At 62.5% G+C, this 110,793-nt stretch carries 121 protein-coding genes, 1 tRNA gene, 1 pseudogene and 1 riboswitch (1 of these 124 only partly in view); of the genes and pseudogenes, 83 read left to right on the forward strand and 40 right to left on the reverse strand.

The annotated features are described in order from the left end of the window. The 31 genes from H040_RS17225 to bfr form a co-directional block, all read left to right on the forward strand. A partial coding sequence (locus H040_RS17225; RefSeq protein ID WP_112312872.1) for an EF-Tu/IF-2/RF-3 family GTPase occupies positions 1 to 422 on the forward strand: 422 nt, incomplete at its 5' end. Between the two features lie 142 nt (positions 423 to 564). Continuing rightward, positions 565 to 876, forward strand: a complete 312-nt coding sequence (gene rpsJ, locus H040_RS17230) for a 30S ribosomal protein S10 (protein ID WP_003186070.1) — start codon at positions 565 to 567, stop codon at positions 874 to 876. 80 nt (positions 877 to 956) lie between these two features. After that, on the forward strand, positions 957 to 1,592 hold the full coding sequence (rplC, locus tag H040_RS17235; protein ID WP_027917847.1) for a 50S ribosomal protein L3: 636 nt from the start codon (positions 957 to 959) through the stop codon (positions 1,590 to 1,592). Between the two features lie 12 nt (positions 1,593 to 1,604). Then, complete coding sequence (gene rplD, locus H040_RS17240) at positions 1,605 to 2,207, forward strand: 50S ribosomal protein L4 (protein WP_027917846.1); 603 nt, start codon at positions 1,605 to 1,607, stop codon at positions 2,205 to 2,207. After that, positions 2,204 to 2,503 carry a 50S ribosomal protein L23 gene (rplW, locus tag H040_RS17245; RefSeq protein ID WP_003255484.1) on the forward strand — a complete coding sequence of 100 codons (300 nt, stop codon included), beginning with the start codon at positions 2,204 to 2,206 and terminating at the stop codon, positions 2,501 to 2,503. The genes rplD and rplW overlap by 4 nt, the downstream gene beginning before the upstream one ends. Positions 2,504 to 2,517: 14 nt before the next feature. Further along, positions 2,518 to 3,342 (forward strand): 50S ribosomal protein L2, encoded by an 825-nt coding sequence (gene rplB / locus H040_RS17250; protein WP_003255483.1) that lies wholly within the window; start codon positions 2,518 to 2,520, stop codon positions 3,340 to 3,342. 16 nt (positions 3,343 to 3,358) lie between these two features. Further along, positions 3,359 to 3,634 carry a 30S ribosomal protein S19 gene (gene rpsS, locus H040_RS17255; protein WP_003255482.1) on the forward strand — a complete coding sequence of 92 codons (276 nt, stop codon included), beginning with the start codon at positions 3,359 to 3,361 and terminating at the stop codon, positions 3,632 to 3,634. Positions 3,635 to 3,645: 11 nt separating this feature from the next. Continuing rightward, positions 3,646 to 3,978 carry a 50S ribosomal protein L22 gene (rplV, locus tag H040_RS17260; protein WP_003103908.1) on the forward strand — a complete coding sequence of 111 codons (333 nt, stop codon included), beginning with the start codon at positions 3,646 to 3,648 and terminating at the stop codon, positions 3,976 to 3,978. Positions 3,979 to 3,991: 13 nt separating this feature from the next. Next, complete coding sequence (rpsC, locus tag H040_RS17265; protein ID WP_003255481.1) at positions 3,992 to 4,678, forward strand: 30S ribosomal protein S3; 687 nt, start codon at positions 3,992 to 3,994, stop codon at positions 4,676 to 4,678. 12 nt (positions 4,679 to 4,690) lie between these two features. After that, the gene (gene rplP, locus H040_RS17270) at positions 4,691 to 5,104 is read left to right on the forward strand and encodes a 50S ribosomal protein L16 (RefSeq protein ID WP_003255479.1); all 414 of its coding nucleotides are present in this window, start codon (positions 4,691 to 4,693) and stop codon (positions 5,102 to 5,104) included. Next, entirely contained in the window at positions 5,104 to 5,295 is a 192-nt protein-coding gene (gene rpmC / locus H040_RS17275) for a 50S ribosomal protein L29 (protein ID WP_002555481.1), read from the forward strand. Before rplP ends, rpmC begins: the two co-directional genes overlap by 1 nt. A 2-nt stretch (positions 5,296 to 5,297) precedes the next feature. Continuing rightward, a complete protein-coding gene (gene rpsQ, locus H040_RS17280) occupies positions 5,298 to 5,564 on the forward strand; it encodes a 30S ribosomal protein S17 (RefSeq protein ID WP_008089812.1) in 267 nt (88 codons plus the stop codon). Between the two features lie 23 nt (positions 5,565 to 5,587). Next, positions 5,588 to 5,956 carry a 50S ribosomal protein L14 gene (gene rplN / locus H040_RS17285; protein ID WP_008089810.1) on the forward strand — a complete coding sequence of 123 codons (369 nt, stop codon included), beginning with the start codon at positions 5,588 to 5,590 and terminating at the stop codon, positions 5,954 to 5,956. A gap of 11 nt (positions 5,957 to 5,967) precedes the next feature. Beyond that, positions 5,968 to 6,282, forward strand: coding sequence for a 50S ribosomal protein L24 (gene rplX / locus H040_RS17290; RefSeq protein ID WP_003255476.1), 315 nt, complete (start codon positions 5,968 to 5,970; stop codon positions 6,280 to 6,282). Between the two features lie 20 nt (positions 6,283 to 6,302). Continuing rightward, positions 6,303 to 6,842, forward strand: a complete 540-nt coding sequence (gene rplE / locus H040_RS17295; protein WP_003255474.1) for a 50S ribosomal protein L5 — start codon at positions 6,303 to 6,305, stop codon at positions 6,840 to 6,842. Positions 6,843 to 6,855: 13 nt separating this feature from the next. Then, entirely contained in the window at positions 6,856 to 7,161 is a 306-nt protein-coding gene (gene rpsN / locus H040_RS17300; RefSeq protein ID WP_012316516.1) for a 30S ribosomal protein S14, read from the forward strand. A 209-nt stretch (positions 7,162 to 7,370) separates the two neighbouring features. Beyond that, entirely contained in the window at positions 7,371 to 7,763 is a 393-nt protein-coding gene (rpsH, locus tag H040_RS17305; protein ID WP_009681971.1) for a 30S ribosomal protein S8, read from the forward strand. Between the two features lie 12 nt (positions 7,764 to 7,775). Next, positions 7,776 to 8,309 (forward strand): 50S ribosomal protein L6, encoded by a 534-nt coding sequence (gene rplF / locus H040_RS17310; RefSeq protein WP_027917845.1) that lies wholly within the window; start codon positions 7,776 to 7,778, stop codon positions 8,307 to 8,309. 10 nt (positions 8,310 to 8,319) lie between these two features. Next, positions 8,320 to 8,670 (forward strand): 50S ribosomal protein L18, encoded by a 351-nt coding sequence (gene rplR, locus H040_RS17315; protein WP_003255467.1) that lies wholly within the window; start codon positions 8,320 to 8,322, stop codon positions 8,668 to 8,670. 3 nt (positions 8,671 to 8,673) lie between these two features. Next, positions 8,674 to 9,174 (forward strand): 30S ribosomal protein S5, encoded by a 501-nt coding sequence (gene rpsE / locus H040_RS17320; RefSeq protein WP_003255465.1) that lies wholly within the window; start codon positions 8,674 to 8,676, stop codon positions 9,172 to 9,174. A gap of 2 nt (positions 9,175 to 9,176) precedes the next feature. Continuing rightward, positions 9,177 to 9,353 (forward strand): 50S ribosomal protein L30, encoded by a 177-nt coding sequence (rpmD, locus tag H040_RS17325; RefSeq protein WP_003255463.1) that lies wholly within the window; start codon positions 9,177 to 9,179, stop codon positions 9,351 to 9,353. 3 nt (positions 9,354 to 9,356) lie between these two features. Further along, positions 9,357 to 9,791, forward strand: a complete 435-nt coding sequence (gene rplO, locus H040_RS17330; RefSeq protein WP_003255461.1) for a 50S ribosomal protein L15 — start codon at positions 9,357 to 9,359, stop codon at positions 9,789 to 9,791. Continuing rightward, positions 9,792 to 11,123, forward strand: a complete 1,332-nt coding sequence (secY, locus tag H040_RS17335; protein WP_016393394.1) for a preprotein translocase subunit SecY — start codon at positions 9,792 to 9,794, stop codon at positions 11,121 to 11,123. It abuts the gene before it with no gap. Between the two features lie 28 nt (positions 11,124 to 11,151). Continuing rightward, complete coding sequence (rpmJ, locus tag H040_RS17340; RefSeq protein ID WP_002555468.1) at positions 11,152 to 11,268, forward strand: 50S ribosomal protein L36; 117 nt, start codon at positions 11,152 to 11,154, stop codon at positions 11,266 to 11,268. Positions 11,269 to 11,399: 131 nt separating this feature from the next. After that, positions 11,400 to 11,756 carry a 30S ribosomal protein S13 gene (gene rpsM, locus H040_RS17345; RefSeq protein WP_003255457.1) on the forward strand — a complete coding sequence of 119 codons (357 nt, stop codon included), beginning with the start codon at positions 11,400 to 11,402 and terminating at the stop codon, positions 11,754 to 11,756. Between the two features lie 18 nt (positions 11,757 to 11,774). After that, positions 11,775 to 12,164, forward strand: coding sequence for a 30S ribosomal protein S11 (gene rpsK, locus H040_RS17350; RefSeq protein ID WP_003255454.1), 390 nt, complete (start codon positions 11,775 to 11,777; stop codon positions 12,162 to 12,164). 15 nt (positions 12,165 to 12,179) lie between these two features. Beyond that, on the forward strand, positions 12,180 to 12,800 hold the full coding sequence (gene rpsD, locus H040_RS17355) for a 30S ribosomal protein S4 (protein WP_027917844.1): 621 nt from the start codon (positions 12,180 to 12,182) through the stop codon (positions 12,798 to 12,800). A gap of 22 nt (positions 12,801 to 12,822) precedes the next feature. Continuing rightward, positions 12,823 to 13,824, forward strand: a complete 1,002-nt coding sequence (locus tag H040_RS17360) for a DNA-directed RNA polymerase subunit alpha (protein WP_003255452.1) — start codon at positions 12,823 to 12,825, stop codon at positions 13,822 to 13,824. A 42-nt stretch (positions 13,825 to 13,866) separates the two neighbouring features. Further along, entirely contained in the window at positions 13,867 to 14,253 is a 387-nt protein-coding gene (gene rplQ, locus H040_RS17365; RefSeq protein WP_003255451.1) for a 50S ribosomal protein L17, read from the forward strand. A 172-nt stretch (positions 14,254 to 14,425) separates the two neighbouring features. Continuing rightward, complete coding sequence (locus tag H040_RS17370; protein WP_027917843.1) at positions 14,426 to 15,865, forward strand: catalase; 1,440 nt, start codon at positions 14,426 to 14,428, stop codon at positions 15,863 to 15,865. 164 nt (positions 15,866 to 16,029) lie between these two features. Beyond that, positions 16,030 to 16,494 carry a bacterioferritin gene (gene bfr / locus H040_RS17375; protein WP_003257116.1) on the forward strand — a complete coding sequence of 155 codons (465 nt, stop codon included), beginning with the start codon at positions 16,030 to 16,032 and terminating at the stop codon, positions 16,492 to 16,494. 72 nt (positions 16,495 to 16,566) lie between these two features. Here the strand turns inward: bfr and uvrA are convergent, their stop codons facing one another. Then, complete coding sequence (uvrA, locus tag H040_RS17380; protein WP_027917842.1) at positions 16,567 to 19,401, reverse strand: excinuclease ABC subunit UvrA; 2,835 nt, start codon at positions 19,399 to 19,401, stop codon at positions 16,567 to 16,569. A 129-nt stretch (positions 19,402 to 19,530) separates the two neighbouring features. Here uvrA and H040_RS17385 point away from each other — a divergent pair, with 129 nt between their 5' ends. From H040_RS17385 to H040_RS17430, 9 genes are all read left to right on the forward strand, one after another. Next, a complete protein-coding gene (locus tag H040_RS17385; RefSeq protein ID WP_027917841.1) occupies positions 19,531 to 20,925 on the forward strand; it encodes an MFS transporter in 1,395 nt (464 codons plus the stop codon). A gap of 9 nt (positions 20,926 to 20,934) precedes the next feature. Continuing rightward, a complete protein-coding gene (locus tag H040_RS17390) occupies positions 20,935 to 21,477 on the forward strand; it encodes a single-stranded DNA-binding protein (protein WP_027917840.1) in 543 nt (180 codons plus the stop codon). Between the two features lie 369 nt (positions 21,478 to 21,846). Continuing rightward, positions 21,847 to 24,915 (forward strand): formate dehydrogenase-N subunit alpha, encoded by a 3,069-nt coding sequence (gene fdnG, locus H040_RS17400; protein ID WP_143512524.1) that lies wholly within the window; start codon positions 21,847 to 21,849, stop codon positions 24,913 to 24,915. Beyond that, positions 24,915 to 25,865, forward strand: coding sequence for a formate dehydrogenase subunit beta (gene fdxH, locus H040_RS17405; RefSeq protein WP_027917837.1), 951 nt, complete (start codon positions 24,915 to 24,917; stop codon positions 25,863 to 25,865). Before fdnG ends, fdxH begins: the two co-directional genes overlap by 1 nt. Next, positions 25,862 to 26,518, forward strand: a complete 657-nt coding sequence (locus tag H040_RS17410; RefSeq protein ID WP_027917836.1) for a formate dehydrogenase subunit gamma — start codon at positions 25,862 to 25,864, stop codon at positions 26,516 to 26,518. The genes fdxH and H040_RS17410 overlap by 4 nt, the downstream gene beginning before the upstream one ends. A 4-nt stretch (positions 26,519 to 26,522) precedes the next feature. Then, positions 26,523 to 27,443 carry a formate dehydrogenase accessory protein FdhE gene (gene fdhE / locus H040_RS17415; protein ID WP_027917835.1) on the forward strand — a complete coding sequence of 307 codons (921 nt, stop codon included), beginning with the start codon at positions 26,523 to 26,525 and terminating at the stop codon, positions 27,441 to 27,443. Between the two features lie 160 nt (positions 27,444 to 27,603). Next, positions 27,604 to 29,031 carry an L-seryl-tRNA(Sec) selenium transferase gene (selA, locus tag H040_RS17420; protein WP_027917834.1) on the forward strand — a complete coding sequence of 476 codons (1,428 nt, stop codon included), beginning with the start codon at positions 27,604 to 27,606 and terminating at the stop codon, positions 29,029 to 29,031. Then, complete coding sequence (gene selB, locus H040_RS17425) at positions 29,028 to 30,947, forward strand: selenocysteine-specific translation elongation factor (protein ID WP_027917833.1); 1,920 nt, start codon at positions 29,028 to 29,030, stop codon at positions 30,945 to 30,947. The genes selA and selB overlap by 4 nt, the downstream gene beginning before the upstream one ends. A 6-nt stretch (positions 30,948 to 30,953) precedes the next feature. Further along, positions 30,954 to 31,049: transfer RNA gene (locus H040_RS17430), tRNA-Sec, on the forward strand. Positions 31,050 to 31,189: 140 nt separating this feature from the next. On the opposite strand, the gene H040_RS17435 is transcribed toward H040_RS17430, so the two are convergent. Both H040_RS17435 and H040_RS17440 read right to left on the reverse strand, forming a co-directional pair. After that, on the reverse strand, positions 31,190 to 32,176 hold the full coding sequence (locus H040_RS17435; protein ID WP_027917832.1) for an asparaginase: 987 nt from the start codon (positions 32,174 to 32,176) through the stop codon (positions 31,190 to 31,192). Between the two features lie 72 nt (positions 32,177 to 32,248). Next, positions 32,249 to 33,691 (reverse strand): alanine/glycine:cation symporter family protein, encoded by a 1,443-nt coding sequence (locus H040_RS17440; protein WP_027917831.1) that lies wholly within the window; start codon positions 33,689 to 33,691, stop codon positions 32,249 to 32,251. Positions 33,692 to 33,870: 179 nt separating this feature from the next. On the opposite strand from H040_RS17440, the gene H040_RS17445 reads away from it, so the two are divergent. The 3 genes from H040_RS17445 (at position 33,871) to H040_RS17455 (ending at position 37,368) form a co-directional block, all read left to right on the forward strand. After that, positions 33,871 to 34,680: a helix-turn-helix domain-containing protein gene (locus H040_RS17445; RefSeq protein ID WP_027917830.1), complete on the forward strand. Its 810-nt coding sequence runs from the start codon at positions 33,871 to 33,873 to the stop codon at positions 34,678 to 34,680. Positions 34,681 to 35,558: 878 nt separating this feature from the next. Further along, positions 35,559 to 36,443, forward strand: coding sequence for a sugar nucleotide-binding protein (locus H040_RS17450; protein WP_027917829.1), 885 nt, complete (start codon positions 35,559 to 35,561; stop codon positions 36,441 to 36,443). Further along, a complete protein-coding gene (locus tag H040_RS17455) occupies positions 36,436 to 37,368 on the forward strand; it encodes an NAD-dependent epimerase/dehydratase family protein (protein ID WP_027917828.1) in 933 nt (310 codons plus the stop codon). The genes H040_RS17450 and H040_RS17455 overlap by 8 nt, the downstream gene beginning before the upstream one ends. Before the next feature lie 127 nt (positions 37,369 to 37,495). Here the strand turns inward: H040_RS17455 and H040_RS17460 are convergent, their stop codons facing one another. Then, positions 37,496 to 37,939: a winged helix-turn-helix transcriptional regulator gene (locus H040_RS17460; protein ID WP_027917827.1), complete on the reverse strand. Its 444-nt coding sequence runs from the start codon at positions 37,937 to 37,939 to the stop codon at positions 37,496 to 37,498. Between the two features lie 103 nt (positions 37,940 to 38,042). Between H040_RS17460 and H040_RS17465 the strand changes: the two genes are divergently transcribed. After that, complete coding sequence (locus H040_RS17465; protein WP_027917826.1) at positions 38,043 to 39,236, forward strand: MFS transporter; 1,194 nt, start codon at positions 38,043 to 38,045, stop codon at positions 39,234 to 39,236. Here the strand turns inward: H040_RS17465 and H040_RS17470 are convergent. The 5 genes from H040_RS17470 to H040_RS17490 form a co-directional block, all read right to left on the reverse strand. Further along, positions 39,224 to 39,907: an OmpW/AlkL family protein gene (locus H040_RS17470; RefSeq protein WP_027917825.1), complete on the reverse strand. Its 684-nt coding sequence runs from the start codon at positions 39,905 to 39,907 to the stop codon at positions 39,224 to 39,226. The genes H040_RS17465 and H040_RS17470 overlap by 13 nt on opposite strands. A gap of 109 nt (positions 39,908 to 40,016) precedes the next feature. Beyond that, positions 40,017 to 40,652, reverse strand: coding sequence for a DUF3299 domain-containing protein (locus tag H040_RS17475; protein ID WP_256208039.1), 636 nt, complete (start codon positions 40,650 to 40,652; stop codon positions 40,017 to 40,019). Positions 40,653 to 40,663: 11 nt separating this feature from the next. Beyond that, positions 40,664 to 41,929, reverse strand: a complete 1,266-nt coding sequence (locus H040_RS17480; RefSeq protein ID WP_027917823.1) for an ABC transporter permease — start codon at positions 41,927 to 41,929, stop codon at positions 40,664 to 40,666. Continuing rightward, positions 41,929 to 42,639, reverse strand: coding sequence for an ABC transporter ATP-binding protein (locus H040_RS17485; protein WP_027917822.1), 711 nt, complete (start codon positions 42,637 to 42,639; stop codon positions 41,929 to 41,931). The genes H040_RS17480 and H040_RS17485 overlap by 1 nt, the downstream gene beginning before the upstream one ends. Position 42,640: 1 nt before the next feature. Continuing rightward, positions 42,641 to 43,216 carry a DUF2796 domain-containing protein gene (locus H040_RS17490; RefSeq protein WP_027917821.1) on the reverse strand — a complete coding sequence of 192 codons (576 nt, stop codon included), beginning with the start codon at positions 43,214 to 43,216 and terminating at the stop codon, positions 42,641 to 42,643. 130 nt (positions 43,217 to 43,346) lie between these two features. Here H040_RS17490 and H040_RS17495 point away from each other — a divergent pair, with 130 nt between their 5' ends. Next, complete coding sequence (locus H040_RS17495) at positions 43,347 to 43,682, forward strand: hypothetical protein (RefSeq protein WP_027917820.1); 336 nt, start codon at positions 43,347 to 43,349, stop codon at positions 43,680 to 43,682. Between the two features lie 45 nt (positions 43,683 to 43,727). Here H040_RS17495 and trxA read toward each other — a convergent pair whose 3' ends face one another. From trxA to H040_RS17510, 3 genes are read right to left on the reverse strand one after another with little or no spacing between them, the layout of a single operon-like run. Then, positions 43,728 to 44,612, reverse strand: coding sequence for a thioredoxin (trxA, locus tag H040_RS17500; RefSeq protein ID WP_027917819.1), 885 nt, complete (start codon positions 44,610 to 44,612; stop codon positions 43,728 to 43,730). Positions 44,613 to 44,643: 31 nt separating this feature from the next. Next, entirely contained in the window at positions 44,644 to 45,303 is a 660-nt protein-coding gene (locus H040_RS17505; protein ID WP_027917818.1) for a class I SAM-dependent methyltransferase, read from the reverse strand. Further along, entirely contained in the window at positions 45,304 to 45,756 is a 453-nt protein-coding gene (locus tag H040_RS17510) for a YbaY family lipoprotein (protein ID WP_027917817.1), read from the reverse strand. It abuts the gene before it with no gap. A gap of 105 nt (positions 45,757 to 45,861) precedes the next feature. Between H040_RS17510 and nrdR the strand changes: the two genes are divergently transcribed. From nrdR to H040_RS17570, 12 genes are all read left to right on the forward strand, one after another. Next, positions 45,862 to 46,326, forward strand: a complete 465-nt coding sequence (gene nrdR, locus H040_RS17515) for a transcriptional regulator NrdR (protein ID WP_003255402.1) — start codon at positions 45,862 to 45,864, stop codon at positions 46,324 to 46,326. 2 nt (positions 46,327 to 46,328) lie between these two features. Further along, entirely contained in the window at positions 46,329 to 47,459 is a 1,131-nt protein-coding gene (gene ribD, locus H040_RS17520) for a bifunctional diaminohydroxyphosphoribosylaminopyrimidine deaminase/5-amino-6-(5-phosphoribosylamino)uracil reductase RibD (protein WP_027917816.1), read from the forward strand. Positions 47,460 to 47,501: 42 nt separating this feature from the next. Beyond that, a complete protein-coding gene (locus H040_RS17525) occupies positions 47,502 to 48,167 on the forward strand; it encodes a riboflavin synthase (protein WP_027594907.1) in 666 nt (221 codons plus the stop codon). Positions 48,168 to 48,185: 18 nt separating this feature from the next. Further along, positions 48,186 to 49,277, forward strand: coding sequence for a bifunctional 3,4-dihydroxy-2-butanone-4-phosphate synthase/GTP cyclohydrolase II (gene ribBA / locus H040_RS17530; RefSeq protein ID WP_027917815.1), 1,092 nt, complete (start codon positions 48,186 to 48,188; stop codon positions 49,275 to 49,277). Between the two features lie 91 nt (positions 49,278 to 49,368). Then, the gene (ribH, locus tag H040_RS17535) at positions 49,369 to 49,845 is read left to right on the forward strand and encodes a 6,7-dimethyl-8-ribityllumazine synthase (protein WP_027917814.1); all 477 of its coding nucleotides are present in this window, start codon (positions 49,369 to 49,371) and stop codon (positions 49,843 to 49,845) included. Continuing rightward, a complete protein-coding gene (gene nusB / locus H040_RS17540) occupies positions 49,842 to 50,342 on the forward strand; it encodes a transcription antitermination factor NusB (protein ID WP_003255393.1) in 501 nt (166 codons plus the stop codon). The genes ribH and nusB overlap by 4 nt, the downstream gene beginning before the upstream one ends. Before the next feature lie 18 nt (positions 50,343 to 50,360). After that, the gene (gene thiL, locus H040_RS17545) at positions 50,361 to 51,329 is read left to right on the forward strand and encodes a thiamine-phosphate kinase (RefSeq protein WP_027917813.1); all 969 of its coding nucleotides are present in this window, start codon (positions 50,361 to 50,363) and stop codon (positions 51,327 to 51,329) included. Beyond that, positions 51,326 to 51,829 carry a phosphatidylglycerophosphatase A family protein gene (locus H040_RS17550; RefSeq protein WP_027917812.1) on the forward strand — a complete coding sequence of 168 codons (504 nt, stop codon included), beginning with the start codon at positions 51,326 to 51,328 and terminating at the stop codon, positions 51,827 to 51,829. The genes thiL and H040_RS17550 overlap by 4 nt, the downstream gene beginning before the upstream one ends. A gap of 16 nt (positions 51,830 to 51,845) precedes the next feature. Then, a complete protein-coding gene (locus H040_RS17555; protein WP_027917811.1) occupies positions 51,846 to 52,589 on the forward strand; it encodes a substrate-binding periplasmic protein in 744 nt (247 codons plus the stop codon). Between the two features lie 259 nt (positions 52,590 to 52,848). Then, positions 52,849 to 53,466: a GTP cyclohydrolase II gene (ribA, locus tag H040_RS17560; RefSeq protein ID WP_027917810.1), complete on the forward strand. Its 618-nt coding sequence runs from the start codon at positions 52,849 to 52,851 to the stop codon at positions 53,464 to 53,466. Next, positions 53,463 to 53,882 carry a hypothetical protein gene (locus H040_RS17565; protein ID WP_027917809.1) on the forward strand — a complete coding sequence of 140 codons (420 nt, stop codon included), beginning with the start codon at positions 53,463 to 53,465 and terminating at the stop codon, positions 53,880 to 53,882. Before ribA ends, H040_RS17565 begins: the two co-directional genes overlap by 4 nt. Beyond that, positions 53,882 to 54,694, forward strand: coding sequence for a cobalamin-binding protein (locus H040_RS17570; protein WP_027917808.1), 813 nt, complete (start codon positions 53,882 to 53,884; stop codon positions 54,692 to 54,694). Before H040_RS17565 ends, H040_RS17570 begins: the two co-directional genes overlap by 1 nt. Here H040_RS17570 and H040_RS17575 read toward each other — a convergent pair. The 5 genes from H040_RS17575 to ribB all read right to left on the reverse strand — a co-directional run bounded on the left by H040_RS17575 (position 54,672) and on the right by ribB (position 60,727). Next, entirely contained in the window at positions 54,672 to 56,543 is a 1,872-nt protein-coding gene (locus H040_RS17575; protein WP_027917807.1) for a TonB-dependent receptor domain-containing protein, read from the reverse strand. The two genes, H040_RS17570 and H040_RS17575, sit on opposite strands and share 23 nt — an antisense overlap. Before the next feature lie 123 nt (positions 56,544 to 56,666). After that, positions 56,667 to 58,562, reverse strand: a complete 1,896-nt coding sequence (gene dxs / locus H040_RS17580; RefSeq protein ID WP_027917806.1) for a 1-deoxy-D-xylulose-5-phosphate synthase — start codon at positions 58,560 to 58,562, stop codon at positions 56,667 to 56,669. A gap of 177 nt (positions 58,563 to 58,739) precedes the next feature. After that, entirely contained in the window at positions 58,740 to 59,627 is an 888-nt protein-coding gene (gene ispA / locus H040_RS17585) for a (2E,6E)-farnesyl diphosphate synthase (RefSeq protein ID WP_027917805.1), read from the reverse strand. Continuing rightward, positions 59,624 to 59,866 (reverse strand): exodeoxyribonuclease VII small subunit, encoded by a 243-nt coding sequence (locus H040_RS17590; RefSeq protein WP_027917804.1) that lies wholly within the window; start codon positions 59,864 to 59,866, stop codon positions 59,624 to 59,626. Before H040_RS17590 ends, ispA begins: the two co-directional genes overlap by 4 nt. A 210-nt stretch (positions 59,867 to 60,076) precedes the next feature. Next, entirely contained in the window at positions 60,077 to 60,727 is a 651-nt protein-coding gene (ribB, locus tag H040_RS17595; protein ID WP_027917803.1) for a 3,4-dihydroxy-2-butanone-4-phosphate synthase, read from the reverse strand. Between the two features lie 80 nt (positions 60,728 to 60,807). Continuing rightward, positions 60,808 to 60,949: riboswitch (FMN riboswitch) on the reverse strand. Between the two features lie 92 nt (positions 60,950 to 61,041). Here ribB and H040_RS17600 point away from each other — a divergent pair. Then, positions 61,042 to 62,247, forward strand: a complete 1,206-nt coding sequence (locus H040_RS17600) for an RtcB family protein (protein WP_027917802.1) — start codon at positions 61,042 to 61,044, stop codon at positions 62,245 to 62,247. 111 nt (positions 62,248 to 62,358) lie between these two features. On the opposite strand, the gene H040_RS17605 is transcribed toward H040_RS17600, so the two are convergent. The 3 genes from H040_RS17605 to H040_RS17615 form a co-directional block, all read right to left on the reverse strand. Continuing rightward, positions 62,359 to 63,249: an alpha/beta hydrolase gene (locus H040_RS17605; RefSeq protein WP_027917801.1), complete on the reverse strand. Its 891-nt coding sequence runs from the start codon at positions 63,247 to 63,249 to the stop codon at positions 62,359 to 62,361. Positions 63,250 to 63,332: 83 nt separating this feature from the next. After that, on the reverse strand, positions 63,333 to 64,679 hold the full coding sequence (locus H040_RS17610; RefSeq protein ID WP_027917800.1) for a HAMP domain-containing sensor histidine kinase: 1,347 nt from the start codon (positions 64,677 to 64,679) through the stop codon (positions 63,333 to 63,335). Beyond that, positions 64,679 to 65,371: a response regulator transcription factor gene (locus tag H040_RS17615; RefSeq protein WP_027917799.1), complete on the reverse strand. Its 693-nt coding sequence runs from the start codon at positions 65,369 to 65,371 to the stop codon at positions 64,679 to 64,681. Before H040_RS17615 ends, H040_RS17610 begins: the two co-directional genes overlap by 1 nt. Positions 65,372 to 65,564: 193 nt before the next feature. Here H040_RS17615 and H040_RS17620 point away from each other — a divergent pair, with 193 nt between their 5' ends. The 3 genes and pseudogenes from H040_RS17620 (at position 65,565) to H040_RS17630 (ending at position 68,359) form a co-directional block, all read left to right on the forward strand. Next, on the forward strand, positions 65,565 to 67,742 hold the full coding sequence (locus H040_RS17620) for a TonB-dependent siderophore receptor (protein WP_027917798.1): 2,178 nt from the start codon (positions 65,565 to 65,567) through the stop codon (positions 67,740 to 67,742). A gap of 25 nt (positions 67,743 to 67,767) precedes the next feature. Continuing rightward, complete coding sequence (locus H040_RS17625) at positions 67,768 to 67,962, forward strand: hypothetical protein (protein ID WP_112312877.1); 195 nt, start codon at positions 67,768 to 67,770, stop codon at positions 67,960 to 67,962. Positions 67,963 to 68,096: 134 nt separating this feature from the next. After that, positions 68,097 to 68,359 (forward strand): annotated as a pseudogene (locus tag H040_RS17630) (DUF3077 domain-containing protein). A gap of 506 nt (positions 68,360 to 68,865) precedes the next feature. Here the strand turns inward: H040_RS17630 and H040_RS17635 are convergent. From H040_RS17635 to exaC, 9 genes are all read right to left on the reverse strand, one after another. Further along, entirely contained in the window at positions 68,866 to 69,564 is a 699-nt protein-coding gene (locus tag H040_RS17635; RefSeq protein WP_027917797.1) for a LexA family transcriptional regulator, read from the reverse strand. Between the two features lie 176 nt (positions 69,565 to 69,740). Next, positions 69,741 to 70,268, reverse strand: coding sequence for an inorganic diphosphatase (gene ppa, locus H040_RS17640; RefSeq protein ID WP_003255365.1), 528 nt, complete (start codon positions 70,266 to 70,268; stop codon positions 69,741 to 69,743). Between the two features lie 105 nt (positions 70,269 to 70,373). Continuing rightward, positions 70,374 to 71,189 carry a zinc-dependent peptidase gene (locus H040_RS17645; protein WP_027917796.1) on the reverse strand — a complete coding sequence of 272 codons (816 nt, stop codon included), beginning with the start codon at positions 71,187 to 71,189 and terminating at the stop codon, positions 70,374 to 70,376. An 8-nt stretch (positions 71,190 to 71,197) separates the two neighbouring features. Continuing rightward, positions 71,198 to 71,845, reverse strand: coding sequence for a DedA family protein (locus H040_RS17650; RefSeq protein WP_027917795.1), 648 nt, complete (start codon positions 71,843 to 71,845; stop codon positions 71,198 to 71,200). Between the two features lie 270 nt (positions 71,846 to 72,115). Further along, a complete protein-coding gene (locus tag H040_RS17655; protein ID WP_027917794.1) occupies positions 72,116 to 72,574 on the reverse strand; it encodes a GNAT family N-acetyltransferase in 459 nt (152 codons plus the stop codon). A gap of 109 nt (positions 72,575 to 72,683) precedes the next feature. After that, complete coding sequence (gene eutC / locus H040_RS17660) at positions 72,684 to 73,514, reverse strand: ethanolamine ammonia-lyase subunit EutC (protein WP_027917793.1); 831 nt, start codon at positions 73,512 to 73,514, stop codon at positions 72,684 to 72,686. Positions 73,515 to 73,523: 9 nt separating this feature from the next. Then, complete coding sequence (locus H040_RS17665; RefSeq protein WP_027917792.1) at positions 73,524 to 74,918, reverse strand: ethanolamine ammonia-lyase subunit EutB; 1,395 nt, start codon at positions 74,916 to 74,918, stop codon at positions 73,524 to 73,526. 46 nt (positions 74,919 to 74,964) lie between these two features. Beyond that, the gene (eat, locus tag H040_RS17670; RefSeq protein WP_027917791.1) at positions 74,965 to 76,413 is read right to left on the reverse strand and encodes an ethanolamine permease; all 1,449 of its coding nucleotides are present in this window, start codon (positions 76,411 to 76,413) and stop codon (positions 74,965 to 74,967) included. 209 nt (positions 76,414 to 76,622) lie between these two features. Further along, positions 76,623 to 78,143 carry an acetaldehyde dehydrogenase ExaC gene (exaC, locus tag H040_RS17675; protein WP_027917790.1) on the reverse strand — a complete coding sequence of 507 codons (1,521 nt, stop codon included), beginning with the start codon at positions 78,141 to 78,143 and terminating at the stop codon, positions 76,623 to 76,625. A gap of 244 nt (positions 78,144 to 78,387) precedes the next feature. Here exaC and H040_RS17680 point away from each other — a divergent pair, with 244 nt between their 5' ends. The 4 genes from H040_RS17680 to H040_RS17695 all read left to right on the forward strand — a co-directional run bounded on the left by H040_RS17680 (position 78,388) and on the right by H040_RS17695 (position 82,690). Then, complete coding sequence (locus H040_RS17680) at positions 78,388 to 80,364, forward strand: sigma-54-dependent Fis family transcriptional regulator (RefSeq protein ID WP_027917789.1); 1,977 nt, start codon at positions 78,388 to 78,390, stop codon at positions 80,362 to 80,364. Positions 80,365 to 80,430: 66 nt separating this feature from the next. Beyond that, positions 80,431 to 81,780: a UDP-N-acetylmuramate:L-alanyl-gamma-D-glutamyl-meso-diaminopimelate ligase gene (mpl, locus tag H040_RS17685; RefSeq protein WP_027917788.1), complete on the forward strand. Its 1,350-nt coding sequence runs from the start codon at positions 80,431 to 80,433 to the stop codon at positions 81,778 to 81,780. Then, positions 81,777 to 82,406, forward strand: a complete 630-nt coding sequence (ubiX, locus tag H040_RS17690) for a flavin prenyltransferase UbiX (RefSeq protein WP_013970698.1) — start codon at positions 81,777 to 81,779, stop codon at positions 82,404 to 82,406. The genes mpl and ubiX overlap by 4 nt, the downstream gene beginning before the upstream one ends. Then, entirely contained in the window at positions 82,403 to 82,690 is a 288-nt protein-coding gene (locus H040_RS17695; protein WP_027917787.1) for a YceK/YidQ family lipoprotein, read from the forward strand. Before ubiX ends, H040_RS17695 begins: the two co-directional genes overlap by 4 nt. A 3-nt stretch (positions 82,691 to 82,693) precedes the next feature. On the opposite strand, the gene H040_RS17700 is transcribed toward H040_RS17695, so the two are convergent. The 3 genes from H040_RS17700 to H040_RS17710 all read right to left on the reverse strand — a co-directional run bounded on the left by H040_RS17700 (position 82,694) and on the right by H040_RS17710 (position 85,733). Further along, a complete protein-coding gene (locus tag H040_RS17700) occupies positions 82,694 to 83,338 on the reverse strand; it encodes an oxidoreductase (protein WP_027917786.1) in 645 nt (214 codons plus the stop codon). 27 nt (positions 83,339 to 83,365) lie between these two features. After that, positions 83,366 to 85,099, reverse strand: coding sequence for a C13 family peptidase (locus H040_RS17705; protein ID WP_027917785.1), 1,734 nt, complete (start codon positions 85,097 to 85,099; stop codon positions 83,366 to 83,368). Positions 85,100 to 85,277: 178 nt separating this feature from the next. Further along, positions 85,278 to 85,733: a MaoC family dehydratase gene (locus H040_RS17710; RefSeq protein WP_027917784.1), complete on the reverse strand. Its 456-nt coding sequence runs from the start codon at positions 85,731 to 85,733 to the stop codon at positions 85,278 to 85,280. A gap of 143 nt (positions 85,734 to 85,876) precedes the next feature. On the opposite strand from H040_RS17710, the gene H040_RS17715 reads away from it, so the two are divergent. Genes H040_RS17715 through H040_RS17725 form a run of 3 tightly spaced genes read left to right on the forward strand, consistent with a single transcriptional unit; the run spans position 85,877 to position 87,555 of the window. Continuing rightward, entirely contained in the window at positions 85,877 to 86,242 is a 366-nt protein-coding gene (locus H040_RS17715) for a CidA/LrgA family protein (protein WP_027917783.1), read from the forward strand. After that, positions 86,239 to 86,955: an LrgB family protein gene (locus H040_RS17720; protein WP_027917782.1), complete on the forward strand. Its 717-nt coding sequence runs from the start codon at positions 86,239 to 86,241 to the stop codon at positions 86,953 to 86,955. The genes H040_RS17715 and H040_RS17720 overlap by 4 nt, the downstream gene beginning before the upstream one ends. A 9-nt stretch (positions 86,956 to 86,964) precedes the next feature. Further along, entirely contained in the window at positions 86,965 to 87,555 is a 591-nt protein-coding gene (locus H040_RS17725; protein ID WP_027917781.1) for an LON peptidase substrate-binding domain-containing protein, read from the forward strand. Between the two features lie 109 nt (positions 87,556 to 87,664). Here H040_RS17725 and H040_RS17730 read toward each other — a convergent pair whose 3' ends face one another. Both H040_RS17730 and H040_RS17735 read right to left on the reverse strand, forming a co-directional pair. Then, positions 87,665 to 88,981: a bifunctional DedA family/phosphatase PAP2 family protein gene (locus H040_RS17730; protein WP_027917780.1), complete on the reverse strand. Its 1,317-nt coding sequence runs from the start codon at positions 88,979 to 88,981 to the stop codon at positions 87,665 to 87,667. 3 nt (positions 88,982 to 88,984) lie between these two features. After that, positions 88,985 to 89,677: a DNA-3-methyladenine glycosylase gene (locus H040_RS17735; RefSeq protein WP_027917779.1), complete on the reverse strand. Its 693-nt coding sequence runs from the start codon at positions 89,675 to 89,677 to the stop codon at positions 88,985 to 88,987. Positions 89,678 to 89,881: 204 nt separating this feature from the next. Between H040_RS17735 and H040_RS17740 the strand changes: the two genes are divergently transcribed. The 13 genes from H040_RS17740 (at position 89,882) to H040_RS17800 (ending at position 102,326) form a co-directional block, all read left to right on the forward strand. Continuing rightward, positions 89,882 to 91,153: a glutamate-5-semialdehyde dehydrogenase gene (locus tag H040_RS17740; RefSeq protein WP_027917778.1), complete on the forward strand. Its 1,272-nt coding sequence runs from the start codon at positions 89,882 to 89,884 to the stop codon at positions 91,151 to 91,153. A 1-nt stretch (position 91,154) separates the two neighbouring features. Then, positions 91,155 to 91,814: a nicotinate-nucleotide adenylyltransferase gene (gene nadD / locus H040_RS17745; RefSeq protein ID WP_027917777.1), complete on the forward strand. Its 660-nt coding sequence runs from the start codon at positions 91,155 to 91,157 to the stop codon at positions 91,812 to 91,814. Positions 91,815 to 91,859: 45 nt separating this feature from the next. Beyond that, positions 91,860 to 92,282: a ribosome silencing factor gene (rsfS, locus tag H040_RS17750; RefSeq protein ID WP_027917776.1), complete on the forward strand. Its 423-nt coding sequence runs from the start codon at positions 91,860 to 91,862 to the stop codon at positions 92,280 to 92,282. A 9-nt stretch (positions 92,283 to 92,291) separates the two neighbouring features. Further along, a complete protein-coding gene (gene rlmH / locus H040_RS17755; protein ID WP_008090421.1) occupies positions 92,292 to 92,759 on the forward strand; it encodes a 23S rRNA (pseudouridine(1915)-N(3))-methyltransferase RlmH in 468 nt (155 codons plus the stop codon). Positions 92,760 to 92,775: 16 nt separating this feature from the next. Continuing rightward, on the forward strand, positions 92,776 to 94,665 hold the full coding sequence (gene mrdA / locus H040_RS17760; protein WP_027917775.1) for a penicillin-binding protein 2: 1,890 nt from the start codon (positions 92,776 to 92,778) through the stop codon (positions 94,663 to 94,665). Between the two features lie 38 nt (positions 94,666 to 94,703). Then, the gene (rodA, locus tag H040_RS17765) at positions 94,704 to 95,807 is read left to right on the forward strand and encodes a rod shape-determining protein RodA (RefSeq protein ID WP_050437190.1); all 1,104 of its coding nucleotides are present in this window, start codon (positions 94,704 to 94,706) and stop codon (positions 95,805 to 95,807) included. Positions 95,808 to 95,824: 17 nt separating this feature from the next. Beyond that, positions 95,825 to 96,835: a lytic murein transglycosylase B gene (gene mltB / locus H040_RS17770; protein ID WP_027917773.1), complete on the forward strand. Its 1,011-nt coding sequence runs from the start codon at positions 95,825 to 95,827 to the stop codon at positions 96,833 to 96,835. Further along, positions 96,835 to 97,833, forward strand: coding sequence for a septal ring lytic transglycosylase RlpA family protein (locus tag H040_RS17775; RefSeq protein ID WP_027917772.1), 999 nt, complete (start codon positions 96,835 to 96,837; stop codon positions 97,831 to 97,833). The genes mltB and H040_RS17775 overlap by 1 nt, the downstream gene beginning before the upstream one ends. Positions 97,834 to 98,129: 296 nt before the next feature. Further along, entirely contained in the window at positions 98,130 to 99,290 is a 1,161-nt protein-coding gene (locus H040_RS17780; protein ID WP_027917771.1) for a D-alanyl-D-alanine carboxypeptidase family protein, read from the forward strand. Between the two features lie 73 nt (positions 99,291 to 99,363). After that, on the forward strand, positions 99,364 to 99,639 hold the full coding sequence (locus tag H040_RS17785; protein WP_009685832.1) for a DUF493 domain-containing protein: 276 nt from the start codon (positions 99,364 to 99,366) through the stop codon (positions 99,637 to 99,639). Then, positions 99,639 to 100,286, forward strand: coding sequence for a lipoyl(octanoyl) transferase LipB (gene lipB, locus H040_RS17790; RefSeq protein WP_027917770.1), 648 nt, complete (start codon positions 99,639 to 99,641; stop codon positions 100,284 to 100,286). The genes H040_RS17785 and lipB overlap by 1 nt, the downstream gene beginning before the upstream one ends. Before the next feature lie 2 nt (positions 100,287 to 100,288). Next, positions 100,289 to 101,305, forward strand: coding sequence for a lipoyl synthase (gene lipA, locus H040_RS17795; RefSeq protein WP_027917769.1), 1,017 nt, complete (start codon positions 100,289 to 100,291; stop codon positions 101,303 to 101,305). Between the two features lie 82 nt (positions 101,306 to 101,387). Beyond that, entirely contained in the window at positions 101,388 to 102,326 is a 939-nt protein-coding gene (locus H040_RS17800; RefSeq protein WP_027917768.1) for a S66 peptidase family protein, read from the forward strand. 133 nt (positions 102,327 to 102,459) lie between these two features. On the opposite strand, the gene H040_RS17805 is transcribed toward H040_RS17800, so the two are convergent. The 5 genes from H040_RS17805 to leuS form a co-directional block, all read right to left on the reverse strand. After that, positions 102,460 to 103,776, reverse strand: a complete 1,317-nt coding sequence (locus H040_RS17805; RefSeq protein WP_027917767.1) for a lytic murein transglycosylase — start codon at positions 103,774 to 103,776, stop codon at positions 102,460 to 102,462. 60 nt (positions 103,777 to 103,836) lie between these two features. Next, positions 103,837 to 104,001 carry an alternative ribosome rescue factor ArfA gene (gene arfA, locus H040_RS17810; protein ID WP_027917766.1) on the reverse strand — a complete coding sequence of 55 codons (165 nt, stop codon included), beginning with the start codon at positions 103,999 to 104,001 and terminating at the stop codon, positions 103,837 to 103,839. An 89-nt stretch (positions 104,002 to 104,090) separates the two neighbouring features. Further along, positions 104,091 to 105,128, reverse strand: coding sequence for a DNA polymerase III subunit delta (gene holA / locus H040_RS17815; protein ID WP_027917765.1), 1,038 nt, complete (start codon positions 105,126 to 105,128; stop codon positions 104,091 to 104,093). 36 nt (positions 105,129 to 105,164) lie between these two features. Beyond that, positions 105,165 to 105,770, reverse strand: a complete 606-nt coding sequence (locus H040_RS17820) for an LPS-assembly lipoprotein LptE (RefSeq protein ID WP_027917764.1) — start codon at positions 105,768 to 105,770, stop codon at positions 105,165 to 105,167. 61 nt (positions 105,771 to 105,831) lie between these two features. After that, positions 105,832 to 108,438, reverse strand: a complete 2,607-nt coding sequence (gene leuS / locus H040_RS17825) for a leucine--tRNA ligase (RefSeq protein WP_027917763.1) — start codon at positions 108,436 to 108,438, stop codon at positions 105,832 to 105,834. 228 nt (positions 108,439 to 108,666) lie between these two features. Between leuS and H040_RS17830 the strand changes: the two genes are divergently transcribed. Together H040_RS17830 and H040_RS17835 are read left to right on the forward strand one after the other, a co-directional pair. Beyond that, a complete protein-coding gene (locus H040_RS17830) occupies positions 108,667 to 108,981 on the forward strand; it encodes a hypothetical protein (RefSeq protein ID WP_027917762.1) in 315 nt (104 codons plus the stop codon). A gap of 130 nt (positions 108,982 to 109,111) precedes the next feature. Further along, the gene (locus tag H040_RS17835; RefSeq protein ID WP_027917761.1) at positions 109,112 to 109,873 is read left to right on the forward strand and encodes a YdcF family protein; all 762 of its coding nucleotides are present in this window, start codon (positions 109,112 to 109,114) and stop codon (positions 109,871 to 109,873) included. A gap of 78 nt (positions 109,874 to 109,951) precedes the next feature. Here the strand turns inward: H040_RS17835 and lnt are convergent, their stop codons facing one another. Then, a protein-coding gene (gene lnt / locus H040_RS17840) for an apolipoprotein N-acyltransferase (RefSeq protein ID WP_027917760.1) crosses the window boundary here: on the reverse strand, positions 109,952 to 110,793 show its 3' portion. The gene runs 676 nt beyond the window's last position; 842 of the gene's 1,518 nt are visible here — the last part of the coding sequence; its start codon lies off the right edge, out of view; the stop codon is at positions 109,952 to 109,954.

Here is a 110,793-nt window from a genome sequence, read left to right on the forward strand (position 1 = left end):
CCTGCACCGGTGTTGAGATGTTCCGCAAGCTGCTGGACGAAGGCCGTGCTGGCGAGAACTGCGGCGTTCTGCTGCGTGGTACCAAGCGTGACGACGTTGAGCGTGGCCAGGTTCTGGTCAAGCCAGGTTCGGTCAAGCCGCACACCAAGTTCACCGCAGAAGTCTACGTTCTGTCGAAAGAAGAAGGTGGCCGTCACACTCCGTTCTTCAAAGGCTACCGTCCTCAGTTCTACTTCCGTACCACTGACGTGACCGGTAACTGCGAACTGCCGGAAGGCGTTGAAATGGTAATGCCAGGTGACAACATTCAGATGACTGTTACCCTGATCAAGACCATCGCAATGGAAGACGGTCTGCGCTTCGCTATCCGTGAAGGCGGTCGTACCGTCGGCGCCGGCGTCGTAGCCAAAATCATCGAGTAATCACTCGACCGATTGAAAAAAACCCCCGCTCAGCGGGGGTTTTTTTTATTGGGTTGACACTAAATGGGGGCGTCTATAGAATCACGCCTCCTTTTAGCGGGCGTAGTGCGTCCGTTGGGAACAGCCTGGAGTCTGAAATCCAATGCAAAATCAGCAAATCCGTATCAGGTTGAAGGCTTTCGACCATCGCCTGATCGACCAATCCACCCAGGAAATCGTGGAAACCGCGAAACGTACTGGTGCACAAGTGCGTGGTCCAATTCCACTGCCTACCCGCAAAGAGCGTTTCACCGTTCTGGTTTCCCCGCACGTCAACAAAGACGCGCGTGACCAGTACGAGATCCGCACTCATAAGCGTGTTCTGGACATTGTCCAGCCAACGGATAAAACCGTTGACGCGCTGATGAAGCTTGATCTGGCGGCAGGTGTGGAAGTACAGATCAGCCTCGGCTAAGACTTCGGTCTAGTCGTGTAACGCTCTGAAATGGGCGGCCATAGCGGGTGAAAGCCCCGTACACTCATGAGGTTTACAACATGACTATTGGTGTAATCGGTCGCAAGTGCGGTATGACCCGCATTTTCACCGAAGAAGGTGTCTCCATTCCGGTCACGGTCATTGAGATCGAGCCGAATCGTGTCACCCAGTTCAAAACTGAAGAAACCGATGGCTACCGTGCAGTGCAAGTCACTGTCGGCGAGCGTCGTGCTTCGCGTGTGACTGCCGCTCAGGCAGGCCACTTCGCCAAGGCCAACGTTGCCGCTGGTCGCGGTGTCTGGGAGTTCCGTCTTGAAGAAGGCGAGTTCCAGGCTGGCGACTCGATCAAAGCTGAACTCTTCACTGCAGGCCAGCTGGTTGACGTTACTGGTCAGTCCAAAGGTAAAGGCTTCGCCGGTACCATCAAGCGCTGGAACTTCCGTGGCCAGGACAACACCCACGGTAACTCCGTGTCGCACCGTGTCCCAGGTTCCATCGGCCAGTGCCAGACTCCTGGTCGTGTGTTCAAGGGCAAGAAAATGTCCGGTCACATGGGCGCCGAGCGCGTGACTGTTCAGTCCCTGGAAGTAGTTCGCGTAGACGCTGAGCGCAACCTGCTGCTCGTCAAGGGTGCCGTTCCTGGCGCTACTGGCGGCGACGTGGTTGTACGTCCAGCTGTCAAGGCTCGCGGTTAAGGGGATACTGACATGCAACTTAATGTAAATGACGCTCAGGCGATCGAAGTTTCCGAACTGGCTTTCGGTGGCGAATTCAACGAGACGCTGGTACACCAAGCAGTCGTGGCCTACATGGCCGGCGGCCGTCAGGGCACCAAGCAGCAGAAGACCCGTTCCGACGTGGCTGGTGGCGGTAAGCGCCCATGGCGTCAGAAGGGTACTGGCCGTGCTCGTGCTGGTACCACCCGTGGTCCGATCTGGCGTGGCGGTGGTGTAACCTTCGCAGCTCGTCCTCAAGATCACTCGCAGAAGCTCAACAAGAAGATGTACCGCGCAGCCCTGCGCTCCATCCTCGCTGAGCTGGTGCGTAGCGACCGTCTGGTCGTGGTTCAGGACTTCGCTGTTGAAGCGCCGAAAACCAAAGATCTGCTGAACAAGCTGAACGGCATGGGTCTGAACGACGTACTGATCGTTTCCGACGCTGTTGATCAGAACCTGTACCTGGCTGCTCGCAACCTGCCGCACGTCGACGTACGTGACGTTCAAGGTTCCGACCCGGTCAGTCTGATCGCATACGAGAAGGTGTTGATCACCGTCTCGGCCGTGAAGAAATTCGAGGAGCTGCTGGGATGAACCAGGAACGCGTATTCAAAGTCCTCCTTGGCCCGCACGTTTCCGAGAAGGCTACCGTTCTGGCTGAGAAAAAAGGCCAGTTCGTATTCAAGGTTGCTACCGATGCAACCAAGCTGGAAATCAAGAAAGCTGTCGAAGGCCTGTTCAACGTAAAAGTTGAAAACGTGTCGACTGTTAACGTTCTGGGTAAAACCAAGCGTACCGCACGTGGTCTGGGCAAGCGTAATGACTGGAAGAAGGCGATCGTCTCCCTTCAGCCAGGCCAAGATCTCGATTTCAGCAGCAGTGCTGAGTAAGGAAGGGGTGCATCATGGCAATCGTTAAATGCAAACCGACTTCCCCTGGCCGCCGTTTCGTGGTCAAGGTGGTCAACAAGGAGCTGCACAAAGGCGCTCCTCACGCACCGCTGATCGAGAAAAAATCGAAGTCTGGTGGTCGTAACAACAATGGCCGCATTACCACTCGTCACGTGGGTGGTGGTCATAAGCAGCATTACCGTCTGGTCGACTTCCGTCGCAACGACAAAGATGGCATTCCAGCCACTGTCGAGCGTATCGAATACGACCCGAACCGTACTGCTCACATCGCCCTGCTGTGCTACGCAGACGGTGAGCGTCGCTACATCATTGCCCCTAAAGGCGTGAGTGCTGGCGACCAGCTGATCGCAGGTGCCCTGGCCCCAATCAAGGCCGGTAACTCCCTGCAACTGCGCAACATTCCAGTAGGTAGCACCATTCACGGCATCGAACTGAAGCCGGGTAAAGGTGCTCAGATCGCACGTTCCGCTGGTGCTTCGGCTCAGCTGATCGCTCGCGAAGGTGTCTACGTGACCCTGCGTCTGCGCTCTGGTGAAATGCGTAAAGTCCTGGCTGAGTGCCGTGCGACCCTGGGTGAAGTCTCGAACTCCGAGCACAGCCTGCGTTCGCTGGGTAAAGCTGGTGCCAAACGCTGGCGCGGCGTTCGCCCAACCGTTCGTGGTGTTGCCATGAACCCGGTTGACCACCCACATGGTGGTGGTGAAGGTCGTACCTCCGGTGGTCGTCATCCGGTATCGCCATGGGGCTTCCCAACCAAGGGTGCGAAGACCCGCGGTAATAAGCGTACCGACAACATGATCGTCCGTCGTCGCAAGTAACTAGAGGGATACGACAGTGCCACGTTCTCTGAAAAAAGGTCCTTTTATCGATCTTCACCTGTTGAAGAAGGTCGAAGTGGCGGTGGAGAAGAACGATCGCAAGCCAGTTAAAACCTGGTCGCGCCGTTCGATGATCCTGCCACAAATGGTCGGTCTGACCATCGCGGTACACAACGGTCGCCAACACGTCCCAGTTCTCGTGAACGAAGACATGGTCGGCCACAAACTGGGCGAGTTCGCCGGTACCCGCACCTATCGCGGGCACGTGGCTGACAAGAAAGCCAAGCGTTAAGGGGTAAGGAAATGGAAGTAGCCGCTAAGTTGTCGGGCGCTCGCATCTCCGCCCAGAAAGCCCGCTTGGTCGCCGACCAGATCCGCGGGAAGAAGGTGGGCGAAGCGCTCAACCTGTTGGCCTTCAGCAGCAAAAAAGCCGCTGAAATCATGAAGAAAGTCCTCGAGTCGGCCGTTGCCAACGCCGAACACAACGAAGGCGCTGACGTTGATGACCTGAAGGTCTCCACCGTCTTCGTCAACGAAGGGCGTTCGCTGAAGCGCATCATGCCACGTGCCAAAGGCCGTGCTGATCGCATCGTCAAGCGGTCTTGCCATATCACTGTCAAGGTTGCGGACAAGTAACGGAGTCGATCAGATGGGTCAGAAAGTACATCCCACTGGCATTCGCCTGGGAATCGTCAAGGAGCACACCTCCGTCTGGTACGCAGACGGTGCTACTTACGCAGATTACCTGTTGAAGGATCTGAAAACGCGTGAGTACCTCCAAGACAAACTAAAAAGCGCGTCCGTAAGCCGTATCGATATTCATCGTCCGGCTCAAACTGCACGCATCACCATCCACACCGCTCGTCCCGGTATCGTTATCGGTAAGAAAGGTGAAGATGTCGAGAAGCTGCGTCAGGACCTGACCAAGCAGATGGGTGTGCCTGTGCACATCAACATCGAAGAGATCCGCAAGCCGGAACTCGACGCTATGCTGGTTGCGCAGAGCGTAGCTCAGCAGCTGGAACGCCGCGTAATGTTCCGTCGCGCCATGAAGCGCGCCGTACAGAACGCCATGCGTATTGGTGCCAAGGGCATCAAGATCCAGGTGAGCGGTCGTCTCGGCGGTGCTGAGATTGCTCGTACCGAGTGGTATCGCGAAGGTCGTGTGCCGCTGCACACCCTGCGTGCCGATATCGACTACAACACCTACGAAGCTCACACCACTTACGGTGTGATCGGTGTGAAGGTTTGGATCTTCAAAGGCGAAGTTATTGGTGGTCGCCAAGAAGAACTGAAACCACAAGCACCAGCGCCTCGTAAAAAAGCTGCTAAGTAAGGGGTACGCCAAATGTTGCAACCAAAGCGTACAAAATTCCGCAAGCAGATGACTGGCCACAACCGTGGTCTGGCACTGCGCGGTAGCAAAGTCAGCTTCGGCGAATTCGCCCTGAAAGCTGTTGCTCGCGGTCGCCTCACCGCTCGCCAGATCGAGTCCGCACGTCGTGCGCTGACCCGTCACGTTAAGCGTGGCGGTAAGATCTGGATCCGTGTGTTCCCGGACAAGCCGATCTCCAAGAAGCCTCTCGAGGTTCGTATGGGTAAAGGTAAGGGTTCCGTGGAGTACTGGGTTGCCCAGATCCAACCAGGCAAAGTCCTGTACGAGATCGAGGGTGTTTCTGAAGAGCTGGCGCGCGAAGCTTTCGCCCTGGCTGCTGCAAAGCTGCCTCTCGCCACCTCCTTTGTTAAGCGGACGGTGATGTGATGAAAGCGAATGAACTTCGTGAAAAATCTGCACAGCAACTGAATGAGCAACTGCTCGGCTTGCTGCGCGACCAGTTCAATCTGCGTATGCAGAAAGCAACTGGCCAGTTGGGGCAGTCGCACCTGCTCTCGCAAGTTAAGCGTGACATCGCTCGCGTGAAAACTGTGCTTAACCAGCAGGCAGGTAAGTGATCATGGCTGAAGCTGAAAAAACCGTCCGTACGCTGACTGGCCGTGTCGTCAGCGACAAAATGGACAAGACCATCACCGTTCTGATCGAGCGTCGCGTTAAGCACCCGATCTACGGTAAATACGTTAAGCGTTCGACTAAGCTGCACGCGCACGACGAATCCAACCAGTGCAAAATCGGCGACAAGGTTTCCATCCGTGAAACCCGTCCGCTGGCCAAGACCAAGTCCTGGGCACTGGTTGAAGTCCTCGAACGCGCTGTTGAAGTCTAAGGGCTAGGGGTCGGAGAAATTTTATGATTCAGACTCAATCCATGCTCGATGTGGCCGATAACAGCGGCGCTCGTCGCGTCATGTGCATCAAGGTGCTCGGCGGCTCGCACCGCCGTTACGCCGGCATCGGTGACATCATCAAAGTAACCGTAAAGGAAGCAATTCCGCGCGGTAAGGTCAAAAAAGGCCAGGTGATGACTGCTGTTGTCGTCCGTACCCGTCACGGTGTACGTCGCGCTGACGGTTCCATCATTCGTTTCGACGGCAACGCTGCTGTTCTGCTGAACACCAAGCAAGAGCCGATCGGCACTCGCATCTTCGGGCCAGTGACCCGTGAACTTCGTACTGAGAAGTTCATGAAGATCGTCTCGCTCGCCCCTGAAGTGCTGTAAGGAGATCCGACATGCAAAAGATTCGTCGTGACGACGAGATCATCGTGATCGCCGGCAAAGACAAAGGTAAGCGCGGTAAGGTGCTGAAGGTTCTGGCTGATGACCGTCTGGTCATCGGTGGTGTGAACCTGGTCAAGCGTCATACCAAGCCTAACCCGATGGCGGGCGTTCAGGGCGGTATCGTCGAAAAAGAAGCGCCTCTGCACGCTTCCAACGTTGCCATCTTCAACGGCGAAACCAACAAGGCTGACCGCGTTGGTTTCAAAGTAGAAGACGGTAAGAAAATTCGTGTCTTCAAGTCGACCCAAAAAGCGGTTGATGCTTGAACACTGCTAGGTAGAAGACCATGGCACGACTGAAAGAGATTTACCGGAACGAAATCGCTCCTAAGCTTAAGGAAGAACTTAAGCTGTCGAACGTGATGGAAGTTCCGCGCGTTACCAAGATCACCCTGAACATGGGTCTGGGCGAAGCGATCGGCGACAAGAAAGTCATCGAGCACGCTGTTGCCGACCTGGAAAAGATCACCGGTCAAAAGCCGGTCGTGACTTTCGCTCGTAAATCCATCGCGGGCTTCAAAGTCCGTGAAGGGTGGCCGATCGGCGTCAAGGTGACCCTGCGTAGCGACAAGATGTACGAATTCCTGGACCGCCTGCTGGCGATCTCCCTGCCTCGGGTACGCGACTTCCGCGGCCTGAATGCCAAGTCCTTCGATGGTCGTGGCAACTACAGCATGGGCGTGAAAGAGCAGATCATCTTCCCGGAAATCGATTACGACAAGATCGATGCTCTGCGCGGTTTGGACATCACCCTGACCACCACTGCTCGTTCGGATGACGAAGGCCGCGCTCTGCTGCGTGCATTCAAATTCCCGTTCCGCAACTGATTGGAGTAGGAAAATGGCCAAGAAGAGCATGAAAAACCGCGAGCTGAAGCGTCAGCTCACGGTAGCCAAGTTCGCCAAAAAGCGTGCTGAGCTGAAAGCGACCATCGTCAACCTGAACGCCTCTCCAGAAGAGCGTTTCGCTGCCGTTGTCGCTCTGCAGAAGCAGCCACGTGATGCAAGCGCTGCGCGTCTGCGCAACCGTTGCCGCCTGACCGGTCGTCCTCACGGTGTATACCGTAAGTTCGGCCTGGGCCGTAACATGCTGCGTCAAGCGGCAATGCGCGGCGACGTACCAGGTCTGGTCAAAGCCTCCTGGTAATTGCTGCAGGTGTGATCCCGGTGGAAGGGGGGTGATCTTCCGACCGCCGGTGATCTTGCCAACAAACAAGCCCCCTCGTGGGGCTTGTTTCGTTTCTGCCTTGTGTCTAGAATGACCGGCTCACCCGAGCCTGGGTTTTTTGCCCTGCCCGTTCGGGTGGTTGTGATAGCCGCAAGGCTAATATTTCTTGTATCAGGAGCATCTAGCCCATGAGTATGCAGGACCCGTTAGCGGACATGCTAACTCGCATCCGTAATGCCCAGATGGCTGAAAAGTCCGTCGTAAGCATGCCTTCCTCCACTCTGAAGGTTGCGGTTGCCAAAGTTCTTAAGGACGAAGGTTACATCGCTGGCTACCAGGTTACTGGTGAAGCCAAGCCTTCCCTGTCGATCGAACTGAAGTACTTCGAAGGCCGTCCGGTCATCGAGGAACTGAAGCGCTCCAGCCGTCCAGGCCTGCGCCAGTACAAGTCCGTCGCTGAGCTGCCGAAAGTACGTGGCGGCCTGGGCGTGTCTATTGTCTCCACCAACAAAGGTGTGATGACTGATCGCGCTGCGCGCGCTGCCGGTGTCGGCGGCGAAGTTCTGTGCACAGTGTTCTAAGGGGGGATAGACATGTCTCGCGTCGCTAAGAACCCCGTTAAGCTGCCGTCCGGTGTCGAAGTCAAATTCGCAGGTCAGCTGCTTTCGGTGAAGGGTGCCAAAGGCGCTCTCGAACTGAACGTTCACTCGTCTGTTGAAGTTACCGAAGAGTCTGGTGAACTGCGTTTCGTCGCTCGCAATGGTGACCAGCAAGCTCGCGCCATGGCCGGTACTACCCGCGCTCTGGTCAACAACATGGTCCAAGGCGTAAGCCAAGGCTTCGAGCGCAAGCTCCAGCTGGTCGGTGTTGGTTACAAGGCACAGGCCAAGGGCACCGTCCTGAACCTGGCCCTGGGCTTCTCTCACCCAGTGGACTACGAACTGCCAGCCGGTATCACCGCTGAAACGCCTAGCCAGACCGACATCCTGATCAAGGGTATCGACAAGCAGCTGGTAGGTCAGGTGGCCGCTGAAATCCGCGGGTTCCGTCCGCCGGAGCCTTACAAAGGCAAGGGTGTGCGTTACGCGGACGAAGTAGTCCGTCGTAAAGAAGCCAAGAAGAAGTAGGGCCTAGCAAATGACCGACAAAAAAGTTATTCGACTGCGTCGCGCTCGCAAAGCACGCCTCAAGATGCACGAACTCGAAGTCGTGCGCCTGTGCGTGTTCCGCTCCTCGCAGCACATCTACGCCCAGGTCATTTCGGCCGACGGCAGCAAGGTTCTGGCAAGCGCCTCGACCTTGGACAAAGACCTGCGTGATGGCGCCACTGGCAACATCGACGCGGCCACTAAGGTTGGCAAGCTGGTAGCTGAGCGTGCGAAAGCCGCCGGTGTATCTCAAGTTGCCTTTGACCGTTCCGGCTTCAAGTACCACGGCCGCGTCAAAGCGCTGGCTGATGCTGCTCGTGAAGGCGGGCTGGAGTTCTAAGTTATGGCAAATAACGATCAAAAGCGCGACGAAGGCTACATCGAGAAGCTGGTTCAAGTTAACCGCGTAGCCAAAACCGTTAAAGGCGGCCGTATCTTCACCTTCACCGCACTGACCGTGGTAGGTGATGGCAAGGGTCGCGTTGGTTTCGGCCGTGGCAAATCGCGCGAAGTACCTGCTGCGATCCAGAAAGCCATGGAAGCTGCTCGTCGCAACATGATCCAGGTTGACCTGAAGGGCACCACCCTGCAGTACGCCACCAAGGCTGCCCACGGCGCCTCGAAGGTTTACATGCAGCCTGCCTCGGAAGGTACCGGTATCATCGCCGGCGGCGCTATGCGTGCCGTCCTGGAAGTTGCTGGTGTTCAGAACGTCCTGGCCAAGTGCTACGGTTCGACCAACCCAGTGAACGTGGTTTACGCCACCTTCAAGGGTCTGAAAGCCATGCAATCTCCTGAGTCCATTGCTGCCAAGCGCGGCAAGAGCGTTGAGGAGATCTTCTAATCATGGCAACCGTAAAAGTAACGCTGATCAAGAGCGTCTCGGGCCGCCTGCCTAACCACAAACTGTGCGTTAAAGGTCTGGGTCTGCGTCGCATCGGTCACACTGTAGAAGTCCAGGATACTCCCGAGAACCGCGGGATGATCAACAAGGCTTACTACATGCTGAAGGTCGAGGGTTAATCGATGAAACTCAATGATCTGAGTCCAGCGCCGGGTTCCCGTCGCGAGAAGCATCGTCCAGGTCGTGGTATCGGTAGCGGTCTGGGTAAGACTGGCGGCCGTGGCCACAAAGGTCAGACCTCCCGTTCCGGTGGTTCGATCGCTCCTGGCTTCGAAGGCGGTCAACAGCCGCTGCACCGTCGTCTGCCGAAGTTCGGCTTCGTTTCCCTGAAAGCCATGGACCGCGCTGAAGTGCGTCTGTCCGAACTGGCCAAAGTGGAAGGCGACGTGATCTCCGTGCAGTCCCTGAAGGATGCCAACGTGATCAACCAGCACATTCAGCGTGTGAAAATCATGCTGTCTGGCGAAGTTACTCGCGCAGTCACCATCAAGGGCATCGCAGCCACCAAGGGTGCGCGTGCGGCTATCGAAGCAGCTGGCGGCAAATTCGAGGAATAAATGGCTAAGCAAGGTGCTCTCTCTTCGCTCGGTAAGGGCGGGATGTCGGAACTCTGGGCTCGTCTGCGCTTTCTGTTCATGGCGATCATCGTCTATCGGATAGGTGCGCATATCCCGGTTCCTGGCATCAATCCAGACCGTCTGGCGGATCTGTTTCGGCAGAATGAGGGGACCATTCTTAGCTTGTTCAACATGTTTTCCGGTGGCGCGCTTGAGCGCATGAGCATCTTTGCACTGGGGATCATGCCGTACATTTCGGCATCGATCATCATGCAGCTGATGACGGCGGTCAGCCCGCAACTGGAGCAGTTGAAGAAGGAAGGTGAAGCTGGCCGTCGCAAGATCAGCCAGTACACCCGCTACGGCACCGTTATCCTGGCACTGGTTCAGGCCATTGGCATGTCCATTGGCCTGGCCAACCAGGGCGTGGCGTTTTCTGTGGGCCTCGGCTTCTATGTCGTTGCTGTCTCCACCTTCGTGGCAGGCGCGATGTTCATGATGTGGCTGGGTGAGCAGATCACCGAGCGCGGTGTGGGTAACGGTATCTCGATGTTGATCTTCGCAGGTATCGTTGCCGGTCTTCCGAGAGCAATCGGGCAGTCTTTCGAGTCTGCACGCACAGGCGATATCAACATTTTCGCCCTGGTCGCAATCGGTTTGCTTGCAGTAGCGATCATCGGTTTCGTGGTGTTCATTGAGCGTGGTCAGCGTCGTATTGCCGTTCACTACGCCAAGCGTCAGCAGGGCCGCAAGGTCTTCGCGGCGCAGACCAGCCACTTGCCGCTGAAGGTGAACATGGCGGGGGTTATCCCGGCCATTTTCGCGAGCAGCATTCTGCTGTTCCCGGCTTCGCTGGGTGCCTGGTTCGGTCAGTCCGAAGGTATGGGCTGGCTGCAGGACATCTCGCAGTCGATCGCTCCTGGTCAGCCGTTGAACATTCTGCTGTTTAGTGCAGGGATTATTTTCTTCTGCTTCTTCTACACAGCGCTGATGTTCAACCCGAAAGACGTAGCGGAAAACCTGAAGAAGTCCGGTGCCTTTATTCCGGGTATCCGTCCTGGTGAGCAGTCCGCACGCTACATTGATGGCGTTCTGACTCGTCTGACCATGTTCGGTGCTCTTTACATGATGGCCGTCTGCCTTCTGCCCCAGTTCCTGGTGGTGGCAGCAAATGTGCCGTTCTACCTTGGCGGGACCTCGTTGCTGATTGTGGTAGTGGTTGTGATGGACTTCATGTCCCAAGTACAATCGCACCTCGTTTCGCACCAGTACGAATCCCTGATGAAGAAAGCCAACCTGAAAGGCTACGGTGGCAGCGGTCTGCTGCGCTGATACGCCCCTAAGGTTCGAGGAGTCGGTAATGAAAGTTCGTGCATCGGTGAAAAAGCTGTGCCGTAACTGCAAGATCATCCGTCGCGAAGGCGTCGTACGAGTGATCTGCAGCGCGGAACCGCGTCACAAACAGCGCCAAGGCTGAGTGTGATCTGCGTTTCAAACCCAGCAGCTAGTGTGCTGCTGGGTTGATTATTCGTTTCTACAGCGATATTATCTCGCGCCCTATTTCTTGGCTTCCGGGGCGTAGGTAGCTGTCAATTGGAGTCCCACTGAATGGCCCGTATTGCAGGCGTCAACATTCCAGATAACAAGCATACTGTTATCTCGCTGACCTACATCTATGGTGTCGGTCGCACAACTGCACAGAAGATCTGTGCAGACGCTGGTGTAAACCCAGCCGCTAAGATCAAGGATCTGAGCGACGAGCAAATCGAAACCCTGCGTGGCGAAGTCGCGAAGTTCACCACCGAAGGTGACCTGCGTCGTGACATCAACATGAAGATCAAGCGCTTGATGGACCTGGGTTGCTACCGCGGCCTGCGTCATCGTAAAGGTCTGCCGGTTCGCGGTCAGCGCACCAAGACCAACGCACGCACCCGTAAGGGCCCGCGTAAGCCGATCCGCAAGTAATCGCCCAGGAATATAGACATGGCAAAACCTGCTGCTCGTCCTCGTAAGAAAGTCAAAAAGACAGTGGTTGATGGCATCGCCCACATCCACGCTTCTTTCAACAACACCATCGTGACCATCACCGACCGTCAGGGCAACGCACTGTCCTGGGCTACTTCCGGTGGTTCGGGTTTCCGTGGTTCGCGCAAGTCCACCCCGTTCGCAGCCCAGATTGCTGCTGAGCGTGCTGGTCAAGCTGCGCTGGAATATGGTCTGAAGAACCTCGACGTCAACGTCAAGGGTCCAGGTCCAGGTCGTGAATCCGCCGTTCGTGCATTGAACAGCTGCGGCTACAAGATCGCCAGCATCACCGACGTGACGCCAATCCCGCACAACGGGTGCCGTCCGCCGAAGAAGCGTCGCGTGTAATCAGGAGACAGAAGAATGGCACGTTACATTGGTCCAAAATGCAAACTGTCTCGTCGTGAAGGCACCGACCTGTTCCTGAAGAGCGGCGTTCGCGCTCTGGAATCGAAGTGCAACATCGAAGCAGCCCCAGGTATCCACGGCCAGCGCCGTGGCCGTCAGTCCGACTACGGTACCCAGCTGCGCGAGAAACAAAAAGTCCGTCGTATCTACGGTGTTCTGGAGCGCCAGTTCCGCGGTTACTACCAAGCTGCTGCCTCGAAAAAAGGCGCAACCGGTGAGAACCTGCTGCAACTGCTCGAGTGCCGTCTGGATAACGTCGTTTACCGTATGGGCTTCGGCTCGACTCGTTCCGAGTCCCGTCAGCTGGTTTCGCACAAAGCGATCAGCGTCAACGGTAAGACTGTAAACATTCCATCCTACCAAGTTCGTCCGGGTGACGTGGTCGCGGTTCGCGAGAAGTCGCTGAACCAGCTGCGCATTGTTCAAGCCCTTGAACTGTGCGCCCAGCGTGGCCGCGTTGAGTGGGTAGACGTAGATTCCGCTAAGAAGTCGGGCGTTTTCAAGAACGTTCCAGCTCGTGGCGATCTGTCTGCCGACATCAACGAAAACCTGATTGTCGAGCTCTACTCCAAGTAAGGGCTAGAAAATAGGTGCATCCATGCAGATTTCGGTAAATGAGTTCCTGACTCCCCGCCATATTGATGTGCAGGTAGTCAGTCCGACCCGCGCCAAGATTACGCTCGAGCCTCTCGAGCGTGGTTTCGGCCATACCCTGGGCAACGCGCTGCGCCGCATCCTGTTGTCCTCCATGCCTGGCTGTGCAGTAGTCGAGGCCGAGATCGATGGCGTACTCCATGAGTACTCCGCGATCGAAGGTGTTCAGGAAGACGTAATTGAAATCCTGTTGAACCTGAAAGGCCTGGCTATCAAACTGCACGGTCGTGACGAAGTTACGCTGACCTTGTCGAAAAAGGGTTCGGGGGTGGTTACCGCTGCCGATATTCAGCTGGATCACGATGTCGAGATCGTCAACCCCGATCACGTAATCGCGAACCTGGCGTCCAACGGCGCCCTGAACATGAAGCTCACCGTAGCTCGTGGTCGCGGTTACGAGCCGGCTGACTCCCGTCAAACCGACGAAGACGAAAGCCGTAGCATTGGCCGTCTGCAGCTGGACGCTTCGTTCAGCCCGGTGCGTCGTATCGCCTATGTGGTCGAGAACGCCCGTGTTGAACAGCGTACCAACCTGGACAAGCTGGTCATTGATCTGGAAACCAACGGCACCCTGGATCCTGAAGAGGCTATCCGCCGCGCTGCGACCATCCTGCAACAGCAGCTGGCCGCGTTCGTCGACCTCAAGGGTGACAGTGAGCCTGTCGTAGTCGAGCAGGAAGACGAGATCGATCCGATCCTGCTGCGCCCGGTTGACGACCTGGAACTGACTGTACGTTCGGCCAACTGCCTCAAGGCGGAGAACATCTACTACATCGGCGACCTGATTCAGCGTACCGAAGTAGAGCTGTTGAAGACTCCTAACCTGGGCAAGAAGTCCCTGACTGAAATCAAGGACGTCCTGGCCTCTCGTGGTCTGTCTCTCGGCATGCGCCTCGACAACTGGCCGCCTGCAAGTCTTAAGAAAGACGACAAGGCGACCGCCTGATCGTCGTAATCACCGAACGTAGTGTTTGGTAAGGAATGAATCATGCGTCATCGTAAAAGTGGACGTCACCTGAGCCGTACCAGCTCTCACCGCAAGGCTATGTTCCAGAACATGGCAGTGTCGTTGATCGAGCACGAGCTGATCAAAACCACCCTGCCGAAAGCCAAGGAACTGCGCCGCGTTGCCGAGCCGCTGATCACCCTGGCCAAGGAAGACAGCGTTGCTAACCGTCGTCTGGCCTTCGACCGTACCCGTTCGAAGTCCGCTGTTGGCAAGCTGTTCAACGACCTGGGCAAGCGTTACGCCACCCGTCAGGGCGGCTACCTGCGCATCCTGAAGTGCGGTTTCCGCGCTGGCGACAACGCGCCTATGGCGTACGTCGAGCTGGTTGATCGTCCGGTCGGCGGTGCTGTAGAAGCTGCTGAGTAAGACGTTCTGTCTGCTACAAAGAACCGGGCCTAGTGCCCGGTTTTTTGTGTCTGCATGTATTGTTAATTTCTATTGATGCGAGTCATGTAATGAATTTGTTCTGAGGTGACCGCTCGTCGATACTCTTTATCAAGCCGTTTAGCCAGCACTCGAAGACCGATAAGGAGAGCCCATGAGCAAGATTCTCACCACCGCCAGCGGTGCACCTGTAGCCGATAACCAAAATTCCCGTTCCGCCGGCCCACGCGGCCCACTGCTGCTCGATGACTTCCATCTGATCGAGAAGCTCGCTCACTTCAACCGTGAGAACATTCCTGAGCGCCGTGTACACGCCAAAGGTTCGGGCGCCTACGGCACTTTCACCGTTACCCGCGATATCACCTCATACACCAGCGCCAAGCTGTTCGAGCAGATCGGCAAGCAGACCGAGACATTCCTGCGCTTTTCTACGGTCGGCGGTGAGCGAGGCTCGGCGGATACCGAGCGCGACCCACGTGGCTTTGCGGTGAAGTTCTACACCGAGGAAGGCAACTGGGACATCGTTGGCAACAACACGCCAGTGTTCTTCATCCGCGACCCGCTCAAGTTCCCGGATTTTATCCACACCCAGAAGCGCCACCCGCAAACCAATTTGAAGAACGCGCAGATGATGTGGGACTTCTGGTCGCACTCGCCCGAGGCCCTGCACCAGGTCACCATCCTGTTCTCAGACCGGGGCATCCCGGACGGTTACCGGCACATGCACGGTTTCGGTAGCCACACCTACAGCCTGATCAATGCCCAAGGCGAGCGCACCTGGGTCAAATGGCACTTCAAGACCCAGCAAGGTATCAAGAACCTGGCCCCGGCCGATGCGGCACGCCTGGCCGGGACCGATCCGGACTACGCCCAGCGTGACCTGTTTGAAGCCATTGAGCGTGGCGACTTCCCACGCTGGACCGTATGCATCCAGGTGATGAGCGAGGCCGAGGCGGCCAGCCGCGCTGAAAACCCGTTCGACGTGACCAAAACCTGGTCGCAGAAAGACTATCCACTGATCGAAGTGGGTGTGCTGGAACTCAACCGCAACCCGCTCAACTACTTCGCCGAAGTGGAACAGGCAGCGTTCGGCCCGAGCAACATGGTCCCGGGTGTCGGCCTGTCGCCTGACCGCATGCTGCAAGGCCGCGTATTCGCTTACGCCGATGCACACCGCTACCGTGTGGGCACCAACCACCAGCAACTGCCGGTGAATGCCCCGCGCAGCCCGGTGAACAGCTACCAGCGTGACGGTTCGATGGCCATGGGCAGCTACGGCAGTGCGCCTAACTACGAGCCCAACAGCTACGCCGACGCACCGAAACAGTCGCCACGCCACGCCGAGCCTGCATTGGCCCTGAGCGGTGCCGCTGATCGACACGAGCACCGCGAGGATAGGGACTACTACAGCCACGCCGGTGCACTCTTCCGCCTGATGAGCGACGAACAGAAGGCACTGCTGATCAGCAATATCGCCGGAACCATGGCAGGCGTCAGCGAAGACGTGATCCAGCGCCAGTTGCAGTATTTCTTCAAGGCCGACCCGGCCTATGGCGAAGGCATCGCCAAGGCGTTGGGCGTGAGTCTCGCCTAAGTCGAAGTGATAAGAAGAACCGCCCTCATTTGGGCGGTTTTTCAATGAATATCACTACTGTTTAACCGATTTTTTGCTTCTGATTGCGCGTTTTTCAGTGACCGCGCGCAAAAGCTGGTTCACACTATGTGCATCAAGCCGTTTTCACAGGGAGAAGCAGGGCGATGCAAGGTCACCCGGACGTAATCAACTACCTCGTCACGTTGCTGAAGGGCGAACTGGCCGCGCGCGACCAGTACTTCATCCACTCGCGCATGTACGAAGACTGGGGCTTGTCCAAGCTCTACGAGCGTATCAACCACGAGATGGAAGAAGAAACGCAGCACGCCGATGCCCTGATGCGCCGTATCCTGATGCTCGAAGGCACTCCCGACATGCGCGCGGACGATCTGGAAGTTGGCAGCACCGTGCCGGAAATGATCGAGGCCGACCTCAAGCTCGAGTACAAGGTGCGTGGCGCACTGTGCAAAGGCATCGAGCTGTGCGAACTGCATAAGGACTACATCAGCCGCGACATCCTGCGCGCGCAGCTGGCAGACACCGAAGAAGATCACACCTACTGGCTGGAAAAGCAGCAGGGCCTGATCAAGGCCATTGGCCTGGAAAACTACCTGCAGTCGCAGATGTAAGTTATCCACAGCTTCACGAAAAAGCCCCTGGCACCAACGGTACCAGGGGCTTTTTCATGCCAGTGACGGCACTCAGGCTCGGTCACGCTCCAGCAGTGGCTTGAGGTAATGCCCGGTATACGACTGTTTCATCTTGCTCAGTTCTTCCGGGGTACCGCAGGCGATGATCTGCCCACCCTTGGAACCGCCTTCCGGCCCAAGGTCCACCAACCAGTCTGCCGTCTTGATCACATCCAGGTTGTGTTCGATCACCACCACTGTGTTGCCGTGGTCACGCAAGCGATGCAGTACATCCAGCAGTTGCTGGATATCGGCAAAGTGCAGGCCGGTGGTCGGTTCGTCGAGAATGTACAAGGTCTTGCCGGTATCGCGCTTGGACAACTCACGGGACAGCTTCACCCGCTGCGCCTCGCCACCGGACAAGGTGGTCGCCGACTGCCCCAGCTTGATGTACGACAGGCCCACGTCCATCAACGTCTGCAGCTTGCGCGCCAGCGCCGGCACTGCATCGAAGAATTCGCGGGCATCCTCGATGGTCATTTCCAGCACCTCGTGGATGTTCTTGCCCTTGTACTTGATCTCCAGGGTTTCGCGGTTGTAGCGCTTGCTCTTGCACACGTCGCAGGGCACGTAGATGTCTGGCAGGAAGTGCATTTCCACCTTGATCAAGCCGTCGCCCTGGCAGGCTTCGCAACGGCCGCCTTTGACGTTGAACGAGAAACGCCCCGGGCCGTAGCCGCGCGACCGGGATTCCGGCACGCCGGAGAACAGCTCGCGGATTGGTGTGAAGATACCGGTGTAGGTCGCCGGGTTCGAGCGCGGGGTGCGTCCGATCGGGCTTTGGTCGATATCCACCACCTTGTCCAGGTGCTGCAGGCCGTCCATGCTGCTGTGCGGCGCGGCTTCCAGGCTGCTCGCGCCGTTTAGGGCGGTGGCGGCGAGAGGGAACAGGGTGTTGTTGATCAGCGTCGACTTGCCCGAGCCAGACACGCCGGTGACACAAGTCAGCAGGCCGATCGGCACTTCCAGGTCGACGTTCTGCAGGTTGTTGCCACGCGCGCCCTTGAGCTTGAGCTGCAGCTTCTTGTTGCGTGGGGTGCGCTTGGCCGGCACGGCGATCTTCTTGCGCCCGGACAGGTACTTGCCGGTCAGTGAGTCTGGGTGGTCCATGACCTCCTGCGGTGAGCCCTCGGCGACGATCTGGCCGCCGTGCACACCAGCACCCGGGCCGATGTCGACCACGTAGTCCGCCAGGCGGATGGCGTCCTCGTCGTGCTCCACCACGATCACGGTGTTGCCCAGGTCACGCAGGTGATTGAGGGTGGCCAGCAAGCGGTCGTTGTCGCGTTGATGAAGACCGATGGACGGTTCATCGAGAATGTACATCACCCCGACCAGGCCTGCGCCGATCTGGCTGGCCAGGCGGATACGCTGGGCTTCACCACCGGACAGCGTATCGGCGCTGCGGTCCAGGGTCAGGTAGTCGAGGCCGACGTTGACCAGGAACTGCAGTCGCTCGCAAATTTCCTTGAGGATTTTCGCCGCGATTTCGCCGCGCCGGCCGGTCAGGGTCAACTCGCCGAAGTAGTTGCTGGCTTCGCCGATCGGCAGGTTGGTCACCGCTGGCAGGGTCTTCTCGCCAACCCACACATGGCGGGCTTCGCGGCGCAGGCGGGTGCCGCGGCAATCCGGGCAGGGCTGGGTGCCGAGGAACTTGGCCAGCTCTTCACGCACGGTGGCCGACTCGGTCTCGCGGTAGCGGCGCTCCAGGTTCGGCACGATGCCTTCGAACGGGTGCGAGCGCTTGACGATGTCACCGCGGTCATTGAGGTATTTGAAGTCGACGCTCTGCTTGCCACTACCCTGCAGGATGACCTTCTGATGCTCGGCCGACAGTTCGCCGAACGGCTCCTCGAGGCTGAAGCCGTAATGCGCGGCCAACGAGCCGAGCATCTGGAAGTAGTACACATTGCGCCGGTCCCAGCCGCGAATGGCGCCTTCGGCCAGGGTCAGCTCGCTGTTGACCAGGCGCTTGGTGTCGAAGAACTGCTTGACCCCCAGGCCATCGCAGGTCGGGCAGGCACCGGCCGGGTTGTTGAACGAGAACAGCTTCGGCTCCAGCTCACTGATCGCATGGCCGCACACCGGGCAGGCGAAGCGTGCCGAGAAGATCATCTCTTCGCCGGGCTCGTCATCCATTGGCGCCACCAGGGCAATACCGTCTGCCAGCTTCAGTGCGGTCTCGAATGACTCGGCCAGGCGCTGCTGGAGGTCGGCGCGGACCTTGAAACGGTCCACTACCACGTCGATGCTGTGCTTCTTCTGCTTGTCCAGCTTGGGCAGTTCGTCGAGCTCATAGAGCTTGCCGTTGACCCGCGCGCGGACGAAGCCCTGGGCGCGCAGTTCATCGAACACCGCCAGGTGCTCACCCTTGCGCTCGCGCACCACCGGCGCCAGCAGCATCAGCTTGCTGCCTTCCGGGCGCTCCAGCACCAGGTCGACCATCTGGCTGATCGTTTGCGCTTCCAGCGGAATGTCGTGGTCCGGGCAGCGCGGCGTACCGACGCGGGCATACAGCAGGCGCAGGTAGTCGTAGATCTCGGTGATGGTGCCGACCGTCGAGCGCGGGTTGTGCGAGGTCGACTTCTGTTCGATGGAAATGGCCGGCGACAGTCCTTCAATGGTGTCGACGTCAGGTTTTTCCATCATCGACAGGAACTGCCGGGCATAGGCTGACAGCGACTCCACGTAGCGGCGCTGGCCTTCGGCATAGAGGGTGTCGAACGCCAGGGACGACTTGCCGGATCCGGACAGGCCGGTGATCACGATCAGCTTGTCCCGCGGCAGAGTCAGGTCGATGTTCTTCAGGTTGTGGGTTCGAGCCCCACGAATCAGGATCTTGTCCACTGCGGCCTCGCTCGGCGGGCATAAACAAGGAAGTATACGGCGCGCTGCCAGTACGCGGCAAAGCGTCGCGTAGATGCCGTCAAGCTGTCGGACTGATAGAATCGCCGCCGGTTCACACGAGGTTTATCCATGCACGACACCCACAACGAGCGCATGAGCAGCGGCGAAACCCGCGCTGCTGGCGGCCTGGCCCTGGTCTTTGCCTTTCGTATGCTGGGCATGTTCATGGTCTTGCCGGTGCTGGCCACCTACGGCATGGACCTGGCCGGCGCCACGCCCGCGCTGATTGGCCTGGCCATTGGCGCCTATGGCCTGACCCAGGCAGTATTGCAGATCCCCTTCGGGATGATTTCCGACCGCATCGGCCGCCGCCCGGTGATTTACCTGGGTCTGCTGATCTTTGCCCTGGGCAGCGTACTGGCAGCCCAGGCAGACTCCATCTGGGGCGTGATCGCCGGGCGAATCCTGCAGGGCGCCGGGGCGATTTCCGCTGCGGTCATGGCACTGCTGTCCGATCTGACCCGCGAGCAACATCGGACCAAGGCCATGGCCATGATCGGCATGAGCATCGGGTTATCGTTCGCCGTGGCCATGGTCGTCGGCCCATTGCTGACAAGTGCCTTTGGTTTGTCAGGCTTGTTCCTGGCCACTGCCGGACTTGCCCTGGTCGGCATCCTGCTGATTGCCTTTGTCGTGCCCAATACCCACAGCATCTTGCAGCACCGCGAATCGGGTGTGGCGCGCCAGGCCATCGGCCCGACCCTGCGCCATCCGGACCTTCTGCGCCTGGATGTGGGTATCTTCATCCTCCACGCCATCCTCATGGCCAGCTTCGTCGCACTGCCGCTGGCCTTCGTCGAGCGCGGCGGCCTGCCGAAAGAGCAGCACTGGTGGGTGTACCTGACCGCGCTGTTCATCTCATTTTTTGCAATGGTCCCGTTCATCATCTACGGCGAAAAAAAGCGCAAGATGAAACGTGTGTTGGCGGGTGCGGTCAGTGTCCTGCTGCTGACGGAGGTATTCTTCTGGCAGTGGGCTGACGGTTTGCGCGGACTGGTGATTGGCACCGTGGTATTCTTTACCGCATTCAACCTGCTGGAGGCTTCGTTGCCTTCGCTGGTGAGCAAGGTGTCGCCTGCTGGCGGCAAGGGGACGGCGATGGGGGTGTATTCCACCAGCCAGTTCCTCGGTGCCGCTCTTGGAGGAATCCTCGGTGGCTGGCTGTTCCAGCACGGCGGGCTGAACCTGGTGTTCCTTGGTTGCGCAATCCTGTGTGCCATCTGGTTGGTCGTCGCCTTGCGCATGAACGAGCCACCCTATGTGACCAGCCTGCGCATGCCGCTGACGCCAGAGGCAGTTCGGGAAGCCGGCTTGACCGAGCGCCTGATGGCCGTGCCGGGTGTGACCGACGCCGTGGTGGTGGCAGATGAAGCCGCCATCTATATCAAACTGGATACGAAAATTTTGGACCGTGCGACCCTCGAGCGACTGGTGAATCCAGCCTCTTCGGCGTGCGAAGCCTAGGAGAACGTTATGGCCCGTGGGGTTAACAAAGTCATTCTGGTCGGCACCTGTGGCCAGGATCCCGAAGTCCGCTACCTGCCCAACGGTAACGCCGTGACCAACCTGAGCCTGGCCACCAGCGAGCAGTGGACCGACAAGCAGTCGGGTCAGAAGGTCGAGCGTACCGAGTGGCACCGTGTGTCGCTGTTCGGCAAGGTTGCCGAAATCGCCGGCGAGTACCTGCGCAAAGGTTCGCAGTGCTACATCGAAGGCAAGCTGCAGACCCGCGAGTGGGAAAAAGACGGCATCAAGCGCTACACCACCGAGATCATCGTCGACATCAACGGCACCATGCAGCTGCTTGGCGGCCGTCCGCAGGGCCAGCAAGGCGGCGGCGATCAGTACAACCAGGGTGGCGGCAACTACGGTGGCGGCCAGCAGCAACAGTACAACCAGGCTCCGCCACGCCAGCAGGCCCAGCGTCCGCAGCAGCAACAGCGCCCTGCGCCGCAGCAGCCAGCACCGCAGCCGGCGGCTGACTTTGACAGCTTTGATGACGATATTCCGTTCTGATTGAACGGTCTGGCGTTTAGCTGGAATAGAAACCCAGGGCAGTTGCTCTGGGTTTTTTTATGGCTGGTGGGCATGCCAGAAGAGGAGGTGAGGGCCACCAGGTGCTTGCCGCAAAATGTTCAGCGCCTATGAGATCGAGCGCCGCCCGCGCGGCGCTCGGTCTTACAGGCGCCATAGAACCCAAGGCATGCACCCGGTAGCCCAAATGCAACCGCCAGATACAACCAATCCCCACACCCCTGACCCATGTCATCGCACCTTCTCGTTTCTTGACTAGTCTTATCCATTGGCGGCCGTCAAAACCGCCACCGTGACTACCAAGAGGCGCCGGCCATGTTCCGTGCGTCCAAACCTGATCAGGAGTGCACGATGGATCTCAACCGTCGGCAGTTCTTCAAGGTCGCCGCCGTCGGCCTTGGAGGCTCGAGCCTGGCGGCGTTGGGCATGGCCCCGACGCCGGCCTTCGCCGAGCAGGTGCGTCACTTCAAGCTGGCGCACACCAAAGAAACCCGTAACACCTGCCCCTACTGCTCGGTCGGCTGCGGCCTGATCCTGTACAGCCAGGGCGATGCGGGCAAAAACGTCAAACAGAACATCATCCACATCGAAGGCGACGCCGATCACCCGGTCAACCGCGGCACCCTGTGCCCGAAAGGTGCCGGCCTGCTCGACTTTATCCACAGCCCCAGCCGCCTCAAGTATCCAGAGATGCGCAAGCCGGGCAGCAATGAGTGGGTGCGGGTCAGCTGGGACGAGGCGCTCGACCGCGTCGCCGACCTGATGAAAAAGGACCGCGACGCCAACTTCATCGAGAAGAACGCCCAGGGGCAAACCGTCAACCGCTGGCTTACCACCGGTTTTCTCGCTGCCTCCGCTGCCTCCAGCGAGGCTGGCTACCTGACCCACAAGGTCGTCCGCGCAACAGGCATGCTGGGGTTCGATAACCAGGCACGTGTCTGACATGGCCCGACGGTGGCAAGTCTTGCCCCGACGTACGGCCGTGGCGCCATGACCAACCACTGGTCCGATATCGCCAACGCGAATCTGGTCCTGGTGATGGGTGGCAACGCAGCAGAGGCGCATCCGTGCGGCTTCAAATGGGTGACCGAGGCCAAAGCGCACAACCAGGCGCGGCTGATCGTGGTCGACCCGCGGTTTACCCGTACCGCTTCGGTGGCGGACTACTACGCGCCGATCCGAACCGGTACCGACATCGCTTTCATGGGCGGGCTGATCAACTACCTGTTGAGCAACGACAAGATCCAGCACGAGTACGTGCGCAACTACACCGACGTGTCGTTCATCGTCAAAGAGAGCTATGGCTTCGAAGACGGGCTGTTCAGCGGCTACGACGAGGCCAAGCGCGTGTATGCGGATAAATCCGGCTGGGGCTACGAGCTGGGTGAGGACGGCTTCGCCAAGGTCGACCCGACCTTGCAGCACCCGCGCTGCGTATATCAGTTGATGAAGCAGCACTACAGCCGCTACACCCCGGAACTTGCGAGCATGACCTGTGGCATGCCGCAGGACGCCATGATGAAGGTCTGGGAAGAGATCGCCAGTTGCTCGGTACCGGGCAAGACCATGACGATCCTCTACGCGCTCGGCTGGACGCAGCACTCGATCGGCGCGCAGATCATCCGCAGTGCGGCCATGGTCCAGCTGCTGCTGGGCAACGTCGGCATGCCGGGTGGCGGGGTCAACGCCTTGCGCGGGCACTCCAACATCCAGGGCCTGACCGACCTCGGCCTGCTGTCCAACTCTTTGCCGGGCTACCTGACCCTGGCTGGCGACGCCGAGCAGGACTACGCCACCTACATCGACAAGCGTGCGTCGAAGCCGTTGCGCCCGGGGCAGCTGTCGTACTGGCAGAACTACGGCAAGTTCCACGTCAGCCTGATGAAGGCCTGGTACGGCGCCAACGCCACTGCAGAAAACAACTGGGGCTACGACTGGCTGCCCAAGCTCGATGTGCCGGCCTATGACGTGTTGCGCATGTTCGAGATGATGGGCCAGGGCAAGGTCAATGGCTACGTGTGTCAGGGCTTCAACCCGATTGCCGCGCTGCCGGACAAGAACCGCGTGACTGCGGCACTAGGCAAGCTCAAATGGCTGGTGATCATGGACCCGCTGGCCACCGAAACCTCGGAGTTCTGGCGCAACGCCGGGCCGTTCAACGACGTCGACACGGCCAATATCCAGACAGAGGTGATCCGCCTGCCCACCACCTGTTTCGCCGAGGAGGATGGTTCGTTGGTCAACAGCAGCCGTTGGCTGCAGTGGCACTGGAAAGGCGCCGACGGCCCTGGCGAGACCCGCACCGACGTGCAGATCATGAGCGAGCTGTTCCTGCGCCTGCGTCATCGTTACCAGACCGAGGGCGGTGCCTACCCTGATGCGATGATGAACATTAACTGGCCGTACAAGATCCCCGAAGAGCCATCGCCTGAGGAGCTGGCCAAGGAGATGAACGGCTGGGCGGTCAGCGACCTTACCGACGCCACCGGTGCCACGCTCAAGGCCGGCCAGCAGTTGGCAGGCTTTGCCCAGATGAAGGACGACGGCAGCACCGCGTCCGGCTGCTGGATCTTCGCCGGTTGCTGGACCGAGCAGGGCAACCAGATGGCCCGCCGCGACAACAGCGACCCGTACGGCATGCATCAGGTGCAGAACTGGGCCTGGGCCTGGCCAGCCAACCGCCGCATTCTCTACAACCGTGCTTCCAGCGACCCGCAAGGCAAACCCTGGGACCCGGAGAAGAAGCGCCTGGTGTGGTGGAACGGCAAGGCCTGGACCGGCACCGACGTGCCCGACTTCAAGGTCGACTCGCCGCCAGAGGCGGGGATGAACCCGTTCATCATGAACCCCGAAGGCGTGGCGAGGTTCTTCGCCATCGACAAGATGGCCGAAGGCCCGTTCCCCGAGCATTACGAGCCGTTCGAGACGCCAATTGGCATCAACCCACTGCACCCGCAGAACAAGAAGGCCACCAGCAACCCGGCCGGGCGGATCTTCGATTCGGTGTGGGACACCCTGGGTACGCACGACGAGTTCCCCTATGCAGCGACCACCTACCGGCTGACCGAGCACTTCCACTTCTGGAGCAAGCACTGCCGCCTGAATGCCATCGCCCAGCCCGAACAGTTCGTCGAAATCGGCGAGGTGCTGGCCAACGAGAAGGGCATCAAGGCCGGTGACCGCGTGCGGGTGTCGAGCAAGCGCGGGCATATCGATGCGGTCGCGGTGGTGACCAAGCGGATTCGCCCGCTGCAGGTCAACAACCAGACCGTGCACCAGATCGGCATCCCGCTGCACTGGGGCTTTACCGGGACCACGCGCCATGGCTACCTGACCAACACCCTGGTGCCGTTCCTCGGTGACGGTAACACCCAGACGCCGGAGTCCAAGTCGTTCCTCGTCAAAGTGGAGAAACTCTGATGGCCAGCCAAGACATCATCGCCCGCTCGGCCACCACCACCGTTCCGTCCTCGGTACGCCAGCTGGAGGAGGTCGCCAAGCTGATCGACACCACCAAGTGCATCGGCTGCAAGGCCTGCCAGGTGGCGTGCTCGGAGTGGAACGAACTGCGTGACGAGGTCGGCCACAACCACGGCACCTACGACAACCCCCAGGACCTTACGGCCGAGACCTGGACCCTGATGCGCTTCACCGAGCACGAGCGCGACGACGGCAACCTGGAGTGGCTGATCCGCAAGGACGGCTGCATGCACTGCGCCGACCCAGGTTGCCTGAAGGCCTGCCCGAGCCCGGGGGCGATCATCAAGCACGCCAACGGCATCGTCGACTTCAACCAGGATCACTGTATCGGTTGCGGCTATTGCATCACTGGCTGCCCGTTCAACATCCCGCGCATCTCGCAGAAGGACCACAAGGCGTACAAGTGCACCTTGTGTTCAGACCGCGTAAGCGTCGGCCTGGAGCCGGCCTGCGTGAAGACCTGCCCGACCGGGGCAATCGTGTTCGGCAGCAAGGATGAGATGAAAGTGCATGCCGCCGAGCGCATCGTCGACCTCAAGTCGCGCGGTTACGACAAGGCCGGGCTGTACGACCCGGACGGCGTCGGCGGCACCCATGTGATGTATGTGCTGCACCATGCCGACACGCCGAAGCTGTACGCCGGCCTGCCGGACCAGCCAGTGATCAGCCCGCTGGTGGGCTTGTGGAAGGGCTTCACCAAGCCGCTGGCGCTGCTGGCCATGGGCGCAGCGGTGCTGGCCGGGTTCTTCCACTACGTGCGGGTGGGGCCACAGCGGGTGGACGAGGACGAACACCCCACACCCCCGGACGAAAGCGTGCATCAGGTGGACCCGTCGGTGCATGTCTATGATCCGACCAAGCCCGGTGGGCAAGGGGAGCAGCGACCATGAACGACAACAAACCCATCCTGCGCTACAACGCCAACGAGCGGACCAACCACTGGATCGTCGCGATCCTGTTCATGACGGCAGGGCTCTCGGGGCTGGCGCTGTTCCACCCGGCACTGTTCTGGCTCAGCCATCTGTTCGGCGGCGGGCCTTGGACACGTATCCTGCATCCGTTCCTGGGCGTGGCGATGTTCGTGTTCTTCCTGGGCCTGGTGGTGCGCTTCTGGCGTGCCAACTTCATCACCGCCAACGACCGCCTGTGGTTGCGCCGTGTGGATCGGGTGATGCTGAACAAGGAGGAGGGCGTGCCGCCGATCGGCAAGTACAACGCCGGCCAGAAGCTGCTGTTCTGGACCCTGCTGGCATGCATGCTGGTGCTGTTGCTCAGCGGCGTGGTGATCTGGCGCGCGTATTTCAGCCACCTGTTCGGCATCGAGGTCATTCGCCTGTCGGCGCTGGCCCACGCCCTGGCGGCGTTCGTACTGATCCTCAGCATCATCGTGCACATCTACGCCGGTATCTGGATCAAGGGTTCGATCGGCGCCATGCTGCATGGCTGGGTCAGCCGCGCCTGGGCACGCAAGCACCACGAGTTGTGGTACCGCGAAGTGACCGGCGACAAGACGCCGAGCAATCATGGACGCAAAGAAGGATGAGCGCTTGAGCACGATACTCGAACCTGGGCAGATCGAAGCTTCGGCGGTGATGCCGCCGTTTCTGCATCTGCCGCCTGCCAATCTGTTTGCAATGCGCGCAGCGCGCCTGGAATACCTGGCAGAGGGCAACGCCCTGTGTGATTACCTGCGGCTAATCGCGCAGCTGTGCCACGTCCAGCAGCAGCTTGTGGATAACCCACCCGGCGGTTTGCCGGTGGCCGAGGAGCGTCAGCGCCTGTGCATAAGTCATGGCCTGCCACCGCTGGCAGCCGACAGCCTGGTGCGTGAAGGGCCGTGGCTGGTCTGGTTGCAGGCCTTGCTTACCCGCCTTGACAGTGAGGCCAGCGGCCCGCTGGGCGAGGCGCTGCAGGCCCTGCGCGACAGCGATGATAGCCAGCGCAAGGGCTGGGGTATCGCCTTGCTCGGCGGACAGTACGATGCGCTGCCTGCAGCGTTGGTGCCGTTCATTGGCGCCGCTTTGCAGGCTGCCTGGTCGAGCTGGTTGCTGGCGCTGCCAGCCCCCGAGCTCAAGCCCGCCGGCAGCCTGGCCCAGTGCCCGGCCTGCGGTTCGCCAGCAATGGCCGGGGTTGTGCGTAACCGTGGCAAGCACAACGGTTTGCGTTACCTGGTCTGTTCGCTGTGCGCCTGTGAGTGGCATGTGGTGCGGGTCAAGTGCGTGTATTGCGAGTCGAGCAAGGATCTGCGCTACACCAGCCTTGAAGATGACCGCCATGCGCCGGGCAAGGCGCCGCTGCGTGCCGAGTGTTGCCCAGGCTGCGAGAGCTACCTGAAGCAGAACTACCTGGAGAACGATGCCGCGGCCGAGCCACTGGCTGACGACCTGGCTAGCCTGGCGCTGGATATCCGGCTCGACGAGGAGGGCTTCCACCGCCTGGCACCGAACCTGATGTTCGCGCCCGGGTAGTAGGTGAATGTCTACACTGTAATACCGAGTCGCCTCTTCGCGGCAAGCCCGCTCCCACACAGAACTGCGCAGGCTGTCAGACCTGTGGAGAACCCTGTGGGAGAGGGCTTGCCCGCGAAGAGGCCAGAACAGACAACGGATCAGTCCAAGGTAGTACTGCATGTCTTCCAGCCTCGCCAGCGACACCCCACGCCTGCCGTCCATCGATACTCTATTGCGTCACCCGGCCTGCCTCCCGCTAATTGACCGCTACGGCCGCGACGCAGTACTGGCCACTCTGCGCCAGCTGCTCGATGACCTGCGCGACCCCGCCCACCGTGGTGAACTCACCGCCACCGAGCTGGCCGCCGAGATCCTCCTCGGCCGTACCGGCGAACGCCTGGCCATGCAGCAACGCAGCCAGGTCCGTCGTGTGTTCAACCTCACCGGTACCGTGCTGCACACCAACCTCGGCCGCGCGCTGCTGCCCGAGGAAGCCATCGAGGCCATGCAGATGGCCGCCCGCTACCCGCTCAACCTGGAGTTCGACCTGGCCACCGGCAAGCGTGGCGACCGTGACGACCTGATCGAAGGCCTGATCCGCGAGCTGACCGGCGCCGAAGCCGTCACCGTGGTCAACAACAACGCGGCCGCTGTGCTGCTGGCGCTCAACAGCCTGGGTGCGCGCAAGGAGGGCATCATATCCCGCGGCGAACTGATCGAGATCGGCGGCGCCTTTCGCATTCCCGACATCATGGCCCGTGCCGGGGTAAAGCTGCACGAGATCGGCACTACCAACCGTACCCACGCCCGTGACTATGAGGCCGCCATCGGCCCGCGCACCGGCTTGCTGATGCGTGTGCACTGCAGCAACTACAGCATTCAGGGCTTCACCCACCAGGTACCGACTGCCGAGCTGGCGCGTATCGCCCATCAGCATGAACTGCCGCTGCTCGAAGACCTCGGCAGCGGCAGCCTGCTCGACCTCACGCGCTGGGGCCTGCCCGCCGAACCGACGGTGCGCCAGGCCCTGGCCGATGGCGCCGACATCGTCACCTTCAGCGGCGACAAGCTGCTGGGTGGCCCTCAGGCCGGGATCATCGTCGGTCGCAAGGCGCTGATCGCCAAGATCAAGAAAAACCCGCTCAAGCGCGCCTTGCGCGTCGACAAGATCACCCTCGCGGCACTCGAGGCAGTGCTGGCGCTGTACCGCAATCCCGACCGCCTGGCCGAGCGCCTGCCGAGCCTGCGCCTGCTCACCCGCAGCCAGGCCGAGATCCAGGCCCAGGCCGAGCGCCTGGCACCGCAACTCAAGGCCCGCCTGGGCGAGCAGTGGGTAGTAAGCGTTCAGCCGGCGCTGGGTATGATTGGCAGCGGCAGCCAGCCGGTGGCGCGCCTGCCAAGCGCGGCGCTGTGCCTGCGCCCGCAAGTGTCGAAGAAACTGCGCGGGCGCAGCCTGCATGTGCTGGAGCGGGCCCTGCGCGATTTGCCGGTGCCGGTGCTCGGGCGCATCGCTGACGACGCCTTGTGGCTAGACCTGCGTCAGCTCGACGATGAGGCCCAGTGGCTGGCGCAGTTGCCGGCCTTGCAATTGGGGCCAGTGCAGTGATCGTCGGCACTGCCGGGCACATCGACCACGGCAAGACTGCGCTGCTTCAGGCCATCACCGGCCAGGCCGGTGACCAGCGCCAGGAAGAGCGCGCCCGTGGCATGACCATCGACCTTGGCTACCGCTACGCTGCGCTGGCAGAAGGGGCGGCGTTGACCGGTTTCATCGATGTGCCGGGCCATGAGCGGTTTATCCACAACATGCTGGCCGGCGCCCATGGCATCGACCTGGTGCTGCTGGTGGTGGCGGCCGACGATGGGGTGATGCCGCAGACCCGCGAGCACTTGGCGATCATCGAGCTGCTGGGTATTCCCCAGGCGCTGGTGGCGATAAGCAAATGTGACCGGGTTGAGCCTGAACGCCTGGCAGAAGTGCAGGCGCAGGTCAGAGCGATGCTGGCAGACGGGCCATATGCCAAGGCACGGCAGTTTCCTGTGTCGAGCATCACCGGGCAGGGTATCGAGGTATTGCGCCGGGCCTTGCTGGAGGCCGAGGTGCAAGTGCGCCAACGCAGCGTGCGCGGTGGCTTTCGCCTGGCGGTCGATCGCGCCTTTGCCGTGACCGGCGCCGGGGTGGTCGTCACTGGCACAGCGCTGGCCGGGCGCGTCAGTGCCGGCGATACATTGCTGCTGGGCAAAACCGGCAAGCCGGTGCGGGTGCGTGGCCTGCACGCGCAGAACCAGGTGGCACTGGTGGCTGAGGCCGGCCAGCGGGTGGCGCTGAACCTCGCCGCCGAACGCCTGGCAGTAGAGCAGGTGCACCGAGGCGACTGGCTGGTACCCGAATGGCTGCATGCGCCCAGTGTTCGGGTAGATATCGAACTTTACCTGCTACCCGGTGAAACCCGCATTTTCGAGCATTTCAGTGCCGTTCACGTGCACCTCGGTACACAGGATGTGACAGCCCGGGTAGCTTTGCTCGAAGGCGAAACCCTTGCCGCCGGCCAGCGCATGTTTGCCCAGCTGCTGCTCAACGCGCCGTTGCAGGCGGTACACGGTGATCGTCTGGTGCTGCGAGACCAGCGTGCCCAGCGCACCCTCGGCGGCGGCAAGGTGCTCGACCCGTTCGCCCCGAGCCGGCAGCGCCGCAGTGCCGAACGCCTGCGCCAGTTGCAGGTGCTGCGCGATGCAGATGGCCTGGAGGAAGCGCTGTCGGCCTTGCTCGCCAGTGCGCTTGGTGGCCTTGACCCGCAGCGCCTGGAGCGCCAGTTCAATCGCCAGCGAGAAACGTGGCTATTGCCCACAGATGTGCAAGTGGTGGCCACGCGTCAGGGCCCTCTGCTTTTTGCCAAGGGCCAATGGCAGGCACTGAGGCACCAGGTGTTGGAGCAGTTGGCGCGGTTCCACGAGCAGGAGCCTGACCAGCTTGGCCCGGACCGCGACCGCCTGCGCCGCTTCGCCGCCTTGCCACTGGAGCGCCCGGCGTTTGTCAGCCTGCTCGATGAGCTGCTCAATGATGAACGGGTAGCCAGCAGCGGGCCATGGCTGCATTTGCCTGATCACAAGGTGCAGTTGAGCGCTGCCGACAGCGTGCTATGGGAGCAGCTGCAGCCGAAGTTGCTGGCAGGGCAATATGATCCGCCCTGGGTCAGGACGCTGGCCGCTGAAGGAAATTGCGCGGAAGCGGAGGTGCGCCTGCTGCTGCGCAAGCTGGCCCGGTTGGGCCTGGTGCATCAGGTGGTGCGTGACCTCTTCTACCCTGAGGCGACGCTACAACGCATGGCAGAGCTGCTGCTGGGGCAGGCCAGCGAGACACCGATAGTGCAGGTTGCTGCGTTTCGCGATATGTTGGGCATCGGTCGCAAGCGTAGTGTGCAGATTCTCGAATACTTCGACCGCATCGGCTTGACCCGGAGGGTGGCCGATCAGCGTCACATCCGCGCCGACAGCGCCCTGGCCCAGCAGGCCAGGCACTGAGTACAAGGAAGGCAATCGCGCCCGGTGGCGCGGCCGGGCTTCAAACCCGGTTGGGGACGGCAGCCGTTCCCGGGCAGGTTCGACTCCCGCTGCCTTCCGCCATTCTTACCGCATTGCAAGGCGCTCTTCTGTAGGAGCGGCCTTGTGTCGCGAAAAGGGGCGCGAAGCGGCCCCGGGTTTTCAGCTTCGTCGCATAGGTCGCCGGGGCTGCTTTGCAGCCCTTTCGCGACGCAAGGCCGCTCCTACAGCCGCTCTCCACACAGATCCAGCGTGAACCAGTGCTCGGCCGCATCCACATCCAACCCCGCCCCCAGCAGCGCAAACATCTTGCCCAGCGCCGCCTCGCGGGTCATGCCGCCACCACTGACCAGCCCGGCGCCGCGCAAGCGGTTACCCGCCGCATAGGTATCGAACACCACCGACCCTTCCGGGCACTGGCTGATGGCGGCCAGCAGCACACCACGCTGGCGCGCTGCACGCAGCACCTCCAGCAGCGCCTGGTCGTCCGACGGCCCGGTGCCACTGCCATAGCACTCCAGCAGCAGCCCTTGCACGCCACTGTCGAGCAGTGCCTTCAGGTGCGCGGCCTGCAGGCCCGGGAACACCGGCATCACCGCCAGGTTGACCGGTTGGCGCTGCTGGCGATAGCCCAGAGCGGCAGGCAAGTCGGTGGCACGCTCGCCTTCACGATGGCGCGGCAGTGCGGCGAAGGCGTCAAAGGCCTCGCTACGCAGTTTTGAAGTCCGGCAGCCATGCAGCAACTGGCCGTGGAAGTACAGGTGCACGCCAGCCTCCAGGCCCTGTTCGACCTGGCGCAGGGCCCCGCACAGGTTGTCCCAGGCATCGCTCCCCGGCGCCCCGGCCGGCAGCATCGAGCCGGTCAGCAGCACCGGCACCGGCAGGCCCAGCAGCAGGAACGACAGCGCAGCGGCGCTGTAGGCCAAGCTGTCGGTGCCATGCAGCACCAGCACGCCGTCATGGCCAGCGTCCACTGCTGCGACGATGGCATCGCGCATCGCCAGCCAGTTGTGCTGCTGCATGTTGGCGCTGTCGAGCAACGGGTTCATTTCCTGCAGCGTCCATTGCACCTGGGGCGCATCGGTCAGCTGGGCGAGGTGTTCGCGCATGCGCGTGTCGAAACCACCGGCCGGCGCCAGGCCTTCGGCGGTTTCCAGCATGCCGATGGTGCCACCGGTGTAGAGGACGAGGAGATTCTTGACTGCACGCATGGAAAGCATCCGAAGCGGTGAGCGGAGGTAGAGCAGCCGCCCACGGAAGGGGCGGCTGGGCAGGGGAGGATATCAGCGCTGCGGCTGAGCTTGGCCGACTGCTTTGTCAGTGGCTGTTTCCGCCTGTGGATTGGCAGGCCAGGCGTTGCGGTCCAGGTCCAGGTCGGCGAACTTCGACGAGTCGAACACCGGCTGCTGGATGCCGGCCTTGCGCTGGTCATCGTAGTCGCGCATCACCCGCAGGCCGACCTTGAACAGCAGGGCCAGGGCTACCAGGTTGACGAAGGCCAGGCAGGTCATGGTGATGTCGGCGAAGGCGAATACGGTCGACAGGTCCTGCATCGAGCCCCACACCACCAGCGCCAGAACCAGGGCACGGAACGCCAGCAGCACCATGCGGTTGCGGCTGAGGAACTGCAGGCTGTTCTCGCCCAGGTAGTAGTTGTAGAGGATGCAGGTGAACACGAACAGCGACAGTGCCACGCTGACGAACAGGCGGCCCCAGTCACCGACCACGGCGGCCAGCGAGTTCTGGGTCAGGACGATGCCGTCACCTTCGAAGCCTGGGGTGTAGAAGCCCGACAGCAGGATCAGCAGCGCGGTGCAGGTGCAGATCACGAAGGTGTCGAGGAACACGCTGAAAGCCTGGACCACGCCCTGGGCACCTGGGTGCTTCACGGCGGCCACGGCAGCTACGTTCGGTGCACTGCCCAGACCGGCTTCGTTGGCGAACACACCACGCTTCACGCCCATGACGATGGCGCTGCCGAGCAGGCCGCCGAACGCTGGGTCGAGGCCAAAGGCGCTCTTGAAGATGGTTTCCAGCATGGCGGGCACGTGTTCGATCTGGGTGCCGATCACGTACAGGGTCACGCCGATGTAGGCCAGGGTCTTGACCGGCACCAGCAGGTCCGACACTGCCGCGATGCGCTTGATGCCACCGAGGAAGGTGATGGCCAGCAGCACCGCCAGGACGATACCGGTGTGGCGCGGGTCGAAGGCAAAGGCGTTCTGCAGCGAGTGGGTCACGGTGTACGACTGCAGGCCGATGAAGGCGAAGCCGTAGGTGACCAGCAGCAGGATCGAGAACACGATGGCCATGCTTTTGCGCTTCAGGCCGTGCTGGATGTAGTAGGCCGGGCCACCACGGTACAGGCCGTCGCCGTCGGCGCGCTTATAGACCTGGGCCAGGGTGCATTCGAAGAAGCTGCTGGCCATGCCGACCAGGGCCGTGACCCACATCCAGAACACCGCGCCTGGGCCACCCAGGGTTACGGCGATACCGACACCGGCGATGTTACCGGCGCCAACGCGGCCGGCCAGGCTCAGCATCAGGGCCTGGAAGGAGCTCAGCTGGCCTGCCTGGCCACGCAGCGATTCCTTGAAGACGGCGAACATGTGGCCGAAGTGGCGGAACTGAACGAACCGCGAACGGATGGTGAAGTAACCGCCGAGACCGACGATCAGCACGATGAGAAGTTTCCCCGAGAGGAAATCGTTGAGTGCTTCGAGCATTGGAAAATGACCTCGATTCTTATTCTTCGCATGGAATGACTAGCGGACGGCAGGCGCACCGCTATTCGTTGGGGCGCATGGTTGGCCATGACAAAGGTGGTTACAATTTCGCGGGTTGCTCTGTTTTGGTGCGACTTGATGCTAGACTCGCATCATTCGCGTCACCCGAGTCTCTTAGCATGAGCGATCATTTCGCTACCAACCTGAAACTGGCTTGCAGCCACTACCGCTCTATTTCCGAAGTTTGCCGGCAGCTCTCGATCAACCGTGCGCAATTCAACAAGTACCTGAGCGGGCAGAGCCGTCCGACGGCTTACAACCTCAAGCGCATCGGCGATTTCTTCGGCGTTGAAGAGTACGAACTGAATTTGCCGCCCGAGCAGTTCAGCCGCCTGATCGGTGCACGTGTGTCGACGCCGGCCGAGCAGACCGATGACCCGATCAGCGAACTTTTCCGCCCGCTGCATGAGCACGCGGGCAACCTGTCGCGCTATTGCGGCTATTACTTCGAGTACTCCAACTGCATGTCGGTACCCGGCACTATCCTGGTGTCGCTGGTGCACCTGTGGGAAGAACGCGGCCGCTTCCTGTTCGAGCGCCAGGAACGCCAGGAGCGCTCCAGCGCCACCGACCAGCATGCCGAGGTGCGTTGCCGCTACCTGGGCGCGGCGTTCCAGCTGCAGGACCGGGTGTTCCTGATCGACTACGAGTCGCTGACTTTCAACGAGATGAGCCAGACCATTCTCATCCCCAGCTTCAAGAGCCGCATCACCCGCCTCAACGGCTTGAAGGCCGGGGTGTCCAGCGGCGACCGGCGCAACCCGGCCTGTACCCGGGTGGTGTGGGAGTACCTGGGGGAGGAGATCAACCGCATCAATGCCTATCGGCAGGTCAGGCTGTACCGGCCGGATGACCCACGGATTGATGACGATGTGCGCGAGCGGTTGAGTGTGGGGCCGTTGCGTAACAGCCTGTTCGAGATTGAGTGAACTACTGCCGCGCGCATGGGTATCAACCGTGTCGGTTCCCGTTGTGGCTTCCATCTTGCGGTCAGGATTAGCGCGCTCGGTGCTGGTGAGTGTTCGTCTTCTGCCTTGACCGAACAGTTATAAGGCGGCGCTGTGTGGGGCCCAAAGCTTACGCCTGCGTGGGCGCTCAATTCGACCGTTCGGTCTTGTTTTCCTTCAACCAGCGGGACCTTTCCACCACCTTTTAAGTTACCCACAAGTCGAACCTGTTTCCCATCATTATCAATATCAAGTGCAAAGGACCGGTATCCGACGAGGCTCAATAAAATCTGATGTCTGGACGCCAAATTGACCACGGCAGACGCAGTGCTCAGATTTTCCTGTGTGGGCAACACATCAGGGGGGAGTCATTAAGCAATGGCAACATGTTGCTGAACTCAATTGCACAAACTTGGCCGGATGCGAATGCATCAAGGAGTGCCTGCTGTTGAAATGTGAGCTCGTGTTTCAACCGCTGAGCATAGTGCCTGGAGAGTGCTGCAGTGCCTGGAGCGTCAGCCCTCAGCCGCCACGTGACGGCACGCCCCATCCAGTCTACGAGCGTGATCTTCGCTGAAGTCGAGGTGAGCAACATCGTTTAACCCTTCGCTATAACGCCTGTCATTGTTTGTCCTTGCCTGTAGGGATGTGGTGAACCTCTCGAAGATTCGGGAGCTATTTAGGCAATTATTTTTGATAGTGGATGCAGGACTGGGTCGCTTGAAGGTGTAGGGGTTTTCCTGTGCGGTAGTGGCTCTGAAGCGCTTTAGTAGCCACGTACCCCTAGGGTTGGACTTCCCCGCCCGGAAACCGCAAAATGACCCCTTTCCCTCATCAACCTGTTCGGATCTGCTGACTCTATGCGTATGCGCCTGATGCTGTTGGGTGGTGGCAATGCCCTCGGGCAAGCGCTGATTCGTCTCGGGGCCGAGGAGGACATCACATTCCTGGCTCCGCGCCCGCCGGAAAACGGCTGGGCCCCGGCCAGCCTCACTCAGCTGCTTGACGATCATCGCCCCGATGCCCTGGTCAACCTGGCCTACTACTTCGACTGGTTCCAGGCCGAGTCGGTCAGCGACCACCGTCTGGCCCAGCAGGAGCGGGCTGTAGAGCGGTTGGCGGAGCTGTGCCAGCATCACCAGATCACCCTGGTGCAGCCTTCCAGCTACCGGGTTTTCGACGGCTCGCGGGCCACTGCCTACAGCGAGAAGGACGAACCGGTACCGCTGGGCCTGCGTGGCCAGGCGCTTTGGCGTATCGAGCAAAGCGTGCGCGCGGCGTGCCCGCAGCATGTGCTGCTGCGCTTTGGCTGGTTGCTGGACGAGAGCATCGACGGCGCCTTGGGCCGCTTCCTGACCCGTGCCGAACAGCCGCAGGAACTGCTACTGGCTGATGACCGGCGTGGTAATCCGACTCCGGTCGACGACGCCGCGCGGGTGATCCTGTCGGTGCTCAAGCAGCTCGATTGCAGTGCACCGCTGTGGGGCACCTACCACTACGCCGGCAACGAGGCGACCACGCCGCTGGCGTTGGGCCAGGCGATTCTCAGCGAAGCCGGGCAGTACCGTCAGCTGGCAGTTCAGGCGCCGACCGCGCAGGCCCATGCCGCACGGCCGGACGCCAGCGAGGAGCCGCAGCACGCGGTACTGGCCTGCAAGAAAATTCTTCACACTTTCGGTATCAAGCCGCGTGCCTGGCGCGCAGGCTTGCCACCATTACTGGATCGATTCTACCGCCATGGCTGATGCCCCCATCCTGATCACCGGCGGCGCCGGCTTCATTGGCTCCCACCTGTGCGATGCGTTGCTGGCCAAAGGCTATGCCGTACGTATTCTCGACGACCTTTCCACCGGCAAGCGCGACAACTTGCAGCTGGGCAACCCGCACCTGGAGCTGATTGAAGGCGATGTGGCCGACGCCGAGCTGGTTCAGCGTGCCGCCGCCGGTTGCCGTGCCGTGGTTCACCTGGCTGCGGTGGCGTCGGTGCAGGCGTCGGTCGAAGACCCCGTGAAGACCCACCAGAGCAACTTCATCGGCACCCTCAACGTGGCCGAAGCCATGCGCCTGCATGGCGTGCGCCGCGTGCTCTTCGCATCGAGCGCAGCGGTGTATGGCAACAATGGTGAAGGTGAGTCGATTGCAGAGGACACGCCCAAGGCGCCGCTGACGCCCTACGCGGTGGACAAGCTGGCCAGCGAGCAATACCTCGACTTCTACCGCCGTCAGCATGGCCTGGAGCCGGTGGTGTTCCGCTTCTTCAATATCTTCGGCCCACGCCAGGACCCTTCCTCGCCGTATTCCGGGGTGATCAGCATCTTCAGCGAGCGGGCGGCCCAGGGCTTGCCGATCACCGTATTCGGTGATGGCGAACAGACCCGTGACTTCCTCTACGTCGGCGACCTGGTGCAGGTGATGGTGCAGGCACTGGAGCAACCGCAGGTGGAAGAGGGCGCGGTGAACGTCGGCCTGAACCAGGCGACTTCGCTGAACCAGATGCTCAAGGCGCTGGAGCAGGTGGTGGGCAGTTTGCCGGCGATCAGCTACGGCCAGGCGCGGTCGGGTGACATTCGCCATTCCCGGGCGAACAACCAGCGTTTGCTGGCGCGTTTCGACTTCCCGCAGCCGACCCCGATGGTCGAAGGGCTGGCCAAGCTGCTCGGCAAGGCTTGAGATAGCCGGGGCTGCTTTGCAGCCCATTCGCGACACAAGGCCGCTCCTACAGCAGACCGCGATCTATTGTAGGAGCGGACTTGCCGGGGCGCCGGACCGGTCGGAAAGGGGCGCAAAGCGCCCCTGTTCAGCGATGGCGCACCAGCTTGCGCTGGCAATCCTCCGCCGCCAGTGGCCTTCCGTCCTCTGCCCGTACCTGCAGAAGCCCAACAGCTTGCCCCTTGGCACTGTCCACCAGTTCCGAGCGCATTTCCCCCGCTTCGAACAGAAATCGCTCCCCCCACTGGCGCAACCCCACCACGACCGGAAACACCGAGCGGCCTTTTTCGGTCAGCACATATTCCTTGTAAGCACTGCCATCGGACGCCGGCTGCAAAGCCAGCAACCCGCTCTCCACCAGCAGCTTCAGCCGCGACGCAAGGATGTTTTTCGCCAGCCCCAGGTTCTTCTGGAACTCGCTGAAACGGCGCAGGCCATCGAAGGCATCGCGCAGGATCATCAGCGCCCAACGGTCACCCAGTACTTCCAGCGCCCGGGCCACGGGGCATTGAGCGTTCACGTCGTCGAGCATTGGCAGCACCTGCGTGGTTCATCTGGTTGCATATTAAAACCACATTTGCTAACTATCCATCATGTGGTTTCAATTTGAAACCAGTTGCGAAGGAGTCTGCCCGATGAATCGCTGGATATCCCTCTTGCTTGCCTCTACCAGCGCCATGGCCGTGGCCACGGTCTATTTCGCTCAGCCTTTGCTCGAGTCGATAGCCAGAGACCTCGGCGTGGCGCAGCAGCAGATCGGTTGGGTGGTCGGCGCAACGCAGGCGGGTTATGCCGTTGGGCTGATCCTGATCGTGCCCCTTGGCGATCTGATCGAGCGCAAACGCCTGCTGCTGGTGCAACTGCTGCTCGCCACCGTGGCCTTGATCGGTGTTGGCCTGGCGCAGCAGTGGCTGGTTCTGCTGGCTGCTTTGGCCCTGGTCGGGCTGATGGCGGTCATGGTGCAGGTCATGGTCGCCCACGCCGCCACCCTTGCCACCCCGGCCAGTCAGGGTCAAGCGGTGGGCACGGTCACCAGCGGTGTGGTGCTGGGCATTTTGCTGGCACGTCTGGTTTCAGGTGTGCTCGCCGACCTGGCCGGATGGCGTACGGTGTACTTCGTGGCGGCGGTTGTGCTCATGCTGATGGCCGTGGTGCTCTGGCGCTGGTTGCCCGCCAGCCGGTTACCTGCGCAACGGCCAGGCTACCTGCAACTGATCGGCTCGTTGTTCACCTTGTATCGACACGATCGTCTGCTGCGCCGGCGCGGGCTGTTCGGCCTGTTGATCTTCGCGGCGTTCAGCGCGTTGTGGAGTGCCATGGTGTTGCCCCTGAGTGCGCCACCGCTCGCGCTCAACCATACCGAGGTCGGCCTGTTCGGCCTGGCGGGTATCGCCGGTACCTTGGCGGCGTCGCGGGCCGGTCGCCTGGCTGATCGAGGGCTGGGTGAGCGTACCACCGGGCTGGCGCTGGGCCTGCTGACGTTGTCGTGGCTGCCGGCAGCCTTTGTCGGGCACTCGCTGACGGCGTTCGCGCTGGGTGTGCTGATGCTGGATTTTGCGGTGCAAGCGGTGCATGTCACCAACCAGAGCCTGTTGCTGGCGGGGCGTGGGGCGATGGCCAGCCGGTTGATCGGCGCCTACATGTGTTGCTACTCGATCGGCAGTGGTCTGGGGGCGGTGCTGGCGAGTTGGGTTTATGCGCGCTGGGGCTGGATTGCGGTGTGTGGGCTGGGGATGGCGATCAGTGCGCTGGCGCTGGGGTGCTGGTCCTGGGGGCAACGAGAAAGGGCGACCGAAGCCGCCCTGCCGTGTTCAGGTCAGAACTTGTAACCAAGGCCGACCATGTACACCCAAGGGTCGACATCGACGTCGACCTTGGTCTTGCTGTAGCCCAGTGCGGTCGGGCCGTTGACGCTGGCCTTGGTGTCGATGTCGACATACCAGACCGAGGCGTTCACCAGCAGGTTGTCGGTGATCATGTAGTCCATGCCCAACTGGCCGGCGATACCCACCGAGTCCTGCAGCTTGAGGTTGCTGAAGCCCTGTTGCTTGCGCTCACCGGTCAGGTCTTCATCGAAGAACAGGGTGTAGTTGATGCCGACGCCGGCATAGGGCTGGAACTTGGAGTTAGGCTCCATCGGGTAGTACTGCACGGACAGGGTCGGTGGCAGCTGCTTGATGTCGGCCAATTTGCCGTCCAGCCCGCCGCCCAGGCCTTTGACGCCTACGCTGTGCTTGAACGGAGTCGCAGCCAGCAGCTCCAGGCCGACGTGGTCGGTGAGCATGTAGGCGAAGGTCAGGCCCAGCTGGGTGTCGCTGTCCAGGGTCGCCTTGGTGCCTGACACCTTGTTGCCGTCGAATTTCAGGTCGCCGCTGCTTTCGTTCGGAGCAGTGGTGATGGCACCGGCGCGGACGATGACATCACCCGCTTTGTGGGCGTGGGCAACAGGGGCGGCGAGCGCAAGGGCCACAAGCGAGGCACCGAGCAAGGACTTGTTCATGGAAGCTCCCAAAGGACGTGAGTAATTGAATAGTCCAATGGTACGGAGCTGAATAAACGGAATGTTTGACCCAGCTCAAAGAAGCGTCATCACGAATTCGAAACAGTTCTCACTTGAGAACATAAGTGTATATTTTCTCGGCTTCCATCTGGTATCCGGCGTCGGCCAATTCGCTGCTGGAGGCTCTAACCTGCATCTTTCCCTCGATCCAGTAGGGCTGATAGAGGTCCTCCACACGCACACCCATTTCGCTGAAGATATGCACGATCTGGTTCGACGGCGGCGGTGGCACATGGATGCAGGCGCCGTAGTAAGGCACCAGCAAGAACTCCGTGGTGCGGCCTTCTTCGCTCACCTCCAGCGGCACGATGTAGCCAGGAATCTTGACCTGCTGGCCATCGAGGCTTTTCACCACCGGGGCGTCGGGCCCTTGCTGGCGTGCCGGCGGGGCCGATTCGGCAGACAGCGCATCGCTCAGCTGCGACATGTCGTGCAGCGGCGCCAGTTGTGGCGGGATGATCGGTGCGCCTTCAGGGATAAGCGCAGGCCAGTCCAGTTCACGTACCCCATCTGCCCAGGCTGGTAGAGCCAGTGAGAGCAGCACGGCCAGCAAGAGCTGTGCTGCCTGTCCCGGCCTCTTCGCGGGTAGACCCGCTCCCACAAAGTCCTCCACAGCTTTCAACGTCAGCGCAGTACCTGTGGGAGCGGGTTTACCCGCGAAGAAGGCGATGAGGTTCCGGATCATTACACTGACTCTCAGAGATGAATCGACAAGCCATCGGCCAGCGACTGCCGATAGGCTCGCCAGGCCGGTACGCTGCCCATCAGCAGCGCTGCGCCAAGGATGATAGCCAGCAGCGTCCATTCATGTGCGCTAGGCAAGGCCAGGGGCAGGTACAGGCCGTAGTTGGCCTGCACGTAGCCTTGGGCCAGGGCGATGCCTGCGTACAGCAACCCAAGCCCCGCCGCGATGCCCGTCACCGCCAGCGCCAGCGCTTCGAGTACCAGCAGCCCGGCGATATGCCACGGGCGTGCGCCCACCGAGCGCAGGATCGCCATCTCCCGGCGGCGTTCGTTGAGGCTGGTGAGAATCGCCGTGAGCATGCCAATCAGGCCGGTCAACACCACAAACAACGACACCACGAACAACGCCTGCTCGGCGGTGCCCATCAGGCTCCACAACTCCTGCAAGGCAACCCCAGGCAGAATCGCCAGCAACGGCTCGCTGCGGTACTCGTTGATTTCGCGCTGCAGGCTGAAGGTGGCGATCTTGTTGTTCAGGCCGAGCATGAACGCGGTGATGGCTGCCGGCTGCAGGTCCATGGTCCGCGCCTGATCGGCGCTGATGCGACCGGCACCACGGGCCGGCACGCCGTTGTGCCAGTCGATGTGGATGGCCTCCATGCCACCGAGGCTGATGTGCAGGGTACGGTCGACCGGCGTGCCGGTGCGTTTGAGCACGCCGACCACGGTGAACGGTTTGTCGTCATGCTTGACCAGGCTGATCGCGGCCACGCCGTGCGCCAGTACCAGCTTGTCGCCCAGCTTGTAGTGCAGCGCTTCGGCCACTTCGGCGCCGAGCACCACTTCGAACGGGTCGCTGGCAAACTCACGGCCCTGGCTCAGTTCCAGATGCTGCCGGCGACCGTATTGATAGTGGCTGAAATAGTCCGTGGTGGTGCCCATCACCCGATAGCCACGGTGCGAATCGCCCAGTGAGATGGGGATCGCCCACTTTACCCGCGGGTCTTGGGCATAGTGCTGGTAGCTGTCCCAGCGGATGTTGTTGGTGGCGTTGCCGATGCGAAATACCGAATACAGCAGCAGGTTCACCGAGCCCGAGCGGGCGCCGACGATCAGGTCGGTGCCGCTGATGGTGCTGGCGAAGCTGGCGCGAGCCTCGGTGCGTACGCGTTCGACAGCCAGCAACAGGCACACCGACAAAGCGATGGCGAAGGCGGTGAGAAAGGCGGTGAAACGGCGGTTGGCCAGGCTGGCCAGGGCAAGGCGGAGCAGGTACATCAGGCCTCCCGAGGCTTGGCGGCGCGGTTGAGTTCGGCCAGTGAAAGGTGACGGTCGAACAACGGTGCCAGGCTTTGGTCATGGCTGACGAACAGCAGGCTGGAACCGGCTGCGCGGCATTCGTCGAACAGCAGGCGAATGAACGCTTCGCGGGTGTCTGCATCCAGTGCCGAGGTCGGCTCGTCGGCAATCACCAGTTCCGGCTGGCCGATCAGGGCGCGGGCGGCGGCGACGCGCTGCTGCTGGCCGATCGACAGGCTGTCGGCACGCCGTGCAAGCAGCGCCGGGTCAACCAGGCCCAGGTGCGCGAGCAGTTCGCTGGCGGCCTGGTCGACGCTGCCGTGGCGCTGGATGGCACGTTCGGCGCGGCTGCGCGAGAACCGGCACGGCAACTCGACGTTTTCCCGCACCGAAAGGAACGGCAGCAAGTTGAACTGCTGGAAGATGTAGCCGGTGTGGTCGACACGGAAGCGGTCGCGCGCGCCTTGGCCGAGCATGGCGAGGTCCTGCCCCAGTAGCTGGATACGCCCCTGGCCCGGCCGATTGACCCCGCCCAGCAGGCCCAGCAGGGTGGTCTTGCCACTGCCGCTGGGGCCCTTGAGGAACAACGCTTCGCCGGCTTGCAGGCGGAACGCCGGGATATCCAGCAACGGCGCCTGGCCGGGCCACGCGAACACCAGGTCCTGCAGTTCAATCAACGCCTGGCTCATTTCAGAACGCGACCACGGCCTTGGCGGGCGAGGTCTCGACGCCTTTCTGGCCGTTCGGGCCGATCAGTTGCACATTGATCTTCTGGGTGGCCGGGAAGGCCTTGTACAGCGGGGTAAGGTCGATCTGGGCGAGGTTTTCCGGGTTGGCGCAGGTCAGCTGGTAGTGGGCATTGATGTCACTGTGCACGTGGCCTTTCTCATGCTCGTCAGCGTCGTCGTCAGCTTTGGCCGCGTCACCAAACAACGGGCTTTCGAGCTCTTGCTGGTCTTCCTTGCAGCCGGCGGCCGAGGCCAGGGCGAACAGCTTCAGCGGTTGTTCGAGCTGCTGGCGCACAGCAGCCACCTTGGCCTTGTCGGCATCGCTGCTGGCCATGTGCTCGAAGCCCACCAGGTTCATCGCCGGGCTGTCCAGCTCCAGTTCCAGGGTGTTGCCGTCGAGAACCGCGTTGAGCTTGGCCACGCCATGCTCGTGGGCTCCGAGGGTGCCGTGGGCGTGATCATGATCATGTTCGTCGTGGGCATGAGCCACGGCCAGGGGCAGCAGGGCGAAGGGCAGGGCGAGCAGCAGACGACGCATGGACGACTCCGGAGCGGGCTTAAAGATTCGGTTATGTTATAACAACTTTTCTTCGCGCCGCCAGCCTGCGTGGCGCAGGTTTCATGTTGCGGTAGGATGGCTGCATTGACCTGAGCTCAAGGAATGCATCGTGAGAATTCGTGGACAGATTGGTGACTGGCCGGTGGACCTGACCATCGAGCTGGAGCCTTCGGAATGGGCGCAGTTGGGGCGGCAGATCGAAAAACCGCTGCCTGAGCCGGTAGCCACGACAGCGTCGTCGCGCCAGGACGATGGGCAGTGGAATGCAGCACTTGAGGTACTGCGCCTGGCAGGGCAGATGAGCGGGCCAGAGTTGCTGGACCGGTTGGAAGGGCTGGCCGGGAGTACTGCGGCGGGCAAGCGTTTGCTGGTGCGCTTGCGGCATAGCAGTAAGGTGAAGGTGGAAAGTGGCGTGGATGCGCCGGTGTATCACTGGGTGGGGTAAGGTTCTGGATGCTGGGGCCGCAAAGCGGCCCCGGCATTCTCAGGCTCAGAACATGGCCGAAGACAGGCGACGGCGGTATACGCCAACCAACGGATGATCGCTGCCCAGGAGTTCGAACACCTGCAGCATGGCCTTCTGCGGCAAACCGTTTTCATACGCACGGTTACGCTGGAACAGTTTCAGCAACCCTTCCAACGCCGCCTCGTACTGCTGGCGCGCCAGTTGCTGGATGCTCAGCTGGTAAGCCGCTTCGTCATCCTGCGGGTTCTGCGCCAGGCGGCTCTTCAGGTCAGCGATTTCCGGCAGGCTGGCGGCCTGGCGCAGGAAGGTCAACTGCGCCTTGGCACCGGCCAGCGCGGCCTTGTGTTCGTCGGTCTTCACCGCATCCAGCACTACCTGGGCTTCCCCCAGCTCCCCACGCTCGGCCAGGCAGCGGGCGTACAGGATCAATGCCTCGGCATTGCTGTTGTCTTCGCCCAGCAGTGCTTGCAGCGCAGCTTCGGCCTCGGCGAAACGGCTTTCGGCAAACAGCGCCTTGGCTTGCTCCAATGGCGAAGCGGTTGGCGCGGGAGGCAGTTGCACATGCGGCTCTAGCATGACGCGGATCGCCGACTCCGGCTGCGCACCGGCAAAGCCGTCGACCGGCTGGCCATCCTTGAACAGCACCACGGTCGGCAGGCTGCGGATACCGAACTGGGCCACCACTTGCTGCTCGACGTCGCAGTTGATCTTGGCCAGCAGCAGTTCGCCCTGGTAACCCTCGGCGATCTTCGCCAGCAGTGGCATCAGCGCTTTGCATGGCGCGCACCACTCGGCCCAGAAGTCCACCAGTACCGGCTTGTGGAAGGAATTCTCGATTACCAGTTGCTGGAAGTTGGCATCGGTGGCATCGAAGATGTAGGGCAGATCTTTACTAGGGGCTAGGCTCATCGCGACTCTCGCAAATCCGTGATTCGCACCACTATAAAGGCTCGCGGCTGGCGTGGTACAGGCTGACTCGGCGGAATTCGTGTGGCTCTGCCAGGTCTGGCAGGGTAAGGGCTTCGAGCACGCCAAGCTGTTGATACAGCGGGTGGCTGAAATCACGCACGCGCGAGTCGGCCACCAATGCCTGGCGACCACGGCCAAGGAAGGCGTCGAGCAGTGGCAGGTTGGCGCGGTCGTAGAGTACGTCGGCCACCAGGATCAGGTCGAAGCGGTCATCTTCGGCGAAAAAATCGCTGCTGTAACCGAGCTCCACCCCATTCAGTGCGGCGTTGGCGCGGCAGGCGGCGAGGGCCAGCGGGTCGAGATCGCAGGCCACTACCTCCAACGCGCCTGCGCGGGCAGCGGCAATCCCGGCGATGCCGGAGCCGGCGCCAAAGTCGAGCACACGCTTGCCAGCCACCCATTCCGGGCGCTCGGCCAGGTAACGCGCCATCGCCAGGCCGCTGGCCCAGCAGAAGCTCCAGTACGGCGGATCTTCGAGAATGCGCCGGGTTTCTTCGCTGCTGAAGGCGCGGTCCATGTTCTGGTCATCGATCAGCCATAGCTTGAGCTCGCACTCGGGCAAATCGCTGATCACCAGGCGCGCTTCACCGATCAGGCCGCTGAGGGCCTGTTGCAGGGCAAGCGGCGCCATTTACGGCGCCTTCTCGAATCGCAGCGGGCCGGTGGCCTGGGTCTGGGCCTGGATGATGCGTACAGGGGGCAGGTGCATGATCAACTGGCCGGAATTGCTGGCGCGGCCGCGCAGTTCCACGCGGGCACCCGCCGGGAAGGCTTCGGGGTTGAAACGCAGGTGATAGGGCAGGGCCTTGCCAGTGCCGGTCAGGGTGCTGCTGGCCAGCAGCTGTTGCGGGCGGTCGCGGTCGTCGATGACCAGCAGCGCCAGCTCTACGTCGGCGCCGGCGGGGATCTCCAGCAAGGTGCCGCTCAGTTCTCGTTGATAGGCCGGCAATGGGCCAAGCGGTTCGGCGTTTTTCGCTACCTTGGCCGATGCTGGCGCGGGGACTGCTTCGGTTTTGGGGCGGTCACTGCCGCAGGCGGCGAGCAGGGAAGCGCAGCACAGCACGACGAGCGCACGAAGATGCATGGGTGGGTCCTTCACGGGCAGAATTGTATGGATGTTAACCCCTTTGGCTTGTCTTGCCAGTGCAATGCGCTACCATGGCCCTCCCTTTTTTTGTTGCCTGCCACCATGCACTGTCCCTTTTGCGGTGCCAACGACACCAAGGTCATCGACTCGCGTCTGGTCGCCGAGGGCGAACAGGTGCGCCGACGCCGTGAATGCGTCGCCTGCGGCGAGCGCTTCACCACCTTCGAAACCGCCGAGCTGGTGCTGCCCCGGCTGATCAAGCAAGACGGCACTCGCCAGCCCTTCGATGAAGAGAAGCTGCGGGCCGGCATGCAGCGTGCGCTGGAGAAGCGCCCGGTCAGCGTCGAGCGCCTTGAAGCGGCGCTGGCGCATATCAAGAGCCGCCTGCGCGCCACTGGCGAGCGCGAGGTCAAGTCCTTGGTGGTGGGCGAAATGGTCATGGCCGAGCTGCGCAAGCTCGATGAAGTGGCCTACATCCGCTTCGCCTCGGTGTACCGGCGCTTCCAGGACCTCGACGAATTCCGCGAAGAAATCGACCGCCTGGCCCGCGAGCCGGCTAAAGAGTGAGCATGCCCAGCCAGACCGCGATCCTCGACGCCCATTACATGGCCCGCGCGCTGGAGCTGGCGCGCAAGGGCGTGTACACCACCCACCCCAACCCGCGTGTGGGTTGTGTGATTGTGCGCGATGGCGAAGTGGTCGGTGAAGGCTGGCACGTGCGTGCCGGTGAGCCGCACGCCGAAGTGCATGCCCTGCGCCAGGCCGGCGAACGAGCCCGCGGCGCCTGCGCCTATGTCACCCTTGAGCCGTGCAGCCACCATGGCCGCACGCCGCCGTGCGCCGAGGCGCTGGTCAAGGCCGGTGTGGCCCGGGTGGTCGCCGCCATGCAGGACCCCAACCCGCAAGTCGCCGGTCAAGGCCTGCGGCGCCTGGCAGACGCCGGCATCATCGTGGCCAGCGGCGTGCTCGAAGCCGAGGCCCGCGCGCTCAACCCCGGCTTCCTCAAGCGCATGGAACACGGCCTGCCGTTCGTCCGCGCCAAGCTGGCGATGAGCCTGGACGGCCGTACCGCCATGGCCAGCGGTGAAAGCCAGTGGATCACCGGGCCCGCTGCCCGATCGGCGGTGCAACGCCTGCGCGCCCGTTCCAGCGTGGTGCTGACCAGTGCTGCCAGCGTGCTGGCTGACAACGCGCGGATGACCGTGCGTGGCGCCGAGCTGGGCCTGGACCCCGAAACCACCGCTCTGGCGCTCAGCCGTACGCCGTTGCGCGTGCTGATCGACGGCCGCCTGCGCCTGCCGCTGGATGCGCCGTTCTTTCAGGCCGGCCCGGTGCTGGTAGTCACCGCTGTCGCAGATGACCCGCGCTATGCCGCCTTCGGCCATGAACTGCTCAGCCTGCCGGGCGACAATGGCCAGGTAGACCTGCCGGCATTGCTGCAGGCGCTGGCCACCCGCGGTGTCAACGAAATCCTGCTGGAGGCTGGCGCCGGCCTGGTCGGCGCCTTCGCCCGCCACGGCCTGATCGACGAGTACCTGTTGTTCGTCGCTGGCACTTTCCTCGGCTCCCAGGCCCGGCCGTTGCTGGACTGGCCGCTGGACAAGATGAGCCAGGCGCCGCGGCTGAAAATCACCGAAATGCGCGCAGTGGGCGATGACTGGCGGGTCACGGCCATACCTCTGCCGGCACCCGGCGTATAATGCCGGGCTTGCCCCGCGCAACCCGTTTCTGAGGAAGTCCCCATGTTCACCGGCATCATCGAATCCATCGGCACCATTCGCAGCATGACCCCCAAGGGCGGTGACGTGCGCGTATACGTCGAAACCGGCAAGCTCGACCTGGGTGACGTCAAGCTCGGCGACAGCATTGCCGTCAACGGCGTGTGCCTGACCGCCGTCGAGCTGCCGGGTAATGGTTTCTGGGCCGACGTCAGCGTCGAGACCCTCAAGCGCACCGCCTTCATCGACCTTAAAAGCGGTAGCAAGGTCAACCTGGAGAAAGCCCTGACCCCGACCACCCGCCTGGGCGGCCACCTGGTCAGCGGCCATGTCGACGGCGTCGGCGAAATCATCTCGCGCAGCGATAACGCCCGCGCCATCCAGTTCCGCGTGCGTGCACCCAAGGAACTGGCCAAGTACATCGCCCACAAGGGTTCGATCACCGTCGACGGCACCAGCCTGACGGTCAACGAGGTCAATGGCGCCGAATTCGAGCTGACCATTGTCCCGCACACCCTGTCCGAAACCATCATGGCCGACTACCGCGCAGGGCGTCGGGTGAACCTTGAGGTCGACTTGCTGGCCCGTTACCTGGAGCGTTTGCTGCTGGGCGACAAGGCCGCCGAACCGAGCAAGGGCAGTGGCATCACCGAAAGCTTCCTGGCCGCCAACGGCTTCTTGAAATCCTGATTGAGAAGGGGGTGCCGAGTGGCGCTCAACAGCATCGAAGAACTGGTCGAAGACATCCGCCAGGGCAAAATGGTCATCCTCATGGATGACGAAGACCGCGAGAATGAAGGCGACATCATCATGGCCGCCGAGTGCTGCCTGCCTGAGCACATCAACTTCATGGCCAAGCACGCCCGCGGCCTGATCTGCATGCCGATGACCCGCGAGCGCTGCGAGACCCTGAAGCTGCCGCTGATGGCACCGCGCAACGGCTCGGGCTTCGGCACCAAGTTCACCGTGTCGATCGAAGCCGCCGAAGGCGTCACCACCGGCATTTCCGCCGCCGACCGCGCGCGCACCGTGCAGGCTGCAGCAGCCAAGGACGCCAAGGCCGAAGACATCGTCAGCCCGGGCCACATCTTCCCGCTGATGGCCCAGCCTGGCGGCACCCTGGCCCGCGCCGGCCACACCGAAGCGGCCTGCGACCTGGCGCGCATGGCTGGCTTCGAGCCGAGCGGTGTGATCTGCGAAGTGATGAACGACGACGGCACCATGTCGCGCCGTGCCGAGCTGGAAGTGTTCGCTGCCGAGCATGGTCTGAAGATCGGCACCATCGCCGACCTGATCCACTACCGCATGATCCACGAGCGCACCGTGCAGCGCGTCTCCGAGCAGCCGATCGAGAGCGAGCTGGGCGAGTTCAACCTGGTCACCTACCGCGACGCGGTGGAAGGCGACGTGCACATGGCCCTGACCCTGGGCAACATCTGCGCCGAAGAGCCGACCCTGGTGCGCGTGCACAACATGGACCCGCTGCGTGACTTGCTGCTGGTCAAGCAGCCTGGCCGCTGGAGCCTGCGCGCAGCCATGGCCGCCGTCGCCGAGGCTGGCAGTGGCGTGGTGCTGCTGCTGGGCCACCCGCTGGACGGCGACGTGTTGCTGGCGCATATCCGCGAAAGCGCGGGCGATGCACCGACCAAGGCGCCGACCACCTACAGCACCGTCGGTGCCGGTTCGCAGATCCTGCGCGACCTCGGTGTGCGCAAGATGCGCCTGATGAGTTCGCCGATGAAGTTCAATGCGATATCCGGATTCGATCTGGAAGTTGTAGAATACGTGCCCTCCGAGTGACTTGAGGCGGCATTGACGCCCTGAGCTCGAGTCCAGACCCCTGTCGAGGCCGCTTGTATGCGGCCTCGCTCTTGAAGATGAGAATATCGGAATGACCCTGAAGACCATCGAAGGTACCTTCATCGCCCCCAAAGGTCGCTATGCTTTGGTGGTTGGCCGCTTCAACAGCTTCGTCGTCGAAAGCCTGGTAAGCGGCGCCGTTGATACCCTGGTACGCCACGGTGTCAGCGAAAGCGACATCACCATCATCCGTGCCCCGGGTGCGTTCGAAATCCCGCTGGTGGCACAGAAAGTCGCCCAGCAAGGCGAATACGACGCGATCATCGCCCTGGGCGCAGTGATCCGTGGCGGTACCCCGCACTTTGAATACGTGGCGGGCGAATGCACCAAGGGCCTGGCCCAGGTGTCCATGGAGTTCGGCGTACCGGTGGCCTTCGGCGTTCTGACCGTCGACTCCATCGAGCAAGCCATCGAGCGCTCCGGCACCAAGGCTGGCAACAAAGGCGGTGAAGCTGCCCTGTCCGCACTGGAAATGGTCAGCCTGCTGGCGCAGTTGGAGGCCAAGTGATTAGCGACGAAAGCGATCGTTTCAACCCGCGCGATCCAAAACCTGCGGATGCCGGCAAGCCATCGAAGAGCGCCAAGCGTCGCGAAGCCCGCAAGCTCGCGACCCAGGCCCTGTATCAGTGGCACATGGCCCAGCATTCGCTGAACGAGATCGAAGCGCAGTTCCGGGTCGATAACGATTTCACCGATGTCGACGGTGCCTATTTCCGCGAGATCCTCCACGGGGTCCCGGCAATCAAGGGCGAAATCGACAAGGCGCTGGTGCCTTGCATGACCATCGCACTGGAAGAGCTCGACCCGGTTGAGCTGGCGGTGCTGCGCCTGTCCACCTGGGAACTGATCAAGCGCGTCGACGTACCGTACCGCGTGGTGATCAACGAAGGCGTGGAACTGGCCAAAGTCTTCGGTGCCACCGACGGCCACAAGTTCGTCAACGGCGTGCTGGACAAGCTCGCTCCGGCCCTGCGTGAAGCAGAAGTCAAGGCGAACAAGCGCTGATACTGGCGCTGCCGGCCCATGGGTGAGTTCGAGCTGATCAACCATTACTTCGCCGCCGCGCCCTGTGCGCAGGGCGGCGAGGGCGTGGTGCTGGGCATCGGCGACGATTGCGCCCTGCTCGACCTTCCCCCCGGTGAACAACTGGCGGTGTCGACCGACACCCTGGTCGCCGGGGTGCATTTCCCCGCTGTCTGCGATCCGCTGCTGCTTGGCCAGCGCTCGTTGGCCGTGGCGGCCAGTGACCTGGCAGCCATGGGCGCGACGGCGATCGGCTTCACCCTCGCCCTGACCCTGCCTGATGTCGGCCCCGACTGGCTGGCGGCCTATGCCGATGGCCTCAGTCGCATGGCCCAGCGTTGCCGCATGAGCCTGATCGGTGGTGACACCACCCGTGGCCCGCTGAGTATTACCGTCACCGTGTTCGGCCGCGTGCCGGCTGGCCAGGCGTTGCGCCGCAGCGGCGCGCGGCCGGGTGACCTGCTGTGCGTCGGCGGTTCGCTGGGCAAGGCGGCAGGGGCGTTGCCGCTGGTACTGGGCGAGCGCGAGGCAGCGGCCGAACTGGCCGGGCCACTGCTCGACCACTACTGGTCGCCGATGCCACAGCTCGACCTTGGCCAGCGGCTGCGCGGCCGGGCCACGGCGGCGTTGGACATTTCCGATGGCCTGCTCGCCGACTGTGGGCATATCGCCAAGGCATCCGGGGTCGCGCTCGAGGTGAACCTGGCGCAGGTGCCAGTGTCTCCTGCTCTGGAGGCCTTCCTTGGGCACGATGCGGCCCGGCTGGCAGCGCTGACCGGCGGCGACGACTACGTACTGGCATTTACCCTTGCGCCTGAGGCGCTCGCTCCGTTGACCGACCTTGGTTTCGCCGAGGTGCACGTTATCGGGCGCGTGCTCGAAGGCCAGGGCGTGACCCTGCGCGACCTGCAGGGCCAGGACATCACCCCGCTTCAACGGGGCTATCAACACTTTAGGGAGACACCGTGACCGACCACCCCAACCAGGTGCCTGCGGAGTTCGTTCCGCCCTCGGTCTGGCGCAATCCGTGGCACTTCATCGCCTTCGGCTTCGGCTCTGGCACCCTGCCCAAGGCCCCTGGCACCTGGGGTTCGATGGTAGCGATTCCGTTCATCCCGCTGTGGCAGATGCTGCCCGACTGGGGCTACTGGCTGTTGCTGGGCGTGATGATGCTTTTCGGGTTCTGGCTGTGCGGCAAAGTCGCTAACGACTTGCGCGTGCACGACCATGAGGGCATTGTCTGGGATGAGATGGTCGGCATGTGGATCACCCTGTGGCTGGTGCCGGAAGGGTGGCAGTGGATCCTCGCAGGGTTCCTCATGTTCCGCTTCTTCGACATCCTCAAACCATGGCCGATCCGCTGGATTGACCGCCATGTGCACGGTGGTGTCGGGATCATGCTCGACGATATCCTGGCTGGTGTGTTCGCCTGGCTGGGCATGCAGATTCTGGTGTGGGCGGTAGGCTGAGGCAGGGAGCGTTTCGATGGCCATGAGGACTGTGCTGCTGGCAATGATGCTGAGCCTTGCCCCCTGGGTAATGGCGGCCGATGCGTTACCGAAGCAGATTCACCTGGTCAGCGAAGAGTGGATCGACTACACCAATGCCGATGGCAGTGGCGTGGCCTGGGATGTGCTGCGCAAAGTGTTTGAGCCTGCGGGGGTCAAAGTGCTGACCCAGAGCGCGCCGTACAGCCGCGCGGTTGGCCTGGTCAAGCGTGGTGAGGCTGATGCCTGGGTCGGGTCGTACAAGGATGAAAACGACGATAACCTCTATCCGCGCTGGCATTTCGACATGGACCACATCTATGCCTTGGGGCTGGCCACCACTGCGGTGCCGACCTTGGCCACCGTCGGCCAGTACCGCCTGGCCTGGGTGCGCGGCTATGACTACAGCAGTTACTTGCCCAACGCGCACAACTTCCGCGAGATCCAGCGCCGTGAAGGGATCTTGCCGATGCTCGAGCATGAACGGGTGGATTTCTACATCGATGCGCAGACCGAAGTCGACTACGTGCTCGGGCAGGCTTCGCAGCCAGAGCGTTTTCGCAGCACCCATGTGGCCGAACTCCCGTTGTACCTGGCGTTTTCCAAGAACGAGCACGCCAAGGCCCTGCGCGACCTGTTCGACGAACGCATGGCCGAGCTGGTGCACAGCGGCGAGTTGAAGCCGATCTTCGAGCACTGGAAGCAGCCTTATCCCTTCACCCCGGACAGCAAGCCGCAGTAGCCGTGCAATTGCCCGATGCCTGCGAGATCCCTGTGGGAGCGGGTTTACCCGCGAAGCAGGCGACGCGGTGGGTGGCACCGGCTTTGCCGGTGTTCGCGGGTAAACCCGCTCCCACAGGCGTTGCGCGGGGCACAAAGCCAGGCCCTGCTAAGCATCGAACTTTTCGATCTTAAGCTACGGTATTCAACGAGCGCACACGCGGCGACCTGCTGATACAATCGGCTCACGAGAAATTACCTACTTTATCCAGGAGCACAACGTGCCCGTCGTCTTTGTTGCCGCCTCGAAACTTCCGACTCCCTTTGCGACCTTCACCATGCATGGCTTCCTCGACGAAGCCACTGGCCGTGAGCACGTGGTGCTCAGCCTGGGTGATTTCGCCGACGGTGAGCCGGTGTTGGGGCGTCTGCACTCCGAGTGCCTGACCGGCGATGCCCTGTTCAGCCAGCGCTGCGACTGCGGTTCGCAGCTGGAAGCCGCGCTGCAGGCAATCGCCCGCGAAGGCCGTGGTGTGCTGCTGTACCTGCGTCAGGAGGGCCGTGGCATCGGCCTTTTGAACAAGATCCGCGCCTATGAGCTGCAAGATGGCGGTGCTGACACCGTCGAGGCCAACGAACGCCTGGGCTTCGCCGCTGACCAGCGCGACTACGCCATGTGCCTGCCGATGCTCGAGCACCTGGGCGTGAAGTCGCTGCGCCTGATGACCAACAACCCACGCAAGGTCAAGGCGCTGACCGACATGAACATCAAGGTCGCCGAGCGTGTGCCACTGCACACCGGGCATAACCCGCACAATCGTTACTACCTGGCCACCAAGGCCGGCAAGCTCGGCCACATGCTGGGTAACGAACACCAGGGCGAGGTGCCCCAGGCGTGACCCGCGGCGAGGTCAAGCGGCGCCTGGCGCTGGCTTGGTGGCAGTACCTGGCAGTCGGCCTGGTGCCGCTGCCGGTCATGGCCTGGGCCTTCGGTGGTGGCGATGCGCTGATCCCGGTGCTGGCGATGCCGCTGTTCATCGCCGGTGCCGCGACCATGTTCCTCAGCCTGCCGCGCTTCGGCGCCTATAAGCGGGCGCTGATCGCCACCTCGAAGGTGCTTGGCACCCCTGAAGAGCCTGCAGCCTGGATAACCCTGGCGCGGGTGCGGCGCATGGCCATGTTGTTCGCATGCTTCCCGGCCTGGGTCGCTGCGCTGTCGGTGCTGGTCGGGCTTGAGGCGGTGCCGCAGTTCCTCCTCGCGCTGTCTACCGTGGTGGTGCTTTACCTTTACCGCATTCCACGTCAGCTGGGCTGATGCGCGTCCTGCTTTGCCTGTTGGCACTGCTGGCCCTGACCGCGAGGGCCGGCGAACCCTTGCGCGTGGTCAGCCTCGCGCCGTCGATGAGCGAGATCATGCTCGAACTGCGCGCCGATGACCTGCTGGTGGGCGTGCTCGATGGCGGCGAGCGACCGCAGGCACTGCAGCGGCTGCCTTCGGTCGGGCGCCACGGCCAGCTGGACATGGAAACGCTGCTCAGCCTGAAGCCCGACCTGCTGCTGCTCTGGCCTGGCAGCGTGGCACCGGCCCAGCGCGACCAGCTCAGGCGCTTGGGTATCGCCACGTACAGCGCTGAACCCCATAACCTGAACCAGTTAATCGAACAGATCGAGGCCATTGCCGTGCGTGTCGGGCGGGGCGAGCAAGGTCGTCCATACGTGCAGGCCCTGCGCGAGCGCCTGCAGCAGTTGCGCCAACAGTACCGGCGTGAGCAGCCGCTGCGGGTGTTCTACCAGGTCTGGGACCGGCCGCTGTACACCTTGGGTGGGCAACAGGTGGTCAGCGATGCCCTGGCGGTGTGCGGGGCGCGCAATGTCTTTGCCGACCTGAGCCAGCCGGCACCACAGGTGAATGTCGAGTCGGTGCTGATGCGTGACCCGCAGGTGATCCTGGCAGGTGACAAGGCGCAGCTTTCGAGTTGGAAGGCTTGGCCGCGGCTGAGCGCGGTGGCAGGGGATGGTTTGCTGGTGGTGCCAGACAAGGGCCTGGAGCGGCCCAGCGGGCAGATGATCGAAGCCACCGCCCGCCTGTGCGCGCTGCTGGCCGCTAGAGTGCCGGCGTCCAGGTGACGCTGAACAGCGCGGTGCGGCCTTCTTCTCGGTAGCCATAGCTGGCCCCGTCGAAGCTGTAGAGTGCCCGGCTGTACTCCTTGCCCAACAGGTTATCCAGCTTTACTTCCAGCTTCAGTGCCTCAGTAGCCATCCAACCTGCACGCAGGCCCAGCAGGCCGTAGCCGCCGAGCCGATTGCGGTTGGCCTCGTCGTCGTAGCTGGCGCTCACGGCTTGCCAGCTGGCGCCTACAGTGAACCGATCAAACTGACGATCCAGGTCCACGCTCAGGGTGCGCCGGGCACGGCGGGCGAGGGTGTGGCCACTGTCGCGGTCACGCGGGTCGATCAGCGCAAGGCCAAGTTGGCTGCGCCATTCGCCCCATTGCTGATCAAGTGCCATTTCCAGGCCATTGATACGCGCCGCAGCCACGTTCTGCGGGATCGCGTCCTGGCCGAAAATGATCGCATCGCGCAGGTCGGTGCGGTACAGCGAGGTTTCCAGGCGGCTGTCGTGGGTGAGCTGGCTGCGCCACTGCAGTTCATAGCTCTTCGAGCGCTCGGGCTTGAGGGCCGGATTGCTGAACTGCGGGTAGTACAGGTCGTTGAACGTCGGGGCACGGAAGCCTTCGCTGTAGGACAGCAGCACATCGTTCTGGGTATTCAACGGTACAGTGAGGCTGCCGCTCCAGGTAGTCTGGCCACCGAACTGCTGGTTCTGGTCGCGGCGTACGCCCACCTCGGTGGAAAAACTTTCTCCGCTGTATCGGTGCTGGATGAACGCTGCACGGTTCCAGCGGCTGTCCTCGGTGAAGTCGGTACTGCCGTGCACACGGTCTTCGTACCAGTCGCCTCCCAGCAGCAGGTTATGCCGTTCGGCCAGGGCCAGGTCGTTCTGCCAGGTGACCTGATCGCGGTAGGTGTCGAACACGAAACGCTCGTCGCTGAGCTTGTCGCGCTTGTCGTCACGGTTTTCGCTGTGGCCAAGCTCAAGGCGCGAATGCCACGCCTCGTTGAGCTGCGCATCGAAGTAGCTGCCCAGGCTGCTGACGCTGAAGTCGGTGTAGGGTTTTTGCCCGAAACTCTGGAAGGTGACCGGGTCGAAACGGCCGAACGGGTTGTCGTATTCGCTGCGGCCGCGGCTGTCGAGCAGGTTCAGGCCGGCTTCGAAACGCTCGCCGAAGGTGTGGCTCAGGCTGAGGTTGAGCGACTTGTTACGGTAGGCGTCGTGGTCGCCGTCGCTGGCGAACGACGGCCCGGTTGAGTCGATGCCCGCGGTTTCATCAAGGCTGGCGCCGAGGTTGAAACGCGTGGCGTTGTCACCGCCGGAAAGCCCCAGGCTACGCTGGAACGTCTGGTTGCTGCCCGCCGCCAGGCGCAGGCGCGGTTGCAGGCCGGGGCCGCTGCTGCGGCGGGTGAAGATCTGGATCACCCCACCGATGGCGTCACTGCCGTACACCGCCGAGCGCGAGCCGCGCAGCACTTCGACGCGTTCGATCTGGTCGACATCCAGAAATTGCAGGCCGCTGTCACCGGAGGTGGCGTTGGCGATGCGCACGCCATCGACCAGCACCAGGCTCTGGGCGGCCTTGGTGCCACGGATGAAGATGCCTGGCAGGCTGCCACGGCCACCCGTAGGCGCTACTTGCACGCCTGGCACGCGGGTGAGCAGGTCGGTGACGCTGCCAGGTTGCAGGCGGTCGATATCGGCGCGGGTGAAGACGGTGTTGGCGGCGCTGGTGGTGGTCCGCGATTCGACCTGGCGGTTGGCGCTGATCAGGATGTCGGGGAGCTTGAGGGCGTCGTCGCGTTCGGCGGCCAGCAACGGAATGGGGAGGCAGAGCAGGGTGGCAAAGGTTGAGGTTTTCATTGGCTGTTCCATTTTGCGAGGGCTGCGCCCTCGACCGCGACACACGGCCGCTCCTACAGGATTGCGCGATCCTGTGTCGGAGCGGCCTTGTGTCGCGAAAGGGCCGCAAAGCGGCCCCAAAACCTACAGCCCAAGCATGGCCATGCGGGCCTTCACCGAGGCTTCGATGCCGGCAGCATCCAGCCCGCACTCGGCCAGCATCTGTGCCGGTTTGGCATGCTCGACATAAATATCTGGCAGCCCAAGGTGCAGTAGCGGCTTGACCACGCCTTCATGAGCCAGGAACTCGCCCACGGCAGCCCCAGCGCCACCCATGATGCTGTTCTCTTCGATGGTCACCAGCAACTCATGGCTGGCAGCCAGTTCCAGCACCAGGGCCTCGTCCAGCGGCTTGACGAAGCGCATGTCGACCACGGTGGCGTTGATCTGCTCGGCAACCTGCAGGGCCTCGGCCAACTGCACGCCAAACACCAGCAGGGCAACTTTTGCACCCTGTCGGCGAACCACGCCCTTGCCGATTTCCAATGGTTCTAGGTCGCCACTGATCGGTGCGTTCGGACCGGTACCACGTGGGTAGCGCACAGCCGCCGGGCCGTTAAACAGGTGGCCGGTGCTGAGCATCTTGCGCAGCTCGTTCTCGTCGCTTGGGGTCATCACCAGCATGCCCGGGATGCAGCGCAGGTACGACAGGTCGTAGCTGCCGGCGTGAGTCGGGCCGTCTTCGCCCACCAGGCCGGCACGGTCGATGGCGAACAGCACATCAAGGTTCTGCACCGCCACGTCATGAATCAGCTGGTCGTAGGCGCGCTGCAGGAAAGTGGAGTAGATCGCCACCACCGGCTTGCTGCCTTCGCAGGCCATGCCGGCGGCGAGGGTGACCGCGTGCTGCTCGGCGATCGCCACGTCGAAATAACGCTGCGGGTAACGCTCGCTGAAGGCGACCAGGTCGGAGCCTTCCTTCATGGCCGGGGTGATGCCCACCAGGCGGTTGTCGGCGGCAGCCATGTCGCACAACCACTGGCCGAACACGGCGGAATACTTCGGCCCGCTGACCTTCTTCGGCGCAGCCGGCTTGTCGGCAGGCTCCAGCTTGGTGATGGCGTGGTAGCCGATCGGGTCGATCTCGGCCGGGGCGAAGCCCTTGCCCTTCTTGGTCACCACGTGCAGGAACTGGGGGCCCTTGAGGTCACGCATGTTGCGCAGGGTGGCGATCATGGTTGGCAGGTCGTGGCCGTCGATCGGGCCGATGTAGTTCCAGCCCAGCTCTTCGAACAGCGTGCCAGGCACCAGCATGCCCTTGGCATATTCCTCGGTGCGACGGGCGATTTCCCAGGCACCGGGCAGGCGCGACAGCACCTTCTTGCTGCCTTCGCGCATGCTCGCGTAGGTGCGGCTGGAGAGGATCTTGGCCAGGTAGTTGGACAAGCCGCCGACATTGCGCGAAATCGACATGTCGTTGTCGTTGAGGATCACCAGCATGTCGGCGTTGACTTCCTGGGCGTGGTTCAACGCTTCGAAGGCCATGCCGGCAGTGAGGGCGCCGTCGCCGATCACGGCGATCGACTTGCGGGCACTGTTCTGCAGGCGGGCGGCAATGGCCATGCCCAGCGCTGCGCTGATCGAGGTGCTGGAGTGGCCGACGCCAAAGGTGTCGTATTCGCTCTCGCTGCGGCGCGGGAAGGCGGCGATGCCGTCCTTCTGGCGCAGGCTGAGCATGCGGTTGCGGCGCCCGGTGAGGATCTTGTGCGGGTAGGCCTGGTGGCCGACGTCCCACACCAGCCGGTCATCCGGGGTGTCGAAGACGTAGTGCAGGGCGATCGTCAGCTCGATGACGCCCAGGCCGGCGCCGAAATGCCCACCGGTCTGACCAACGGTGTAGAGCAACTCCTGGCGCAATTCGTCGGCCAGGGTCTCCAGGTCGGCTTCGGCCAACCGGCGCAAGCCGGCAGGCGTGTCAGCGCGGTCGAGCAACGGCGTGACCGGGCGTTCGCGGGGGATCTCTTGAAACGTCGTGGGCATCAGGCGAGTCGTTATAGGTGTGTGAAGACGCGGCAGTTTACCCCATTGTGGGAAAAGTGCCCATTCGACCACGGGTTTCGCGGACCCTGTGGGAGCGGGTTTACCCGCGAATGCCATGTTGGACTTACCACAGCATTCGCGGGTAAACCCGCTCCTGCAGGGGATTGGAGTCAATCCTTAATGACGGCGCTCGACGATATAGCGCGCCAACGCCCGCAGCGGCTCGGCGGATTCACCAAAACCTTGCAGGGCGAGCAGCGCCTGGTCGCGCAGTTCGATTGCATAGGCCTTGGCAGCTTCCAGCCCCAGCAGCGCGGGGTAGGTCGGTTTGTCACGGGCGATGTCGGCGCCCTGGCGCTTGCCCAGGATGGCGGTGTCGCTTTCCACGTCGAGGATATCGTCCTGCACCTGGAATGCCAGGCCGATGGCTTGTGCGTAGGTCTGCAGGGCTTCCAGCTGCGCCTGCTCGGCGCGGGCACTGGCCAGGGCGCCGAGGCGCACGCTGGCTTCGATCAGGGCGCCGGTCTTGTGCCGATGCATGAATTCCAGAGCCTGCTGGTCCAGCTTCAGGCCGACCGAACCAAGGTCGATGGCCTGGCCGCCGACCATGCCCGCAGGGCCTGCGGCCTTGGCCAGGGCCTGGACCATGGCCAGGCGGGTACTGTCGGCCTGCGGGCTCAGGCGCGGGTCGAGCAGGGCGCTGAAAGCCAGGCTCTGCAAGCCATCACCGGCGAGAATCGCGCAGGCCTCGTCGAAGGCTTTGTGGGTGGTTGGCTGGCCACGGCGCAAGTCGTCATCGTCCATGGCTGGCAGGTCGTCATGGACCAGCGAATAGGCGTGGATCAGCTCTACCGCACAGGCCGCGCCGTTGGCTTGCTCGGCGGGCGCGCCAAGGGCTTCGCAGGCGGCATAGGCGAGCAACGGGCGCACGCGTTTGCCGCCATTCATCACGCTGTAGCGCATGGCCGCATAAAGGCGTTCCAGCTCTTTGGTCGGGGCGATGAACAGTGGTTCGAGGGCGGCGTCGACGCGGGCCTGGCAGCTGGCCTGGTAAACAGTGATCATGCTTCTGGCTCCGCATCGAACGGTTGCGCGGTGAGTTCGCCGTCACGTTCCAGCAGAATCTGTACTTTCTGTTCGGCCTGGGCCAGGGCCCCCTGGCAATCGCGGGTCAGGGCGATGCCTTGCTCGAACGCGGCCAGCGAGTCTTCCAGCGACAGTTCACCGTTCTCCAGGCGCTCGACCAGGGCTTGCAGGTCGGCGAGGGATTGTTCGAAATCGATGGAGGCTTTTTTGCGGGCCATGGCGACAGTCTCGGTGGCGGGTCAGAACCGCGCGACGTTAGCAGAGCGGCGCGGGGGGAGCAAACTTCAGGCAGCTTGAGGCTGGATTTGCCTGCCTCTTCGCGGGTAAACCCGCTCCCACAGGTACTAGGCAGGTTTCGAATCCAGCAGAGCCCCCTGTGGGAGCGGGTTTACCCGCGAATGGGCCGCAAAGCGGCCCCGTGCGACAGATCAGGCCGGCTCTGCTTCCCGCTCGACCATGGCCTCACGGCACCGCGCCAGCTCCTCGATGGTCAGCACCGGCAGGTTGTACTGCCGCGCATACACTGCCACCTGCTCGCCCCGCGCCATGCTGCCATCGGGGTTCATCAGCTCGCACAGTACCGCTGCCGGGCGCAAGCCGGCCAGGCGTGCCAGGTCCACCGAGCCTTCGGTGTGGCCACGACGGGTCAGCACGCCACCATCACGTGCACGCAGCGGGAACACATGGCCTGGGCTGACGATATGGCGCTGCTCGGCGGTCGAACGCAGCGCCGCTTCGATGGTGGTGATGCGATCCTGCGCGGAAACGCCAGTGCTCACGCCCTCGGCCGCTTCGATGGTGACGGTGAAGCCAGTGCCGTGGCGGGCCTGGTTGTTCTGCACCATCGGCGCCAACTGCAGGGCATCGACAGTGGCTTCGTCCAGGCACAGGCAGACGATGCCGCTGCAGTCGCGGATCATCATGGCCATGGTCTGCAGCGACAGGTTCTCGGCGGCGGCGACGATATCGGCTTCGTCCTCGCGGTCGTCATCGTCGAGCAGCAGCACAGGGCGCCCGGCCTGGAAGGCGGCGACGGCGGCGGATACGTTGGGGAATTGTTTTTGCAGCAAAGGGGACATGAAACGCTCCTCGTGAATGATCGATGAACGTCTCGGGGCGAACAAAATGCGCGCGCAGGGGCGCCCGAATGGCCCCTGCCTGACGCCTTCTTTCATCCGGACTATGACCGTCGGCTCTGGAGTCGCACCAGATCTGCTGACCCCCGGCATGGCCGGGGCGCTCGCGGGCTCATCTTTCGATTTACCGCCGGTGGGGACTTGCACCCCGCCCTGAAGACCGGCCAAGCATACAGCACTGTGCCACCTCGCTGGCAACCCGCACATCTACGACCTTCGGCGGTATCCTGCAGGCATGGCTCAACAGGAACAGCTCAATGGACATTCTTCAGGTCGCCGGCGGCAAGCCGGTCAAACTGTGGACCGACGGTGTGCCGGTCGAGGACGACGCCCGCCGGCAACTGCTGAACACGGCGAAGATGCCGTTCATCTTCAAGCACCTGGCGGTGATGCCGGATGTGCACCTGGGCAAGGGCTCGACCATTGGCAGCGTGATTCCCACGGTCGGCGCGATCATTCCTGCGGCGGTGGGCGTGGACATCGGCTGCGGCATGATCGCCGCGCGTACCTCGCTGCAGGCGCGTGACCTGCCAGACAACCTGCATGCCCTGCGAAGCGCCATCGAGCAGGCCGTGCCCCACGGCAAGACCTTTGGCAAGCGCGACCAGGGGGCCTGGGACAATGTGCCGGGTTCTGCAGATAAAGCCTGGGGCCAGCTCGCCGGGCGCTTCAACGCTATTACCGACAAGTACCCGCGCCTGGAAAAGACCAACAACCGCCACCACCTTGGCACCCTGGGTGGCGGCAACCACTTCATCGAGGTGTGCCTGGACGAGGCCGACCGGGTCTGGTTCATGCTGCACAGCGGCTCGCGTGGTGTGGGCAATGCCATCGGCAACCTGTTCATCGAACTGGCCCAGGCCGACATGCGTCAGCACCTGGCCAATCTGCCGGACAAGGACCTGGCCTACTTCGTGGAGGGCAGCCGCCATTTCACCGACTATGTCGAGGCGGTGGAGTGGGCGCAGGACTTTGCCCGCTGCAACCGCGAGTTGATGATGCAGGCGGTGGTCGCGGCTGCCCGCAAAGCGCTGGGCAGAACCTTCGAGGCAAGCCTGGAGGCGGTCAACTGCCACCACAACTATGTGCAACGTGAGCAGCACTTTGGCCGCGAGGTCCTGGTGACGCGCAAGGGCGCGGTGTCGGCGCAGCAGGGGCAGTTGGGCATCATTCCCGGCTCCATGGGCGCCAGAAGCTTCATCGTGCGGGGGTTGGGTAACGAGGAGTCGTTCTGCTCCTGCAGCCATGGCGCGGGCAGGGTGATGAGCCGCACCAAGGCCAAGAGCCGCTTCACCGTGGAAGATCAGCGGCGGGCCACGGCGCATGTGGAGTGCCGCAAGGACAAGGACGTGATCGACGAGATTCCCATGGCGTACAAGGACATCGATGCCGTGATGCGGGCGCAACAGGAATTGGTGGAAGTGGTGCATACCCTGCGGCAGGTGGTCTGCGTGAAAGGTTGACCTGTACCGGCCTCTTCGCGGGTAAACCCGCTCCCACAAGTCCTGCACCAACTTCAAAATCTGTGCAATCCCTGTGGGAGCGGGTTTACCCGCGAAAAGGCCGGTACAGGCTTACCGAGACAGGTCTTCGATCACCTTACCCAGCGAAGCTGGCAGCATCGGCCCATGCCCCAGCCCTTCGAAGCGCTCAAAGCGCACCCGCAGCCCTTGCACCCTGGAAAGATCAGCCGCCAGCGCCCGCGCCGGCCGCTCCACATCGCCCTTCACCGGCATACGCGGATTCGCCGGCTCCTCGCTCCCGCGCATCAGCAACAACCGCGGCCGGCTGTTACCCAGGCGCGGCTGCAACCCCTGCGCCTCACGCACGATCGCCCCGTCGTTCCACCACAGTGATGGGCTGGCCGCTGCATAGTCGCTGAACGCCCCTGGCCGGGTGAACAGCGCATGCAGCACCGCCAAACCGCCATAGGAGTGCCCCCACAGCGTCTGCCGCTGCAGGTCGATTGGCGCCACGCCCGCCACCAGCGGCCGCATCTTCAGGGTCAGCAAATCAAGGAACGCATCCACCCCACCGCTGGGCTCACCCGTGAGTGGATCGCGCTGCTCGGCCTGCCCAGGCAGCGCCGGGGTGTAGTCGAAGGTACGCCCGGCGCGCGCGATACGCTGTTCGGTCTGGTACCCCACGGCTACCAGCAACGGCGCCTGGCCGGCGGCGAGCTCGCTCAGTTGCTGGCCATCCAGCGCGCCAATTGCCGCATTGCCGTCGAGCATCCACAGCACCGGATAACCGGCCGCAGGCGCCGGGCGATCCGGCTTGCCGATCCACAGACGGTAGTGGCGCAGGCCGTCCGCCGAGTCCAGGTCAAGGTGACTGAAGCGGTAGGCCAGGTCCTGGCGCTGCAGCAACGATGTGTCCATCTTCTGCTCTCGCTCTGGCTGTGCCACGGCAACTGGGGTGGCCAGCGCCAGGGCCAGCACCAGGGGCAGGGTCATCTTGCTCATCAGGTGTCTCGTCAGGGCGTTGCGAGGATCGCAAGGCTTGAAAGCCCCAGATGATAATCAGTGCTGTTTGGCCGTAAAGCGCATTAACTTTCTAAACATTCCTGGCCGATCGGCAGCATCACGTGCAGGCACAAGCCAGGGTGACCATTGCTGGCCCACAGCCGGCCGCCTTGCAGTTCGATGGCGCGGCGGGCAATGGCCAGCCCGAGGCCAAAGCCTGCGCCGCTGTCGGGCAAGCGTTGGTAGGGTTGGAAGATGCGCTCAAGGTCAGCTTGCGGTACGCCGGGCCCTTGGTCGCTCAGGCGCAGGTGCCAGCAGTCGCCGTCACGCCAGCCATCAAGGCTGACCCGGCCGTCGTCAGGTGAATGGCGGATGGCGTTGCGCATCAGGTTTTCCAGCGCCTGGGCCAGGCTGTCCAGGTGGGCCTGCACCCGGCAATCGGTGCCCAGCGAACAGGGCAGGCGTGATTGCTCCCAGCCACTTTCGAAGCAGATGTCCTGGCACAGCGCTTCCCACACGGACAGCATCAGCACTGGTTCAGTAGGCAGTTGCGGTTGCTCGGTGTCCATCCAGGCGAGGTCCAGGGTGTCTTCGAGCAGCTTCTGCATGTCGTTGACCTCGCGCCCCAGGCGCTCACGCAGTTGCGCTGGCGGCAACTCGCTGTCGTGGGCGATGCGTAGCCGCGCCAGAGGGGTACGCAATTCGTGGGACAGCGTGCGCAGCAGCAAGCGTTGTTGCTCCAGGCTTTGCCGCAAGCGCCCGGCCATGTGCTCGAAGGCCTGTGCCAGTTCGCCCAGTTCATCGCGGCGCTCCTGCAGGGGCAGCCCCGGGCTGTCCAGGTCGTCCGCACGCAGGGCATCGGCGCGGTCGCGAAGGCGGTTGAGCGGCACCACCAGTTGCCGGTAGATCGCCAGGCCCAGCAGCAGGGCGAGCAGCGTGGGTACGACGCCGTGGGTAATGACATGGGTCCAGGGCGTGAGGCCGGTGGGCAGCAGGCGCTCGGGCAACTGCATCACCAGGCGGCCGTTTTCAGGGTGCTGCGGAAACTCGATGCTGACGTAGGGCAGTTCATCCTGCAGGCGCCGGCTCATGGGCCAGTCGAGCTTGCGCATGAAGGTCAGGTGGCTGGCCTCTTCGGCGTCCAGCGCCGTGGTGCCAAGGCTTTGCAGGTGCGGCCCGAGTAACACTACCCAGGTGTCTTCGGCATGTTCGAGCTCGCGGCGGAAGGCTTCGGCCCCCGAAGCGCCTGCTTGCTGCCAGGCTTGTTCGGCTTGCTGCGCATAGCGGGCGAGATAGTCCTGGTCGGCTTGGGAAAGAAAATAGGTACTGCGCTCCACCGACAGGCCCCAGGTCCAGATCAGCCAGGTCAGCAGCAGGCAGAAGCTGACCTGCAATGCTGCCAGTTTCCACAGTAAGGGATGCCGGCGCATCAGGCGTGTTCCGTGTTGACCAGGATGTAGCCCTGGCCGCGTACAGCCTGGATCTGCAGGTGCTGGGCAGCGATATCGACCAGCTTGCGGCGCAGGTTGCACACGTGCACATCGAGGCCGCGGTCCAGGCGGGTGTAGGCCCGGTGCAGCACGGTCTGGTAGAGGAACGGCTTGCTCAGGGCCTCACCAGGGTGGGCATTCAACGTGGCCAGCAAGCGGAATTCAGATGCGGTCAGGCCGGCCGCTTTGCCATGGTGCAGCACATCCTGCAGGTACTGGTCAAAGACCAGCGGGCCGGGCTCGCTGTGCGGGAGCGGGTTGCGGCCGAAGGCTACGCGCCGCAACAAGGCATCCACCCGTGCGTCCAGCTCCGCGAGGCTGAACGGCTTGGGCAGGTAATCGTCCGCACCCCGGGTAAAGCCGCTGATACGGTCCTGCTCGGCGCCAAGCGCCGACATCAACATCACGGGCACGGCATGCTGGCGGCGCAGTTCGTCGAGCAGGCTCAGGCCGTCGATGCCCGGTAGCATGATGTCCAGCAGTACCAGGTCGAAACGGCTGTGCTGCACGGCATTCAACGCTTGGGTGCCGGTAGCGCAGGCGTTGACCAGAAAACCGCGGTTGAGAAAGTGGCGCTGCAGGTCCTCACGCAGACGTGCATCATCTTCGGCGAGGAGGAGTGAAGTGGGCATCGGTGGTCTTTAATGAGAATTCGTATCAGTTAGCCATCATCCCACTGTGGACGGGGGAAGGGCAATCGCCCCATGTCGGCCGCATGTGTTAAGAAGGTTAATCCTGCTGCACCCCAGTTTTTCGTCCGGTATCGTTCGCAAAAAGCAACTGGTTTCGTTTGCGATTAAATATCATTTGGACGAAGGGTGTGTCATGAGCGGTTTCAAAGGTGTGGGGAGCCCGCGGCGGCTTCGGGGATGGCTGGTGCTGGGGCTGCTGGCGCCTTTTTCGTTGTCGGCACTGGCTGAGACGGTGGCAGACCAGGCTGCTGCGGGCGACACATCGCTCGACCTGCCGGCCTTGACCATCGAAGGTAACCACCTCTACGACATGCTCCCCTCGGAGCAGACCGGTGGTTACAGCGTTGATGCCGCCACTGTGGGCACCAAAACCCCGGCGGCACTCAAGGACATCCCGCAATCGATCACCGTGTATACCCAGGACTACGTCAAGGACCGCCAGTTCGTGCATCTGGACGACCTGGCCAAGTACACAGCAGGCCTGCGTACCCTGACCAACGACAGCGGTCGTTCGTCGATCTACGCCCGTGGCTACGAGTACAGCGAGTTCAACATCGACGGCCTGCCGGCACCCATGGCCAGTATCTTTGGCACCGTGCCGTCGCTGGCCGCCTTCGACCGGGTCGAGATCATGCGCGGCCCGGCCGGCCTGTTCAGCAGCACCAGCGAGCTGGGCGGCATCGTCAACATGGTGCGCAAGCGCCCGACCGCCGAATTCCAGGGCCATGTCGAAGGCAGCTATGGCACCTGGGACACCAATCACGAGGAAATCGACCTGAGCGGGCCGCTGGATGATGCCGGCCGGGTGCGGGGGCGTTTCATCACCTCGCGCGACGACACCAATGGCGAAGTCGACTACAACGCCAACACCAGCAATAGCTACTACGGCGCGCTGGACATCGACCTGGACGACGACACTCAGCTGTCGTTCGGCCTGATCCACGAGGTGAAGAACATCACCCCGCACAACGGTTACCCGGCCACGTTGTCTGGTGAGGTGCCCGACTTCAGCCACTCGCGCTTCCTCGGCGCCGACTGGAACTACTTCGACGGCAAGACCACCGACCTGGTCGCCGAGCTGACCCACCGCTTCGACAACGGTGGCTATGGCCGCGTTGCCGCGCGCGGTTCGCACCGCGATACCAACTACCTGTATGCCTTCACCGCGACCAATGCCACTACCGGGGCCAACTCCGAGCGCGCCAGCGCCCGCGACTTCACCCAGGACACCTACTCGCTGGACGCCAGCTACAGCCAGCCGTTCGAAACCTTCGGCCAGGTCAGCGAATTCGTGGTCGGCACCGACTACAAGAACTACGACACCGAGTACCTCAACGGCACCACCAACCTGGGCAGCATCAACGTCAACACCTACACGCCGACGCGTTTCGCCAAGCCGTCACCCAACTACAGCACCGAGACCGGCATGCAGGAAGAGGAATACGGCCTTTACTCCAAGGTCACCTTCCGCCCGGTCGAGCGCCTGGCGCTGATTGCCGGTGGCCGCTTCAGCTGGTATCGCGGTGACTTCTACACCACCACCCTGAGCAGTGGCTCGACGGTCGACGACAACAAGCGCGTCGATGGCCGCTTCACGCCTTATGGTGGCCTGGTCTACGACCTGACCGAAAACCACGCGCTTTACGCCAGTTATTCACAGGTGTTCAAGCCGCAGTCGGACACCGACGGCAATGGCCGGGTGCTCAAGCCGCGCCAGGGTGAGCAATATGAATTCGGCCTGAAAAGCAGCTACTTCGGTGGCGATCTGAACACCCGTTTCTCGGTGTTCCGCCTGACCGACAAGAACCGCGCCAGCACCGAGTACGATGCCGATGGCGTGGACACCGGCTTCTCGGTCGCCTCCGGCAAGACCCGGGTCAAAGGCGCCGAAGTGGAAGTCAGCGGCAAGCTGACGCCGAACTGGGAGTTGCTGGCGGGGTATACCTGGATGGAAACCGAAACCGTCGAGGGTGATGCCGAGACCACCTTCTTCATCATGCCGCGCAACCAGGCGTCGCTGTGGAGCAAGTACACCATCAGCCAAGGCCCGCTGACCGGGTTGGCCATTGGTGGCGGTGTGTCGGCGATGAGCAACTTCTACTCCGAAAACGGCGGGGTGCGTATCGATGCGCCGGGCTATGCCACCGTGGACGCGATGCTGTCGTACCCGGTGACCTCGAAGCTGACGGCGACGTTCAACGTCAACAACCTGTTCGACCGCGATTACCTGTCGCGGGTGGGGTCGACCTCGACATTCAACTTCTATGGGCCATCGCGAAGCATGATGGTCGGGGCGCGGTATGACTTCTAGGTTCAGAAGATTCCCATGCTCAAAATTGTCCCCGATCTACCCCACGGATTACGCGCTGTGCGCGACGACTGTGGTGCATCAGGCATTGCTGCTGCAACCCAAGCCATCGGCGTCGATCCTGATGATGGCCTCGATGCATGAGATCGAGGCGCTGCGGGCGTTGCTCGAATCAGCGTTGATCCAGGTGCAGATGCCTACTGGGCCTCGGACGCTGCATTGAGGCTTGAGTGATGTGTTGTCTGGCCAGCCAATCGCGGATAAATCCGCTCCTACAGGTTGTGTGGTTCTTGTAGGAGCGGATTTATCCGCGATTGGCCGGCCCAGACATGCGAGTGTTTTCAGGGAGATTGACCAATGACCACAGACGACACCCAATGCACGGCCGGCAAGACCACCTTCTTCCAAGGTGAAACCAGACCCACCCGGTGTTTCGCATCGAGCCCGGCATCCCCTGCCGTGATGCTCGCGAGCAGGCCTCGGAATTGATGGGCTAAGTGCGCGAACTGACCATCCTTGGTCTGATGGAAGAGAAGCCGATGATGATCTGGGCCTCGCATTACCTGAGCGCGATGGCCGAAGCGCTGATGGATGATGTTGAACTCGGCATGAGGCATTGATGGGCCTGGCTTGAGGGGGCATCAGGGCCACCCCATGCACGCCGGGGACGTTGTAGCGCCTATCAGATCGAGCGCCGCCCGCGCGGCGCATCGCGGATAAATCCGCTCCTACATTTGTTGCAACGTGGCCATGCCTGTCAGGCCAAGGCTGACAACCATGGCGTAACAGGTTCGGCACGTTGCAACAGATGTAGGAGCGGATTTATCCGCGATGCGCCGCGCGGGCGGCGCTCGATCTGATAGGCGCTGCAAACCATCGGCATACAAAAAATGGGCATTAAAAAGCCGGCTTGTGGCCGGCTTCTCGGGGACGGTTCCGACTAATTTATGGTAAGTCGCAGCCGCCTTAACTGTGTGGCCATCAAGGGCCTGAAAGAGATGGCAAACGATCGTGTGGAACGTCGCCGAGCCCTCTGGAACGCGGCTTGCGCCGGCCGGGGCTGAATGTGCCGCGTAGCATACAAGGGCTGGCGCGGTATGCCCAGCAAAAAATGGCACAGAGTGTGTCAGTCGGGGCGTCGTTGGCGGTAATGCGACCAATGGAACACCCAACCGAGTACTTCCAGTTTCTGCGCATCGCACTGCAAAGGTGAGTAGCGTTCCACCACCTCAGGCCGGTTGTGGCTGTGCAGGCACAGGGCGCCCTGGTGGCCAATGCTCAGGCTGTTCACCCTTAGCCTGCCGTTGTGCAACAGCGCATAGATCTCGCCATCAACCACACGGGTGAAGCTGAGGTCGATCGCCAGGATGGCATCGCGCGGTATCCACGGCGCCATGTTGGCGGCAGGCATGTTCATGCAGATGGCTTTTTCCACGGGCACGGCCAATGCCTCCAGCGCAGATGCCGGCATTGCCAGGCAATGATGCTCCACTGCCATGAGCTGGCCATTGCGCAGTTCGTTGAAGGGGACTTGCACCTGGGGAGGATGCGATATCGAGGGTAACCCGGATGTTTCTACCGGCGTCGACTGGGGTGCGTACATGCGTAGAAACGAATGCGGGTGCTTGGGGCCTTCGCCGGTTTGCAGCCAGCGGCGGCGCACGCAGAACAACTCGGCCAATTCATCGAGGCGGGCAATGGGGATGCCACGAGTGAACCAGTTGTTGATGTGCTGCGACGTGACGCGGCGCTGGGCAGCGAAGTCTGCGGGGGTCAGGCCACATTCCCTGAGGAGTGCCTTGAGTCGGTCACCGGATCTGTTCATGAGGCCGAGTGTAGCGGCCGGATGCTAATAGCGAAATGAACGAGATGTTGATCTGAATGGTGTGAAAATGGCTTGGATGTAGGGCGATGCTGTAGGGAGGCGTAGGGCTTTTTACCTGCATATGCGTCACCCATAAAAAAGCCCCGCCGAGGCGGGGCTTTTTCTGCAAAGCGGTATCAGCCTTTGTAGGCAGCGACCGATTTGGTGATCGCAGCGCGGGCGGCGTCGGCGCCTTCCCAGCCTTCGATCTTGACCCACTTGCCCTTCTCGAGATCCTTGTAGTTCGCGAAGAAGTGCTCGATCTGCTGGATCAGCAGGGCTGGCAGGTCGGTGTATTCCTTCACGTCGACGTACAGCTGGCTCAGCTTGTCGTGAGGAACGGCGATGACCTTGGCGTCGCCGCCGCCGTCGTCGGTCATGTTCAGCACGCCGACCGGACGGGCACGAATGACCGAGCCTGGGGCTACCGGGTATGGGGTCACGACCAGCACGTCCAGCGGATCACCGTCGTCAGCCAGGGTATTCGGAATGAAACCGTAGTTGGCCGGGTAGAACATCGGGGTGGCCATGAAACGGTCAACGAACAGGGTGTCGCTGTCCTTGTCGATTTCGTATTTGATCGGCGCGTGGTTGGCCGGGATCTCGATAGCGACGTAGATGTCGTTCGGCAGGTCTTTGCCAGCCGGAATCTTGCTGTAGCTCATTGGGCAGTGCCCCCGTGATTGCTCAAAAAGTGGCGGCGATTATAGGCACATTCCGCCAGGCCATGCCACGTCTGGCCTGATGTGCGGGCAAGATGAGCGGCCGCCTCAGGCGTGGCTTTCGCGGTACTCCGGGTGCTCGGCTTGCAGCTGCGCGAGGCGTGCCAGCGGATCCTGGCGATAGAACAGCGACAGCTGCCGGTACACCTGTGGATAAGCCTGGTGCAGCAGGTCGGGGGCGCTGAAGAAGTATTCGCTGGTGACGGCGAAGAATTCCGCCGGGTTTTCCGCTGCGTAGGGGTCGATGGCGGTTTGTGCGTCGGGGTCGGCGTCTAGCTGGCGATTGAGGTCGTCATAGGCCTGCTGCATGGCCGCGGCCCAGTCTTCCACGTGCATGCCCGGGTGCAGCGGCGGCAGGCCGTTGGCATCGCCATTGAGCATGTCGAGTTTATGCGCCAGTTCGTGGATCACCAGGTTGTAGGCTTCCCAGCTGCCACTGGCCAGCACACCGGCCCAGGCCAGGATGACCGGCCCCTGCTGCCAGGCTTCGCCGCTGTGCTCGGCATCCCATACGTGCTCCACGCCGCTGGCATCGCGGTGGCGCTGCGGGCTCTTGAAGTCGTCGGGGTAGAGGATGATCTCGTGGAAACCCTGGTACCAGTTCAATTCGCCCAGGTGCAGCAGCGGCAACTGCGCCTGAGCGGCCAGAAACAGGCGCTGCTCATCGTCAAGTTCGACCCCAGGGAGAGGGGTCAGGTGCTTGTCGAGCAAGAACAGGATGCAGGCTTCGCGCAGCCACTGGTCTTCTGCATCGCTGATGCCATCGAGCATTGGCAGGCGATCGCGGATCACCTGCCATTGCCGTGCGTCGATCGGGTAGCGCGCCAGGGTGCGCTTGCGCCGCCAGGCGCTGAAGGACCACATGTCTGCTGTCAGTGGGCCTTGGCGGTGCGGCCCAGGCGGCCACGCAGCAGGCCGAGGATCATCGGTACCAGCGAAAGCACGATGATGCCGACCACCATGAGCGAGAGGTGCTGCTTGATGAATGGCACGTTACCGAAGAAGTAGCCCAGGGTAACCAGGCCGCCGACCCACAGCAACGAACCCGCCACACTGAAACCGAAGAACCGCGGGTAATGCATGTGCGCAATGCCGGCGACGAACGGCGCGAAGGTGCGCAGGATTGGCAGGAAGCGCGCCATGGTCACGGTCTTGCCACCGTGGCGTTCATAGAAGTCGTGAGTGCGCTGCAGGTAGTCGCGGCGGAATATCTTCGAATTGGGGTTGCTGAACAGTTTTTCGCCTGTCGTGCGACCGATGATGTAGTTGGTACTGTCGCCCAGGATGGCCGCTGCCATCAGCAGGCCCGCCAGCAGGACCGGGTCCATGCCACCCCCTGCGGCCACGGCGCCGGCGATGAACAGCAGCGAGTCGCCCGGCAGGAACGGCATCACCACCAGGCCGGTTTCGCAGAAGATGACAGCGAACAGGATCGCGTAGATCCAGGGGCCGTAATTGGTGACCAGCAAATCGAGGTAGGCATCGAGATGAAGGATAAGGTCCAGCGGGTTGAATTCCATGTACAGCACCTGTGTTCTTGACCCGCTTTACGGGCACGCGATGACGGACAATGCCCTGGGTGTCGGCATCAATGCCTGTGGACGGGTAAATTTTCACACATGGCAGGTCGATGCATTATACGGCTAAGTAGGAAACCTGCCCGGGGAGTTTGTAGCGGGGGGTTACGGGTACTTGCAGGTGTACGCGATCTTTGTAGGCGCGCCCTTGCCGGGGCCGCTCTGTGGCCCTTTCGCGACACGAGGCCGCTCCTACAACGATCGTGGTGCGGTTCAGTCCTGGCTGATCGGCAGGATGTAGTTCTCGAACTCGGTGTCCTTGCGAAAGCCGATCGACTCATAGGTCTTGCGCGCCGCCTCGTTATTGGCGCTGGTCGAAACCCGCATCCGTACCGCGTTGGTTTCCTTGGCCATCTTCTTGGCCTCACGCATCAGGTGGTCGGCTACCAGCATGCGCCGTGAATCTTCGGCCACGAAGATGTCATTGAGAATCCACACCCGCTTCAGCGACAGCGACGAATAGCTTGGATAAAGCTGGCAGAAGCCGAGCAGTTTGCTGTCATCGTCGACTGGCAAAGCCAGGTAAATGACCGATTCACCGCGCATCAGGCGTTTTTGCAGGAATTTGCGCGAGCTGTCGGGATAAGGGAGCTGCCCATAGAACTCGCGGTATCTGACGAACAGCGGGGTGAGCAGGTCGAGGTGTTCCAGGGTTGCCTTGATGATGCGCATGTGCGGCCCTCAGAGTCCATTTGGGGAAACAGCGGAATGCCTGCAGCGTTCATGGGCATGCTGCCCCAATGCTGGCCATCGGTGCAATCCGCCTTCCGTGACATGTTCTTTAACCTTCGCCGAGCAGGAAGTTGCCTCGCTGGGTGGGGGCATGTTCGCTGTCGATGCTATGGACCTCGGCTTCGTCCTTCAGGTTCACACCGGAAAGCTGCCGCCTGCAGGCTTCGCGCATCAGGTATAGCAGGCGATGGGCGGCCATGCCGTAGCTCAGGCCTTCAAGGCGGATGTTGGAGATGCAGTTGCGATAGGCATCGGTCAGGCCGACCTTGGGTGCGTAGGTGAAATACAGGCCTAGGCTGTCTGGCGAGCTCAGCCCCGGGCGTTCACCAATCAGCATTACGGTCATGCGTGCACCGAGCAACTGGCCAACTTCGTCCGCCACTGCAACCCGGCCTTGCTCTACCAGCACCACCGGGGCGCTGGTCCAGCCATCGGCGGCGGCCTGCTCCTCGAAGCGGGCCAGGAACGGCAAGGTATGGCGGTGCACGGCCAGGGCCGAGAGGCCGTCGGCGACCACGATGGCCAGGTCGACCCCGTCGGGGTTGGCCTGGGCGTGCTGGCGCAAGCGTTCGGCCGAGTCATCGTTGAGCCGCCTGCCGAGGTCGGGGCGTTGCAGGTATTGGTGGCGGTCGCTGGCGGCGCTGTGCAGCACCAGGCTGTCGCGGCCACGGTCCTTGAGCTGTTCGCTCAGGGCGGCGTGGTCGAAGGCCAGGTGCACGGCGTCACGGGCCTGGGCGTGGGCAAACTGGAAGTCCAGTTGTGCGCGGGTGGGCAGGCTGATGCCGGTACGGCCCAGGGCGATGCGCGCCGGGGTCAGGTTGCGCAGGGCCAGCCAAGGGTTTTCCTGGGTAGAGGGCGGGGTGGGGGTACGGTCTGCCATGGTCACCTCTTAAGCCAGCTGTGCCAATGCCTGGCGGAATGCCGGCGGCAGGTTGTCGCCAAAGCGCACGCGGCCATCGGCCTGGGTGAAGATGCCGGTGCGTTGCAGCCAGGCTTCGAATTCCGGCCCGGGCTTCAGGCCCAGGGTCTGGCGCGCATACAGCGCGTCGTGGAACGACGTGGTCTGGTAGTTGAGCATGATGTCGTCGGAGCCAGGAATACCCATGATGAAATTGATCCCGGCCACGCCCAGCAAGGTCAGCAGGGTATCCATGTCGTCCTGGTCGGCTTCGGCGTGGTTGGTGTAGCAGATGTCGCAGCCCATCGGCACGCCCAGCAGCTTGCCGCAGAAGTGGTCTTCGAGGCCGGCGCGGATGATCTGTTTGCCGTTGTACAGGTACTCGGGGCCGATGAAGCCGACCACGGTGTTGACCAGGAACGGTTTGAAGTGGCGGGCCACGGCGTAGGCGCGGGTTTCGCAGGTCTGCTGGTCGACACCGTGGTGGGCGTTGGCCGACAGGGCGCTGCCTTGGCCGGTCTCGAAGTACATCAGGTTCTGCCCGAGGGTGCCGCGCTTGAGCGACAGGCCGGCCTCGTAACCTTCCTGCAGCACGTTCAGGTTGATGCCGAAGCCGGCGTTGGCTGCTTCGGTGCCGGCAATCGACTGGAATACCAGGTCCAGCGGCACGCCGCGGTTGATTGCTTCGATCGAGGTGGTGACGTGGGTCAGCACGCAGGCCTGGGTGGGGATGTCGTAGCGCTGGATGATGGCGTCGAGCATTTCCAGCAGGGCGCAGATCGAGGCGATGCTGTCGGTCGCCGGGTTGATGCCGATCATGGCGTCGCCGTTGCCGTAGAGCAGGCCGTCGAGAATGCTGGCGGCAATACCGGCCGGTTCGTCGGTCGGGTGGTTGGGCTGCAGGCGGGTCGACAGGCGCCCGCGCAGGCCCATGGTGCCACGGAACCGGGTGACCACGCGGATCTTCTGCGCCACCAGTACCAGGTCCTGCACGCGCATGATCTTCGACACTGCGGCGGCCATTTCCGGTGTCAGCCCTGGTGCGAGGGCGCGCAGGCTTTGTTCGTTGGCCTCTTCGCTTAGCAGCCAGTCGCGCAGGCCGCCAACGGTCAGGTGGCTGACTGGGGCGAAGGCCTGGGCGTCGTGGGTGTCGACGATCAGCCGGGTGATTTCGTCCTGTTCGTAGGGGATCAGTGCTTCATTCAGAAAGTGCGTCAGCGGTATGTTGGCCAGGGCCATCTGCGCGGCCACGCGCTCACCGTCGTTGGCGGCAGCGACGCCGGCCAGGAAATCCCCGGAACGCGCCGGGCTGGCCTTGGCCATCACGTCCTTGAGGCTGTCGAAGCGGTAGACCAGGTGGCCTACCGTGTGTACGAAACTTGCCATACAGAATCTCCAGAGCCGCGGGCTGGCCCGCGGCAGGTGGCGGCGATCAGTGCAGGGCCTCTTCGGCCTTCTGGATCGCGGCGAATTCCTCTTCCGGTGTGCCCGCGACCAAGTGGTGGCGGCTGTAGAACGCAAAGTAGGCAATCAGTACCGCATAAATCACCGCGGCGCCAATCACTACCCGTGGGTCGACCAGGAAGCCTGCGACCACGGCGATGCAAGCCAGCACCAGGGCCAGGCCCGAGGTAAAGATGCCGCCCGGGGTGCGATAGGGGCGTTCCATTTTCGGCCGGCGGATGCGCAGGGTGATGTGCGCAGCCATCATCAGCACATAGGACAGTGTGGCACCGAATACCGCTACCAGGATCAGCAGGTCGCCCTGGCCGGTCAGCGACAGGGCGAAGCCAATGATGCCGGGGATCACCAGCGCCATCACCGGGGCCTTGCTTTTGTTGGTTTCCGACAGTTTGCGCGGCAGGTAGCCGGCGCGGGACAGGGCAAAGATCTGCCGGGAATAGGCGTAGATGATCGAGAAGAAGCTGGCGATCAGGCCTGCAAGCCCCACCAGGTTGACGAAGCTGCCCATCCAGGTGGAGCCACCGTAGGCTTTGGCCAGCGCCTCGACCAGCGGGTTGCCGGAGGCCTTCAGGGCTTCGGAGCCGGCACCGCCAGGGCCGACCACCAGGATCAGCAGGGCGAAGGCCAGCAGTACCAGCATCGCGCCGATCAGGCCGCGCGGCAGGTCACGCTTGGGGTTCTTGGTTTCTTCGGCGGCCAGTGGCACGCCTTCGACGGCGAGGAAGAACCAGATGGCATAGGGGATCGCTGCCCACACACCGACATAGCCGAACGGCAGGAAGCTGCTGGCCCCTGCGGCGTCCGTTTGAGCGATGTCGAACAGGTTGGCTGCATCAAAATGGGGCACCATGGCCACCAGGAATACGGCCAGGGCAATGGCCGCGATGGCGGTGATGATGAACATCAGCTTCAGCGCTTCACCCACGCCGAAGATGTGAATGCCGATGAAGACCACATAGAACGCCAGGTAGATCATCCAGCCGCCGATGCCGAACAGTGACTGGCAGTAGGCGCCGATGAACGTGGCGATGGCGGCAGGGGCGATGGCGTACTCGATGAGGATCGCCGTGCCGGTCAAAAAGCCGCCCCACGGGCCGAAGGCACTGCGGGCAAAGCCATAGCCGCCGCCTGCGGTAGGGATCATCGAGGAAAGCTCGGCCAGCGAGAAGCACATGCACAGGTACATGGTGGCCATCAGCAGGGTAGCGAGGAACATGCCGCCCCAGCCACCCTGGGCCAGGCCGAAGTTCCAGCCGGCATAGTCGCCGGAAATCACATAGGCCACACCAAGGCCCACCAGCAGTACCCAGCCGGCGGCGCCTTTTTTCAGTTCACGTTGCTGGAAATAGTCCGATCCGACTTTTTCGAAGTCGACGGAAGACCCTGCCGGCACGCCGGCGGAATGATCGCTTGGCATAGTTTCACCTGTTTTATTTCTGGGTGGCCGGAAGGGGTCCGGGCCGATGGTGATGGGTACTGCAGGAAGCGAGCCAGAGCGGTTGGTACACGGTTGCCGCTCTGGATTTTGTGTTTGCAGGCCAGGCCTCTTCGCGGGTAAAACCGCTCCCACAGGAGTGTTGCGATTCCCTGTGGGAGCGGGTTCACCCGCGAAGCAGGCGACGCGGTTTAGAAGAAGCCCAGCGGGTTGATGTCGTAGCTCACCAGCAGGTTCTTGGTCTGCTGGTAGTGGTCGAGCATCATCTTGTGGGTTTCACGGCCGACACCGGACTTCTTGTAGCCACCGAATGCAGCATGCGCCGGGTACAGGTGGTAGCAGTTGGTCCACACGCGGCCAGCCTTGATACCGCGGCCCATGCGGTAGGCGCGGTTGATGTCGCGGGTCCACACGCCGGCACCGAGGCCGAACTCGGTGTCGTTGGCAATGGCCAGGGCTTCGGCTTCGTCCTTGAAGGTGGTGACGCTGACCACCGGCCCGAAGATTTCTTCCTGGAACACACGCATGCGGTTGTTGCCTTTGAGCAAGGTCGGCTGGATGTAGTAACCGGTGGCCAGCGAGCCTTCGAGTTTTTCCACCTTGCCGCCGGTCAGCAGCTCGGCGCCTTCGTCCTGGGCGATCTGCAAGTACGAGAGGATTTTCTCGAACTGCTGCTGCGAGGCCTGGGCACCGACCATGGTGTCGGTGTCGAGTGGGTCGCCGCGCTTGATCTGCAGGACCTTCTTCATCACCACTTCCATGAACTGCGGGTAGATCGACTCCTGCACCAGTGCGCGCGATGGGCAGGTGCACACCTCGCCTTGGTTGAAGAACGCCAGCACCATGCCTTCGGCGGCTTTGTCGATGAAGCTCGGCTCAGCCTGCATGATGTCTTCGAAGTACACGTTCGGCGACTTGCCGCCCAGCTCGACGGTGGACGGGATGATGTTCTCGGCAGCGCATTTCATGATGTGCGAGCCGACCGGGGTAGAGCCTGTGAAGGCGATCTTGGCGATGCGCTTGCTGGTGGCCAGCGCTTCACCGGCTTCGCGGCCGTAGCCCTGCACCACGTTGAGCACGCCTTTGGGCAGCAGGTCGCCAATCAGCTCGACCAGCACGGTGATGCCCAGCGGTGTCTGTTCGGCCGGCTTGAGCACCACGCAGTTACCGGCGGCCAGGGCCGGGGCGAGTTTCCAGGCGGCCATCAGGATCGGGAAGTTCCACGGGATGATCTGCCCGACCACGCCCAGCGGTTCGTGGATGTGGTAGGCCACGGTGTTTTCGTTGATTTCGGCGGCGCCGCCTTCCTGGGCGCGGATGCAGCCTGCGAAATAGCGGAAGTGGTCGACGGCCAGCGGGATGTCGGCGTTGAGGGTCTCGCGGATCGGCTTGCCGTTGTCCCAGGTTTCGGTGATGGCCAGGATTTCCAGGTTCTGTTCGATACGGTCGGCGATCTTCAGCAGGACGTTGGAGCGGTCCTGTACCGAGGTGCGGCCCCAAGCGTCGGCGGCGGCATGGGCGGCGTCGAGCGCTTTGTCGATGTCTTCGGCAGTGGAACGGGGGAATTCGGCAATCAACTTGCCGTTCACCGGGGAGGTATTTTCGAAATATTGCCCTTTGACCGGAGCTACGAACTCACCACCGATGTAGTTGCCGTAGCGGCTCTTGAAGGCAACCTTGGAGCCGTCGGTACCGGGATGTGCGTAACGCATGGTGTGTCTCCTGGCTATTGTGTTTGTTAGGGAGTTGAGAAGCGTAGAGCAAAGGTTGGGCCAGCGTGGCGAGCCCTAGCCAAATCAATGGCTTGAGGCACGTGGGCGGCACTTTTTGATGGGCTTGTGTGCCAGCGCTGGCACGGGCTGGGTGACACTTTGTACCGTTTGCGGTACGCGCTTGACCGGGCGGTCGCCGCGGAGGATGCTGGCTGATATCTCTATCTGCGGAGAACAACAACTAATGCAGAGCAATCTTTTCACTCGCCATGCCCAGCAAGTTCACACGGTTGCCCGTGGCGAAGGTGTCAGCGACCCTTCGATCGCGCGTTCCTGGCTGCGCTGTCTGGATGATTACCACCTTGACCCGTCGGTGATCGAGGCGCCCGTGGTGCTCGAGCATGGTCGCCTGCTGGAGAGTCGCGAGCGCCTGCGCCAGGTGCTGAGGATTGCCGACAACGAGATGAACAGCTTGCACCAGCAGCTGTCCGGTACGGGCCATGCGGTGCTGCTGACCGATGCCCGCGGGGTGATCCTCAACTGTGTCACCGCACCCGGTGAGCGGCGCAACTTCGAGCGTACCGGGCTATGGCTGGGCGCGGACTGGAGTGAAGCCCGCGAAGGCACCAATGGCATCGGTACCTGCCTGGTCGAGCGCCAGGCCCTGACCATTCACCAGAACGAGCACTTTCGTGGCCGCCATACCGGCCTGACCTGTTCGGCGAGCCCGGTGTTCGACCCGCACGGCGAGTTGCTGGCGGTGCTCGATGTGTCCTCGGCGCGGCCTGACGTGTCGCGCCAGAGCCAGTTCCACACCATGGCGCTGGTCAACCTCTCGGCGAAGATGATCGAGAGCTGTTATTTCCTGCGTCATTTCGAGCAGCAATGGTTGCTGCGCTTGCACGTGCAGGCCGAGTCGGTCGGCCAGTTCAGCGAAGGGTTGCTGGCGTTCGACGGCGATGGCCGCATCTGCGCTGCCAACCAGAGTGCCCTGAACCTGTTGAGCACCATTCGCGGCGGCGTATTGGGCAAACCGCTGGAGATGTTCTTCGCATGCAGCCATGACGAGCTGTTCAGCCGTGCCACGCCGGGTGGCAGTACGGTCTGGCCGTTGCGCACCCGCGATGGCCGGCAGGTGTTCGCCAGCTTGCGCGGGCAGGCGCGAGCGCCGCTTTGGACGGTGCCGGTCAGCCTGCCCCAGGCCAAGCCCGCTTCAGAGCCGGGCATCTGCTTGCTGGACCCGGCCTTGCAACACGATTTCCAGCGTGCCGTACGCGTGTTCGAGCGCGATGTGCCGCTGCTGCTGTGCGGCGAGACCGGTTGCGGCAAAGAGGCCTTCGCCCAGGCCGTGCATCAGGCCAGCCAGCGCCGTGGCAAGTCATTCGTGGCTGTGAACTGTGCGTCGATCCCCGAGAGCCTGATCGAGAGCGAGCTGTTCGGTTATCGCGGTGGCAGCTTCACCGGGGCGCGGAAGGAAGGCATGCGCGGCAAGTTGTTGCAGGCCGATGGCGGTACGTTGTTGCTGGACGAGATCGGCGACATGCCACTGGCGTTGCAGACCCGCCTGCTGCGGGTGCTGGAAGAGCGCCAAGTGGTGCCGATTGGCGGTGAGCCGCAGGCGGTAGATGTGCGTATCGTCAGCGCCACGCACCGCGACTTGCTGGAGCGGGTGGAGCAGGGCAGTTTCCGCGAGGATCTCTATTACCGGCTGAACGGGCTTGAAGTGGCACTGCCAGCGGTGCGTGAGCGTACTGACAAAGAGGCATTGCTGGACTTTCTGTTACGTCAGGAAGCGCAGGGGCAGGTTGTACATCTGGCGCCTGAGGCGCGCCGGGCGCTGCTGGATTTTGCCTGGCCAGGAAACGTGCGGCAGATGCGCAATGTGTTGCGGACCCTGGTTGCCCTGTGCGAAGGCACGCATATCGAAATCTCGGACCTTCCTGCAATCTTTAGAAGTGACGCGGGCCCTGTAGGAGCGGCCTTGTGTCGCGAAAGGGTCGCGCAGCGGCCCCAGGATCTCACCGGTGATGCTCAGTCCGCCGGGGCTGCTGCGCAGCCCTTTCGCGACAAAAGGCCGCTCTTGCACGCTGAGCATCAAGCGCTGATGGAGGTGCTGGAGGCAAAAGACTGGCACTTGACCCGGGTCGCCGAGCACCTGGGCATCAGCCGCAATACCTTGTATCGAAAACTGCGCAAACACGGCATTGCCAGGGGCGCCTGAGCAAAACTCCGGGTGCGATTTCCCGCGCCCTGGGCTACCCTGCCTCGAAGTTTTGCGAGGTCGACCATGCATATTCATATTCTCGGTATTTGCGGCACTTTCATGGGTTCGCTGGCGGTGCTGGCCAAAGAGCTCGGCCACCGTGTCACCGGCTCCGACGCCAACGTCTATCCACCCATGAGCACCCAGCTCGAAGCCCAGGGTATCGAACTGACCCAGGGCTACGACCCGGCTCAGCTGGACCCTGCACCTGATCTGGTGGTCATCGGCAATGCCATGTCGCGGGGCAACCCGGCGGTGGAGTATGTGCTGAACAAGGGGCTGCCTTATGTGTCCGGCCCGCAGTGGCTGGCCGACCATGTGCTGCAGGGCCGCTGGGTGCTGGCAGTCGCGGGTACCCACGGCAAGACCACCACCAGCAGCATGCTGGCCTGGGTGCTTGAGCATGCCGGCATGAGCCCGGGCTTCCTGATCGGCGGCGTGCCGCAGAACTTCTCGGTATCGGCCCGCCTGGGTGGCACACCGTTCTTCGTGGTCGAGGCCGACGAGTACGACAGCGCCTTCTTCGACAAGCGCTCAAAGTTCGTGCACTACCACCCACGCACCGCGATCCTCAACAACCTTGAGTTCGATCACGCGGATATCTTCCCTGATCTGGCAGCCATCGAGCGGCAGTTCCACCATCTTGTGCGGACCATTCCGAGTGAAGGCCTGGTCATTCACCCGACCTCCGAGCAGGCGCTGGAGCGCGTTATCGGCATGGGCTGCTGGACCCCGGTGCAGACCACCGGTGAAGGTGGCCAGTGGCAAGCACGCTTGCTCAGCGCCGACGGCTCGCGTTTCGAGGTGTTGTTCGACGGCGAAGTGCAGGGTGTGGTGGACTGGGCCCTGACTGGCCAGCACAACGTCGCCAACGCCCTCGCCACCCTGGCCGCTGCCCGTCATGTGGGTGTGGTGCCGGCCATGGGCATCGAAGGCCTGAGCGCGTTCAAGAGCGTCAAGCGGCGTATGGAGAAGGTCGCTGAAGTTCAGGGCGTGACCATCTACGACGATTTCGCCCACCACCCGACCGCCATCGCCACCACCCTCGACGGCTTGCGCAAGCACGTTGGCGAAGCACCGGTCATCGCCATCGTCGAACCGCGCTCCAACTCCATGAAGCTTGGTGCCCATCGTGACGGCCTGCCGGAAAGCGTCAACGACGCTGACCAGGTCATCTGGTATGCGCCCGCCAACCTGGGCTGGGACCTGGCTGCCACTGCGGCGCAATGCAAGGTACCAAGCGTGGTTGCCGATAGCCTTGACGCGATCATCGAGCGGGTCAAAGGCCAGGCGCGCCCAGGTACGCATGTGGTGATCATGAGCAACGGCGGCTTCGGCGGCCTGCACGGCAAGTTGGCTGAGGCCTTGAAGTGAGCGGGCCGGAGCGTATCACCCTGGCCATGACGGGTGCCTCCGGGGCGCAGTATGGCCTGCGCCTGCTCGATTGCCTGGTGCGCGAGGACCGTGAGGTGCATTTCCTCATCTCCAAGGCCGCGCAACTGGTAATGGCCACCGAGACCGATGTGGTCCTGCCGGCCAAGCCGCAGGCCATGCAGGCATTTCTTACCGAATATACCGGTGCTGCCGACGGGCAGATTCGTGTTTACGGCAAGGAAGACTGGATGTCGCCGGTGGCTTCGGGCTCCGGTGCGCCAGCCGCGATGGTGGTGGTGCCGTGCTCTACCGGTACCTTGTCGGCAATCGCCACTGGTGCCTGCAACAACTTGATCGAGCGTGCCGCCGACGTCACCCTCAAGGAGCGTCGGCAGCTGATCCTGGTGCCGCGCGAGGCGCCGTTCTCGACCATTCACCTGGAAAACATGCTCAAGCTGTCGCAGATGGGCGCGGTGATCCTGCCAGCGGCGCCGGGCTTCTATCACCAGCCGCAGACCATCGATGACCTGGTCGACTTTGTCGTGGCGCGCATTCTCAACCTGCTGAACATTCCGCAAGACATGCTGCCGCGCTGGGGCGAACATCATTTCGGGGTTGATGATTGAGGCGTTTGCTAGCCTGCTTGCTGGCTGCAGGCCTGCTCGGCGGCTGCGCCACGGTGCGCACGCTGGATGCCAACAAGCCAGGTGCGCCGGTGGTGTATGCCGGGACCCGGCTGGATATGTATGTGATCAATGGCGGGTGCTGCCCCAAGGATCGCTTCGGGGCTGAGGCGCCGGCGTATCCACACCTGGACCTGCCGGGCAGCATGCTGCTGGATACACTGTTCCTGCCGTTGTCATTGCTGACTGCGGCAGGAATAGGTTTTCAGGCTACGGGTGGCCTGTAGGGGCTATTTCTTGCCGAGTTTGCGCAACTCGTCGGACTCGATCACCCGTATTCCGTCCTCTTCTTCCAGCGCCAGGCGCCACAACGCCCGTGCCAGGGTACAGGCCTCGATACCCCGGTACTTACCCGGCATCAACTTGGCAAACGGTGATGCGAGCTTCTCGCCCAGCCGTGGTTGCAGCCGTTCACCCAGCAGCAGCGATGGCCGCACGATGGTCAGTTGCGGCCAGTCCTGGGCCTTGAGTGCTTCTTCCATCTCACCCTTGACCCGGTTGTAGAAGATCGGTGACTTGGGGTCGGCGCCTATGGCGCTGACCACTAGCAGGTGCCGCGCCCCCATTTCCCGGGCGCGCTTGCTGAATGCCACGACCATGTCCAGATCGACGGCGCGAAACGCTTGCTCAGAGCCCGCCTGCTTGAGGGTGGTACCCAGGCAGCAGTAGGCAATATCGACGCGACCGGCCAGTTGCGGGAGAAATACTGCCGGGTCGCCCACCGGGTTTTCCAGGTGGGGATGCCCGGCCAATGGCCGGCGAGTCGGTGCCAGTACGCGACTGATGGTGGGTTCGTTGAGCAGGCGGTCGAGCAGGTGCTCACCAGTAAGGCCGGTGGCTCCGGCAAGCAGGACATGCTGAGGCGTCAAGTACATGATGTCTCTCCCTTGTTACACACAAGCTTAGTGGCTGGCAGGCGTTTTTGCCTGTTCTTCCGCCTTGGCCTGTGCCGCATTACGTAAGGCTTCTTCGGCCTGGTGCTTACGCAGTTGCTTCCAGTGTGCCAGTACTGCGGGCGGTGCCCAGATTTGTGGTTCGGAGGCTTCGAAACCTTCCCTTCGTTCTCTTTCGGCAACACTGGTGCGGGCTAGTTCGAACGCTTGTTTCAGGTCATCGGTCTGGTTCAGGGCTTCGGCAAACAAGGCATCGCCGAAGTAGGTGAAGTCGGCCTCTTCCGAGCAGCCGAACGATACCCGGTCGGCACGCGCCGCAGTCATGATCACTGTGCGCTCATCTTTGAGCGGGGCGATGTAGCCACCTGAATAGCAGGCAGAGATGACAATGACCTTGTCGCGGTCCTTGAGTGGGGCCAAGGCGCTGGCCAGTTCGTCGGAGGACAAGTCAGCGAGCTGCAGCCGCGGCTGGTCGAGCACCAACTGGTGGTCCTGGCTGCCGTGGCTGGTCAGGTAGATGAAGATCAGGTCTTCCGGGCCGCTGCGTTCGGCCAGGGTGCGGGCGGCGCGGGTTAGGTTCTCGCGGGTAGCCATGGGGCGGGTAGTCATCTGGTCACGGTGGTTGACCAGGGTGACTTGGCCGCGGGCACCAAAACGTACCTTGAGCATGTTGCTGACATAGTCGGCCTCGCGCAGGAACACGCTTTGCTGGCCATCGCCGGCCAGGACCAGGCTGTACAGCTGGATGGGGGGGGCCGAGCGCGGTACCCGGGCCAAGGCTTCGTCAAGCAGGCGGCCCTGATTGAGCAGCGCCAGGTCCAGTGGGTCGGGCAGCAGCTTGCCTTTCTGGTCTCGGACGCGTACGCCATTGACCCAGAAACCGCTTTCTACCTGGCCGCTGGCCAGGGTCAGCTTGCCATGCCCCTGGTAGGCATCGTTGTCAAAACCACCGACGTATTGGCTGCCATCAGGCAACTGCAGGCTGCCTTGGCCAGACAGGCGCCAGTCAAGGAAAGTGCCTTTGTAATGGCTGCCGTCGCTGCCGAGCAGTTCGCCTTCGCCGATCAGCGAGCCGTCCTTGAAGTCGCCGATCCATACGTCGCCGTCGGCATTCTCGTAGCGACCGCGGCCTTCCAGGCGGTTGTCCTTGAACTCACCGATGTATTGTTCGCCATCGGTGCTGTCATAGGTGCCGCTGCCTTGCAGTTGGCCATCGACGAAGCGGCCACTGAACTGGTTGCCGCTGGCATCGCTGCGCACGCCCGCGCCATTGGGCTTGCCCTTGGCGAACAGGCCCTGGTAGCGGCTGCCATCGGCCAGTTCCAGTTCGCCTGCGCCTTCGTACTGGTCGTCCTTGAACTGGCCTCGGTAACTCTGGTCAGCCTGCTTGAGGCTACCTTCGCCATCACGCCGGCCGTGGCTGAAGGTGCCCGCATAGTGGCTGCCCGGGGTGGTCAGGTCGCCCAGGCCGTGGAACAGCCCCTTGTCGAACTGCCCACGGTAGACTTCGCCATTGCTGCCGTGCCATTCGCCCAGGCCATGCCATTGGCCGTCCTTGAAGTTGCCGGCGTACCAGCTGCCGTTGGGGTAGTCGATGCGCCCCTCGCCCTGCAGCAGGCCATCGACCACCTGCCCTCGGTAGCGACCGCCATCGGGCAGGCGCGCATCGGGTGGGGACAACGACTCACCATCGCCACAGGCAGCGAGCATCAGGGTCAGCGCGAGGGGGAGCAGGGGACGCATGGCGTAATCCGGGCAAAAGATCTGCCGAGTATGCCGCAGAATACGGGGCGCAGGTATCCGTGATCTGGCTGAAATCGAGGGTGGATTCTTCGCGGGCAAGTCCGCTCCCACAGGTACCGCACAAGGCTTGAGCCCTGTGGAGATTTGTGGGGGCGGGCCTGTCTGCGAAGAGGCCAGGTCAGACGAAGCAGAGCGAGAGGGGTTCGGCGATGTAGGCGGGCTTCGCTTCGCCTTCGATCTCCAGGGTAACAGTGGCTTTGAGCAGCCACTGTCCCGGTTTCTTCTCGATTACCTCGCCCAGGTCCACCTTCAACCGTACCTTGCTGTCGACTTTCACCGGCTGAATGAAACGCACGCTATCCAGCCCGTAATTGACCACCATCTTCAACCCCTCGGGCATCACCAGGATGTCCTCCATCAGCTTGGGGATCAGTGACAAGGTCAGGAAGCCGTGGGCGATGGTAGTGCCGAACGGGGTTTTCGCCGCCTTTTCCGGGTCGACATGAATGAACTGGAAATCGCCAGTGGCTTCGGCGAACAGGTTGATGCGCTGCTGGTCGATCTTCAGCCAGTCGGAACGTCCCAGCTCCTTTCCAACGTACTTCGTAAGCTCGTTTACCGGTACATAGGGCATCGCGACTCTCCAGGTTGTCATTTGGTACGAAAGTGCAAGATCAGCACGGCGAACCGTTTCAGTCAAGATGCCCGCTTTTCGGCGAATATCGGCTTATAGGTAGCGCGTGCTTATAATGGCCGGCATGCCTGAAGGAGATCCTTATGCTGTTGCGTGGTTTGACCTGGCTGGTGCTGTTTCAACTGCTGGGTACGGCGCTCAATCACTTGTGCGTGCCGATTCTGCCGGGCCCGATCATCGGCCTGTTGCTGCTCCTGTTCTTCCTCATGGCCCGTGGCGAGGTCGGCAAGCCCCTGAACGAGGCCGCCGGTAGCCTGCTGCGTTATCTGCCACTGCTGCTGGTACCACCGGCGGTGGGGGTGATGGTCTACGCCAAGGACATTGCTGCAGACTTCTGGGCGATCGCCGGTGCCTTGTTGATTTCCTGCCTGGTGACGCTGGTGTTCGTCGGTCTGCTGATGCAGAAGCTTATCGATCGCCAGCACGGCAAACGTGAGGAGCAGCCATGATCCTTGACTGGCAAGGCGCGCTCGACGCAGTGATTCACCATCCCTTGTTCGGTATCGGCATTACCCTGGGCGCCTACCAGATCGTGCTGGCAGCCTATGAAAAGACCCGTTGGATCTTCCTGCAACCGGTACTGGTGTCGATGCTGCTGGTGATCGGCGTGCTGCTGACCTGCGGCATCAGCTACGCCGAATACCGCAAGAGCACCGAGATCATGAACATCCTCCTCGGGCCCGCTACCGTTGCCCTGGCGGTGCCGCTCTACCTTAACCTGAGACGCATCCGTCAACTGTTCTGGCCGACATTTACTACGCTGGTAATCGGAGGCCTGTTCGCCACGGTCTGCTGCCTGCTGCTGGGCTGGTGGTTTGGTGCCGAACATATGATCCTGATGACCATGGCGCCAAAATCTGTCACGTCACCGATCGCCATGCTGGTGGCCGAGCAGATTGGGGGTGTGGCAGCGTTGGCGGCCGTGTTCGTATTGATTACCGGTGTGATCGGGGCGATCTTCGGCCCGGCGCTGCTGACCCGGTTGGGTGTGCACAGCCCAGAGGCGCGTGGTATGTCGCTGGGGGTAACGGCACATGCCGTGGGCACATCGGTGGCCTTGCAGGAAAGTGACGAATGCGGCGCCTTTGCCGCGCTGGCGATGAGCCTGATGGGGGTGGCCACGGCGGTGTTCCTGCCGTTGGCGGTCAGCCTGGTGGCTTGAGGAGTTGTGATGACGCTACCGCTGTTTCCGCTCAATACCGTGTTGTTTCCTGGTTGCCTGCTGGATCTGCAGATCTTCGAGGCGCGCTACCTGGACATGATTGGCCGCTGCATGAAGCAGGGTACCGGCTTTGGCGTGGTGTGCATCGTCGAAGGCGAGCAGGTCGGCAAGGCGCCGCCGGTTGTGGCTTCGATCGGCTGCGAAGCGGTGATCCGCGACTTCGTCCAGCAGGACAATGGCTTGCTGGGCATTCGTGTGGAGGGGGTGCGTCGCTTCGAGCTGAGCCAGACCGACGTGCAGAAGGATCAGTTGCTGGTAGGCGAGGTGCATTGGCTGGCGGAGCATCCGGATAGCCCATTGATCGAACAGGATGAAGACTTGCTGGCGCTGCTGGTCGCCCTCGGCGAGCACCCGATGGTCGAAGCGCTGGACATGCCGCGGGATGTCGACGGGCGCCAGGCGTTGGCCAACCAGCTGGCGTACCTGTTGCCGTTCATGGAAGAGGACAAACTGGATCTGCTGGCGATCGGCTCGCCGGCGCAGCGGCTGGAAGAGATCCAGAAGCTGCTGGAGCGGATTCAGGGCGAGCTGTTCGCCTGATTGAATTCAATGACCTGTACCGGCCTCTTCGCGGCTAAAGCCGCTCCTACAGGTTTGCGCTATCCCTGTGGGAGCGGCTTTAGCCGCGAAGAGGCCAGTACACGCAAGCTCAATACTGGTATCGAAGCAGGGCGTGAGGCAGCGCATGCATGGCAAAGAACGCCAGCAACGCGATACACGCCGGCAACACCAGCCACCACACCCGCAGCGGCAGTGCAGTCAGCGGCTGGCGATGTTGCACCAGCGTCAGGCTCAGCGCACACACGCAACAGGCCAGCAAGGCCCCGGCCATGATGTCGGTCGGCCAATGCGCCCCCAGGTAGACCCGCGACAAGGCAATCGCCAGTGCCGGGATGCAGCCCAGCAGCACCCAGGTCAGGCGCATGCGCGGCGGCATGCCGCGCCCCGCCAGGACCGCCAAGGTCAGGAAGAACGCGAACGACGCCGAACTGTGCCCGCTGGGCATGCTGTAGCTGGTCAGCGGGTCGCTCAGTACCTCGGGCCTTGCACGGGCGAATAGCCATTTCAGCGAGCCGTTGGCCAGCGCGGTGGCGATCAGCGTCCCGCCGGCGAACAGGGCGTGGCGCCATTGCCGCGCCAACAAGAGCAAGCCGGTGAGCAGGCCGCCCAGGAAGAACTGGGTCTTGAAGTCGCCCAGGCGGGTCACGAGTACCACGGTCCCGTCCACGGCCCGGCTGCGGTGCTCTTGCACCAAGGTCATCACGCCTTGGTCGAATTCGTGCAGGTAAGGCCAACCAAGAAACAGCGCCGCCAGCGCGATGAAGCTCAAGCCTGCGATCAGTCGCGTTCCGTGGCGCTGGTCGCGGATACTGCTGTTCAGGCTCAGGCCGATCAGCACCGCCAGGGTGCCGGCGATGATCCCGGCATCCAACCAGAAGCCTTCCGGTAACGGCAGGCGCATGGCTGCACCGGTAGCCCAGCCAGGCAGCAGGTAGGCGACCGACCAGCCCGCACCCGCCACCAGGCTGACCGCGATGAAGCGCGGCAACGGCATGTCGAACATCCCGGCGACCATTGGCAGCATCGGCCGCAGCGGGCCGATGAAGCGGCCTACCAGCAGGCTGGCGATGCCGTAACGCTGGAAGTAGGCCTCGGCGCTGCCAATCCACTCCGGGTGGTGGCGCAGCAACGGCAGGCGACGGATGTTCTGGTGGAAGTACTTGCCGATGGTGTACGACAGCGCGTCACCGAGCAGGCCGCCGAGGAACCCCAGCAGTAGGGTTTCCCCAAGGGTGAATGCGCCACTGCCAGCCAGCACGGCAACGGCGAACAGCAGTACCGTGCCTGGCACGATGATGCCGGCAATCGCCAGGCACTCCACGCAAGCCACTACAAAAATAGCCACGCCAAGCCACTGGGGGTTGGCGCTGAGCCAGCCGGTCAGGCTGTCGAGCCATTGGCCCATGTTTCAGCTTCCTTGTTCGAGTATGAAAAAGTCTTGCCCTTCGACTTGGCCCCGGCGCAGCGGGTTCCGGGTGCAGAAGCGGGCGAAATCGGCGTCGACGAAGCGATACGGCAAGTGCTCGTCGCGACCATGGGGGATGCCCAGGCGTGGCGCCTGGACCACCCGCGGCACGGCGATGCCGCAGTCTTCCACGTACAGGCGCTCAGGGTCGAAGCGTTGCGCGTCCCAGTGCGGCACTTTCAGGCCCATGGCCTTGCACAGCAGGGTCTGCCCGGCGCACAGGCGTTCGGCCGGGCGCAGGTTGCCGCTGGCATCGGGGTTGTTCAGTTGCATTTGCGCCAGGCTGTTGGCACCAGAGATGGCATCGAGCCAAGGGTACGCGGACTTGATCAGTACCGCATTGCCTGGGCCTTGGGCGCTGAAATTGAGCGAATCACCGCCGCGTGCGTAGTACATGTAGATGTGCCCGCCATCAAGGAACAGCGCCTTGCGCTTCTCGGTATAGCCAAGCGAGGCGTGGCTGCCCTTGTCGGCCAGGTAGTACGCCTCGGTCTCGATGATCCGTGCGGCCAGCCACAGGTTGCCGTGGCGATGGCGAATGACTTTGCCCAGCAGCGCCTTGGCCAACGTCTGGGCGTCGCGGTCGAAGAAGCTGTCAGGGAGGGCGCGTGCAGGGCAGGGGGCTGAGGCTGGCATGCTGGCGGTTCGTGGCAGTAAAGGCCGGGATGATAGCAACGAATAGCTTAATCGAGGCTGAACCCGGACAGTTCGATAAGCGCGGTTACATCTTTCCTATGGAAACTTGTGAGCCATTTTCTACCATCCGCCACCCGCCGCTGGGCGTATACCTGCGCGACAGTTATAATCAGCCGATTTCCCCTTCGCCAAGACACCGAACCCATGACTGAGTCCGTTCTTGACTACATGACCCGCCTGGGTCGCGCCGCTCGCCAGGCCTCCCGCGTCATCGCACGTGCCAGCACCGCGCAGAAGAACCGCGCCCTGCAGGCCGCAGCCGATGCGCTGGATGCCGCGCGCGCCGAGCTTGCCGCAGCCAACGAACTGGACCTGGCCGCCGGCCGTGCCAATGGCCTGGAGCCAGCGCTGCTTGACCGGCTGGCGCTGACCCCGGCGCGCATCGACGGCATGATCACCGGCCTGCGCCAGGTGGCCAGCCTGCCAGACCCGGTTGGTGCCATCCGCGACATGAGCTACCGCCCGTCGGGCATCCAGGTCGGCAAGATGCGCGTGCCTCTGGGGGTGATCGGGATCATCTACGAGTCGCGTCCGAACGTGACCATCGATGCCGCCAGCCTGTGCCTGAAGTCGGGCAACGCGACCATCCTGCGTGGCGGCTCCGAAGCCATCCACTCCAACCGTGCCATCGCCATCTGCATCCAGCGTGGCCTGGCTGTGGCGGGCTTGCCGGCTGCCGTGGTGCAAGTGGTCGAGACCACCGACCGCGAAGCCGTTGGCGCGTTGATCAGCATGCCTGAGTTCGTCGATGTCATCGTGCCGCGTGGCGGCCGTGGCCTGATCGAGCGCATCAGTCGCGATGCCCGCGTGCCGGTCATCAAGCACCTGGACGGCATCTGCCATGTTTATGTGGCCGAGCACGCCGACCTGGACAAAGCCTGGCGCGTGGCATTCAACGCCAAGACCTACCGCTACGGCATCTGTGGGGCGATGGAAACCCTGCTGGTTGACCAGCGCGTGGCTGAAGGTTTTCTGCCAGAAATGGCCCGCCGCTTCCAGGAGAAGGGCGTCGAACTGCGTGGCTGCGAGCGTACCTGCGCGCTGATCGATGCCAAGCCGGCCACTGAAGACGACTGGCACACCGAGTACCTGGACGCGATCCTGTCGATCCGCGTTGTCGGCGGCCTGGACCAGGCCATCGAGCACATCAACCAGTACGGCTCGCACCACACCGATTCGATCATCACCGAACACCAGGGTCAGGCCCGTCAGTTCATGGCCGAGGTCGATTCGGCATCGGTGATGCTCAACACGCCAACCTGCTTTGCCGATGGTTTCGAGTATGGCTTGGGCGCAGAAATCGGCATTTCCACCGACAAGCTGCACGCCCGCGGCCCGGTCGGCCTGGAAGGCCTGACCTGCGAGAAGTACGTGGTGATCGGTGACGGCCAGCTGCGCGGTCAGGAGTCCTGCTGAGTTGAGCAAGGCCCAGGCAGTCCGGCGCATCGGCATTCTTGGCGGTACTTTCGACCCCGTGCACATCGGCCACCTGCGCAGCGCGCTGGAAGTGGCCGAGTTCATGGGGCTCGATGAGCTGCGCCTGTTGCCCAATGCCCGCCCGCCCCACCGCGATACCCCGCAAGTGGCGGCGCAGGATCGCCTGGCCATGGTGCGTGAAGCGGTGCAGGGCGTAGCCTGCCTGAGCGTCGATGCCCGCGAGCTCGAGCGCGACAAGCCGTCGTACACCATCGACACGCTGGAGTCGCTGCGCGCCGAACTGGGCGTCGACGACCAGCTGTTCCTGGTCCTGGGCTGGGACGCTTTCTGCGGCCTGCCTGGCTGGCACCGCTGGGAAGAGCTGCTGCAACACTGTCACATCCTGGTGCTGCAACGCCCGGATGCCGACGTTGAACCCCCTGACGAGTTGCGCAACCTGCTGGCTGCGCGCTCGGAGAGCGATCCCACCGCCATGTCCGGCCCGGCGGGGAATATTTCGTTCGTCTGGCAGACGCCGCTTGCGGTGTCGGCTACACAGATCCGACAGCTGCTGGCCAGCGGCAAATCGGTGAGGTTCCTGGTGCCGGACGCCGTACTGGCCTACATCGAGGCGCACGAACTGTATCGTGCCCCTAACTGACGGTGCCCCCAGGGCGCCTCATTCAAACGAGTTGAAGAGTTTTATATGAGCAAGCAGAAAATCAATGGCGAAGAACTGGTCAAGCTGACCATCAGCGCCCTGGAAGACGTCAAGGCCCAGGACATTCAGGTCATCGACGTGCGCGAAAAGCACAGCCTGACCGACTACATGATCATTGCCACCGGTACTTCCAACCGCCAGATCAACGCGATGCTGGAAAAGGTCCGTGAAACGGTCAAGAAACAAGGCGCGCAACCACTGGGCGAAGAAGGCAAGGGCGACAGCGATTGGGTACTGCTGGACCTGAACGACGTCATCGTTCACATGATGACCGCCGCTGCCCGCCAGTTCTACGACCTGGAGCGCCTGTGGATGGGCGCCGAGCAGAGCCGTGCCGCCGACGCCAAGCACCACAGCCCGGAAAACGCCAGCGACTACTTCACCGACAAGCTCAAAGACCGGGAATAAGGAAGCGTCGTGCGTCTTCGCCTGATCGCGGTCGGCTCGCGCATGCCCAAGTGGGTTGAGGAAGGCTGGCATGAATATGCCAAGCGCCTGCCCCAGGAGCTGTCGCTCGAGCTGGTGGAAATCCCGCTGAACACCCGTGGCAAGAATGCCGACGTCGCCCGCCTGATCCGTCAGGAGGGCGAAGCCATGCTGAGCAAGGTTCAGCCTGGGGAACGCATCGTTACCCTCGAGGTCCATGGCAAGCCCTGGAGTACCGAGCAGCTGGCGACCGAGCTGGACCGCTGGCGCCTGGACTCGCGTACGGTGAATTTGATGGTGGGCGGCCCGGAAGGGCTGGCGCCTGAGGTCTGTGCGCGCGCCGAGCAACGCTGGTCGCTGTCGCCGCTGACCCTGCCGCACCCGTTGGTAAGGATACTCATCGGCGAGCAGATCTACCGCGCCTGGACAGTATTGTCCGGGCACCCTTACCACAAATGAGCCTGTAAGCAGTCCGATGTCGCAGCCGATCCGTCTCAAGGACCACGAGAAAGACGCCCGCCTGGTGCGTAACCGCGTCGTTGTCGGCGCGGTGGCGGTGATACTGCTCATCTGCGTGCTGGTTGCGCGGCTGTACTACTTGCAGATCATCCAGTACGACTATCACTCCACGCTGTCGGAGAACAACCGGGTGCATGTGCAGCCGATTCCGCCTACGCGTGGCCTGATTTTTGACCGTAACGGGGTGATCATCGCCGACAACCGGCCAAGCTTCAGCCTGTCCATGACCCGCGAACGTGCGGGTAACTGGCAGGAAGTGCTGGATACCATCGTCGAAGTACTGGACTTGACGGCGGATGACCGGGCGATTTTCGAAAAGCGCATGAAGCAGGGCCGTCGGCCGTTCGAGCCGGTGCCGATCCTGTTCGAGCTCAACGAAGAGCAGATTGCCCGCGTGGCGGTCAACCAGTTCCGCCTGCCCGGCGTGGAAGTCGTCGCCCAGCTGGTGCGCCACTACCCTCAGGGTGCGCATTTCGCCCATTCGGTCGGTTATGTCGGGCGGATCAACGAGAAAGAACTGAAAACCCTCGACCCGGTCAATTACAGCGGCACCCACCATATCGGCAAGACCGGCATCGAGCGCTTCTACGAGCCTGATCTGCACGGTCAGGTCGGTTACGAGGAGGTCGAGACCAACGCCCGGGGCCGTGTGCTGCGGGTGCTCAAGCGCACCGATCCGAAGCCGGGCAAGGACATCGTGCTGAGCCTCGACATCAAGCTGCAGGAAGCCGCCGAGGCCGCCCTGGGTGGCCGGCGTGGCGCCGTGGTGGCGCTCGACCCGCGTACCGGTGAGGTGCTGGCGATGGTCAGCCAGCCCAGCTTCGACCCCAACCTGTTCGTCACTGGCATCAGCTTCAAGGCCTATGCCGAGCTGCGCGACTCGATCGACCGGCCGCTGTTCAACCGCGTCCTGCGCGGCCTGTACCCGCCGGGCTCGACCATCAAACCGGCGGTGGCCATTGCCGGCCTGGACAGTGGTGTGGTCAACGCCAGTAGCCGGGTGTTCGACCCGGGCTACTACCAGTTGCCCAACTACGATCACAAATACCGTAACTGGAACCGCACTGGCGACGGCTGGGTCGATCTGGACACCGCGATCATGCGCTCCAACGACACCTACTTCTACGACCTTGCCCACAAGATGGGCATCGATCGGCTGTCCAGTTACATGAACAAGTTCGGCATCGGCCAGAAGGTGGCCCTCGACATGTTCGAGGAGTCACCCGGGCTGATGCCGTCGCGCGAGTGGAAGCGTGCCACCCGCCGGCAAGCCTGGTTCCCGGGGGAAACGCTGATCCTCGGCATCGGCCAGGGCTACATGCAGGCCACGCCGCTGCAGCTGGCCCAGGCCACCGCGCTGATCGCCAACAAGGGCGTGTGGAACCGCCCGCACCTGGCCAAGACCATCGAAGGTCAGCCGCCGGTGGACCCCAACCCGATGGAAGACATCGTCCTGCGTGACAAGTCTGATTGGGCCAAGGTCACCCACGGCATGGAGCAAGTGATGCACAACGCCCGCGGTACCGCCCGCAAGGCTGCGGCCGGCGCCCAGTACCGCATCGCCGGCAAGAGCGGTACTGCCCAGGTGGTGGCGATCAAGCAGGGCGAGAAGTACGACCGCAACAAACTCCAGGAACGCCACCGCGACCATGCGCTGTTCGTCGCCTTCGCCCCGGCCGACGATCCGAAGATCGTGGTCTCGGTGATGGTCGAGAACGGTGAGTCCGGCTCCGGCGTTGCAGCACCCGTCGTGCGGCAGATCATGGACGCCTGGCTGCTCGACGAGAGCGGCCGGCTCAAGACTGAATTCGCGCCTGCCACCGTCGCCCAGGAAACGGCCCAGTGAAGAATAATTTCGATCGCATGCTCTCCAGCGAGGACGTGATGCGTCGACGCGCCAGCTTCCTGCAGCGCATCCACATCGACGGCCCCTTGCTGATCATCCTGCTGACCCTCGCGGCCGGCAGCCTGTTCGTTCTCTATTCGGCCAGTGGCAAGAACTGGGACCTGCTGCTCAAGCAGGCCACCTCGTTCGGCATCGGGCTGGTCTCGATGTTCGTCATCGCCCAGCTGGAGCCTCGCTTCATGGCCCGTTGGGTGCCGCTGGCGTATCTGGTGGGGGTGTTCCTGCTGGTGGTGGTGGACGTCATGGGCCACAACGCCATGGGCGCCACGCGCTGGATCAACATCCCCGGGGTGATCCGCTTCCAGCCCTCGGAATTCCTCAAGATCATCATGCCGGCGACCATCGCCTGGTACCTTTCCAAGCGCACCTTGCCACCGCACCTGAAACACGTGGCAATAAGCCTGGTGTTGATCGGTGTGCCGTTCATTCTTATCGTCCGCCAACCTGACCTGGGCACGGCGCTGCTGATTCTCGCCTCTGGCGCATTCGTGCTGTTCATGGGGGGGCTGCGTTGGCGCTGGATTCTCAGCGTGCTTGCGGCGACAGTGCCCGTCGCGGTGGCGATGTGGTTCTTCGTGATGCACGACTACCAGAAGCAGCGCGTACTGACCTTCCTCGACCCGGAGAGCGACCCGCTCGGTACCGGCTGGAACATCATCCAGTCAAAGGCGGCTATCGGCTCCGGTGGCGTGTTCGGCAAGGGTTGGCTGCTGGGTACCCAGTCGCATCTGGACTTCCTGCCGGAAAGCCACACCGACTTCATCATCGCGGTGCTTGGGGAGGAGTTCGGCCTGGTCGGGATTTGCCTGCTGCTGATCGTCTATCTGCTGCTGATCGGTCGCGGGCTGATGATCACCGCGCAGGCGCAGACCCTGTTCGGCAAGCTGCTGGCGGGCAGCCTGACCATGACCTTCTTTGTATATGTATTCGTCAATATCGGTATGGTCAGTGGCCTGTTGCCTGTAGTGGGTGTGCCGCTGCCCTTCATTAGCTATGGCGGAACTTCGTTGGTGACGCTGCTGTCAGCGTTTGGCGTTCTCATGTCGATCCACACGCACCGCAAATGGATCGCGCAGGTTTGAATAAGGTGAAGAATTTCATGCAAGCAGTGCGTAACTGGGCTGCCCGTTGTGCGCCGTGGATCGGCGCGGTGGGCCTGTTCGGCGCTGTACAGCTGGCCCATGCCGGTGATTACGACGGCTCGCCGCAGGTGACCGAGTTCGTTCTCCAGATGAGCCGCGACTATGGGTTTGCTCCCGAACAATTGAACGGTGTGTTCCGCGAGGTGCAGCGCAAGCAGTCGATCCTCGATGCCATCTCGCGCCCGGCCGAACGGGTCAAGCCGTGGAAGGAATACCGGCCGATGTTCATCACCGACGCGCGCATCGCCCGTGGCGTGGACTTCTGGCGCCAGCACGAGGCGGTGCTTGCCCGTGCCGAGCAAGAATATGGCGTGCCGGCGCAGTACATCGTTGCGATCATCGGCGTGGAAACCTTCTTCGGCCGCAATACCGGCAATTACCGGGTGATCGATGCCTTGTCGACCCTGGCATTCGACTACCCGCCGCGCGCGGAATTCTTCCGCAAGGAACTGCGAGAGTTCTTGCTACTGGCCCGCGACGAACAGGTCGACCCGCTCACCCTCAAGGGTTCTTATGCCGGTGCCATGGGCCTGCCGCAGTTCATGCCGAGCAGCTTTCGCAACTACGCGGTGGACTTCGACGGCGATGGCCACATCAATATCTGGAACAACCCAGACGATGCCATCGGCAGCGTGGCCAGCTACTTCAAGCGCCATGGCTGGGTGGCCGGCGAGCGCGTGGTCAGCCGTGCCCAAGTCAGTGGTGCGCAGGCAGATCTTGGCCTGACCACGGGTATCGAACCTGCGAAAACCTTCGCAGAGTTGCGGGCGTTGGGCTGGTCGAGCCATGATGCGTTGCGCGATGATCTGCCGGTTACCGCTTTCCGCCTGGAAGGCGACAACGGCCCCGAGTACTGGATGGGCCTGAAGAACTTCTACGCGATCACTCGCTACAACCGCAGCGTGATGTATGCCATGGCGGTTCATCAGCTTGCGCAACAGCTGGTCCAAGTACGGGGCGTCAAGTAATGCGCGCAATCATCTCTGCCAACACCTTCAAGCTGCTGACCTGCATGACCGTTGGCATGCTGCTGGTCAGCTGTTCCTCCAGTCGCCCGACCACCCAGAGCAGTGGCAACGTCGTCCGTTCGCAGCCTGGCCTGGACATCAACCGTGCCCATAAGGACGGTGCGCCGTGGTGGGATGTAGACGTCAACAAGATCCCTGATGCCACGCCGACCGTGCACACCGGTGCCTACAAGGCCAACCCGTACACGGTGCTGGGCAAGACCTACTACCCGCTGCAGGACTCGCGCAATTACCGCGCCGAGGGCACCGCATCGTGGTACGGCACCAAGTTCCACGGCCAGAACACCGCCAACGGCGAACTCTACGACCTGTATGGCATGAGCGCGGCACACAAGACCCTGCCGCTGCCGGCCTACGTCAAGGTGACCAACCTGGCCAACGGCCGCAGTGTGATTCTGCGGGTCAACGACCGTGGGCCGTTCTATTCCGACCGCATCATCGACCTGTCCTATGCCGCGGCGAAGAAGCTCGGCTACGCCGAGATCGGTACTGCGCACGTGCGGGTCGAGGGCATCGACCCGCAGCAATGGTGGGCACAAAAGGGCCAGCAGCCGCCGCTGATGCTCAAAGAGCCGCAGGTCGCGCAGACCCAGGCGATTCCGGCCAGCACCGGGCGGGTCGAGCAATGGACCCCGCCGCCGCAGCAGCACGCGGCGCCGGTGGTGCCGGTGCAGGTGGGCGGCAACAGTGTGGCCGCCAACACCGGGGGCAACGTTCTTCAAGTGGGCGCCTTCGCCAACCCGGATGCCGCCGAACTGCTGCGCTCCAAGCTGAGCACCATGGTCAGCGCACCGGTGTTCATCAGCTCCATCGTGCGTAACCAGCAAACCCTGCACCGCGTGCGCCTGGGGCCGTTCAGCAGCCAGGGCGAGATCCAGCAGGCACAGAACAGCATTCGCCTGGCGAACCTTGGCCAGGCCAAGCTGGTCACAGACTGACCTGTCTGAGCAGCAAGCTTGCAGCTGCAAGTTGCAAGAAGGGGCGGCGCAATCCTGGGCTGGCTTTTTCTTGTGGCTTGAAGCTGGAAACTTGCCGCTCAAGCTGTCGGTTTTGTCATGAATTGCCGGCCCCGGCCATGTACAATGTCGGCTTTTGCCCGCAGCGGCATAACGCCGCACCCTGATTCAGCCGTTCAGGGGTGGGCCGGCCATGGCCACTAAAACTAGACTGACTGGCGCTGGGCACACGATGTGGCCCAGGGAACATCAGACCATTAGCGATTTTCGAGAGACGGATGAACATCACCAACCTTGCCAAACGACTTTGCCTGCCCGTACTGCTGATGCTCACGCCTGCTGCCTTCGCAGCAGAGCAGATGATGCCTGCACCACCGCAGCTGGCTGCCAAGTCCTACGTACTCATGGACGCGTCCAGCGGCAACGTGCTGGTCGAGAACAACGGTGACGAGCGCCTGCCGCCAGCCAGCCTGACCAAGCTGATGACCGCCTACATCGCCACCGTCGACATCCGTCGTGGCCAGATTGGCGAGAACGACCCGGTCACCGTCAGCGAGAACGCCTGGCGTACCGGTGGTTCGCGCATGTTCATCAAGGTCGGTAGCCAGGTTACCGTCAGCGACCTGCTGCACGGCATCATCATCCAGTCGGGCAACGATGCCTCGGTCGCCCTGTCCGAGCATATCGCCGGCAGCGAAGATGCCTTCGCCGACATGATGAACAAGACCGCTGCCGAACTGGGCATGTCCAACAGCCACTTCATGAACCCGACTGGCCTGCCGAACCCGGAGCACTACTCCTCGGCTCACGACATGGCCCTGCTGGCCCGTGCGATCATCAACATCGACCCGGCCCACTACGCCATCTACTCGCAGAAAGAGTTCTTCTGGAACAACATCAAGCAGCCGAACCGCAACCTGCTGCTGTGGCGTGACAAGACCGTCGACGGTCTGAAAACCGGCCACACCGAGGAAGCCGGCTACTGCATGGTGGCTTCGGCCGTCCGTGATGGCCAACGCCTGATCGCCGTGGTGTTCGGCACCAACAGCGAGCAAGCCCGCGCTGCCGAGACCCAGAAGCTGCTGACCTATGGTTTCCGCTTCTTCGAAACCCAGACCTTCTACCAGAAGGGCACCGAGCTGACCCAGGCACCGGTATGGAAGGGCGCGACCAGCCAAGTCAAGGCTGGCCTGGCAGACGACCTGACCATGACTATGCCTAAAGGCCAATTGAAGCGCCTGCAGGCTTCGATGACCATGAACCCGCAGCTCACCGCACCGATTGCCAAAGGTGACGTGATCGGCAAAGTGGAAGTCAAACTGGACGAGAACGTGGTTCACAGCGCCGACCTGATCGCCCTCGATGGCGTCGAGGAAGGTGGTTTCTTCCGCCGTATGTGGGATAGCATCCGTCTATTCTTCTACGGGTTGTTCAACTGATACGTGACCTGCAAGCCCCCGCACATCCTGCGGGGGCGTTGTTGTTGCCACGGCTTACGAGGCCGTTTCCGCCATGAGCGAACCTGACGTAAAGTCGCACAAGATCGAATTCCCCTGCGCCGATTACCCGATCAAGGTAATCGGCGACACCGTTGTCGGTTTCAAGGACACGGTGATCGAGATCCTCAGCAAGCATGCCAAGGTCGACCTTTCCACGCTGGCCGAGCGCCAGAGCAAGGAAGGCAAGTACACCACCGTGCAGCTGCATATCGTCGCCGAAAGCGAAAACCAGCTGCATGACATCAATAGTGCCCTGCGTGCCACCGGCATCGTGAAAATGGTGCTCTGATGTCCCTTTGCCTCGGTATTCGCGAGCTTGGCCTGCAGCCCTATGAACCGGTGCTGGAGGCCATGCGTCGCTTCACCGAGCAGCGTAGCCCGGACAGCCAGGACGAAATCTGGCTGGTCGAGCATCCCGCGGTCTTCACCCAGGGCCAGGCTGGCAAGGCCGAGCACCTGTTGGTACCGGGCGACATCCCGGTGGTGCAGACCGACCGCGGTGGCCAGGTGACCTACCATGGCCCCGGGCAGCTGGTGGCCTACCTGCTGCTGGACGTGCGCCGCCTGGGTTTTGGCGTGCGCGAGCTGGTCAGCCGCATCGAGCAGACCTTGATCGACCTGCTCGCCAGCTACGGCGTCAGCGCCGTGGCCAAGCCCGATGCGCCGGGTGTCTATGTCGACGGAGCGAAAATCGCCTCCCTCGGCCTGCGAATCCGCAATGGCCGTTCCTTCCACGGCCTTGCTCTGAACGTGGACATGGACCTCGCGCCATTCCGCCGAATCAACCCCTGTGGGTATGCGGGGCTGGCCATGACCCAGCTGCGTGACCTGGCAGGCCCGATCGAACTCGACGAGGTCAGGACAAGGCTGCGCGGACAGCTGGTCAGGCACCTCGACTATGCTGAGCAGACGACCCTCACGGGCGGAATCGACTGAATATGACAACTGTGCAAGAAGCCGTGCCGAACCTGATACCTACCCAGGATGCCACCGCGCGCCCAGCGCCGAAGAAAGTGGAAGCCGGGGTAAAACTGCGTGGCGCCGAAAAGGTCGCGCGTATCCCGGTAAAGATCATCCCCACCGACGAACTGCCTAAAAAGCCTGACTGGATCCGCGTGCGCATCCCGGTATCGCCAGAAGTCGACCGCATCAAGCAGCTGCTGCGCAAGCACAAGCTGCACAGTGTGTGCGAAGAGGCGTCCTGCCCGAACCTGGGCGAGTGCTTCTCCGGTGGCACTGCGACCTTCATGATCATGGGTGATATCTGCACCCGTCGTTGCCCGTTCTGCGACGTCGGCCACGGCCGGCCGAAGCCGCTGGACCTGGACGAGCCGAAGAACCTGGCGGTGGCCATCGCCGACCTGCGCCTGAAGTATGTGGTGATCACTTCGGTGGACCGCGACGACCTGCGTGACGGTGGTGCCCAGCACTTCGCCGACTGCATTCGTGAAATCCGTGCATTGTCGCCAGGTGTGCAACTGGAGACCCTGGTGCCAGATTACCGCGGCCGTATGGACGTTGCCCTGGAAATCACTGCGCAAGAGCCGCCAGATGTGTTCAACCACAACCTGGAAACCGTACCGCGCCTGTACAAGGCTGCGCGTCCTGGTTCGGACTACGACTGGTCGTTGGACCTGCTGCAGAAGTTCAAGCAGATGGTTCCGCACGTACCGACCAAGTCGGGCCTGATGCTCGGCCTGGGCGAGACCGACGAGGAAGTGATCGAAGTGATGCAGCGCATGCGCGAGCACGACATCGACATGCTGACCCTCGGCCAGTACCTGCAGCCGTCGCGCAGCCACCTGCCGGTGCAGCGTTTCGTCCACCCGGATACCTTCGCCTGGTTCGCCGAGGAAGGCTACAAGATGGGCTTCAAGAACGTCGCTTCCGGCCCGTTGGTGCGTTCGTCCTACCACGCCGACCAGCAGGCTCACGAAGCCAAGATCAAGCTCTGATCCGGGCCTTCGCTTAACATGCCGATGCACGCTGAGAGGCGGCATCGGCATTTTTGTTTTTGCTGAATAGAAAGGAGCTGCGATGAATTGCGCTGAAACCACGGAATCGCGTTTGCCCAAGGCGCTGGCGGCCAGTGCCTGCTTCGCCATCGTCGCCCCGGCTGGTCCGGCGCGCCTGGATGCGCAGAAGGCGGCCCAGTGGTTCGCCGAGCGAGGCTACCGCTGCCGGATCTACCCGGGCGTTCACCAGGCCGAGGGTTACCTGGCTGGTAGCGATGAACAGCGCCTGGCGGATCTGCATGCGGCCTTTGCCGACCCTGCTGTCGACGCAATTCTGTGCATGCGCGGTGGTTATGGCAGCATGCGTCTGCTCGACCGGCTGGACTTCGATTTGATCCGCCGCAACCCCAAGCCGCTGGTTGGATACAGCGACATCACGGCGTTGCACACGGCCATCTACCAGCGTACCGGGTTGATCACCTTCCACGGCGCGATGCTAAATGCCGACCTGTTGGGTGCCAAGCTGCAGCCGACCGAGTCGTCCCTGCTGGTGCAATTGGGCGGGCTTTTGCGGGAGGGGGAGGAAATTGTCCATCCGGCCGATTTCGCCTTGAGCTGCGTGGTGCCCGGCGTTGCCAGCGGGCGCTTGCTGGGGGGCAACCTGTCGATGCTGGGGGCGACGCTGGGGACAGTGGCGGAAATTGATACGCGGGGCTGCATTCTGTTCATCGAGGACGTCAACGAGCCGTTGTACCGGGTGGACAGATTGCTGACCCAGTTGCGCCTGGCAGGCAAGCTCGAAGGCATCAAGGGTGTGCTGGCAGGGGATTTTGCCGGGATTAGCGTTGCGGCGTTGGCGCCGCTGCTGGAAGAGACCTTCGGGCCGCTGGGTGTGCCCGTGCTGGCCGGGTGGCGCAGTGGGCATTGTGATCCGAATGTGTGTTTGCCGCTGGGGGCCTTGGTGAGGCTGGACAGTGAGAAGCAGACACTGGTGCTGGGGCAGGATCTGTTCAGGGCTTGAAACTGCCGGGCTGCTTCGCAGCCCTTTCCGACCGGTCCGGCGCCCCGGCAAGGCCGCTCCTACAGGAAACGCTGACCTGTAGGAGCGGGGCGCCGGACCGGTCGGATAGGGCCGCAAAGCGGCCCCAATGGCATCAGCGCTGACGCAGGCTATCGAGTAGCTTGTGGGTCGGGTAGCCATCTGCCGGCCACCCCAGCCCCTGCTGGGCATTGCGAATCGCCTTGCGGGTATTGGCCCCGATGATGCCATCCGGGTTGCCCGCCTCATGCCCCTTGGCATTCAGCAAGCTCTGCAGCTCCATCCGCTCGCTGCGACTGAGCGGCAGGTCTTCCTTCGGCCAGCTGCCGCTGATGAAACCCCAGCCCGAGAAGCGATCACCCAGCAGGCTCACCGCCAGCGCATAGGACGACGAGTTGTTGTACTTGAGAATGGCGCGGAAGTTGTCCAGTACCAGGAATGCTGGCCCACGAGCGCCGGCCGGTAGCAGCAGGGCAGCCGACAACTGGTTGCTGCCGGCCGGCAGCTGGGTACCCGCAGGTAGCTTCACGCCCATCTGCAGCCATTCGTAAACCGGTTTGCGCAACGTGCCGTCGGCCTGCCAATAGTCGAAGCCTGCCGGTACTTGCACCTCGAAGCCCCACGGCTGGCCATGCTTCCAGCCAGAGCTCTGCAGGTAATGTGCAGTCGATGCCAATGCGTCGGGGGTGCTGTTCCAGATATCCCGACGGCCATCACCGTCGAAATCCACCGCATGGGTGTTGTAGGTGGTCGGGATGAACTGGGTCTGGCCCATGGCGCCGGCCCACGAACCACGCATGGCCTCAGGCTGGATGTCGCCATGCTGGATGATCTGCAGGGCGGCGATCAGCTGGTCCTGGGCGAACTGTGGGCGACGGCCTTCATAGGCAAGGGTGGCCAGCGAGCGGATCACCGACTTGCTGCCTTGGAACTGGCCAAAGTTGCTTTCCATGCCCCACACCGCGACCAGCGCCTGGCGGTCGACGCCATAGCGCTGTTCGATGCGGGTGAGCAACTCGGCGTTCTGTTCCAGCAGTTTCTTGCCGTTGCGCACGCGCAGGGGCGACAGGGCGCCATCAAGGTATTCCCACACCGGGCGGGTGAATTCGGGTTGGCTGCGGTCGGCCTTGATCACGTCCATGTCTGGCGTGACGCCGAGGAACGCGCGGTCGAAGGTGCTTGGCGCGATGCCGGCCTGAAGCGCCTGCAGGCGGAAGTTCGCCTGCCATTCGGCAAAGGTCTGCAGGGGCTGGATTTCGGTGCTGACGTCAGGCGTGGCGCTGGGCAGGGTCACTACCGGCGCGGGCTGGGCGGGTGCCAGCGGCAGGGCGTCGGCGGCGGTGGGTTTTTCCGCGCAGGCGACGAGCAGGATGAAGCTGGAGGCCGCGAGTAGCTGGCGGGATTTCCAACGGGGGAGAAGACTCAAGAGCATGCACAGATCCAGAATTGCAGGTCAGGTGCCGACCATACCATGCCTGCGCTTGCGATGCTTTCATGCGGCCAAAAAGTAAGAAGCCTCCCAATCTCTCGATTGGAAGGCTTCGCGGCGGTAGCTGCCTTTGCCCTTGTCTGGTCGCTCCTGGCGGCAGCGGAAGAGGGGTTGGGCAATGATCGACTTGGCCTTGTTCGGGCCGTGCTTTTTCGGCTTTTTGCTCATGGCGGGGTTCCTGGCTTGGGGGCTTTCGGGGCGCACTTTAGGCCTGGGAAGGTGATGGAGCCAATTGATTGTGTTTATGGCAGCCCCGGCTATTCTGCAGGCAGCACCAGTCTTTGCCCTGCCATCAATAGCGACAAGCGAGACAACCCGGTCCAGGGCGACCCCTCGGCCTGCCCCTTGATCTGTGCATCGATACGCTGGGCATCTTGCAGCAACTGTGCCCAGCGCTGCGCCGAGAGGCGCTGCAGAGCCTTGCTGACCAGTGGTCGGCGCTTGTCCCAGACCGGTGGTCGAGCCTGGCTGAAGGCTTTGTCCAGCGGTACACCTTGGGAAAATTGCTGGGCCAGGCCGGCCAGCAGGCGCAACTCGCGGGCCAGGGCCCAGAGAATCACCGGCGGTTCCACACCCTCGCCGCGCAAGCCTTCGAGCATGCGCAAGGCGTGCGCTGCTTCGCCATTGAGGATGGCGTCAACCAGCCCGAAGACATCGAAGCGCGCGCTGTCGGCAACCGCAGCCTGCACTGTCTCGACGGTGATCTGGTTGCCGTCAGCCAGCAGCTTGAGCTTTTCGATCTCCTGGGCTGCGGCCAGCAAGTTGCCTTCGACCCGCGCGGCGATCAGGTCGACGGCATCGCGTTGGGCCGACAGCCCGGCCTGGGACAGGCGCTGGTTGATCCACTGCGGTAACTGCTGGGTATCCACCGGCCAGATCTGGATGAACTGACAGTGGTCGCCTTCGATCAGGGCCTTGCCCCACTTGGTCTTCTGTGCGCTGCCATCGAGCTTGGGCAGGCTGATCAGCAGCAGAGTGTCGTCGGCAGGTCTGGCGCAATACTCCATGAGCGCCGCAGCCCCTTTGTCACCGGGCTTGCCCGACGGCAGGCGCAGCTCCAGCAGGCGCCGCTGGGCGAACAGCGACAGGCTGGCACCCGCTTGCAGCAGGGTACCCCAGTCGAAGTTGGCGTCGGCACTGAATACCTGGCGCTCGTCGAAGCCTTGCTGGCGGGCCGCATTGCGGATGGCGTCGGCGGCTTCCTGGCACAGCAGCGGTTCATCGCCACTGACCACGTAGACCGGGGCCAGGCTGCCTTGCAGGTGCTTGTTGAGTTGGGCGGGGGCGAGCTTCATGGGAGCAGGCGGGGCACCGAAGTGCCCCGCTCGGGCTTAGTTGCCCGGGATTTCCATAGGTGACTGCTGCGGCGTTTCCGCCTGCTGGCGGCGTGCGGCCTCCAGCGCGTCGGCTTCAGCCTTGGCGCGTGCGTCGGCTTTGCGTTGCAGCTCGTCGAGTTGGGATGGGGTCAACATCTGCAGGCGAGTGACCAGCGACTGCACCAGATCGCGACGCATTTCTTCGCGCGAACGCTGGGCTTCCTGATCGGAGCCGGTGATATTGCCGCCGTCACGCACATAGATCTTGCGTGCTTCTACCTTGTCGCTCAGCAGCTCGAGGTTGTTAAGGCCCAGGATGCTGTAATTGAGCGTGGTGGTGAGCTCGTACTCGGCAGTAGCATTGCCGGCTGCGTAGCTCGCCGAACGCGAGTTTTCCTGCTCGTTGGTCAGCACCAGGCGATAAGGTGCGCCGGCGTGCACATTGACGCCACTGTTCTCAAGCACTTGGCGCAGTTGAACCAGGGTCGGGCCATAGGCGTTGCGTGCGCTGACGTCCATTTCCTTGACGCTCAGCTCGTTGGTGCCGGTGCCGCGCAGCTGGAAACCGCAGGCGCTGAGCAGCACAGCCAGGCCCATTACCAGCAGATTGCGTTTGATCATGTTGTTGCTCCCTTGTGGGCCGATACCGCCCACCCGCAGAGGCCGCGGGTGGGCGTTGCCATCAGTTGGCGACGATGTTGACCAGTTTGCCCGGTACCACGATGACCTTGCGGATGGTCAGGCCATCAATGAAGCGCAGGACGTTTTCGTTGCTGCGGGCAGCGGCTTCGATTTCCTCACGGCTGGCTGCGGCAGGCATTTCCACCTGCCCGCGCAGCTTGCCATTGACCTGCACCACCAAGGTGATGCTGTCCTGCACCAGGGCGCTCTCGTCGACCGCCGGCCAGCCAGCGTCGATGACAGCCTGGTCGTGGCCCAGCTGTTTCCACAGCTCGTGGGAAATGTGCGGCGTGATCGGCGCGAGCAGCAGGGTCACGGCTTCCAGGCCTTCCTGCAGCAAGGCACGGTCCTGCTCGCTGGCCTGCGGGGCCTTTTCCAGCACGTTCATCACGGTCATCACCTGGGCGATGGCGGTGTTGAACTTGTGGAACTGGCCCACGTCGGTGCTGGCCTGCTTGATCGCAGCGTGGATGGCGCGACGGATGACCTTTTGCGCGTCGTCCAGGGCTGCGACATCCAGCTTGCCCGGCAGGCCTTGGGCGACGTGAGCCTGGGCCAGGCGCCATACACGGCGCAGGAAGCGGCTGGCACCCTCGACACCGGAGTCGGACCACTCCAGGCTCGCATCAGGTGGCGAGGCAAACATCATGAACAGGCGGCAGGTGTCGGCGCCGTACTGGTCGATCATCGATTGTGGGTCGACGCCGTTGTTCTTCGACTTCGACATCTTCTCGGTACCGCCGATTTCCACCGGCAGGCCATCGGTCTTCAGGCGTGCACCGATGATCTTGGCCTTGGCATCGCGCTCGATTTCGACGTCGGCCGGGTTGAACCAGTCCTTGCCGCCGTTGCTGGCTACACGGTAGTAGGTCTCGGCGACCACCATGCCCTGGGTCAGCAGGTTCTTGAACGGCTCGTTGGAGGTGACCAGGCCCTCGTCACGCATCAGCTTGTGGAAGAAGCGCGCGTACAGCAGGTGCAGGATCGCGTGCTCGATACCACCGATGTACTGGTCGACCGGCAGCCAGTGGTTGGCCGCTTTCGGGTCGACCATGCCACCTTCGTAGTTCGGCGAAGCGTAACGGGCGAAGTACCAGGACGATTCCACGAAGGTGTCCATGGTGTCGGTTTCGCGCTTGGCCGCGGCACCGCATTTCGGGCAGCTGCACTCGTAGAACTCAGGCATGCGCGCCAACGGCGAACCGGCGCCGTCCGGCACCACGTTTTCCGGCAGTGTGACCGGCAGCTGGTCTTCTGGTACTGGCACGTCGCCGCACGACGGGCAGTGGATGATCGGGATCGGGCAGCCCCAGTAACGCTGGCGGCTGATACCCCAGTCGCGCAGGCGGAACTGGGTGCGCGATTTACCCAGCTCCTTGCGGATCAGGGCAGCTTCGATGGCGTCGAAGGCGCCGGCGAAGTCCAGGCCGTCGAACTCGGCGGAGTTGATCAGCTGGCCATGCTCGCCATAGGCGGCCAGCCACTCGTTGCCAACGTCATCGCCCGCGCTGGTGCGTACCACGGCCTTGAACGGCAGGTTGTACTTGTGGGCGAACTCGAAGTCGCGCTCGTCGTGGGCCGGCACCGCCATCACGGCGCCATCGCCGTAGTGCATCAGCACATAGTTGGCGACCCACACGGGCAGCTTCTCGCCGGTCAGCGGGTGCTCGACGAACAGGGAAGTGGGCATGCCCTTCTTCTCCTGGGTGGCCATGTCGGCCTCGGCCACGCTGCCGCTCTTGCATTCGTCGATGAACGCCTGCAGCGCCGGGTTGCCCTGGGCGGCCTGGGTGGCCAGCGGGTGCTCTGCAGCAACCGCGACATAGGTGGCGCCCATCAGGGTGTCCGGGCGTGTGGTGAAGACCTTCAGGGTGCCTTCGTGGCCGATGCTGGCCTGGTCGAACGGGAACTGCACTTCCATGCCGCGCGACTTGCCGATCCAGTTGCGCTGCATGGTCTTGACCTGCTCAGGCCAGCCCGGCAGCTCGTCGAGGCTTTCCAGCAGCTCGTCGGCGTAGTCGGTGATGCGGAAGTAGTACATCGGGATTTCGCGCTTCTCGATCAGCGCGCCCGAACGCCAGCCGCGGCCGTCGATGACCTGCTCGTTGGCCAGTACGGTCTGATCGGCCGGGTCCCAGTTCACGGTCCCGTTCTTGCGGTAGATGATGCCTTTTTCGAACAGGCGGGTGAACAGCCACTGTTCCCAGCGGTAGTAGTCCGGCTTGCAGGTGGTGACTTCACGTGCCCAGTCGATGGCCAGGCCCAGGCTCTTGAGCTGGGTCTTCATGTAGTCGATGTTTTCGTATGTCCACTTGGCCGGGGCGACGTTGTTCTTCATCGCCGCGTTTTCCGCGGGCATGCCGAAAGCGTCCCAGCCCATCGGCTGCAGGACGTTTTTGCCCAGCATGCGCTGGTAGCGGGCAATCACGTCGCCGATGGTGTAGTTACGCACGTGGCCCATGTGTAGCTTGCCGCTCGGGTACGGGAACATCGATAGGCAATAGTAGGTATCTTTGCCTGGCTGTTCGGTAACAGCGAACGATTGTTGCTCGTCCCAGAAGTTCTGGGCGGCGGCTTCGATATCACGGGGCGTGTATTGTTCGTGCATGGCTACTTTTTGCTGAGAGAGAAGAGACCTTGTTCCAGGCAGCGGAACCTCGCTGCGTCCGGCACTCCGGTGTCATTTAGAGTGAACGCCGTAGCATACAGCAGCGCTGCGTATCGTGGGAAACCTTGATTGCGAATGCCCGCTGGTCGCGGCATCTGGCTGCTTTTTGCAGCGACGCTAAGCTCAGGTGTGGGGGGAGATATTCTTTATCTTCAATGAGGTGAACGGATGGGAGAGACGCAGCTACCCGCAAGCAAACCGGAGCTTTACGAACGCCTGATCGACCGTCTTGGCCTGGCACTGGAAGTCGCCAGAACCTCGGTGAGATTACGCGACGAGATGCCAGCCGAGCTGGAGTTGCGTGGCCTGAGCCATGCAGAGTTCGAAGTGATCAAGGCTTACCTGGATTCCCTCCCGGAACGCCGCAATGCCTGCGCCGGAAGTTTCCCACAAGCGGAACCGGCAACGGCCAAGATTATCTGGCTCAAGGACAAGAAACGCCCCGCCAACTCGGCGAGATCCAGGACGCTGCCGCATCGCTAGCCGTTCAGGACGCCAGGCGCTGGCTTAGCGCGCCGGTTCTACAACACACTTCCCATGATCGGCGCCGGTTCACACTTGTTGACCGGCGCCGATCCTCTATAGGCTGCACGCCTTCCATGGAGGTGTGTCGATGCCGATCCGTTTTTTCATCAAACAATGGCTGATGCCGCCTGGCATCCTGTTTCTGCTGCTGCTTGCGGCGTGGTGGTTGCGCCGCCGCCGGCCGCAGCTGGCTGCACTGTGTTTTGCCATGGGGTTGGGTGGCCTGTGGTTGATGAGCTTGCCGCTGGTGGTGCAGCAGTCTGCCCACCTGCTGGAGACCGTGCCGCCTTTGCCGACAAGCGACTGGGCGGGCTTGGCCAGCAGGGCGGATGCCATCGTCGTGCTCGGTGCTGGGCGTGAGCGGGGCGATCCGGCCTGGGGTGGTGGTGATCAGCCCACGGCTACTGCACTCGAGCGCATGCGTTTTGCCGCGCGGCTGGCGAAAGCCTCGGGGTTGCCAGTGCTGACCAGTGGTGGCTTGCATTACGGTACGCCGCCAAGCGAGGCGCAGCTGATGGCGGACCGCCTTCGCGAGGATTTCGCGGTGCAGGTGAAGTGGAAGGAAGAGGCCAGCCGCACGACTTGGGAAAATGCCCAGTTGAGCGCCAAAGTGTTGCAGCCGTTGGGCATACGCCGGGTGGTGCTGGTGACTCAGGCGTGGCACATGCAGCGCTCGCGCTGGAGCTTCGAGCGGGCCGGGTTTGAGGTGGTGCCAGCGCCGGTCGGGTTCTTGGGGCGCGATCATGCACGGCCGTTCGGCGGGTTGCTGCCGGAGAGCCGAGCCATGTGGCAGAGCGGCCAGTTGCTCAATGAAGCGGCTGGATGGGTGGGGTATCGGTTGTTTTACTGACTCGCGGCCTGCGTGGTTGTTGTAGGAGCGGCCTTGTGTCGCGAAAGGGCCGCTCCTGCAAGCTCGGTGTGCGGCGGCTCAGACTGTTTTTGCAATCCTGCCGGCCAGCAACGCCCAGCCCAGCAACAGCACACAGAGAATAGCCAGCGGCCACGACCGCCACTGCAGGTAAGGCGTCAGCTGCTGCATCGGCACCACTTCGCCATACAGCACTGCGCGCTGGAACTGCGGCACCTCTGCGGTGATCCGGCCAAACGGGTCGATCAGTGCCGTCACGCCGTTGTTGGTGGCGCGGATCATCCAGCGGCCGGCCTCCAATGCACGCATCTGTGCCATCTGCAGGTGCTGCAGTGGGCCGATCGAGGTACCGAACCAGGTGTCGTTGCTGATGGTCAGCAGCAGGTCGCTGCGTGCTGCCAGGCCTGCAGCGAACTCGGGGTAGACCACTTCGTAGCAGATGAACGGCGCAATCTGGTAACCCTTGGCCTGCAGCAGTGGCTGGTCCGCGGGGCCGCGGGCAAAGTCCGACATCGGCAGGTTGAAGAACTCGATCGCACCGCGAAGCATGTCCTGCAGGGGCACATACTCGCCGAACGGCACCAGTTTCTGCTTGAGGTAGGTACCGTCGCCTTCGCCGGTCACGGTGACGCCGTTGTAGTAGCGGCGCTGATGATGCACCACTTCACGCACCGGCACGCCGGTGATCAGCGCTGAATGCCGGTCGGCGGCAAAGCGCCCCATCACGTCGATATAACCCTGTGCCTGGTCCTTGAGCACGGGTACGGCAGTTTCCGGCCACACCAGCAGGTCGACAGGCCGGGAGCTGAAACTCATGTCGCGGTACAACGCCAGCTGCGCATCAATGTGCGCCGGGTCCCACTTCAGGTCTTGTTCGACATTACCCTGCAGGGCCGCGACCT

It is taken from the genome of Pseudomonas sp. URMO17WK12:I7, from assembly GCF_003269045.1.
Taxonomy (GTDB): Bacteria; Pseudomonadota; Gammaproteobacteria; order Pseudomonadales; family Pseudomonadaceae; genus Aquipseudomonas; species Aquipseudomonas putida_J.

Bases quoted from the DNA above. Each gene is read 5' to 3' on its own strand.
- H040_RS17480 (WP_027917823.1), bottom strand. From the start codon at position 41,929: ATGTACCTGCTCCGCCTTGCCCTGGCCAGCCTGGCCAACCGCCGTTTC.
- H040_RS17645 (WP_027917796.1), bottom strand. From the start codon at position 71,189: ATGTGGTCCTTCAGCGCCTGGCGGCGCAAGCGCACCCTGGCGCGCTAC.
- H040_RS17510 (WP_027917817.1), bottom strand. From the start codon at position 45,756: ATGCATCTTCGTGCGCTCGTCGTGCTGTGCTGCGCTTCCCTGCTCGCC.
- H040_RS17780 (WP_027917771.1), top strand. From the start codon at position 98,130: ATGAACATCACCAACCTTGCCAAACGACTTTGCCTGCCCGTACTGCTG.
- rplR (WP_003255467.1), top strand. From the start codon at position 8,320: ATGACCGACAAAAAAGTTATTCGACTGCGTCGCGCTCGCAAAGCACGC.
- H040_RS17570 (WP_027917808.1), top strand. From the start codon at position 53,882: ATGCGCGTCCTGCTTTGCCTGTTGGCACTGCTGGCCCTGACCGCGAGG.
- rsfS (WP_027917776.1), top strand. From the start codon at position 91,860: ATGAGCAAGCAGAAAATCAATGGCGAAGAACTGGTCAAGCTGACCATC.
- H040_RS17410 (WP_027917836.1), top strand. From the start codon at position 25,862: ATGAACGACAACAAACCCATCCTGCGCTACAACGCCAACGAGCGGACC.
- rplB (WP_003255483.1), top strand. From the start codon at position 2,518: ATGGCAATCGTTAAATGCAAACCGACTTCCCCTGGCCGCCGTTTCGTG.
- rpsJ (WP_003186070.1), top strand. From the start codon at position 565: ATGCAAAATCAGCAAATCCGTATCAGGTTGAAGGCTTTCGACCATCGC.
- H040_RS17390 (WP_027917840.1), top strand. From the start codon at position 20,935: ATGGCCCGTGGGGTTAACAAAGTCATTCTGGTCGGCACCTGTGGCCAG.
- H040_RS17575 (WP_027917807.1), bottom strand. From the start codon at position 56,543: ATGAAAACCTCAACCTTTGCCACCCTGCTCTGCCTCCCCATTCCGTTG.
- rpsK (WP_003255454.1), top strand. From the start codon at position 11,775: ATGGCAAAACCTGCTGCTCGTCCTCGTAAGAAAGTCAAAAAGACAGTG.
- H040_RS17600 (WP_027917802.1), top strand. From the start codon at position 61,042: ATGGACATTCTTCAGGTCGCCGGCGGCAAGCCGGTCAAACTGTGGACC.
- H040_RS17830 (WP_027917762.1), top strand. From the start codon at position 108,667: ATGGGAGAGACGCAGCTACCCGCAAGCAAACCGGAGCTTTACGAACGC.
- H040_RS17615 (WP_027917799.1), bottom strand. From the start codon at position 65,371: ATGCCCACTTCACTCCTCCTCGCCGAAGATGATGCACGTCTGCGTGAG.
- secY (WP_016393394.1), top strand. From the start codon at position 9,792: ATGGCTAAGCAAGGTGCTCTCTCTTCGCTCGGTAAGGGCGGGATGTCG.
- H040_RS17605 (WP_027917801.1), bottom strand. From the start codon at position 63,249: ATGAGCAAGATGACCCTGCCCCTGGTGCTGGCCCTGGCGCTGGCCACC.
- trxA (WP_027917819.1), bottom strand. From the start codon at position 44,612: ATGAGCCTAGCCCCTAGTAAAGATCTGCCCTACATCTTCGATGCCACC.
- rplN (WP_008089810.1), top strand. From the start codon at position 5,588: ATGATTCAGACTCAATCCATGCTCGATGTGGCCGATAACAGCGGCGCT.
- rpmD (WP_003255463.1), top strand. From the start codon at position 9,177: ATGGCAACCGTAAAAGTAACGCTGATCAAGAGCGTCTCGGGCCGCCTG.
- ppa (WP_003255365.1), bottom strand. From the start codon at position 70,268: ATGAGCTACAGCAAGATTCCGGCTGGCAAAGACCTGCCGAACGACATC.
- rplV (WP_003103908.1), top strand. From the start codon at position 3,646: ATGGAAGTAGCCGCTAAGTTGTCGGGCGCTCGCATCTCCGCCCAGAAA.
- H040_RS17775 (WP_027917772.1), top strand. From the start codon at position 96,835: ATGCGCGCAATCATCTCTGCCAACACCTTCAAGCTGCTGACCTGCATG.
- bfr (WP_003257116.1), top strand. From the start codon at position 16,030: ATGCAAGGTCACCCGGACGTAATCAACTACCTCGTCACGTTGCTGAAG.
- H040_RS17805 (WP_027917767.1), bottom strand. From the start codon at position 103,776: ATGCTCTTGAGTCTTCTCCCCCGTTGGAAATCCCGCCAGCTACTCGCG.
- lipA (WP_027917769.1), top strand. From the start codon at position 100,289: ATGACAACTGTGCAAGAAGCCGTGCCGAACCTGATACCTACCCAGGAT.
- H040_RS17525 (WP_027594907.1), top strand. From the start codon at position 47,502: ATGTTCACCGGCATCATCGAATCCATCGGCACCATTCGCAGCATGACC.
- H040_RS17460 (WP_027917827.1), bottom strand. From the start codon at position 37,939: ATGCTCGACGACGTGAACGCTCAATGCCCCGTGGCCCGGGCGCTGGAA.
- rplQ (WP_003255451.1), top strand. From the start codon at position 13,867: ATGCGTCATCGTAAAAGTGGACGTCACCTGAGCCGTACCAGCTCTCAC.
- arfA (WP_027917766.1), bottom strand. From the start codon at position 104,001: ATGAGCAAAAAGCCGAAAAAGCACGGCCCGAACAAGGCCAAGTCGATC.
- H040_RS17665 (WP_027917792.1), bottom strand. From the start codon at position 74,918: ATGGCAAGTTTCGTACACACGGTAGGCCACCTGGTCTACCGCTTCGAC.
- H040_RS17435 (WP_027917832.1), bottom strand. From the start codon at position 32,176: ATGCGTGCAGTCAAGAATCTCCTCGTCCTCTACACCGGTGGCACCATC.
- ribB (WP_027917803.1), bottom strand. From the start codon at position 60,727: ATGTCCCCTTTGCTGCAAAAACAATTCCCCAACGTATCCGCCGCCGTC.
- rplX (WP_003255476.1), top strand. From the start codon at position 5,968: ATGCAAAAGATTCGTCGTGACGACGAGATCATCGTGATCGCCGGCAAA.
- H040_RS17655 (WP_027917794.1), bottom strand. From the start codon at position 72,574: ATGCGCATCATCAAGGCAACCCTGGAACACCTCGACCTGCTCACCCCG.
- rpsM (WP_003255457.1), top strand. From the start codon at position 11,400: ATGGCCCGTATTGCAGGCGTCAACATTCCAGATAACAAGCATACTGTT.
- H040_RS17735 (WP_027917779.1), bottom strand. From the start codon at position 89,677: ATGCCAGCCTCAGCCCCCTGCCCTGCACGCGCCCTCCCTGACAGCTTC.
- rpsD (WP_027917844.1), top strand. From the start codon at position 12,180: ATGGCACGTTACATTGGTCCAAAATGCAAACTGTCTCGTCGTGAAGGC.
- H040_RS17680 (WP_027917789.1), top strand. From the start codon at position 78,388: ATGCAGAGCAATCTTTTCACTCGCCATGCCCAGCAAGTTCACACGGTT.
- lipB (WP_027917770.1), top strand. From the start codon at position 99,639: ATGTCCCTTTGCCTCGGTATTCGCGAGCTTGGCCTGCAGCCCTATGAA.
- rpsH (WP_009681971.1), top strand. From the start codon at position 7,371: ATGAGTATGCAGGACCCGTTAGCGGACATGCTAACTCGCATCCGTAAT.
- eat (WP_027917791.1), bottom strand. From the start codon at position 76,413: ATGCCAAGCGATCATTCCGCCGGCGTGCCGGCAGGGTCTTCCGTCGAC.
- H040_RS17730 (WP_027917780.1), bottom strand. From the start codon at position 88,981: ATGGGCCAATGGCTCGACAGCCTGACCGGCTGGCTCAGCGCCAACCCC.
- H040_RS17465 (WP_027917826.1), top strand. From the start codon at position 38,043: ATGAATCGCTGGATATCCCTCTTGCTTGCCTCTACCAGCGCCATGGCC.
- H040_RS17800 (WP_027917768.1), top strand. From the start codon at position 101,388: ATGAATTGCGCTGAAACCACGGAATCGCGTTTGCCCAAGGCGCTGGCG.
- rplF (WP_027917845.1), top strand. From the start codon at position 7,776: ATGTCTCGCGTCGCTAAGAACCCCGTTAAGCTGCCGTCCGGTGTCGAA.
- H040_RS17470 (WP_027917825.1), bottom strand. From the start codon at position 39,907: ATGAACAAGTCCTTGCTCGGTGCCTCGCTTGTGGCCCTTGCGCTCGCC.
- rpsC (WP_003255481.1), top strand. From the start codon at position 3,992: ATGGGTCAGAAAGTACATCCCACTGGCATTCGCCTGGGAATCGTCAAG.
- H040_RS17700 (WP_027917786.1), bottom strand. From the start codon at position 83,338: ATGTACTTGACGCCTCAGCATGTCCTGCTTGCCGGAGCCACCGGCCTT.
- H040_RS17440 (WP_027917831.1), bottom strand. From the start codon at position 33,691: ATGCTCGAAGCACTCAACGATTTCCTCTCGGGGAAACTTCTCATCGTG.
- fdxH (WP_027917837.1), top strand. From the start codon at position 24,915: ATGGCCAGCCAAGACATCATCGCCCGCTCGGCCACCACCACCGTTCCG.
- H040_RS17610 (WP_027917800.1), bottom strand. From the start codon at position 64,679: ATGCGCCGGCATCCCTTACTGTGGAAACTGGCAGCATTGCAGGTCAGC.
- thiL (WP_027917813.1), top strand. From the start codon at position 50,361: ATGGGTGAGTTCGAGCTGATCAACCATTACTTCGCCGCCGCGCCCTGT.
- rplD (WP_027917846.1), top strand. From the start codon at position 1,605: ATGCAACTTAATGTAAATGACGCTCAGGCGATCGAAGTTTCCGAACTG.
- rplW (WP_003255484.1), top strand. From the start codon at position 2,204: ATGAACCAGGAACGCGTATTCAAAGTCCTCCTTGGCCCGCACGTTTCC.
- rplE (WP_003255474.1), top strand. From the start codon at position 6,303: ATGGCACGACTGAAAGAGATTTACCGGAACGAAATCGCTCCTAAGCTT.
- H040_RS17590 (WP_027917804.1), bottom strand. From the start codon at position 59,866: ATGGCCCGCAAAAAAGCCTCCATCGATTTCGAACAATCCCTCGCCGAC.
- H040_RS17475 (WP_256208039.1), bottom strand. From the start codon at position 40,652: ATGATCCGGAACCTCATCGCCTTCTTCGCGGGTAAACCCGCTCCCACA.
- H040_RS17720 (WP_027917782.1), top strand. From the start codon at position 86,239: ATGATCCTTGACTGGCAAGGCGCGCTCGACGCAGTGATTCACCATCCC.
- H040_RS17835 (WP_027917761.1), top strand. From the start codon at position 109,112: ATGCCGATCCGTTTTTTCATCAAACAATGGCTGATGCCGCCTGGCATC.
- H040_RS17505 (WP_027917818.1), bottom strand. From the start codon at position 45,303: ATGGCGCCGCTTGCCCTGCAACAGGCCCTCAGCGGCCTGATCGGTGAA.
- H040_RS17785 (WP_009685832.1), top strand. From the start codon at position 99,364: ATGAGCGAACCTGACGTAAAGTCGCACAAGATCGAATTCCCCTGCGCC.
- H040_RS17635 (WP_027917797.1), bottom strand. From the start codon at position 69,564: ATGAACAGATCCGGTGACCGACTCAAGGCACTCCTCAGGGAATGTGGC.
- H040_RS17725 (WP_027917781.1), top strand. From the start codon at position 86,965: ATGACGCTACCGCTGTTTCCGCTCAATACCGTGTTGTTTCCTGGTTGC.
- ispA (WP_027917805.1), bottom strand. From the start codon at position 59,627: ATGATCACTGTTTACCAGGCCAGCTGCCAGGCCCGCGTCGACGCCGCC.
- rpsQ (WP_008089812.1), top strand. From the start codon at position 5,298: ATGGCTGAAGCTGAAAAAACCGTCCGTACGCTGACTGGCCGTGTCGTC.
- H040_RS17650 (WP_027917795.1), bottom strand. From the start codon at position 71,845: ATGGAATTCAACCCGCTGGACCTTATCCTTCATCTCGATGCCTACCTC.
- leuS (WP_027917763.1), bottom strand. From the start codon at position 108,438: ATGCACGAACAATACACGCCCCGTGATATCGAAGCCGCCGCCCAGAAC.
- H040_RS17485 (WP_027917822.1), bottom strand. From the start codon at position 42,639: ATGAGCCAGGCGTTGATTGAACTGCAGGACCTGGTGTTCGCGTGGCCC.
- H040_RS17740 (WP_027917778.1), top strand. From the start codon at position 89,882: ATGACTGAGTCCGTTCTTGACTACATGACCCGCCTGGGTCGCGCCGCT.
- H040_RS17445 (WP_027917830.1), top strand. From the start codon at position 33,871: ATGAGCGATCATTTCGCTACCAACCTGAAACTGGCTTGCAGCCACTAC.
- exaC (WP_027917790.1), bottom strand. From the start codon at position 78,143: ATGCGTTACGCACATCCCGGTACCGACGGCTCCAAGGTTGCCTTCAAG.
- rodA (WP_050437190.1), top strand. From the start codon at position 94,704: ATGCGTCGACGCGCCAGCTTCCTGCAGCGCATCCACATCGACGGCCCC.
- rpmJ (WP_002555468.1), top strand. From the start codon at position 11,152: ATGAAAGTTCGTGCATCGGTGAAAAAGCTGTGCCGTAACTGCAAGATC.
- H040_RS17705 (WP_027917785.1), bottom strand. From the start codon at position 85,099: ATGCGTCCCCTGCTCCCCCTCGCGCTGACCCTGATGCTCGCTGCCTGT.
- rplC (WP_027917847.1), top strand. From the start codon at position 957: ATGACTATTGGTGTAATCGGTCGCAAGTGCGGTATGACCCGCATTTTC.
- rplO (WP_003255461.1), top strand. From the start codon at position 9,357: ATGAAACTCAATGATCTGAGTCCAGCGCCGGGTTCCCGTCGCGAGAAG.
- selA (WP_027917834.1), top strand. From the start codon at position 27,604: ATGTCTTCCAGCCTCGCCAGCGACACCCCACGCCTGCCGTCCATCGAT.
- ribH (WP_027917814.1), top strand. From the start codon at position 49,369: ATGACCCTGAAGACCATCGAAGGTACCTTCATCGCCCCCAAAGGTCGC.
- H040_RS17450 (WP_027917829.1), top strand. From the start codon at position 35,559: ATGCGTATGCGCCTGATGCTGTTGGGTGGTGGCAATGCCCTCGGGCAA.
- H040_RS17555 (WP_027917811.1), top strand. From the start codon at position 51,846: ATGGCCATGAGGACTGTGCTGCTGGCAATGATGCTGAGCCTTGCCCCC.
- H040_RS17360 (WP_003255452.1), top strand. From the start codon at position 12,823: ATGCAGATTTCGGTAAATGAGTTCCTGACTCCCCGCCATATTGATGTG.
- mrdA (WP_027917775.1), top strand. From the start codon at position 92,776: ATGTCGCAGCCGATCCGTCTCAAGGACCACGAGAAAGACGCCCGCCTG.
- nrdR (WP_003255402.1), top strand. From the start codon at position 45,862: ATGCACTGTCCCTTTTGCGGTGCCAACGACACCAAGGTCATCGACTCG.
- ribD (WP_027917816.1), top strand. From the start codon at position 46,329: ATGCCCAGCCAGACCGCGATCCTCGACGCCCATTACATGGCCCGCGCG.
- rplP (WP_003255479.1), top strand. From the start codon at position 4,691: ATGTTGCAACCAAAGCGTACAAAATTCCGCAAGCAGATGACTGGCCAC.
- H040_RS17490 (WP_027917821.1), bottom strand. From the start codon at position 43,216: ATGCGTCGTCTGCTGCTCGCCCTGCCCTTCGCCCTGCTGCCCCTGGCC.
- H040_RS17710 (WP_027917784.1), bottom strand. From the start codon at position 85,733: ATGCCCTATGTACCGGTAAACGAGCTTACGAAGTACGTTGGAAAGGAG.
- rpmC (WP_002555481.1), top strand. From the start codon at position 5,104: ATGAAAGCGAATGAACTTCGTGAAAAATCTGCACAGCAACTGAATGAG.
- H040_RS17715 (WP_027917783.1), top strand. From the start codon at position 85,877: ATGCTGTTGCGTGGTTTGACCTGGCTGGTGCTGTTTCAACTGCTGGGT.
- holA (WP_027917765.1), bottom strand. From the start codon at position 105,128: ATGAAGCTCGCCCCCGCCCAACTCAACAAGCACCTGCAAGGCAGCCTG.
- H040_RS17370 (WP_027917843.1), top strand. From the start codon at position 14,426: ATGAGCAAGATTCTCACCACCGCCAGCGGTGCACCTGTAGCCGATAAC.
- rpsE (WP_003255465.1), top strand. From the start codon at position 8,674: ATGGCAAATAACGATCAAAAGCGCGACGAAGGCTACATCGAGAAGCTG.
- mpl (WP_027917788.1), top strand. From the start codon at position 80,431: ATGCATATTCATATTCTCGGTATTTGCGGCACTTTCATGGGTTCGCTG.
- H040_RS17620 (WP_027917798.1), top strand. From the start codon at position 65,565: ATGAGCGGTTTCAAAGGTGTGGGGAGCCCGCGGCGGCTTCGGGGATGG.
- mltB (WP_027917773.1), top strand. From the start codon at position 95,825: ATGCAAGCAGTGCGTAACTGGGCTGCCCGTTGTGCGCCGTGGATCGGC.
- rpsN (WP_012316516.1), top strand. From the start codon at position 6,856: ATGGCCAAGAAGAGCATGAAAAACCGCGAGCTGAAGCGTCAGCTCACG.
- eutC (WP_027917793.1), bottom strand. From the start codon at position 73,514: ATGGCAGACCGTACCCCCACCCCGCCCTCTACCCAGGAAAACCCTTGG.
- H040_RS17820 (WP_027917764.1), bottom strand. From the start codon at position 105,770: ATGATCAAACGCAATCTGCTGGTAATGGGCCTGGCTGTGCTGCTCAGC.
- dxs (WP_027917806.1), bottom strand. From the start codon at position 58,562: ATGCCCACGACGTTTCAAGAGATCCCCCGCGAACGCCCGGTCACGCCG.
- H040_RS17385 (WP_027917841.1), top strand. From the start codon at position 19,531: ATGCACGACACCCACAACGAGCGCATGAGCAGCGGCGAAACCCGCGCT.
- H040_RS17455 (WP_027917828.1), top strand. From the start codon at position 36,436: ATGGCTGATGCCCCCATCCTGATCACCGGCGGCGCCGGCTTCATTGGC.